The organism is Bacillus cereus group sp. BceL062 (assembly GCF_051780025.1).
Taxonomy (GTDB): Bacteria; Bacillota; Bacilli; order Bacillales; family Bacillaceae_G; genus Bacillus_A; species Bacillus_A toyonensis.
This window is the reverse complement of record NZ_JBPWGY010000004.1, coordinates 288,357-403,699: the sequence shown is the minus strand read 5'-3', so window position 1 is coordinate 403,699 and position 115,343 is coordinate 288,357. Positions and strand designations below refer to the sequence as shown.

Genomic DNA, 115,343 nt, shown 5'->3' with positions numbered 1-115,343 from the left:
CTCTGCTTCAGTTTGTGATAACTTTTGTATAAGTGGTAGTAGCTCTTTTTGCTTTTGGTGAATGCGAAGAGCTGCTTCCCTCGTTTGACTATCTGCAGCATTTACAATTTCATTACTTAAAGTGCCGATAGAAACAAAATCAATTGTTTTCGTTTGTGCAGTTTGATTTGTAATGGTAAATACTTGTTTACCGATATTAATAGAACCTTTAATAATTTCTTGAGGTCTATTCAAAATAGTAGTTAGTTCAGCTTGAATTTCCCCTTGAATTCTTTTAATATCTTCTCTTAGCTTCACAATATCTCCACTTGATCCTTGCAGTGTTTTTATTGCTTCATCAGCTTTAATCGATAAGTTATTGCTATCTTTGTCTAATACTGTTTTAAATCGATTTAACTCTAATAAATCTTGCTCCATACTCTCTTGGATGCTTTGTACTTGCAATTGTAATTTCCCGTATGCGCTTGTAAAATCTGCTTTTGCCTGTTCATCTTCATTTACTTTTCCTGCTAGTTCATAGAGCTTACTATAATAGCTATTAAATCTAGTACTATATCTCATCATCTCTTGATTTAAGTCGATTAGCTTCGGATTATATTCATCAATCCACTCTCTTACATTCGCTTTTGCAAATTTTTGATGATTCGTCAAACTACTCATAGCGTTTACCTTAATGTCTGGCTGTTGTAAAATAACTAATCCGTATGCTTGTATAAGCGGTGACTGTGACCCTAACATTCTAATTGAATTAGATAATGTATTTGGAGCAATTACATTTTGCGCATATACTGTTTTCACTTCTGTTTGCCCCTCCTTAGCGTAAGCGCTTACAGGAATGAAGCAACTCGTAGATACTGCTGTAACCAATAACCCTGTAATTAAAGTCTTTTTCACTTTAACTCCTCCTATGTATTAGCAACTATTGCTATCGCATTTTATTATTCTATTTTCTTGCAATTAATTTGAGATGGTTAAAATAGAGAACATTCTCACCGTGATTCATGTACGAACCATCTCTCCTAACTTTTTTCTACAGTACTTACTTATTGTTATAAAACATTTCATACCTTTTCATATGTGCTTAGTATGAATAAAGTTGTATAATTTTTCTATTCTATTGCAATTTCCACATTCATACAGTGAATATATTACATAAAAATATTATTCATTTTAAACTAATTCACGTATAAAAGTATGAAATTTCGTTTTGTTTTCAAGTAAGTTTTGTACTGTAAGGTCATTTAAACACAGCTATTTATATAACGTAAAGAAGTATTTTCATTCCCTTTATTTTCAAGCTCTCATGTCCTTATCCCAAAATAAAATTCGTTTCACTTTCCCGATTAAAATATCCATATATCACAACAGAAAACACTACTTACTCACAACGGATAAAATTATATTAATATAATTTTTAGTTAAATATGCAATAATGCATAGCGTATACACAAAAAGGATAGCTTCACTTTCGTGAAACTATCCTTAAAAAATCTTCTTACTTTTTCAAATGATATGGAACTGTCGTAATAACAACATTTCTCTTATAGAGTAAATACGCACGTATGAGTAAACTTGATTGATTATGAAGAATGTTATGCCAGCCTTTTTTCGGAATAAACTGTGGTATAACGACCGTAACTCGATAATTTGATTCACTCGCTTTATATTGCACTGTATCAATGAACTTAGTTAGCGGCTGAATAATACTTCTATAATGAGAATGCAATGTAACAAGCCTTACTTCAGGTTGCCACTTCTTCCATTTCTCTTCAAATTTCTTTTCCTCTTCTCTGTCAAAAGCAACATATACAGCGATAACTTGATCTGCAGAAAGGGCCTTCGCATAGTTCAATGAATTTTCTACTACATGAGTCATACCAGCTACAGGAACGAGAATTACATTCCCCTCAATCGGAATAAGAGGCTCACAAGTTTTTAAACTTAATTGATCACCGACTGCATCATAATGCTTCTTAATTCGATGGAACAAGAAGATAATAGCAGGTAAGAAAATAAGGATCGACCAAACTTGAGCGAATTTAGTTAAAAAGAACATGCTCATAACGATAAAACTAATGACTGCACCAATTAAATTAACCGTTAATCTTAAAGCCCATCCTTCAGGTTTTTCACGAAGCCATTTTAATACCATACCCGTTTGAGAAAGTGTAAATGGAATAAACACACCTACTGCATATAGCGGAATTAAATGTTCTGTTTGACCTTGGAAAGCTACAATTAAAATAATCGAAGCAATTCCAAGTATAATAATACCGTTTGAGTAACCAAGACGGTCTCCTCTAATCGTAAACATTCTCGGTATGAATTTATCTTTTGCAAGGTTAACTGCTAATAATGGAAATGCAGAATACCCTGTGTTAGCAGCAAGAATTAATATTAAAGCTGTTGTGCCTTGTATGAAATAGTACATGAAATTACGTCCAAATGTTTGTTCAGCAATTTGAGAAACAACCGTTACTTCTTTACTCGGTGTAATTCCGTAATAATAAGCTAAAAATACAATTCCTGAAAATAACACAGCAAGTAATGCACCCATCGCAAGCAAAGTTTTCGCTGCATTGTTTGGTGCAGGATCTTTAAAGTTTGGAATTGCGTTTGAAATCGCTTCAACACCTGTTAAAGCCGAACTACCTGATGCAAATGCTCTTAACAGTAAAAACAAACTAATTCCCGCAACCGGCGTTCCAATCGGCGTGTGTAAAGCCTGCGAAACGTGGCCAGTTAAAATATTGTATATCCCTACACCAATTAATATAAATAGTGCTAAAACGAATAAATAAACAGGATATGCTAAAACGGAAGCTGACTCTGTTACGCCTCTTAAATTTAATATCGTTATAAATATAACAAATATAATCGCAATGATTACATTATGTGCATGTAAGCTAGGAAAAGCAGATGTTAACGCATCTGTACCTGCTGATACACTTACTGCAACAGTTAAAATATAATCAACTAATAAAGACCCTCCAGCTATTAAGCCTGGATTCATCCCTAAGTTTTCTTTTGATACAACATATGCGCCCCCGCCATGAGGGTAAGCAAAAATAATTTGACGATAAGATAAAATAAGAGCTGTCAATAATACTAATACCCCAACAGCTATCGGAATTGAATACCAATAAGCGATAGCTCCAAGACCTGCTAGTGCAATTAAAATTTGCTCTGGTCCGTAAGCAACTGATGACAATGCGTCAGAAGATAGAATGGCTAGCGCCTTCGTTTTATTAAGCTTTTGCTCTCCTAACTCAGTTGATTTTAACGGCCTTCCAATTAAAAATCTTTTAATAGATGAAACCACAGCTGTCCACTCTCCAATAATTTTGTACGAACGATTCTGCTTGTTACAGCCAGCAAACTATTTCTTCAGAAAACAAAAAATGTCTACAAGCCATAGCGAAATAGACTTGTAGACATTATTTTTTTTGTCGCACAAGCTCCACCTTCCTTCTCAATATAACGCTTACGAGGTTAGCTGTCGGATTCGGGCCTATGAGTAGCCCTACCTTTTTTTAAGGATTCACCCCATCGGATTATGTACTAATCCGTAAGAACGGGTCCCCCGTACCATGCGGTTTCAGCGATTTAGAAAATTGAAACTGTGGATTATAATACTCCTTTATTTTCAAAATGTAAACAAAAATTTTTAAAAAGAAAAAATTTAAAATGATTGCGCATAATCCGCTGATAAATATACATAATGAATACTAAAAAACCCTTAAAGGAGACCCGTATGTCTAAAAAGAAGAAACCGCTTTTTTCCGATTCATATTTAGATGCAGTAGCAAATGAAATTAATCAGTTATATGGTAAACGTGAACAGGAAATAAACTTGACAGAAAGAATTAAAAGAAACAAATAATTTGTCATACGCAAATAAAAAAGATAGCAATACACTTATATATTGCTATCTTTTTTATTATTTCATACATCTAATTCTATTACGGGTTTGTTAAATGTCATTTCTTCATACACCTTCAAATTTTGATATACCACTCCTAGTAATGGTGCTTCTAAAGAAAATTGTTCTGCTACATCTAGTAAGTATCCTTGCAAATGCTCCCCTTCAATAAACGAACCTTTTTCCATATCACGCTGCATGGAGGACTTCATATCATAAGAAATTTTATCAATCGTTTTCATATGTTCCTGGGCAATATTATCTTTAACTGGAGCTCCTAATACCCTCATAATTTGTACAGATTCCTCAAATAAATTTCGGATAAATTCACGTCCACCTTCACTTTCACGAATTGGTCCTATCGGTGCACGCATTAATGTTGTAACGCCTGACATGACAGTAATAAATAAATATTTATGCCACATATCTTGCGTAATATTTTCACTTAAAACAAAGCTAGCTTTCGTACCTATAAATGCTTTCGTAATACGCTTTATTCTCTCTGAATCTTGAGGCTTAATTTCTCCAAATACAAGTCTGTTGGCAGCACTAGTTTGTACAATTTCTCCTTGATCGTTTAACGTCGTCTCAATAAAGCATAAACCGCCCATTACTTTTTCCCCGCCGAATTCTTTTTGTAATAGCGATAAATGAGCAATACCATTTAACAATGGAATGATTACAGTATTTTCGCCAACAAACGGCTTCAAATCTTGAATTGCCTCGTTTAAGTGATACGCCTTTGTTGAAAATAAAATCACATCAAATGGAGAAGTTCTATCTTCTTTCGTTATCAATTTCGGTTGAAAGGAAAAATCTCCATTCACACTACGAATAACAAGTCCTTTTTCCTCTAATTGTTGTTTTCTTTTGCTGCGAACGAGAAATGTAACATCTTCTCCCTTTTCTACTAATCGGCCACCAAAAAATCCACCGACGCCACCAGCTCCTAATACTAAAATGCGCATACAACATCCCCTTTTCCTCACACAATTATACTAGTTTTAGTATACATAACATTATACATGTCCCTTGTTAAATTAGCTGAATTTTCATTCTTAATCTATTGAAAAAACAAGGTTATTTTCAAGAAAAATTGGGCATGTTGTTTCTATAGCTTATACGGAAAGGAAACAATGTAAATGGAGGCAATACAAACAATCGAAGAAAAAGATGTAACAACAGCTATATTTCAATTTATATTCCCGTTTTCGTTTAAAACTGGATATGAACAAAATATGTTCCCTTTCTTACAAAAAAATAATTTCCGTCCTTTTCGACTTGATCATCTTGAAGATGAAAATACATATTACGGACAGTTTCAAGTTTCACATCAAAATATGGAAGCATACTATCTTTCATTTACGAATAAAATTCTTTTTCCCCATTCAGAACATCAAAAGGGACTACAGCGCTATTCTAAAGACCTTAATTTAAATGGACATTTAACAACAAATCTTATTTCCGTTCCATTCAAGATACATTCTATTGATGTAACACTTTGTCCTTATGAGCTTGGCTTCTTAACAATTCGAACAGAAGTCAAAACCGCTCCAAACATGACATTATCAGAAGCCATCGAATTTGCTTCTCGCTTCCGTGTGCTTGAAACTAGAAATGATACAACCGAGACCATTTGTATTGAATGTGATGGAAAAAAATATTCACAAGTAGAAAAACTTATATTCGGCGATTTATATCATGGCTTAACAGACTTCTTTGAGAATAAGAGGTTGCGGAGTTCATACTTTCAAACATTCCCCTTCTTTGAAGACCAACGAATGTATGTACAAACCTTATTATCTATTAACAAAAAGTCAGACCTTCATGTAGTTGATGTATATCGAGCTTCCAGTCTTTCCGGATTAACAGACGATGGTAAGCCGTATATTAGCGCAAATAATGTTCCTTATATTCACGATTATTTAACAAAGCATTCTTATCAAAGATGGGCTCCTAACCGTTATTTTATTATGGAAGAACATATTTTCACATGTATAACAAATGAAAGTGAACGAGAAGTCACTAAACTTGCTAGTCAAATGTACGGAGAATTTTATTACGCTTTATTATTAAACCTATTTCATAAAGTTGTTTTATTAAAGATGGCGAATGCTTATGCTGAGCTAAATATTGAACAAGATACAAATGAAATAGAGAAATTAATTTATTCAATCAATTCGTTTACAGCGAATTATTTTTCTTTAGAATTAGTATCTCAATCACAAAGTGAAGATATTTTCTTCCGCTTAAGAAAACTTTTTAACATTGAAATTTTATACTCGAACGCGAAACAAAATCTTGATAGTTTGTTTAAATATCAAGAAAATGTTGCCGCTAAAAAAGATAGCCTTTTATTATTAATTTTAACGCTCTACTCTGTAGTGGGCCAAATGTTAGGTTTTACTATGATTGACCTTTTAAGAAATACAGATTCAGACAAAATATCATCTCCTCTTGAATTTTTTGCACTGTTAATAGCAATTAGCGGTATAGTCATTTCCTTTATATTAGGTGCACAAAGTTTATACCAATGGGGTATACAGCATCGAAGAAGACAAGCATGGGTAAAACAAACTGTACTTTCTGCTGTGAAAGAAAAAGAGGATAAAAATTAAAGACGATTCTTTTTAAATTACAAATACATGATGCGCTTCAGTAAATGAAATTTTTATCAGCGATTTTTCGAATATATCGGCGCAACTCGGAATATATCAGCGATTTTTTAAATATATCGACTTACCGACAAAAATCGACAAAAAACAGAACCTGACAATATAAAAAGGGTACTCCAAAATAAAGTTTGGAGTACCCTTTTTTATTACACGAATTCAGCTTACTTACCTGCTTCGATTTTCTCTAATGCAGCAGCTACTTGTTCTTCCGTTAATTCATGTTGTATTACGTAGCGGTTACGTGGGCTTACACGACATTCATGAGAACATGCACGTAAATGTTTTGCTTCGTTTTCTTCAGAACATAAAATTTTCTTGTTACATTCTGGATTTGAACAGTTTACATAGCGCTCACAAGGTTCACCTGTAAAGTGGTCTTTACCAACAATAACATGTTCTTTTTGGTTTACTGGTACAGCAATACGCTCATCAAATACGTAACATTGTCCATCCCATAGCTCGCCTTGTACTTCTGGATCTTTTCCGTACGTTACAATTCCGCCGTGAAGCTGACTTACATCTTCATAGCCTTCACGAACTAACCAACCAGAAAACTTCTCACAACGAATTCCGCCTGTACAGTAAGTTAAAATCTTTTTACCCTCAAGTGTTTCTTTGTTTTCTCTAATCCAATCTGGTAATTCACGGAATGATTCAATATCTGGTTTAATTGCACCTTTAAAATGCCCTAAATCGAACTCATAATCATTTCGTGCATCAATAATAACTGTATCTTCTTGTTTCATCGCCTCATAAAAATCTTTTGGCTCTAAATATTTTCCAGTTATTTCTTTTGGATTAATGTCGTCTTCTAGACGAAGTGTAACTAACTCTGGACGCGGACGCACGTGCATTTTCTTGAAGGCATGGCCTTCTTCTTCATCTATTTTAAACACGATACCATCAAAACGTGGATCATTGTTCATTGCTTCCATGTATTTCTCTGTTTGTTCTACAGTTCCAGAACAAGTTCCATTAATACCTTCTTTTGCTACAAGGATTCTACCTTTTAATTCAAGTGAATTACAAAATTCTAAATGCTCTGCAGCGAATTCTTCAGGGTTTTCAATTGTTGTGTACATGTAATAAAGTAATACTCTGTATGGTTTTGTAGTTGCCAATGTATTTCTACCACCTATCTAATTTTTAAAATCATGTATAAGTTAACGTTCATATCAAAACATATATAATAAGAAAATGTATCCAAAGTTTTATGCATCCCATTTTCTTCTCTTTATACTATTTTCTATAAGTTAACAAAAATAAAAAACAAGATTACACACCAAAACACTATGGTTATGTTGCAATCCCAATATATTATATATCATACAAATCCATTTCCATCAATTAATATGCTGTATAATAGGCTTTTTGTTCACATAAATTTCAAAAACAGTCCTTTAATTTATTATCTTCTCCTTTATTCAGCGCCCATAAACTTCCAAAATATTTTTGTATTTCCACACCATTAATTGCACAAAGTCATATAATTTGCATTAAGGAAACTTTTATGTTCAAATGAAATCAACACATAACATATATAAATGTATTGAAATAATGAGTAAGAATAAATACAATAATTTCATCAAGTTAAGATTTCAAAGGGGAACACTACTATGAATAAAGATATATCAAAAGACGAACAAATCCCTTCTCAAAGTAAAACTGTTCAATCAGCACATTTAGCGCTAAGCGGACAAACGAAAGGCTTAAAAAGACTATTACCATTCTTAGGGCCTGCTTTCATCGCTTCAGTCGCTTATATTGATCCTGGAAATTTCGCAACGAATATTGCTGCTGGTTCACAATATGGTTATTTATTACTTTGGGTAATTCTCGCTTCTAATTTAATGGCTGTATTAATTCAAACTTTATCAGCTAAATTAGGAATTGCTACTGGGAGAAACCTTCCAGAGATAGCTCGTGAAAATTTCCCGAGACCTGTTTCCATCGGTTTATGGATTCAAGGTGAACTTGTTATTATGGCAACTGATTTAGCTGAATTTATTGGAGCAGCACTCGGATTGTACTTGTTATTCGGAATTCCAATGTTACCAGCAGCTTTAATTACAGCAGCTGGATCGTTTATTATTCTTGAATTTCAGCGCAGAGGCTTTCGTCCATTAGAAGCAATCATAACAGGGATGATTTTTATCGTTGTTATCGCTTTTGGTGTCCAGGTCTTTTATGCAAAACCGGAATTAAGCCCTCTTCTTTCAGGACTATTTATCCCAAAATTCCAAGGCGTGGATAGTATTCTTTTAGCAGCTGGTATTTTAGGTGCGACAGTTATGCCACACGCAATATATTTACATTCCGCCTTAACACAGCGCCGTGTAGTCGGAACAAATGATGAACAAAAGAAAAAGATTTTCCGTTTCGAATTCATTGATATCATTATTGCAATGGTTATCGCTGGAGCCATTAATGCGAGTATGTTAATTGTAGCAGCTGCTTTATTCTTTAAAAACGGCTTGCACGTTGAAGACCTTGACGTCGCTTTCAACCAATTCAGTAATTTAGTCGGTCCTGCATCCGCTGCTTTATTTGGAATCGGACTTTTATCAGCAGGATTATCTAGCTCGTCTGTCGGTACAATGTCTGGTGACATTATTATGCAAGGATACATTCGCATGCATATTCCGTTATATTTACGCCGGTTTATAACAATGATTCCACCTCTAGTTATAATTGCTTTAGGTGTAAACCCAACTTATGCTCTCGTTATGAGCCAAGTTGTCTTATCGTTTGGTATTGCCTTTGCATTAGTACCGCTTATTATGTTTACAAGTAGTAAAAAGATTATGGGGGCACTCGTTAACCACCGTATAACAACTTTCATCGCTTGGATAATTGCTGCACTCGTTATCGTTTTAAATATTTTCTTACTGTATCAAACATTTATAGGGTAATGAAAAAGGGTATTCCAATCAAAAATGGAATACCCTTTTTAGTAAAATAATTCTCTTCTAATTACCTTTTACGTATGTACCTCTTTCCGGCATCAGCGCACCTTTTTTAGTTCGAAAATAAAGTGGCAAGCCTTCCGTACAAAACATACTCACCTCGGATGGATTCTCTCTTTGATGATGGATGTGTAAATGCGGCTCACTTGAACTTCCAGAGTTACCAACTTGGGCAAGAACGAAGCCTTCGTTTACATGTTGTCCTTCTTTAACTTTAATTGACCCTTTCTTTAAGTGAGCGAGAATCAAAAATGTCCCTGTTTCATCTAACCGTAAATAAATATGATTCCCGGCCATTGACTGAAAATCATCTGATCCCGGAACTAAATCTTTTTCATCATTATTAACTGATACAACTGTTCCAGAAGCTGGCGCCATTACTGTCGCTCCGTATATTCCATAATCCTCTAACTTACTACTTTTCACTTCAGCAGGTGGAATGAGAATATCATATGCCCATCTTTCATTTGGTTTTATCACATGATAATTCTTCTCTAGGCGATCACCACCCCATCCTACTAACGCCCGCTCATTCAAAGGAAAACGAACGACTATTTTAGGACTCGTAGACTGTACATCTGCTGGGTATGCAATTCTCCCAATGTTAGCGAACCACCCGACAGGCCAAGCTCCAATGATAGAGAACAGAACTATTAAAAGTAGCATTCTATCTATTCGCTTTCTAAAGATGCCTTTCCAAGCAACCATTACTACTGAGCCTATCAAAACAAAAATCGAAACTACGCTAAATGCTTGTATCCACCACCAAACAACGACCGATATAATACCATGAGCTAAATAAACTACACTCCAACTTATAATTAAAAAAGAAACTATAATTGCTAACAAACTTTTCTTCCACATGCTGTATCCCTACTCTCATATCTTTGTTCTCAATGATACGAAGTAAAAATTACGGCATATGAAAGAAATACTTACGACTTTCTTACTTTTTTATACTGTGGTAATTTCACAGTGAAAATTGTTTCTTTATCGTTACTACATACAGTTATATCTCCTTTATGGAGCTGAGCTATACTTCTCGAAATTGCAAGTCCCATTCCTTTCCCACCCGTATGAGAGCTACGTGATTTTTCACCACGATAAAACTTCTCAAAAACGTAAGGAAGACTCTTTGTCGGAATACATTGTCCAAAATTTTTAATTTCTACTTCAACATTCCTTTCTCTTTGGGAAATTTGAATTGAAATTTCTTTTCCATCTTTCCCGTACATAATGCTATTACTAATTATATTTTCAAATAGTCTCACTATAAGCGCTACATCAACTTTTACATATAGCTCTTCATTACTTTTAATATAAAAACTCATATTGGCATCATCTAACTGTGGTAAAAAATCAATCATGACCTGTTCAATTAATGCTTTCATATCTACTACATTTTTATGTAATTCAATCTCTCTATAGTTTATTTGACAGTATTCTAATAAATCTTCAACTTGATTTTTTAATTCATAACTTTTTCGCTTTAATATGCTTACATATTGTCCACATTCTTCTCCATGTGAATGAAGCTTATTTCCTAGTAAGTCCGCATAACCAATTAGAGATGTTACAGGCGTTCGTAAGTCATGTGAAATATTACTAATCATTTCATTTTTCATTTCCTGTGATTTTTTTTCATTTTCAATAGACTCTTTTAAACTTTTGGCCATTCTATTGACATTCGTCGCTAACTCACCAATCTCATCGCTTTTCGAAATAGGTATATGTATTTCCAAATTACCATTGCTTATTTCCTTCACGTTCTTATTGATCTCATTCAATCTTTTTATAGTTGTCTCTGTCAGTAATGCAAAATATATAGTGGTTAACAGCAGAAAAAACATAAAATAAAAAAACGAATATTTTTCTTCTAGCGCGACAACGTCACTATATATACTTCCAAATAAAATTTGAACTAATATGATACTTACCGTAGCTAACAGAATGCTACATATAAATGCAAAAAAGAATTTAGCTCTAATTCCTTGTAATGATTTAATCTCCAATTTTATACCCGACTCCCCAAACATTTTGTATAAACCTCGGTTCTTTTGGATTCTCTTCAATTTTATTTCTTAATCTCGCAATATGAACCATTACCGTATTATTACTTTCATAGGCCCTTTCATTCCAAACACTTTCATATATTTCTTCAATCGTAAACACACGGTTCTTTGCAGCTGCCATTAAGTGCAAAATATCATATTCAGTTTTTGTAACATTAATTGTTTGTCCATATATCTTTACTACTCTAGAAATTTCATCTATTTCTAAACCTTTAATGTTTATTTTCTTTTCCATTACTTGGACAGCAATTTGATTAAAATATGTAAACCTTCTTAATTGAGCTTTCACTCTTGCTATAAATTCAATTGTACTAAACGGCTTCACAATATAATCATCTGCCCCAGTACTAAATCCAATTACTTTATCTACATCCGATGATTTTGCGCTTAAAAACATAATTGGTAAACTATATTTCTCTCTAATCCTTCTACACAGTTCTATACCATCCATTTGAGGCATCATAATATCAAGAATAGCAAGTTGAATACTGTTATTATTTATTATCTCTAATGCCTCTTCTCCGTTATGAGCACTAAAAACAGTAAAACCTTCTTGCGTTAAATTCACATTAATAAATTGAACAATATCTAGATCATCATCTACAATTAATATTGAGTTTTTCTCCATTTCTAAACCTCTTTTTTGAAATATATTCCACATCCCATTTTAACATAAATCAAACCTACCCTTTCATCTTGAATAATCTTTATTTTCAGTTTAAATTATATAATAACAAATGCATTCTAGTTTCATAAGAAATGGAGTGAAAATATGTTTCCTATATTAAAAACTGACCGACTCATTTTGCGAGAACTTACGGAAGAAGATGCACCGGGTATACTACAATGCTTTTCTAATACTGATGTACTGCGCTATTATGGTCAAAAACCATTACAGAATGTAGATCAAGTAAAGCAAATTATTAATAATTTCAAGTTGAGTTACAATGCAAGAAACGGTATAAAATGGGGCATCGAATTAAAAGATAAAAAAGAACTCATTGGAACAATTGGTTTTCACGATTGGTCTTCTGAGCATAAACGAGCAAATATAAGTTATGCCTTTCTCCCTGAACACTGGGGAAATGGCTATGCTACGGAAGCAGTTTCTGAGGTTATATCATACGGTTTCCACACGCTTCATTTAAAACGTATTGGTGCAATTGTCTTTCTTGAAAATGAAGCTTCAAATAAGGTGCTATTAAAATTAGGTTTTGAAAAAGAAGGCGTTCTAAAAAATTATATGTATCAAGATGATATTCCATATGATACGAATTTTTATGCTTTATTAAAATCGGTTTAATAGAATTTATGTGTGAAGAATTCGTATCCGTACAACGGATCCAAATAGTAGATTTTTAATGAGGGATGGAAAAAAACGATCGGTTTTCATTTCTTAGATTATCGTACGATTGATGCGAAGTACAATACATTATAAAATCTAAAAAAACGGGAAATGAGCAAACTTTTACTCATTTCCCGTTTTTACGTTCTTTTTCTGTTTTCGCAATGCTTTTGGAATGTATACACAGAAAGGTTCGCTTTCCATGTAATCCCCCGTCATCGCATATGCTCTAGAACGAGATCCCCCACAAACATATCGAAACTCACAAACACCGCACTTTCCTTTATACTTGTCCGGATTACGAAGGTTTTGAAAAACAGGGGAGTTTCGATAGATTTCAGCTAGTGCTGTCGTTCTAATATTCCCGGTTTTAATAGGCAATAATCCACTTGGATATACATCTCCAATATGAGAAATAAATACAAAACCGTTTCCGTCATTCACCCCTTTTGGAGCACGACCAAGCCCATCAATTCGCCCTGTCGTCCCATTCATCAATACATCCTGATATTGAATGATCTGATTTGTCTTGTTATTTTCTTTCATTTTTTCTTGAAGCACAACCCGTCTATAGTGCTGACCAGCTGTTGTTTTAATATCAAAAGAAACCTTTTTACTAAGCTTATATAGCCAATGGAATACCCTTTCATGTTGGGCTGGTGAAATCATATCTTTTTCCTTACCTCGTCCTGTTGGAACTAAGAAAAATATACTCCAAAGTACACATTTTAATTCTTCTATTAACATTGCCATTTCTTTAAGTACATCCACATTATATTTAGAAACAACAGTATTAATTTGAATAGGAATTTTTAATTCATGCAAATAACGAATGGAATTCATTGTTAATTGAAATAATCCTTCTGTCCCTCTAAAATGATCGTGTATTTCAGCTGTTGGTCCATCTAAACTAAATGCCCATCTAGCAAGTCCCGCTTCTTTTGCTTTTTGAATCGTTTCTTTCGTCACGTTTGGAGTGGCACTTGGCGTCATAGAAACTCGAACACCTTTTTTCACTGCATATTCCGCGATATCATATACATCTGGACGCATTAATGGATCTCCACCAGTAAATACAAGCATTGGATTTTCCATTTCATATATATCATCAATTAGTTTTCTTCCTTCTTCGAATGTTAGCTCTAGAGGATGACGATGATACTGTGCTTCTGCACGACAATGCAGACATTTTAATTGACATGCCCTTGTTAACTCCCATATCACAATAAACGGATTTTCATTAAAATCACGATTAATCACGATTAACCCTCCCATCAATTGATATTCTAATTGTAAAGTTATATATGTATTTATGGTGTGAGATGTATCACAAATAAAAATCTTCAGTCATAATAATGCCCCTATACTGCTATTAATCTAATGTTTCTACCTTCCTCTTCAACAATTACAAAAGCTCTTTGTTAAAAATATAAACACCCCTTTAGACTAAATGATCTAAAAGGGCAAAGCTTCACAACTTTTTATAAACATCGTGGCTTTCTTCAACAGATTTTTTTTAGTTAGAAGACTTAAATTGTAAAAGGTCATAAAAAATAAAGGACGATACATATTATGCATGAATAATATGTATCGCCCTTTTAATTGTTGTTCAACAATCGCTCCCGTTTGTTGAAGATCTTAATTAGTACATGATAATCTACAATTCAAATAGGCACTTCGATTAAAGTCCCTTTATGTCCGGTTGTTTAGACATTTCCTAGATAGCTTCGCGTCATGTTTTGAAGAACAATTTTTCCATTCTTACTATGTTTTTCGAATAACTCTGACAGGAGAAAAACAAATTTTTTATATTCTTCTTCATCCTTTTTCGGAGCATAGGACGCTGATAAATTCCTTCCCAAAAAACCTTCATAATCAAAAAGTAAATCATTTTGATACTCTTTAAACTCATACTTTCCATCCTTAAAAAAGGTGTTAAATACTTCGGGAGTTTCCTCTATTCCACCGCTAAATCCTTTGAAAGTCGGGCAGGTTTTCTGGCAAATTTCTGCATTCTCTTTCATAATCGAACTAGTTAAATCTCTACTATTCCAAACGAGAGCAACATTTGCCTTTTGTTTCAAGATTCGTTGGCATTCCATTTTGAAAGCTGCTTTATCAAACCAATGAAATGCTTGAGCAACAGTTACTAAATCCACACTATGCTCTTTTAAAGTGGTATTTTCAGCTGTTGCTTTTATTGATTGAAAACGAGCATATAGTTTTAACGATTGCTCAGCCATCTTTCTCATGTCATCATTTGGCTCAACTCCAATAACCTTTAAACCTCTTTCAAGCAACTGGTGGCTAAATATCCCCGTACCTGAACCAATATCAGCCACAATTCGGTCCTCTTTCAGTTGGTTAGCCGAAAACAAATAATCAATATATGCATTAGGGTAATCGGGGCGATATTTCGCATATATATCGGCCTTGTCGTTAAAATTTTCTGTTGTTCTCAAAGTACTACCTTCTTCCCCACGATATTATGTACAGAAATAGGAATTAAATAATTAATTCCAGCTTCAATCTCTAAGTCTACAACTTAAGAATACAGCCAAATGGATCTACCTTAGTTCCAATATGAATCCCCGTTAATATACCCTAATTTTTTAATAACTGACCAGTTTCTCAGTATTAAAAGTAAGAAATTGAGCTTTTTTCTTAGCTATTTAATTTCGTTTACTACTAACTTCTTTTTACTTAAATAAACTGCTCAATCTGATTTTTTTGCAACTTTTTGTGAATACGTAACAACAATTACGCATTCATCTTTTTCATGTGCTGGCAACAACCCTAAAGGGTTTCCCAACACTCTGTAAAAAAACCTTACTTTTAAAAGTAAGGTTTTTTTATTTACTTCTTATCAACATAAGCATTCTTATAAGTATAAACGCCACCAAATTGATGTTTTGCAATTCCTTTTACATAATCCTTTTGTACATAAGCTGAACCAAGATGATAAAGCGGTGCCACGGCAGCGTCTTCTAATAAGACCTGCTCAGCCTCTCGCAACGCTTCCCATCGTTTCTCCGGATCAAGTACAAAATCATTTTTCGCTTTCTTTATTAAATCATCGTAATGAGAATTCGAGTAACTCATTTTATTATTCGGATTCCCCGTCGTAAATAACTCTAAATAATTAATTGGGTCTTTATAGTCAGGTCCCCAATTTGCCATCGTTATATCGTAATCACCTGTTTGTTCTAACTGTAACTTTTGCTTAAATGGCTGCTGTTTAATTTGTAACGTTAATCCATTCAAATTCTTTTCTAAATCACCTTTTATATATTCTGCCATACGTTTTGCATTATCTTGTTCAAACGTTAAAAACTCGAGGTTTACTTGCTCTACTCCAAGCTCTTTTTTCGCTTCTTCCCAAATCTTTTGCGCATTTTGCAAATCATATGAAGAAATATTTCCGTTTTCTTTTCTAAAATCTTTGCCAGTCTCTTCATTCATATGACCAACTGGTACAAGTCCATTTGCAGGTTTTGCCCCGTTATTAATAAAGTGAGCAACAAAATCATCTTTATTTAATGCTAATGAGATAGATTGACGTACTTTCTTATTGGCTAACGCATTATTTTTCTCATTAAAACGTAGCATAGCGATTCCCGGATCACTTGACATATGTAATTCCTTATTCCCTTTATACTTGTCTACAACTTGAGAATTAATAGGTACTCGATCCAAATCGCCGGCCTCATATAAATTTACAGCCGTCATTGTATCCTTTACAATATGAAAATTTATTTCGTCTAATTTCACTTTCTTTTGATCCCAATATGTAGCATTCTTCTTTAATTGGAACTCTTGTTCATGTTTCCATTTTTCTAATACAAATGGGCCGTTATATATGAGATTACTAGGTTCCAAACCGTATTTATTTCCTTGTTCTTTCAAAAATGATTCATGCTGTGGTAAGTATATAGGCAGTGCTAACAACTGTAAAAAATACGGAATTGGCTGTTCAAGTTCAACCTCTAACTTATAATCATTTATAACTTTAACCCCAAGTTCATCAAGTGACATTGTTCCCTTATTTATTTCTTTCGCATTTTTCACATGAAAGAACATGTCCGCATATTGAGATGCTGTTTGCGGGTTAACTGCACGTTTCCATGCAAATATAAAGTCATTTGCTGTTACATTGTCTCCATTTGACCATTTTGCATCTTTACGCAAATCAAATGTATATTTTTTACCATCTTCACTTCTTTTAAACGATTTTGCTACTGCTGGAATAGGATGATCTTGATCATCTAGCACATACAACCCTTCAAATATGTTTTGCATAACGTGTGATGATGTCCCATCCATCGTTTTTGCAGTATCAAGTGAAGGAATTTCTTCTGATACTGTTACATTTAACACTTGTTTTTTAGCCTCTGCATCACTTTTATTCGCTTTATTATTACAAGCTGTTAAAAATAAAGATGTAATAATTGCCATTACCATTAAATGGCTTTTTTTTCGCTTCATGAATTGTTCTCCTTAAAAATAAAATATTATAAACGTTATATATTATAACAGAAATATTAACAGAAAGATGCGACATTATATTGAATATTTATTCTCTCAAGAAAAAAGCTGTCCTTTTTAAAAAAGGACAGCTTTTTCAAACAACTTGCACATACCTATCTTTGTAAACCTCGTTTATAACGACTTGCTTCAAATATAATACGCTCTTCATCTAACGTTTTACATTCACCATTCCAAACGACACGTTTTCCGTTAATAATTACATCACTTATATCTTTTCCACTAGCTGCATATACAAGGTGTGATAACACTTCATCAGCTGGTTGTAAATGCGGTTTATTAGACGGATCAATCGCAATAAAATCAGCACACTTTCCAACCTCAAGTGATCCAGTTTGTTTCATACCAATTACTTCTGCAGCTCCTTTTGTCGCTAGAGAAAGAGCAGTTTCTACTGGCAATGCTGTTGCGTCTTGATGAATACCTTTTTGTAATAAAGTTGCAATGCGCATTTCTTCAAACATATCTAAATTATTATTAGACGCAACACTATCTGTTGCAATCCCTACTTTAATTCCTGCTTCTAGCATCGCTTTCACATTCGCTATACCAGAACCTAGTTTTAAATTACTATTCGGATTATGAGCTACTCGAACATCATGTTCTGCTAAAAATGCGCGCTCATTTTCATTTAATACTACACCATGCGCAATAACTGTTGGGCGTTTAAACAATCCGCAACTTGCTGCATATTCTACCGGACGTTTTCCGTACTGTGCTTCAATATCACGTACTTCACGCTCTGTTTCTGAAAGATGAATATGAACCATCGTTTGATTTTCTACTGCAATACGTGCGCACTCTTCTAACAGTTCTGTACTACATGTATATGGACTATGCGGTGCAACCATCGTAGTTAACATTCCACTTTCGTTATAATAACGCTTCACATATTTCTCGGCTTCTTCAATTGCTTTCTTTTCATCTTCTTTCGTTCCAAAGCTAAATAAAGTTCTTGAAACAGCAGCGCGCATCCCACTCCTTGATACCGTTTCCATAATTGTATCTTGATCTACTCCAATTGGATTAAACATATCAGAGAATGATGTCGTACCACTTTTCACCATTTCAAGTAATCCTAATTCCGTACTAGCGACCGCAAGCTCTGGAGTAAACTGACTTTCAAGTGGCCAAATTCTCGTCTCAAGCCATGGCTGTAATAACATATCATCGCCAATACCTCTCAAAAGACTCATAACAACATGTGTATGTGTATTTACAAGCCCTGGTAAAACCCACTTTCCTTTCATGTCAATTACTTCATCTACTTCAAAATCATTAGCGAATTCTCCGCTATTTACTTCTATAATTTTATCATTTTCTACAATGATATACCCATTTTCTATCACTTCATTTTTTTCATTCATCGTTGCAATTGTAGCGTTTACATAAGTTGTTTTCAAAAGTATTTCCCCTTTCAACTCTATGAAGTTCCCTTTAATAAGTTACCACCATTATAGTAACTTATTAAAGATTAAGAGTCAAAAGATAATTTTAATTCTTTCGTTATCTTTTCCTTCAAAATGCCATATTGCTTTTCATCTGTATCTGCAAATGCTTCTTCCCGATTTGATTCCACGCCCATATACTTCAATTTTTCATTAAATTGCATCTCTGTAAAATCAAACACCTTCCCATCTATACGGTTATAAAAATGCCATGCTTCTCCTACTTTTGTCTTTTTAATTTCTCCTCCGTATATTTCTTGAACGACTAGAGCTGTTACACCACATTGTCCCTTTGCCGGATTTTCGCTCGTCCACTTTGAACTTGTTTCAATCGACCACGATTTTTTTAACATGTCATATATTTGTTTTTTCTTCACATTATCCACTCTCATTTTCCCCTGACATGAATAGTTTTACACATCATATTGCAAAAGAGGTAAAAGTCGATTCTTACATACTGTTGATGGTGTCTCTCCAATTAGCTTTGCTCCCATTTTCAAGTAATAGCCTTTTGCATTCGGATCACTATCAATCGTAAACCTTTTTATTCCTAATTCATTTGCTTTTTCTATTACAAACTTCCAAAGTATTTTCCCGTAACCTTTTCCTTTGTAGCGAGGATGAATGTATAAAAAATCGAGAGCATTTTCATTACGTAAAAATGAGAAAAATCCAATCTTCATATTATTTTTTTCTAAAGCATATACAAAATTATATTTTATGTACTCTTCTGTAATTGTTAAATCTGCCTTACAAGAAAGTATGAATTCTTCACTATAATTCCACGTTGCTTTTGAATGTAGAGCGAGTTCACTTAATTCATTTGCTTCTGCTAATGCAGCTTCTCGTATTTGCATAGTTTATTTATCCTCTCTTTTATTACTTGTAGTTCTATTTTCACATTCCATAGTAAAATACGATACTTTACAATTATTCTATAAATATCTTTACTATTCCTCGCTGCAATACTTACATCTCCACGCATTTAGTTCATAAAATAAAAGCGAACACTCAACTACAGAGCAGTATTACACGTGCTTCTTATAGTTCAGTACTCGCTTTTTCTCAAAGTAAAGCTATGTCTTTTACAACGATTCTAGTAACTTTTTAACAAAATGAATGGAATGATGTGAAGCTGAAACACAATTATCTTCAAATACTTCAATACCAGACGCTTCTTCTGTATCTGTTATAGATCTAACTGCTATAAATGGAATCGTATTGGCATAACAAACGTGAGCTATACTTGCTGTTTCCATATCTACACAAAGTGGGTTGTATGTAGAAATTATTTCTGTACGGCCACTCTCACTTATAAAAGCCTCTCCAGTAACTATCTTTCCGAAATAAACATTTTGGGTAAATTGATTGTTCTCGATTACTGCTCGGCTTAATTCAAGAAGTTTACTATCCGTTTTAAAATATACACTTTCCATCCATGGATGATATTCAGTTAATATTCCTTCATCCACGTCGTGATACGCTATTTCTGTTGAAATGACTGTATCTCCAATTTTTAATACTTTATCGATTGCTCCTGCAACACCTGTTACAATAATATGCGTCACATTAAACTTATCTATTAATATTTGAGCTGCAATAGCTGCATTAACTTTACATACACCACAATATAATGCAACAACTTCTACATTTTCATATGTCCCACTATGAAACGTTAACATCGCAAGATTCGTTATTTTTTTATTAGACATATCTTCAATAAAAGGCATAATTTCATCTTCTGATGGCCCAATAATTCCAAATTTCATACACTCATCTCCTCACTAAATTTATATATAAAACTTATATAGGCATTCAATCGATCTTCAAATATATAAAGCCGCTACGCAAACTCCATTAGCGACTATCCGTACTATCTATAAATATAAGCCCGAACTACAAACAGTATGGGCTTAGCTTTCATTCTCATTTATTATGCGCATCTAACCAAGAAATTAAATCTTTAAACACTTCATCTCTATTCACTTCATGGAACATTTCATGTCTTCCATTTTCATATAAACGTAGTGTAACATCTTTCACACCACATTTTTTATAGTTTTCATAAACTTCTTTTACACCTTTTCCCATATCTCCAACAGGATCACGATCACCAGAGAATATATGTATTGGAAGATGTTTTGGCGTCTTCTTGTATTCTTCTAGTTTATTTACTTCTAATACACCAGAAAATAGTTCTCTATAAAAACTCGTCGTACAAATGAATCCACATAACGGATCCGCGATATATTTATCAACTTGATTTATATCTGAAGATAACCAATCAAATTTCGTACGATTTGGCTTAAAGTTCGAATTGAAGTTTCCGAAAGATAAAAAGTTTAGCACTGGACTTTTCGTTTTTGCCCCACGCAATTTCATTTCGATTGTTGCTACTTTATGACCAATAGCCCCTAAAAGCCCTGGATTTCCACCTGTTCCTGAAATCAGAAATCCATCATATAGTTCACCCCTAAGTTGTACAGCACGTCTTGATAAAAAAGAACCCATACTATGTCCTAGTAAAAACAAAGGACTTGACTGCTCTTCTTTTATCCTTTCTGAAACAAAGATAACATCCGATACAACTTGATTCCACCCTATATTTGGTTCAAAATGACCATAATCTTCTTCTTTTTTTACTGTTTTCCCATGTCCTTTATGATCATGCGCATAAACACCATACCCTGCTTCCAATAAAGCATCTACAAATTCTGTATACACCCCTGCATGCTCTGTCATGCCATGTGCAATTTGAATAATTCCTCTCGGATCTCCTTCTGGTAACCACTTACGCAAATAAATTTCCGATCCATCCAATGCCGTAACGAAACTTTCCTGTACGTTCATTTCGTCAGCCCCCAACTCTATTATGTATCTCAAAATAATGAATATCCGTTCATTATTCTTATTATGTATTATATGCAATTGCTTTCATTATGACAAATACTGTACTTTTCCGATTAGCTATCAAACTATTTTGTTGACGTACAACAGATAAGATTATATAGTTACTTACATAAAGTAATTATTATATTTTTAGGAGGTCTCTATTATGATGCCATCACTATTTTTAGCACATGGTTCACCAATGCTTGCTATTCAAGATACAGATTATACACGTTTTTTAAAAACACTTGGAGAAACATATAAACCGAAAGCAATTGTTATTTTTACCGCTCACTGGGAAAGTGAAGTATTAACAATCTCCTCATCAGATGACGAGTATGAAACAATTTATGATTTTGGAGGTTTTCCTCCTGAGTTATACGAAATTAAATATCGGGCAAAAGGCTCTTCTAGTATTGCATCTATGTTAGAAACAAAATTTAAAAACAAAGGCATTCCAGTTCATCATAATATGACGAGAGGTTTAGATCATGGTTCATGGACACTCTTGCATCGCATGTATCCAGAAGCAAATATTCCTGTCGTACAAATATCAGTCAATCCATTCCTTCCTGCAAAAGAACAATTTGAAATTGGAGAAGCACTTAAAGGACTTGGACAAGAAGATATTTTAGTAATCGGTAGTGGCGTTACCGTTCATAATTTACGAGCACTGAAATGGAATCAAACTACACCTGAAAAATGGGCAATTGAATTTGATGACTGGATTATGAAACATATGCAAACTAACGATATAGATGCATTATTTAATTGGGAGAAAAATGCGCCTCATGCACAATTAGCAGTACCAAGAGCAGAACATTTTGTTCCTTTATTTATCGCTATGGGCAGTGGTGAAAGTGACGGAAAAGTCATTCACCGTAGTTACGAGCTTGGTACATTAAGTTATCTTTGCCTTCAATTTTAAAGAAAAAGGATGAAGCATTCATTGCTTCATCCTTTTTTCTATTTCATTCACTTAGTTAACTAACTTCCAAATGTTGTTTCTCTGATACCTCTTCGTTCTTATTATGAAAATAAACCCAAATGCATGCAATAAATAATAGTGATGATGTAGAGAAGAAAACATATTGGAAGCCTGCATGAGCTGCAATTTGCCCCCCAAGCACTGGACCAATCATATTTCCTAAAAACTGAAACGACTGATTATATCCAAATATTCGTCCCGTTACATGGGTTGGCGTATGTTGTTTTAGTAGAGTTTGTACGGAAGGTAATAATCCTGCTTGTGCGATACCTAATAAAAATCGAAGAATTAATAGTTGCCAAGCTGAGGTTACAAATGCTTGCGGGATAAAGATAATCCCTGCAGCAAACAATGCTACTACTAATGTTTTTTGAGGACCGATATGATCTGATAATCTTCCTAATTTAGGCGCTGCCAAAATAACTGCTAATCCTGTCGCAGACATAACTGCTCCTGCAATCATTTCGATATGAGCTGTTCCTGGTCCTTCCAAATTCTTTACGTACAATGTAATAATAGGTTGAATTGACATATTGGCAAGTTGAATAATAAATGTTGTTACAAATAAACTAATAATTACATGCTTTGCTGGGACCATCGTCCATACTTTTTTTTGCTGTACCTTTTTTGCTTGAGCAGAGTGATTTTCTTCATGTAGGAAGAAAAAGACGATGAGGAAGGAAAGGAATAAGAAAGCTCCTGTAACAAGAAAGACATGACGCATTCCAATTAACTCAGACAAATAACCGCCTAGTAATGGTCCGAGTAATGAGCCGCTCACGCCCCCGGTTGAAATTGTGGAAATTGCCCAACCTGAATGCTCTTTCGGAGTTTCTGCTGCAATAAATGTCATTGCGGTTGAAAGGAAACCAGATACTGCTCCCATCAAAAATCTAAGTGCGACTAGTTGATACACATCCGTTACAAACCCCATAAGCGTCATAATAACCGCCATACCAAGGCTAGCACGTATAAGCATCAATTTCCGTCCATGTATATCACCAAGCTTTCCCCATATTGGTGATACAATCGCACCCATTAAAAATGTTACACCAAATGCAAGTCCCGACCACTGTGCAATACTCGAAGTGCCAGTCACTCCTAACTCCTCAATATAAAAAGATAAAAAAGGAATTACTAAACTCATACCGGCTGCAGTGGTAAAACAACCTAGCCAACAAATCATTAAATTTCGTTTCCAGCTGGCCATTTTCACACCTTCTTTCATTCGATACCCATTCTACACCTTTTCTTGTAAAAAGTTTAGTAATTTGATTTAGACGTAATATTCATTACAAAAGCCGCTATTTCCTAGCAAAAACCATGTAAATTCCACATTTTTTTCATAATAAAACCAACTCCCCTATATGGAGTTGGTCAATTATCTTCTAGCGGTATTAAACGAGCATTGCAACTTCTCTCATAAAATTCAATCGGACCTGCTTGTCCAATAATTGCATATTCATATCCGTCTTGCTTCATATTATATAAACAATGATGCAACAATTCTTTCCCTACACCTTTCACACGATTTCGTTTCGCTGTCCCCATCGGACCAAATAGTCCTTTCTTTCCCCTCACTACATCATAACAAGCGAAACCTACTATCGCTTCGCCCTGCTTTGCAATATAAATAGGTACCTTTTCTTTATATGTCCGAAATCCATAATCTATCGACTGTAACCAGCGTTCACCAAATTCCCCCGTAACAAAACGTACTAATGTTTCAAAATCAGCAGAGCTAGCTCTTCTAACATTACAAGATAATTTATTATAAATGGGATCAAAGTATTTTAAATCAACCGCTAAATCTCTTGGTTCAGCTATAATACGTAACACATCTTTTTTTATTTCTTTGTTTATAACTTTTTCACTCACTGTACCTAAACGAAATAATGCATATATTACATGTCCTTCATTTATTAATACTTGCTGAAAACGTTCCATACGTTTCTTCGCTATTTGCAAAATTTCTAGCGTTTTATTAGCTAATTTATATTGTTCTATTTTTATGTACTCTATTTCATATTGTTTTTGTAAAGAAAGTTCTTCTAAAAAATCCGTGCCAACTTTACGAAACAAATACATATATAACTCTGCGCACACTCCTGTACCTTCTTTACACATGCCGATAAAAAGATGAACTGGTTGAATTATATTATATTTAGTCTCTTTTGCCGCAATCTCCAGTATTTTATGAACACGTTTTGTAAATTGGAATTCCCCCATATGTATCTCCATCCTCAACTACTTTACTAACAAACCGTAACCATAAATAATTGAAACAATTATTCCAACTACCAATATACCTGGAAGTAAATTCGCTACTTTAATTTTAATAAATCCAAGTAAGTTTAATCCAATGGCGAATATCATAATGCCGCCCGTAGCTGTCATTTCCACTATAAATTGATTCATTAATTCTTTCGGGACAAAACTATTAATCTGTGTTGCAAAAATGGCAATAGCACCTTCATATAAAATAACTGGAATCGCTGAAAATACTACGCCGATTCCTAGAGTTGTCGTTAATATAATCGAAATGAATCCATCGATAATCGCCTTTGTGAATAAAATATTATGATTTCCGCGAATTCCACTGTCCAATGCACCAAGTATTCCCATCGCGCCAATTGCAAAAATAAGCGTTGCTGTTACAAACCCTTCTGATATACTCCCTTTCCCCTTCGATCCAACTTTATTTTCTAACCAATCTCCTAACAGTTTTAACTTTTCTTCTAATTGTAACCATTCCCCAATTACAGTACCAATAACTAAACTTAGAATCACAACAAGAAAGTTTTCACTTTTTAATGCCATTTGAAGGCCAAGTACAGTAACCGCTAAACCGATTGCATGCATAATTGTTCCCTTCATACTTTCTGGAATCTTACTAAATAATTTACCAAGTAAAGTACCGAATATAATACAAATGCCATTTACAACTGCCCCTAATATAACCATTTCTCATTCTTCACCTTTCGAATTCTTTATTTCTATATTTTGGTTTACACATTGATTTACAAGTTATCTATATGTTAACTTAATATTGAGAATATTAACAAATGAATTTCACTACTATAACCCGTTTTTTTGCAACTATACATATTTCGATAACTACCTTTAGTGGATTCATTTTAATCTAAATGCGGAAGTTTTCAATAACGGGATAAACTCAAAAGGAAGGTATATATGAAAACTTTACTAAAACGATTTCTGTTAATAGCCTTTTGTATTACACCAATTGTTGTATTAATCAACTACTCTTTTATTTCAAAAGCGAAAGACAAACCCGATTTGCAAAGCAAATCTAGTAAAACAGTTACAAAAAGCAAAAAGAAAATAGAAGACCCGGAAATTACACTCACTTTCTCTGGTGATACAATGTTCGATTGGCAATTACGTCCTATTATCGAAAAAAACGGGGCTGATTATCCATTCCAACATGTAAAAGAAGAAATAACAAAAGCAGATATTTCCTTTGTTAATTTAGAATCGGCCTTTACAACGAGAGAAAAGAAAGCACCTGGGCAACTGTTTTGGATTAAAAGTGATCCATCTACACTACAAGCCATTAAAAACACTGGATATGACATCGTAAATATTGGGAATAACCATACACTTGATTATGGGCAAGATGGATTATTAGACACTATCTCTCACGTAGAAAAATTAAAGTTCCCTTACATCGGGGCCGGAAAAAATGCAAAAGATGCATATACTGCACGAGAAATGACCGTAAAAGGGAAAAAGTTCAAATTTCTTTCCTTCGTTCGATTTATGCCTGATTCTAATTGGGTAGCTGGTGACAATAAACCTGGCGTTGCGAACGGATATGATTTAAATCTTGTAACTAAAACAATTAAAGAGCAAAAACAAGATGCAGACTATTTAATCGTCTATATGCATTGGGGCGTTGAAAAATCAAATCGTCCAGTAGAATACCAAAAACAATATGTACCTAAAATGGTTGAAGCAGGTGCTGACGCTATTGTCGGAAGTCACCCGCATTGGTTACAAGGGTTTGAGTATTATAATAAAGTTCCTATTGCTTACTCATTAGGTAACTTTTTGTTCCCGAGTTATGTGAATGGAAAAAGTGCAGAAACTGGCGTCTTAACTTTAACTTTTAACGGAAAGGATGTCCAAATGTCATTTAACCCTTACATCATTCGTAATAACCAAGTTTCCCCAGTAAATGAAGAAGAAAAGAAAAAAGCTCTACAATATTTACAAACGGTTTCAACTGATGTAGAAATTGATAGTACTGGAAAAATAATAAACACACGTAACTAAACAGCACGAAATCTATTTCTCTGTAACAAATACTACAGAATAGGTGATAGACATGCTGAAAGACTTGTTAGAAAATATAAGTTTGTTAGAAAACGTATATAAAGTATCTATAGCAATCCTGCTTTTATGCTCCTTTTTTCTGTTAGACTACTAAAAAAATAAAGGGAGAAAGAAAACTTTCTCCCTTTGAATTTTCATTGTACATAATCATTCATATCGCGATATATTTTTGGTTAACTAGCTTTCTCCTTCTTGAATTTGGAGAGTATTTCGTTTCACTAAAAAAAGATAGAACAATCAGCATTCTCCTTGCTTGTATCTATCTTTTTTTATTTTTTCTACTAGATAAGCAGATCAAACAAAACAGGGTTTTTATTAAGCTCCACAAATTGAATATTATTTTCTTTAAAACGAGTAATTAATTGCTCATAATCTTCTTTATGTTTTAATTCTACCCCGACCAGCGCTGGACCATTTTCTTTATTATGTTTCTTAATATACTCAAAGCGCGTAATGTCATCTTCTGGTCCTAATCCTTTATCAAGAAATTCTCTTAGCGCACCTGAACGCTGCGGAAATTCAATGATGAAATAATGCTTTAACCCTTCGTAAATGAGAGAACGTTCTTTCATTTCTTGCATTCTATCAATATCATTATTTCCACCACTTAGCGTACATACAACTGTTTTACCTTTTATTTCATCCCTGTATAAATCAAGTGCTGCAATAGAGAGTGCACCAGCCGGTTCAGCTACAATTGCATTTTTCTTATACAGTTCTAAAATCGTCGTACAAACCTTTCCCTCTGGTACTAAAACAATGTCATCAATGACATCTTTACAAGTTTCAAATGTTAACTTCCCTACTTTTTTGACAGCTGCTCCATCAACAAAACTATCTATTTTCTCTAATGCTACATTTTCGTTTTGAAGGAAAGCCTCTTTCATAGATGCAGCCCCCATCGGTTCTACACCAATTACCTTTGTAGCTGGACTAACACCTTTCACATATGTACCTACACCCGATGCTAATCCACCGCCGCCAATTGCTGTAAAGAGATAATCAACTGCCTTATCCATATCGTGCATAATTTCAACAGCTACTGTTCCTTGCCCTGCAATTACATACGGATCATCAAACGGATGCACAAATGTCATCCTATTTTCCTCACAATAGCGCTGCGCTTCTTGAAAAGCACCATCAAATGTATCACCAACTAACATGATTTCTGCAAAGCTACCACCAAAAAATTGAACTTGTGATACTTTCTGTTTTGGTGTCGTTGTTGGCATAAAGATTTTCGATGGAATATTTAATAAATTACACGTATACGCAACTCCTTGTGCGTGATTGCCAGCACTTGCACAAACAACACCATTTTGTAATTGTTCTTTCGACAAACTTTGAATTAAATTGTATGCACCGCGAATTTTGAAAGACCGAATTACTTGCAAATCTTCTCGTTTAATATACACCTCACATTCGTATTTTTCAGATAAAACCTTATCACGTTGCAAGGGCGTTTTCATGACGATATCCTTCATACAGTTATGAGCCATAAGGATATCTTCAATCTTCACTCTCTCCTTCACATTTTGCACCATTTTCTATCATCCTTATCTCTTTTATTTTGACTCAATCAAAATTCGGCACCTTTAAAACTGCACCTGTATTCGCCGATGTTACCATCTGAGAATATCGTCCAAGCCAGCCCGTTTTCACTTTCGGTTCTGGTCGTTTCCATTCTTTTTTACGTTTTTCTAATTCCTCATCACTCACTCTTACTTCTAGCAAGCGCTCCTCAACATCAATACATACGATATCCCCTTGTTCAAGTAGTGCGATTGTTCCACCCGCAGCTGCTTCTGGTGAAATATGCCCTACCGAAATGCCACGTGAAGCTCCAGAGAAACGTCCGTCCGTTAATAATGCAACCTCAGCACCTAATCCCATTCCAGCGATTGCTGATGTTGGTGCTAACATTTCAGGCATACCCGGTCCGCCTCTTGGCCCTTCATAACGAATGACAACTACATCTCCTTTTTTCACTTTCCCAAGCATAATGCCAGCCAATGCCTCATCTTGTGAATTAAAAATAACGCAAGGTCCTTCAAATCGTTTTACTTCGGTTGCCCCGCTTTTAATAACCGCTCCATCTTTCGCTAGATTTCCTTTTAAAATACGTAAGCCCCCCTCTTCACTATGAGGGTTTTCAAGAGAATGAATCACTTCCTTATCTTTAATCTCTGCATGAGCAATGTTTTCTCTTAATGTTTGCCCAGTAGCCGTAATACGGTCTAAATGAAGTACCCCTTCTTTTCTGCTCATCTCTTTCAAGATTGCACTAATTCCGCCCGCTCGATCAATATCTTCCATATGCCAGTTAGAAGCTGGACTTACTTTACATAAATGCGGTACACGTCTTGAAACAGCATCAATACGGCTCATATCATAATCTAGCCCTGCCTCTTGTGCGAGTGCTAGCGTGTGTAATACTGTATTCGTTGATCCACCCATCGCCATATCAAGTGCAAAAGCATCGTCAATTGCTTCTTCTGTTACAATATCACGCGGCTTAATATCTCTTTCAATTAAAATTTTCAGTTTCTCTGCTGCTTGTTTAATTAACTCTTCACGTCTTGGATCAATTGCTAAAATACTACCGTTTCCAGGAAGGGCTAAACCTAATACTTCACATAAACAGTTCATAGAGTTCGCTGTAAACATGCCGGAACAAGAGCCACAAGATGGACAGCCATGATCTTCAATATCTTTTAATTCTTCTTCTGAAATTTTCCCAGATTGATAAGCCCCTACCCCTTCAAAAACAGAACTAAGGTCAACAACTTCCCCCTTAGATGTTTTCCCAGCTGCCATCGGTCCACCTGAAACAAACACAGTCGGAATGTTAATACGAAGAGCTGCCATCATCATACCTGGTGTAATTTTGTCACAGTTTGGGATACAAATCATGCCGTCAAACCAATGTGCATTTACAACCGTTTCTACTGAATCTGCAATAATTTCACGACTCGGAAGCGAATAACGCATACCGATATGTCCCATCGCAATACCATCGTCTACTCCAATTGTATTGAATTCGAATGGTACCATACCTGCTGCACGAACGGCTTCTTTTACAAGTTTCCCAAATTCGTTCAAGTGCTTATGCCCTGGAATAATTTCAATAAAAGAATTACAAATCGCAATAAACGGCTTATCAAAATCCTCATCTTTCAAACCAGTTGCTTTTAATAAACTACGATGTGGCGCTTTATCAAAACCTTTTTTAATCATGTCACTTCTCATCTTGTCAAATCCCCTCTTACGTATTTTTCACTTATATTCTCTTAATCTATTTCTTTACTAACATTTTCTTTTCTGGTTCCTTAATCCAGCTCATCATTTCACGAAGCTCTGTTCCTACTTTTTCTAACTGATGATCTTGTTCTGCTTTTTTCATCGCGTTGTATGTTGGACGACCTGCTTGGTTTTCTAAAATCCATTTTTTCGCGAATTCACCTTGCTGAATTTCTGTAAGTACTCGTTTCATCTCTTTCTTCGTTTCATCTGTAACAATTCTTGATCCTGTTACATAATCTCCAAACTCTGCCGTATCTGAAATAGAATGGCGCATGTTCGTTAATCCACCTTCGTACATTAAATCAACAATTAACTTTAATTCATGCAAACATTCAAAGTATGCAATTTCAGGACGATATCCGCCTTCCGTTAACGTTTCAAAACCAGCTTTTACAAGTGCAGTTACTCCGCCGCAAAGCACAGCTTGCTCACCGAATAAGTCTGTCTCTGTTTCTTCCTGGAATGTCGTTTCAATTACACCTGCACGTGTACAACCTACACCTTTTGCATATGCAAGAGCGACATGTAATGCCGTGCCGGTTGCATCTTGATGCACTGCAACTAATGCCGGAACACCATTTCCTTCTTGGAATACACGGCGAACGAGATGACCTGGGCTTTTTGGTGCGACCATCGCTACGTCTACGTAACTTGGCGGATTAATTTGTCCGAAGTGAATATTAAATCCATGTGAGAAAAGTAACATTTGCCCTTCACGAAGATTCTCTTCTACTTCTGTTCTATAAACATGTGCTTGTTGTTCATCCGGCAATAACATTTGTACAACTTGTGCGGTTCGAACCGCTTCTGAAACGGACATTACTTCAAACCCATCAGCTTTCGCTACTTCATATGACTTACCAGGACGAACGCCAACTACAACTTCCACACCAGAATCACGTAAATTTTGTGCTTGGGCATGACCTTGAGATCCATATCCGACTACCGCAACTGTCTTCCCTTGTAATAACTCTACTTTTGCATCTTGCTCATAATACGTTTTCATATTCCATACACTCCTTATAATTTGTTTACTTGTAGTACATTGATTAATTTTTTCAGCTGACTGATGAGTAATGTTGCTTCTTGTTCTGTACAAACTGTTGTTAACTCCATTTCATTTTCATTTAAATTTAATGAAGAAATATAATAACCACGCCGAGCAAAAATTCCACTTATACGTAATAAGACGTTTGGGTCGTTATGGATAACTAGTGAAAAAGTATGACTCATTCTTCCCACCTCTTCATCATCATTTCATTATTCCCTTTGTTTGGCGGAACCATCGGAAATACGTTTTCACCTTCTTCTACACAAAAATCAACTACGACAGGACCTTCGTGCGCAAAAGCTTCTAACATCACTTTTTTCGCCTCTGTTGCATTTGTTGCTCTTAGCCCCCTCACTCCATATGCTTCTGCTACTTTTACAAAATCAGGTGATCCAATTTTTGATTCTGATAAACGATTCTCATAAAACATTTCTTGCCATTGCCTTACCATCCCTAAAAATTTGTTGTTTATTATAAATACTTTTACAGGTATGTTATTTTCTGCAATTGTTTGCAGTTCTTGAATATTCATTTGAAAAGAAGCATCGCCCGCAATACAGATGACAAGTTCTTCTTCTTTAGCAAGCTGAGCACCAATAGCTGCTGGGAAACCAAATCCCATTGTTCCTAATCCACCTGAGGTAAGAAAAGTACGAGGTTTTCTCGCTTTATAGAAGTGAGCAGCCCACATTTGATGCTGTCCTACTTCTGTCGTGACAATTGCTTCACCATTCGTTAATTCACTTATTAAATCAATCACATGCTGTGGTTTTAAATTGGATTCTTTTTGTTTATAGGAAAGAGGATATTCTTCTTTCCATTTCCTCACTTTTTGAAGCCATTCATCTGCTTGTGTATACATAGGCACATGTAACAGCATGTGTAACGCTTTTTTCACATCCCCTACAATCGGATGCTCTACAGCTATATTTTTATGGAACTCCGAAGGATCAATATCAATGTGTACCTTTGTCGAATGTGGAGAAAAAAGTTCTAATTTTCCTGTTACGCGATCATCAAAGCGAACACCTAAAGCAAGTAGTAAGTCACATTCTGTTACTGCCATATTTGCAGCGTACGTTCCATGCATGCCGAGCATTCCTAAAAATAATGAATCTCCCGGCGGATATGCACCAAGTCCCATTAAAGTGGAAACGACAGGAATACGGTTCTCCCTCGCAAACTTGATGAGTTCTTCAGATCCACCTGAATGAATGACGCCTCCTCCAATATATAGAAGTGGGCGTTTAGCTTTTGAAATTTCTTTAGCCACCTCTCTAAGCTTCCTACTGTCTGGCATAGGCTCTATTTTGTATCCTGGAATCTCAATTACTTCATTATAAAAACTTGTTACCTTTCCATTTTGAACATCTTTTGGAATATCAATTAATACTGGTCCTGGTCGCCCGCTTTCGGCGATGTAAAAAGCTTCTTGTACAGTACGTGATAAATGATTCACATCACGAACTTGGTAATTATGCTTCGTAACAGATACAGTAATTCCGACAACATCAGCTTCTTGAAATCCATCTTTACCAATTAAAGGCGTTGCAACTTGCCCTGTAATAACAACTAAAGGAATCGAATCCATATAAGCATCTGCTAAGCCCGTAACTAAATTCGTCGCTCCTGGGCCAGAGGTAGCAAAGACTACCCCAACCTTTCCAGAAGCTCTCGCATACCCTTCAGCCGCATGAATGGCAGCTTGCTCATGACGAGTTAAAACGTGCTTCAATCCACTTCCATATAACGCATCGTATACTGGCAAAATCGCTCCGCCCGGATAACCGAAAACAGTCGTTACACCTAATATTTTCAAGCATTGAATAACGTGTCCGGCACCTGTCACTTCTTCGCACTGTAATTTCTCACATGTTGTATACTGTTCCTCCATTTCGATTAACTCCTCTCCCTTTCTACGCTAAACTTTCCGCCAGTCCCGGAACACGTACTCCTCTTTCTCTCGTCAATTTTTTAAACTCTTCAGTTAATCGTTTCGTAACACTTCCTGGTTTCCCATCTCCAATTTCTCTAGAATCAACTTTTACAACTGGAATTAACTCTGCTGCCGTTCCTGTTAAAAACACTTCATCTGCTACATATACGTCATGGCGAGTAAATGGCCTTTCCTCACACCAGATATTAAGACGCTCACATAACTCGATAACACTATTTCTCGTAATACCTTCTAGCGCCCCTAAATACGAAGGAGGTGTTAGCACTTTTCCATCTTTCACAATGAAAACATTATCTCCAGACCCTTCACAAACATATCCTTGTTGGTTAAGCATAAGCGCCTCGAGTACGCCTGCTTGCGCTGCTTCAATTTTTACAAGTACATTATTTAAATAGTTCATTGACTTAATACGTGGATCTAATGCATCTGGCGTATTACGTCTTGATGCTACAGATACAACGCTTAGTCCATTATCATAAAATTCCTGAGGGAATAACTTTAATTGTTCTGCAATAATAATTACGCTCGGTTTCACGCAACTCCTCGGGTCAAGCCCTAAATCCCCCTTTCCTCTTGAAACAATTAATCTAATGTAGGCATCAGCGTATTCATTTTTTTGAAGTGTCTGTAAAACGGCTTCTTCCATTTCTTCTACCGGCATTGGAATCGTCAGTAAAATAGATTTCGCCGATTCATATAATCGTTTCACATGTTCTTTTAGACAAAATACATTTCCTCCGTAACTACGAATCCCTTCAAATACACCGTCTCCATATAAAAAACCGTGATCATATACTGAAACAACTGCCTTTTCTTTTTCTACAAATTCCCCATTCATATAAATGTACTGGTTACCCATCTCACATCGCTCCTCTTTTTTTCTCTCTATTTTTGCAATCTATTTCTACATCGATTGCTGAGATGGGTATTTTAACAGAATATTCAGTATATAAACCTTAAAAATATACTCATCTCAACAATCGATTACGTACATACTTGTAGCAACCCATTGCTGAGACGAGGGAATCGTGGTACCACTCAGCTTCCTTACACTTCTCACGAAATATAAGCTTTGCAAGTCCAATTAGACTTTTGTTTTTCTATCGGAAACAATTCCGCTACTTTTTACTAGTTTTCAAAAGTAGTGCTCCGAGGTGATCTTCAATGATTCGATTGTTACTACCCTCACAGCCTTGGGACAGCTCTCTGAAACAATCTATATCATTTACTCTCCTCTTCCACGCATTCTTTTATTCTATTTTTATAAAATAAAAACTCTCGCCTCAGCAATCAACTACTACAACTTAGTAGCTTTGATTGCTGAGGCGAGAGTTTCGCGTTACCACTCAGCTTCCTTATACTTCTCACGAAATATAAGCTCTGTAGGTCCAATCAGACCCCCGTCCTTTTACCGGAGACGATGCCGCCGCCCTCTACTCAGTTTCCCTTTCGCAAGCGATGCTCCGAGGTGATCTTCAATGATTCGATTGCTACTACTCTCACAGCCTAGGAGTAGCTCTCTGAAACGATCATAATCATCTACTTTCCTCTTCTTTGCATATACAACATATAAAGTTAGAAAATTCTTAATTAACTTTTATTTGTTACACGTATTATAGGACGCGGTTCTTTTCATTGTCAACATGTTTTTAGAAAAAAATTAAAATTCATTCTATTTATTTTTTCTCAAATCAAAATTGGAATGCATTACTTACATACACTCATATATTACTTAAGTATGTTTGCATTACTACATAAAGAAAAATTTATGAGGAGATGAGGAAACTATGTTAAAGGGAAAAGTAGCGTTAGTTACAGGAGCAAGCCGAGGAATTGGACGTGCTATTGCTAAACGTTTAGCAAATGACGGTGCATTGGTTGCTGTTCATTACGGTAATCGAAAAGATGACGCTGAAGAAACTGTTCATGAAATTCGATCAAATGGTGGCCAAGCTTTTTCTATCGGTGCAAATTTAGAATCCTTACACGGTGTAGAAAATCTTTATAACGCTTTAGATACTGAATTACAAAAGCGCACTGGTGAAACACAATTTGATATTTTAATAAACAATGCCGGCATTGGTCCTGGTGCTTTTATTGAAGAAACGACTGAACAATTTTTTGATAGAATTGTTTCAGTAAATACAAAAGCACCATTCTTTATCATTCAACAAGCACTGCCACGTTTACGTGACAATAGCCGAATTATTAATATTTCATCCGCTGCGACCCGCATTTCTTTACCTGATTTCGTTGCCTATAGTATGACGAAAGGCGCTATTAATACAATGACTTTTACGCTAGCAAAACAGCTTGGAGCACGAGGAATAACGGTGAATGCAATACTTCCAGGATTTATTAAAACAGATATGAATGCAGAACTCTTGAGCGACCCGATGATGAAGCAGTACGCTACTACTATTTCCGCTTTCAATCGCTTAGGTGAAGTAGAAGACATTGCCGATACTGCTGCATTTCTCGCTTCTCCAGACAGCCGCTGGGTTACTGGACAATTAATTGATGTGAGCGGAGGATCTTGTTTATAAAAAACATATATTTTCAAATCTTTTTTATTGCGCAATAAAACAATTTATATAATACTATATAAAACATATACATTTAGGAGGATTACAGTAATGTCCGAAAAAACATACGAACTCGCAACCTTCGCAGGCGGTTGCTTTTGGTGCATGGTAAAACCATTTGATGAACTTCCAGGTATTCATAAAGTGCTTTCTGGCTATGCAGGAGGTCATATAGAAAATCCAACATATGAACAAGTAAAAGCTGGAACATCTGGACATTTAGAAGTTGTTCAAATTACATTCGATCCTTCTATTTTTCCTTATCAGAAATTACTAGACTTATATTGGCCACAAATCGATCCAACTGATGATGGCGGACAATTTTTTGACCGTGGTCCATCTTATCGTACCGCTATTTTTTATCATAACGAAACACAAAAAGCGCTTGCTGAAAAATCAAAACAAGCTCTTGCAGAAAGCGGTATGTTTAAAGATCCAATCGTGACTGAAATTCGTCCTGCTGCACCTTTTTACGAAGCAGAGGAATACCACCAACATTTCTATAAAAAGAACCCAGAGAAATATGCTACTGAGCAAAAGGAATCTGGTCGTGAAGATTTTATTAAAGAAAATTGGCAAAAAAAATAATAAAAATGCATCGTGCTTTCTTTACAAGTACGATGCATTTTTATCTTTGAAACAGGTACCATACAATTACAAAACCAATCACTGTTAATGTCCAAAGTATTATTTCGTTTTTCACTCTATTCTTTTTATTTGTCATTTCATCTCCTCCTAATAGTTATTAAACATATTCAAGATTTCCTTTGTTTAATTGTCCACTTGATGAACATAAATACATCCGTACAAATTCTTATAACAAGAGTACCAATGATTCCAATTGCAATTGAAATTACTAACATCTGTCCAAAACTAAAGAAGTTGTATATGTTATATAGAGTACGATACATACAAGTAGAAAATTTGGTAAAAAAAGCAAAAATCTTTTAAGCATTTCTTCACCTCTTCTTATGCTTTTAAACTACGTCTCCTACTGTAACTGTGAAATAAAACTTGTTCAAAAATGTCATATAAACCCTCATTTAACGAAAAAAAATAAGAATCCATTTTGAAAAGGATTCTTATCTTATTCAGCAAAATTAAGGTTTATTATATTCCACATATCTTATTCCATACTTACTCCCGAAATAGAATAATATTACTGGATATTTATTAGCATTTTAATATTTTGATTGCCCTACAAATATTAAGACGAATAAAACGGTTGAATCATCCAGGCGTAAAAAACTAATCACCCGGCAGGAGAATACCGCTCCAGCTACCTACATCGCATTGGCCAAATTCATTATTACCTACCGCTACCACCGTTCCATCTGATTTAAGTCCGACCGTATGTGCACAACCAGCCGCTATTGCTACAATATCTCGCCAATCACTTACATTACATTGGCCATACTCATTCCAACCTACTGCCGCCACCGTTCCGTCTGATTTAAGTCCGATTGTATGATTCGTACCAGCTGCTATTGCTACAATACCCCTCCAACCACTCACGTCACACTGGTTATGTTTACCATTCCCCACTGCCGTCACCGTACCGTCTCGTTTAAGACCAACAGCATGAAGATAACCCGCTGTGACCGATACAATACCTCGCCAGCTGCTTATATTGCATTGGCCATATCGATTATTCCCCACTGCCGTCACTGTACCGTCCAATTTAAGACCGACTGTATGCCAGTCACCCGCCGCAACCGCCACAATATCTCGCCAGCCACTTACATTGCATTCTCCTTCTTTATTTCGCCCCACCGCCACTACCGTACCATCCAATTTAAGGCCAATAGTACGACGCCATCCCGCTGCGACTGCTTCAATATCACACCAGCTGCTTACATTGCATTCTCCTTCTTTATTTCGCCCCACTGCTACTACCGTGCCATCCAATTTAAGAGCAACGGTATGACCACGACCTGCCGCTATCGTATCTTTAGGCCACCGTTTCGCTTTTAACATTTCTTCTTTCGGTGAAATGTAATTCATGTTTTTCCTCCTTGCATATAAGCAACTGTATCCAAATAGATATTTTTATCTAATTTCATTATAAATGACCCAACTTTTTTTATAAATTTACAGCTACAAAAGAAGCCTATTATTACTTCTTCAAAAAATAAAAACCTCCAGTTTAAATACTAGAGGTTCCTTCTTTATTTCTTCAATCGTTCAATAAAATCGTTCAATTTATCAAGTGATTTCATATTCTGATTACAAGCTACACCATCTTTGCAAATATAGTTTCCCTTTTTAACGAAAGTTCCTGGTATATCACCTTTAATTTCCACTAAAAACATTCCTACTTCTTCATGCCCATGACATAATGAACAAATGCTTTTTTTATTTAAACTTTGAAAAGTTCCTTGCAGACCAACAAACTTATTTTTATCATTTTTCGCTATAATAAATTTCCTACTGGATCCTTTATCAATCCAGCTTAAATAGGATACTTCTTTCATATCCAGTTCTTCCATATCAGGAAGTTTTAATTTTTTCGCCTTAGGAAATAATTTTTTTAACGTTTGTGCTGTAACTTCCTGAAACGGAATGACATACGGATTTATTTTCAGTAAAAACGATTCTGCATCTTCTCTATTTTTAACCGTTACTACCGTATCAATTAACTCTTTCTGTTCATCCGTTACATTCTCAAATACATGTATTATCTTTTCAATTGCAAGTGATTTTAACGCTTGAATTACTCCTCTATCATTTGCCGTTGCATGCCCGTTTGCTAAAATATAAGCTTGTGATTTTATAAAATTATATTGATCACTTCTAATAAACGCTTCCATCTTTATCACTCCATACAAATTGTTGATCTAGTTTTATTGTATACAATGATTACGTTTTTTGATATGTAAAAGATAACTTAGAAACAAACATTACATATATCACTTATTCTCTACCGCTGCATTTCCTGACAAAAGAAGCCATCATCTGTTTTCCATTCCGCATATAATACGTCTTCAAATTTAGTAATTCCTTTTTGCTTTATTTGTTTATAAAGCCATCCCTCATCAAAACCTGCTTCCCTCAAATTATCCTTCACTACTTTCCCATCACTAATTAATGAAATCGGTAAGTATACAGGCTTATGTTTTAAACTTAAGTCATTTATAGTAGGAGATTCGTATTTACTTTTTTTCAGAACGCTTATGTTTCCGTTAGGTTCCAATATCATATATTCAACTTCTCGGATTGAAAATATATCTTTTTGTTGCCTAAGCATTTGCTGTAATTGATTAATATCCAAATGATTTGAACTTAGTTGTTCCCGGTCAATATATCCATTACGGATAATGATTGACGGAGAGCCTTCAAAAAAACTTCTCGTTCCTCTAAATTTTTGTGTTATTACTTCTATTGTATAAATTAACACTACCCATACAAGTACAGCATATAAAATAGACCATACTTTTATTTCCGGATCATATATAGTATTTCCAACCAATTCTCCGAGAACAATGGCAGAAATAAAATCAAAAGGTGTTAGCTGCGATATTTGTGTTTTACCTAATATTTTAGTAGCAATTAATAAAACAAAAAAACCAACAAAAAGTTCTATCGTTATTTGTCCAAGATGATTCATATATGTTCACCTTTCTGCTTTTCACTCAAATGCTATGTATCCAATTTAGTAAAAAACGGCACATTATCGCTATTATCATGTCCATTCACATCCAATAAATACAAAACAAAAAGAGTCTGATTCAAAATAATATTTGAACCAGACTCTTTCCTTTTTTTCACTTAGAATACACAATCTTTTTAATCGTTTCTCCGGAAAGAAAATATTCTTCTGCAAGTTGATGAATAGCAATTCCGCTTTTAAATGCTGCTTTAATCGCGTTATTTCTTTCATCTAATTGTTTTCTTCCTCCAGATCGTGTACCCCATTTATAATGTTTCGTTTCTTGTTTTGGAATGTAAATTGTTTCACCTTGTATATACTTTTGAATTTCAGCAATTAAACTTTCTGGTAAAACTGCCGCAGCTTTTACGTATTTCATCTCTGCTCGCCCCTTATTTTTTTATGATTCATTTCAATAAGGTGCAAAGCCAAATATAAAAAATGATACGAGCTCATTTAGGCGATTGTATATTACTTGTCTACCTCACGCAAAGTATCGCCATTTCCATACTTGGCTTTGCATGAGACGTTGCAGTGTCTGGCAATTGAATTATAATCGCCATATAAACACCTCCTAATATACCTTTTGCATTTTATTATATGATAAATTTCCTCTCCTTGCATCTTCATGCTTTTTCAGCAATAAATAATTAATTTTGATATAATACTTTTTATTGAATCAAAAATCATTGTGAGGTTACATTATGAAGAAAAAAATTATCATTACAATCGTTACACTATTCTTTATTATCACGGCATTATTCGGAACATACAAATTGATGAACGCAAGAAGCTTTCAATTATTTGGAGATTTAACACAACGCGTAGAAACAAATGAAAAAGTGATCGCTTTAACTTTTGATGATGGCCCTACTAACAATGTAAAACAAATATTACCGTTACTGGATAAATACAATGCAAAAGCTACTTTCTTTGTTATCGGAAACGAATTAGAACACAATTTACCATTAGGAAAAGCAATTGTTCAATCAGGTCATCAACTTGGAAACCATACGTATTCTCATAACAGAATGGTTTTTAAAACACCTTCTTTTATTAAAGAAGAAATTGAAAAGACGAATTCGTTCATCCGCCAAACAGGATTTACAGACGAAATTGATTTTAGACCTCCTAACGGAAAAAAATTAATTGGGCTACCCTATTATTTAAATAAAAATAATATTGAAACGATTACGTGGGATCTTGAGCCTGATACTTTTTATAAATCTACAGCTGATAAAATTGACTACGTTAATAAAAATGTAAAACCAGGTTCTATCATTTTATTACACCCTATGTATGATAAATCTAATGAAAATTTACAGACCATTGAAGGTATTTTAGACTCTTTATCTAAAGAGGGATATCAATTCGTCACAGTAAATGAACTGCAAAAAAGAGCAAAATAAGGTGAAACTTTAATCAGTGGGGGGACCCATCCCCCACTTAACTTCTTCGCTTTCGCTGAGTTTTGAGGTGGGGGTCTTACTGCCCGGCAAATAGAAGGATAAAAAAGGTAGCGTATCATATAACGATACGCTACCTTTCTTATTAAATAATTCCAAGTACATTTAGGAATACGATAATAATCGCAATTGGTGCGATATAGCGAAGTAAGAATAACCATAATACGAATAGTTTATAGCCTTTATTTTTACTTACACCAAGCTCTTTCATTAATACATCTTTCTTCATTTTTAAAGGAACAAAGATAGAAACTAATAGAACACCAAGCGGCATTAATACGTTACTAACTGCATAGTCCGATAAATCAAAAATAGTCTTTCCAAAAATCTTCAGATCACTTAATATACCAAATGATAATGCTGATGGTACTCCAACAACGAAGATTAATAATCCAACGATTAAAGCCATTTTTTCACGTTTCCCTTTACCTTTTGCAGTTAAAGATGCAACGCTAATTTCTAACATCGAAATTGCTGATGTAATAGTAGCAAAGAAGAATAGTAATAAGAAAACGATGAAGAATAATTTTCCGAACGCCATTTTACTGAAAATAGCTGGCAATACGATAAACAATAATCCTGGTCCTTGAGATGGTTCCATTCCAAATGCGAATACAACCGGGAATATCGCAAGTCCTGCAAGTAATGTAATAACGAGCGTTAAAGCTACAATAGAAAATGCTGAACGCGGTAAACTTTCTTCTTTCGGTAAGTATGAGCTATACGTTACCATAACGGCTACACCGACAGATAATGAGAAGAACGATTGCCCCATCGCATATAAAATAATTTCTGACGTTACGTTTGAGAAATCAGGTTGTAAGAAGAAGCGAACTCCTTCACCAGCACCGTCTAATGTAAGTGCACGAACAATTAAGACAAAGAATAAAACGAATAGTGCTGGCATGAAATATTTATTTACTTTTTCAACACCATTTTGTACACCTTTACTTACGATGAAAATAGTAATAAGGATGAATAATAGCTGTGACCCGACTGCTAAATACGGATTGGAAATGATTTCACCGAACGTAGCTTCGTACGCCCCATTTCCTTCCCACAGTCTACCTGTAATTGCATTCCATAAATATAATAAAATCCATCCTCCTACAACACTGTAGAAAGAAAGTAATATGAAACATGTTACAATTCCTAATTTACCTAACCACGGCCATAACGTTTTCGGTGCGATTTCTCTATACGCATCAACGGCCTCTTTTTGTGTACTTCTCCCAATAACGAATTCGGCTAATAATAACGGTAAACCAATTAATAATGTGAAACCGATGAAAATAAGGAAGAATGCGCCGCCTCCTCCGATGCCGGCCATATATGGGAATTTCCAAATCGCCCCAAGACCAATTGCTGAACCTGCTGCAGCTAATACGAAACCTAATTTCGATGTCCATTGCTGTGAATTCATCTGTTAATCTCCTCTCTTTATCTTTTTCTGTTTTATAATTTGGTATTTATATTGTTCTATCAATACTTTTTTCTAATACGTTCACTTCCTCCCTAATAAAAAAACGTCCCTACGTAAATACGTAGGGACGACAAAAATATCGCGGTACCACCCTAGTTATGAAGATACAACAAAAGTAAGACCTAAATAAAAACGTCCCTACGTAAATACGTAGGGACGATAAAATATCGCGGTACCACCCTAGTTATGAAGCCACAGCAAAGTTAGGACCTAAATAAAAAACGTCCCTACGTAAATACGTAGGGACGATAAATATCGCGGTACCACCCTAGTTGTGAAAAAATCTTCACCACTTTATTTGATAACGGTATAAACTACCGTCTTCCATTTCCTCATAATGTGAGATTTATGAAAGATGCTCCAGGACGAACTTCATGAATAATCTATATACTGATTCACACCAACCATCAGCTCTCTGAAATAGGGAGATTTTCACTACTATACCCTTTCATTGCCCAAATATTATTTTCCGAATTGATTACTATCATTTTTATCACACATTAAAAATAGTGTCAACTTATATTTTAAGTTTTTATGTCTTATATTCTATTTAAAAATTTGAAATATGACTTTTGTATGAATAGTATTTGAACTTATATGGTTTATACTGTATTAACTTCTCTAACAGGTTTATAGTAGTATACGGTAAAGTGAAACTTTAATCAGCGGAGGATGCCCCACTGATTAAAGTTTCACCAATTTTGCGTTTACTCGTAGTAGCAGGGCTCCCACTTAACTTCTTTCTCCAACCTCATTTTGAGGTAGGAGTCTTACTGCCCTCAAATAGCGAGATACATGCAAGGCAACATGAGTAGGAGGAACAAATTTTGTCTACTTCAAAAGTTTTAAAAGGTACTGCTTTACTAAGCGGTGCAACAATGATTTCACGTATTTTAGGTTTTATATATTTCTTCCCTTTTCAATTATTAGTTGGAACACAAGGGGTCGCTTTATACGGATATGCATATACTTGGTATGGTATTTTATTAAGCTTTTCAACTGCCGGTATTCCTATTGCCGTCTCCAAATTTGTTGCAAAACATAATGCACTCGGTGATTATAGTACAAGTAAAAAATTGTATAGCTCGAGCATAAAATTAATGCTATTTATGGGCTTTTTAGGATTTTTAATTTTATTTATTGGAGCGCCTTACATATCACAATTTATTATTCGCTCTAAAACGCCAAATCCACAATTTATCGCTGACGTAACACTTACAATGCGGGCATTAAGTTTCGCACTTATTATCGTACCAGCTATGAGTGTTACACGCGGCTATTTCCAAGGTTTTCAACATATGAAACCAAGTGCTGTTTCTCAAGTCGTAGAACAAATCGCACGCGTTGTTTTCATTTTAGTTGGTAGCTTCATCGTTTCCAAAATATTAGGAGGTTCCGTAGCCTCTTCTGTTGCTGTTGCTACATTCGGTGCTGTTATCGGGGCACTTGCCAGCGTCTCTATTTTAATGCTGTACTGGAAAAAGTATAACGGATTAAAGCCTCCTGAAGGTGAATTAAAGTCAAGGGCATCCGATATTCCATTACGAAATATTTATATGGAATTACTTCGATATGCAATCCCAATTGTATTTGTGGGTATTGCAATTCCACTCTATACGTTAGTAGATCAATATACCGTAGCTGATGTCCTTAGAGCGATGGGAGAGCCTTTAGAAACCGCGAATGCAGTTTTCGCTTATATAACGAACTATGCACAAAAGTTAATTATGATTCCGGCTTCACTTGCAACTGGATTCTCATTAACAATTATTCCGGCTATAACGAAATCATTTACAAGCGGAAAACTAGAAGAATTACAAGAACAAATTTCAAAGATATTCCAAGTATTGTTATTCTTCACTATCCCAGCTGCATTTGGTCTTGCTAGCATCGCTTACGATGCATTCCGAATGATTTATGTAGATCCTAAAATTGCACTTGATGGATCACAATATTTAATTTCATTTGCACCTTCTGCTATATTAGGTGCGATTTTCACAGTTTCTGCAGCTATATTACAAGGCATTGATTATCAAAGAAAAACAATGATTGCATTCTCAATCGGTATTCTTGTGAAGATTGTAGTAAACATACCACTTTTACACTTATTCGGTGGACACGGTGCTGTACTTGGAACAATTCTCGGATACCTCGTTTCGAATATTATTATGTTGTATTGCATCATTAAGTTTGCGAAATTTAAAATTGGTGAAACGGTGAAAACAGTATTTCTTATTACGATATACTCCGCAGCAATGTCTGCTGTTGTAATTGCATTAAAAGCAATTATAAGCTGGATTATTCCTGGCCAATCTTATATCGAATCACTACTCATTGTATTTATATGTGGTGCGGCAGGAGGGCTTGTTTACCTTTTATTCGTATTAACGAGTGGACTCGCTTCACATATTCTTGGTAATCGTACTCAACGTTTACCTGTACTAGGAAAATTAGTAAAATAAAAAAACAAAAGATGTAACTCGTTGTTACATCTTTTGTTTTTACTTTGCATATTGAATGCGTTTTTGTTGCTCCACAATATTTAATTCTGGAGTATATTGTTTTACTAAATGTAATACCTCTCCCATTAACAATTCTAACTCTTTCACACTATTCTCTGGATGTCCTATTAAAATATTCGCCATACGCTCATATAAATTTTCAGGCTTAATCCCCATTCGTTCCACATTATATGGCATCCATTTAAATGCAGGATGATGCACGTACATGCGGTTCAGACCAAATAAGACTCCAAATATATTTCTTTGAACTTCACAAATAACATCATATAGCATAAGCCAATCTTTTCGTTTTAAAAGAGCCTCTCGATTATGCCAACGATTGCTTAACCAAAGGTTTTCTGCAATCATTTTTTGCGCCAATTCTTCTGGATACGCTTCAACTCTATCTTTTAGAGTATGTACTTTCACTTCTCCATACAAACTCACACCATCATGAATGGATGATACAATACATTGTTTCTCATAATTGATATCATACTGCTCTACAACTTCTGAAATAATTTTTTCTACGGTCACTGTTAAAAAATTACTAATCTCTAGTTTAATTCCTTCTTTCGTCAAATACGTCTCCGACCATTCTTCTTCCTCGTAAGGATAATATGATAAAATTTTTCCACCAATATGATTAATAGGCTCTTTACGATCCTCATCCTCTGGTGGTTCCGACCATAAAATATGTAATTCAATATCCGAATGTTCATCCTCTAATTTTCTAGCTACTGAACCTGCTAAAATAATAGCTTCGATTTTCGGGTTTTTTCTATAAATCTCCGACATTTCTATCGCTTTCTCTCTTAATCCCATTTCATTCCCCCCTAAAACTGCAGTACTCCCCTTACTCTTCATTTATCTATTTCGATATTGCATATTATATTACCTTTTCAAATTCACACTTAATCAAATTTCTATCCAATAACGCTGAACAATTTCACCAGTATGAGAAGAAACTACCTCATTTTCTAACACACCGCCAACCTTTTGAATCGTTTTAGCAGAACCGATATTGGATTTATCGCAAGTTATTAATACTTTCTGCAATCCTAATTTTTGCGCTTCAGCTAATGCAAGCTTTAGTTGTTTCGTAGCGTAACCGTGGCGACGTTTATTCGGATGGACACTATATCCAATATGACCGCTTTCCCGTAATAATTCTGGATTTAATCTATGTCTAATATTCACAAAACCTATAAGTTCCCCTTTTTCAAAACTTAAAAACTGACTAGATGGCACTCGATTCGCTTGTAAGTTTTCTCCTACTTCTTGTATACTCACTTTTTCAAACCATTCAGCTAGGGAATCAAAATTTTGTAAAGAGCTACTACCGTGTGGTTGTTCTCCTGCATGTAAAAAAGCCTCCCGATACTCTATAATTTGTTCACTATATTCATGCGTTGGTTTTAATAGTTTCATCGTGCTTTCCCCCTCTTAATCCCCTAAAACAAACCCCTTAATAGCTCTATTTCACCATTAAGGGGTTTCTATCATTTTTATTCAAATAACCCCATACTCAAATAACGTTCACCGGTATCAGGTGCAATACATAAAACTTTTTTACCAGCGCCTAGGCGCTTCGCTATCATAATTGCTGCGTACACAGAAGCTCCTGAAGACGGCCCTACTAATAAGCCTTCTTGTCTAGCTAAGTTTCTCATTGTCGTTAAAGCCTCTTCGTCTGCAATTTGAATAATTTCGCTATACACTTCTGTATTTAAGTTTTTCGGAATAAATCCTGGGCTTGTTCCTACTAGTTTATGAGGACCTGGTACACCACCTGATAAAACGGGAGATCCTTTCGGTTCTACTACTGCAATATATAAGTTTGGTAGTTTTTCTTTTAACGTTTCACCAGTCCCTGTAATTGTTCCACCAGTTCCCGCAGTTGCTACAAATGCATCAAGCTCTCCATCCATTTGTTCATAAATTTCGAGCGCAGTCGTATAACGGTGAATATTCGGATTTGCTGGATTTTCAAATTGTTGCGGGATAAAACTATTCGGTATTTGTTTTTGCAGTTCTAACGCCTTTGCAATCGCTCCTGGCATTCTTTGTTCTGCTGGTGTTAAAACTACATCTGCTCCGTATGCCTTTAGCAAATTAATTCTTTCTTTAGACATGTTATCCGGCATAATTAAAATCGCTTTATATCCTTTAGCAGCTGCGTTCATCGCTAAACCAATTCCTGTATTCCCACTTGTCGGTTCAATAATTGTATCCCCTGGTTTAATGAGACCATTTTCTTCTGCAACATGAAGTAAATTATAAGCAGCACGGTCTTTCACACTACGTGATGGGTTAAACATTTCTAGTTTCACATACACATCCGCTGCGTCTTCCGGAATAAATTTAGATAATCGGACGACAGGTGTATCTCCTATTAATTCTGTTACGTTTTCACATAATTTCATAGTACATCCCCTATTCTATCGTTTTCTTATCACTTGGTAATAACCATGAAGTAAGTCCAATTAACGGTAAACAACTACATAATATCATAATGAACTGAAGGCTATATATATCAGCTAACTTTCCTAGTACTACAGCACCTAGAGCACCAAGGCCGAACGCAAGACCTACAATTAGACCTGATACCATCCCTACTTTTCCCGGAACAAGCTCTTGCGCGTATACAACAATTACACTAAAACTACTTGAACTAATAAAACCGATACATAAAAATAAAGGTACGACCCACACAAGTGAGACATGTGGTAATAACAGTGCAAGTGGCGCTGAACCTAACATTGAAAATACGATGATGTTTTTCTTACCAAATCGATCTGCTAACGGTCCTCCGAAGAAAGTTCCTAACACACCAGCAATCATAAATGCGAATACGAAATACTGGGCATTTTTTATAGATAAACCGTAATGCTCAATTAAGTAAAATTGATAGAAATTCCCGATACCGGCACCGTACCAAGAGCGTACAAAAGTAAGAAAAACAAGAAGTATAATAACGAATTTAATATGTGTACTTACAATTGCATTTTCCGCCTCAAGCGCAGCTCTCTTCTTCCTTCTTACAGCGCCGGTTGCTAATTCATTTTTGTACCAATTCGATACGAAAATTAATAATATAATTCCTACTGCTGAAAATGCTGTAAAACCTAATGAACCAATTTGACCAAGCGGAACGAAAATTAGCGCTGTAAAAATGGGAGCTAAGGAATTCCCCGTGTTTCCCCCAACTTGATAAATCGCTTGCGCTAACCCTCGTTTTGCACCTGCCGCCATATACGCAACACGAGCGCCTTCTGGATGAAAAACTGCAGAACCTAAGCCAATAAATAAAACAGAAATAATAACAACTATAAAGTTCGGCGCAAATGCGAGTCCAATCATCCCAAGCATACTTGAAAACATACCGAGCGGTAATAAAAATGGTGACGGCTTCTTATCTGAATACATCCCAAAAACCGGCTGCATAATCGATGACGTCATATTTAACGCAAACGCAATCCACCCTACTTGCATATAGGATAAGTTCATCGTTTTTTCCAAAATAGGAAACAACGCCGGCACAACTGCTTGCATCGAATCATTTAAAAAATGTCCGAAGCTAATCGCAAATAAAATTCGATATATCGTCGGTGTTTCTACTGTATTTTTTTGTGAAACTGCCTGCATATGTGTATTTCTCCTTTCTGTACAAAATATATATTTATTACAGTAGGTGTAATAAATTCTGATTTTTGAAACATTTATATTCTATACTGGTTTCATTTCTTTTTCCAGAAATATAACTTAACTTCCGTCATTGGCTTGCATCCTTGTAACTTTCAGCGGTAAAACATTACAGAAAAAGGCAACCCAATCACATACTGGGTTGCCTCTCAAATTAAATCGCAAAACGCTTATACTTTTCGTAATCACTCGTCTTACATTCTAGTTCAATTTTTGTACCTTCGTTTTCATAACTCGTAGATAAAACGTGCGCATGATTGTTGAAATACGAAACTACCTGTCCTTGGTCATATGGAATTAACATTTCACACTTCGTATACTCTTTATAAATATACGAGCGAATCATTTCTACAAGCTCTTCAATTCCAACATGCTTCTTCGCAGATAAATACACGCGGTCTTCTTGTACTTTTGGAATTTCAACATCTATCATATCTGATTTGTTATATGCATATATCGTTGGAATATTTTCTACTCCAATTTTCTTTAACGTTTCATTTGTAATATCAATTAATTGTTCATAATTTGGATTTGCGTAATCTACAACGTGAATAAGTAAGTCTGCTTCTGCTACTTCTTCTAACGTTGAACGGAACGCTTTCACAAGATGATGTGGTAATTTACTTACAAATCCAACCGTATCCGTTAATAAAAATGATTTATTATCTGGTAAATCAATATTTCGTACAGATGTTTCTAATGTCGCGAATAACATATCTTTTTCAAATACTTGTTTTTCTTCCGTACCATTATAAATTTCCAGCATTGCATTCATCGTCGTTGATTTTCCTGCGTTCGTATAGCCTACTAATGCTACAACTGGTACTTCATTTTTCTTACGTTGCTTTCGCTGCGTTTGACGCTGAGCAACAAGCGCTTCTAAATCTTTATTTAAAACTGAAATTTGCTCTTCAATTTTACGACGGTCTAACTCTAATTTTTTCTCACCGACACCTTTATTTTTCGTACCAACGCCCCCGCTCTGTCTTCCTAATGATTCACGAAGACCGATTAAACGAGGCATCATATACTGAAGATGCGCTACCTCTACTTGCAGCTGCGCTTCTTTCGTTTTCGCACGTTGCGCAAAAATATCTAAAATTAAAATGGTACGATCAATAACTTTACAGTCTAAATCTTCCTCTAAATTTCGAATTTGTGAAGGAGATAATTCGTCATTAAAGATTACCATATTCGCATCTACTTCATTTACATAGGCTGCTACTTCTTCAATCTTTCCTTTTCCAATATAATGTGATGGGTTTACTCGTTGTAAATTTTGCGTCACTTGCCCGATTACCTCTACATCACAAGCTTCTGCAAGATTCGTTAACTCTTCCATAGAATATACAAAATCATCTTCATTTCCTAAATTCACTCCAACTAAAACTGCCCTTTGTAATAATTCTTCCATATATTTATTCCTCCATTTCGATTACGTAAAATAAAAAACACAGGTCGCTGCCTGTGTTTTCGTAAACGGATAAGGGTTCACCAAAGAAATAGAAGAAAATTATACTTCCATCCTATCTCATAGTCAATAAGTCTCAAGATCATATACGAATCCACAACAAGTGTTCACCTATACGATCCCATTCTATTTTTAAAGGCAAAACAAAAAGAGGGCGTATTCGTCCCTCCCTCTTTTTCACATATAAGCTTAATAAAGGGTTCCTTTAAAATAGGCAGACCAATCCCGTTCACTCTGTACACAGACAGAGCCTTTGAGCGCTATTCAATTATCGGCACAAAGTATTGAGACGTAATCTGATTAAGATCAAAGGAAGCCCCTCCGTTCATTTTAAGTTACATAAAGTGTAGCATAAGTAATTCGCTTTCACAAGGTTAAAGCACCTATATGAACAGAAAGAAAATCTTTGTATTTTTACTTTAATCGTCATTTTTTGCGAGTTCTTCTCACAAAAAAACTAACAACAGCAATGATCAATAGCAGACCTATGGATATGATAGCAACTTGCCACCAACTGAAACCACTCACCATTCCACCTTTTAAATTCACTTTCTTCGTCGGAACAGACTCTTTTGCAATATGACTTAAAGCCGCTTTGTCCACCCCTGCCTCATCCAATCTCTTCGTTCCACTACAACTATGTGTGTGTAATTGTTTTTCTGATCCCCTTTGAGAAGAAAATACTAAGTACTCTCCTCCCTCTACAAAGTGAAACACACAATCACCACCATTTGTATATACGATAATTTGCGAAGAAGTTGTCCCTTTCCATATTTTCTTCACTTCAAATAATACTTCAATCCCAATCCCTTCTTTCCTTCCAATCTCAATTACTTTCCCCTCAAACACTACATCATTTTTTTGAAATGCATCTTCTGCTGTTACATTAATACAATCACAAGCATGAGATTTCTCTGGAAAAATAATAAGAATAAAGCCACAAATAATGACAACAGGCAACATGCGCAAAATTCTTTTCAAGGAGCCCGACTCCCTTCATTATCAATTTCAAAAGCTTCTCGTATATTATTTTTACGCTACTCGTCAAATTCCTCCAGAGTAAATTAAACAGTATCGTTTCCATACAATAAAAGTCTTTATTGACATTTTTATAACCTGATATTAGTATCAGGTTATAAAAATAAGTTAGGAGATGTCCCTATGAATTCTAAATCTCGTATTACCGCAATTGGTACTTATGTTCCAAATCAAATATTGTCTAATAACGATTTAGAAAAAATGGTCCATACGAATGATGAATGGATTGTGCAAAGAACAGGCATGAAAGAAAGAAGAATTGCTAACGAAGACGAATACTCCTCACACTTAGCCATTAAAGCAGTCGAAAATTTGTGTACAACATATAAGAAAAACTTAGAAGATATTGACTGTATCATCGTTGCTACAACTACTGCTGACTATGTTTTTCCTAGTGTCGCTTGCCAAATACAACAATACTTCAACATACCTCATACACTAGCTTTTGATTTAAATGCGACTTGCGCTGGTTTCACATACGGACTGCATGTCGGTAATAGCTTAATCACTTCTGGATCACATCAAAAAGTACTCGTCATAGCGACAGAGACGTTATCTAAAGTTACTGATTACACCGATAGAACGACCTGTATTTTGTTCGGTGATGGCGCTGGAGCTATTTTATTAGAAAGAGATGAAAACAAACCAAGCTTTATTGCTGCTCACATGGGAACAAACGGTGACGGTGGTATTCATCTATACAGAACAAACTTATCTACTACTATGAATGGCACACCACTACAAACAAATGAAAAAATCGTTCAAAACGGAAGAGAAGTATATAAATGGGCTGTACGAACAGTACCATACGGCATAAAAGAACTATTACATACTGCAAATTTGCAAATAAATGATATAGACTGGTTCATACCACATAGTGCTAACTTAAGAATGATTGAATCTATTTGCGAAAAATCAAAAATATCTATTCAAAAAACATTAACGAGTGTGGAAGATATGGGGAATACATCTTCCGTCTCTATTCCACTCGCTTTAGATTTAGCTAGAAAAAAAGGAAGATTAAATAACGGAGATACACTTTTGCTATACGGATTTGGCGGTGGACTTACGCATTTAGGGCTTATTGTGGAGTGGGATTTAAGTTAAGTATTGAAAAAGAGGTTCTAATTAGTAACTAGAACCTCTTTCTCATTTAATTTCTCGCCCCTTTTCGAGACCATATCACAATAGGAATAAGCAATAATGCTAGCACTCCTCCCGCTAATGATAATGCGGCATAACTGGAATTCGCTACTATCATACCTGACATCGCTCCACCAGAAGCCCCAGCTAACGCAACAAATACATCTATTTTGCCTTGTGTTTTTGCACGTGTAGAAGGTATAGTTGCATCAACAATTTGAGCTGTGCCACTTATTAAACCGAGGTTCCAACCTAACCCAAGTAAAGACAGAGCAACAATTAATAATAGTAAAGAATCACTCGGCGCCATCGCAGCTATGACACCCGCCGCTAATAAAATTATTCCCCCAGCTATACTCATCGTAGTTCGTCCGATTTTATCAATTAACATTCCTGTAACCAGAGACGGAAGATACATTGCACCTACATGAAAACCAATTACAAGCCCTACTGCACTTAAACCATGACCATGATGCCCCATATGAACTGGCGTCATCGTCATAATCGCAACCATCACTATTTGAGTAAGTATCATAACGATTGCTCCAACTGTAATACCTCGTTTGTTTTCTTTCACTTCTTCTGTTACTGGTTGCCCTTTATATGTATGTTCTCGTTTATATGTTTCTATTATGTTAGCAATAATTAATGGATCTGGACGAAGCATAATAAAAAGGACAAGACCCGCCAGTATAAATGCCGCTGCTGATAATATAAACGGACCTGCAAGGTTAGGAATTCCGATTGAATGGGCAAACTCCCCCATTACGCCTACTAAGTTCGGTCCTGCAACTGCACCGAAAGTCGTCATAACCATCGTAATACTAATAGCAGTTGCTCGTTGTCTCTTATCTGCTAAATCGGTACCAGCATAACGAGCTTGTAGATTCGTCGCTGTACCTGCACCATATATGAGTAAAGAGACTAGTAATAAAATAATACTATTTGTTAAAGAAGCCAATACAACTCCAATAGCCCCTAGCCCCCCTACTATAAACCCTGTTGCAAGTCCTATTCGGCGACCATATTTTTGCGATAACTTCCCAACAAAGAAAGCCGCTACCGCAGACCCCATTGTAAACATAGCAGCCGGTAATCCTGCATATGCATCTGTCCCAAGCATTTGCTGCGCAAGAAGTGCACCTACTGTAATTCCAGCAGCTAATCCCGCTCCACCGAACATTTGTGAAATACTTACGATTATTAATGTTCGTTTATATAATTTTTGTTGCTCTTCTTCTGTGTACACATGATTATCTATTAAAGCCCCTGCCTTATCTAGCAATTCCCCATCCTCCTTTTAAAGTTAAGCCCTCTTGTTAATGTACTATGTTTAACGTTGCATATTCAATGGCAATTTCCATTCGTTCCTTTCATTCTAAAAAACTTTCTAATCATACTCGACTTATCCCATGCTACATTAAAAATACTGCTATTCACAATATACAAGGAGAAAACAATGAAAAAACAGGCTGCTATATCCTGTTTTTCTTTACGCTTCTTCCACTAATCTTCCCCTTCTCTTTTTACTCAAAGCTTTCCCTTCCCAAAACAACAAACTTACGAAAGCACAAATTAAAATAATTGGCACACTTGCTTTATATAAATCTGTAAAACTCATAGCCATCTGATTCTTGGCATAATGATTCACATCATTCGAAAATGTGAGTACCTCTTTCTTTATACTTTCTTCTTGTTTTTCAACTTCTTTTGTCACTTGCCTCATAACTTCTTCTCTTTTTACATCTCTATATTCTACTGGAACTTCTCTTAATATTTCATCCGTCTTGTCGCGAATCAATTCTTCCTTTTTCTCTTTACTTAATCCCATTGTCATTGCATTTTGTTTCTTATTTATATTTGACTCTAAACTTTGATTCTGTATTTTTTCTTTAGTCATTTGTAAAATTTCAGTTTGCTCAGCACTATTCACATGAATATTACGCACCTTTTCTTCTGCATAACGATATACATTTTCTTTATTTACAGTTAAATTGTGAGTTAAGTTAGAGACAAATATTGCGACCGCCAATACAATTCCTACTTGTCGTAACATTGATACAACACTTTGAGAAGCAGTTAATAATTCTCCTTCAAAGGAAGACGCACTTAAAACTGTAATTGGCCCCACTACTAAACCATATCCAACACCTAATATCATACATGGAATAATAATTTCTATATTTGTTGAATCAACATCAATCATTTGCAACCAATAGTAGGAAAGCCCCATAACAAGAAATCCTGACAAAATAATAGTTACTTTTCCGAGCTTTTTAATTAAAGTTGCTGCAACTGGTGAGACAAAAAATATCATTGCTGAAATAGGTGTCACTAAAAAAGCCGCTTCAATTTCCGTTCTACCTTGTAGTTTCGTCAAGAACGTTGGAAGCAATACAGTAACTCCAATTAAAAATAAATTACTTAATATAACAACGATAGACGCTCCGACAAACATTCGATCTTGAAATAACTTTAAATTCACCATTGGGTTATGAATCTTTCGTTCTACTAAAACAAATAGAATAAGAGAAATAGTGCTAATTGCATAACAAGACAAAGCAATATTACTTTGCCATCCCCATGTATTACCTTTTACTAATATGAGAGTAAATGAAAAAATTGCTGTGCCACTTAATAGTAGTCCTATCCAATCTATTTTTGAGATAATACGTTCTTCATTTTTTATTTGTAGCATGATGCAACATAACACGATTCCTATTATACAAACCGGAACATTAACGAAGAATACCCATCTCCATCCTAAATTTTGCGTAATAATTCCACCTATTACTGGTCCCATAGCAGCTGATAATCCTTGTGTAACTCCTAAAATCGCAAGTGCAACATGTCTCTTTGCTAATGGCATAGCTGATACACCTATTACCATACTCGTTGGAAATAAAATTGCTGCCCCAATACTTTGTATTAAACGAGAAAAAATGAGAAAATCGCCTGTATTAGCAAAAGCGCAAAGTACTGATCCACCACCAAAAATCACCAGACCAAGAATATACATCTTTGCTTTCCCAAAAATATCAGCTATCCGTCCTAGCGGAATGGCGAGTACTGCAATCGTCATTGTATAGACATTTAATACCCAAGACATCTTTTCTAATGAAGTATTTACACTCGATTGTATGGCCGGTAAAGCTATATTCATAATTGTCGTATCAATCATACAAAGAAAAATACCTAGACACATTAAAAAGACAATCTTAATACCCTTTGATTGCTCCATGTTTATCTACCCCTTTATTTATTGTGAACGTTTTTTCATTCTTCTGTTTTATTATTTCCCTTTGCCTCTAACTGTTCTAATTTTCTCTTTAACGTCTCCACTTGCGCACTATACGAAGCAATACCTACATCGAGCGAAATTTCCTCAACGAAAGTAATACCTACTCTCCACTTTTCATATTTCAATCGAAGATCCGCAATATATGCTTCTTTTCGTTTAATTTCGTCTTCAATCCATTTTTTTATCGCCTTATCATCGCTATAATTTCCGAAATACATCCTCATTAAAAAATCTGAACGCAACACATCTTTCTCTACGTCCGTTTGCATGTATTGATAAAACTCTTCACGTCCTTCATCTGTAATAAAGTACATTTTCTTGTTCGGTTTTCCTTCTTGCATTACAACTTCTTTTTTTATTTTCCCCTCATTCTCTAGTTGTCGTAACGTTGGATAAATCATTCCAAAACTCCCATCAAAAAAATGCGTAAATACATCTTCGAACACAATTTTAATATCATAACCAGACATTTCTTTTCCCATTAATAAACCTAAAACAACATCTCTTCCCTTCAAACTAAAACCCCCATACAGTATATAATCAACAATCATATTAACAATGTTAATATGATTGTTGATTATATACCTTTTTTTGTTAATTGTAAAATGTTTCTAAATAAAAAACCATCCTGTAATTTGATTTCTCAAATTTCCAGGATGGCTCTTCCTATATCTCACATTCAAACTTTAGGCTATTTTACAACTACATCTTGATTATTTTCAAAGCCCTCTGCCTTACCTTCTTTCATTTCATAATAATAAGAAGGTAATTCTATACCATGCTCTAAGAAATAATCCTCAATTAATGAAATAATCACTTTCAATGTTTTCACACGAGCATACAATTTATCGTTACTTTCAATAATATGCCACTTCGCATTTGGCTTACTTGTTTTTTCAAACATGTCTTCCATTGCTTCAACATACTCATCCCATTTTTCACGATTACGCCAATCTTCGTCTGTAATTTTCCATCTTTTCAAAGGATTTTTCTCTCTATCTTTAAACCTCTTTAACTGTTCCTCTTTACTTATATGGTAGAAGAACTTCCCTATTATGTAATGGTCATCTGTTAGTAGTTTTTCAAAATCATTAATCTCATCATATGCTCTCATCCACTCTTCCTTTGTAGCAAATCCTTCCACACGCTCAACTAACACACGACCATACCATGAGCGATCAAAAATAGTAATTTGCCCGTACTGTGGAATTTTGCGCCAGAAACGTTGCAAATAATGGTAACGTTTTTCATGAGGTGCAGGCGCTCCAATTGGAGTTACTTGAAAACCACGTGGATCAAGATGCTCCGTCACTCTCTTAATCGCTCCACCTTTACCTGCCGCATCCCAACCTTCCATAACGAGCATAACCGCGATTTTTTCTTCTTTTAAAATTTGCTGTAATGCTAATAAGCGCCTTTGATATTTTTCGAGTTTCTTATTGTACTTAGATTTTGATTCAATTTTTTTCGTTAAATCTACTTTAGCAAGATGCCCATTTTCCATAAAACAAATCCCCCTTGTTGTATGACAATATTACTTTAACATATTTTGGTATTTTTTCGTGTTACAAAGAACTGTTTAGGAAAATCTCTACACAGTTTTTCACTCTCACTTTACATCTATCTCGATATTCCCTTTTCTATTGCTCACAGCTTTCATGATGTGTATTAGCATATGGATCAAATGTAATAATTCTTAACAATCACCCTTATATTAAATGGTATATCCTCTTATAAAGAGAAGATAATAACAAATAAATCCGTTACAGAATGGGAGTTCTCAAAAATGAAACGAAAAATATTCTCTCTCTTTGTGCTTATTTGTGCAGTACTACCAATGCAAGCTAGCGCTTACACATTTCAGTCGCTACCAATTACGTTAAAGTCTAAACAATGGTATATCGAAATTGATAAATCTCATAACTCAAACGAACAAACACTCCGGTCAAAACAAAGTGTATATGATACGTATAGTTTACTCGTAAAAAACATCGGTACTGATGTTTCAAATGTATCTGTAGAAATACTTGATAACACGCCTACATCTAAAGCTACCTTTACACCTACTACATCTGATGAAAACATTTCAAAAAGTCATACAAGCTTTGACCACATGGTATTTCCATTAGATTTTAATAGCCATAATTTTAAAGTCGTTATTACTTGGGAAGAAAAGAATTTCTCTTACAATGGTCATCCGGTAAATGAGGGTAAAAAAATGAAACAAACATTTGTATTTAATGAAGACTAAGCCTTATTTTAAGTATGGCTTAGTCTTTTTTTTATGCAATCCGATTGGATCGCTTATGTCACTTCTTTTGCAATTGCCATTTTCGTTGCTTTCTTGCAAATACATGTTTCCCATATATGTACAGAAGACTCTTCATTAGAAAGAAGCTTCAATAATATGAACCGTTCATACTCTATTTTATTATCAACAGGAGTCACAATATATACAGTAAAATTCTTCGTATTAAATACCTGTTATTTTACAACATATTCGCCTTGTAGTTCCGATTCTAAAAATTCGTTGAAGCAATCTACAACCATATAAGATAACTCCTCTCATTATTCATCCAAATTTTTAATCAAAATTACGAATACTTGGGACAGATAGCGCTATTACAATTGTAAAGATTACGAATAATGCTAGCATTATTACAGTTACCTCTCCGCCTATTACATTCGCTAACCAACCAACAACTACATATCCTAATGGCAATAAAGCAAAAGAACCTAACATATCAAGGCTTGCTACTCTTCCGAAAGCTTCTTCCGGTACGAGCTCTTGTAAACTCGTTTCCCAAATGAGTCCAAATATCATCATACCGAATCCTTCAATTGCCATTAAGAAGATTAAAGCAGGCGCCCAAGAAATAAAAGGCATAACTAATAGAGCGAAGCCGCTAATTAAAACACCTCCATAGGCCAGTAACCCTCTCTTTTGCCACCGCTCTTTCCCACCAAATATTAATGCGGCAATTACAGCTCCACCACCAGAAGATCCCATTCCCATCCCGTAAACGTAAGCTTCAAAATGATGATGAATATTAAATAGCCATGGAATTAATACGACGATAATGCCGGCATAACAAATATTTACGAAAGAAAAAACTAAGATTGTAATCCAAAGCCACGGATGACTTTTTAAAACTAAAACACCCTCCATAAACTCCTTTTTATAATCGACCTTACTCCTTTCAATCGATTTTATTTTTTTAAACTTAATTTCTTTTAAAAATAATAAACATAAAAATGATAATAAGTACGTTGCTGCATCTAGTCCAAATCCTATCCCAGCAGATGCAACTGAAACGATTAATCCACCAAATGCTGGTCCAATTAACCGTATGCCTTGATTACTCATTTGCGTTAATGCATTAGCTGCATTACGAATTTCAGGTACGAATACTTTCGCCCTCACAGCAGAATATGCTGGCTGAAATATCCCTTCCATAAGTCCATATAATGCAACGAGAACATATAAAAGTGTAATCGTTAACAAATCCATAAATATAAGCGATGCAAGTAATAGCATTACTATACAGCGGATTATATCCGTAAATAACATTAATTTTACTCGATCAATTCGATCTACAACTAACCCTGCAAACGGTAAAGCAAGAATATTAGGTAGCGTATACATTGCCATAGTCATCCCCATTACAACTGTTGAACCAGTTAGTGAGTAAACAACGACTGGCAAAATAACCATTGTTATAGAACTCCCTAAAGTTGAAAGCAATTGTCCAATCCACAAAAACTTAAAATGCCGCGACACTTTGACTGGCAACAGTAATTTTTCAACATATCCTAAATCTTTTTTGGTTTGAATTTCTCCCTGCATTTTCCTCTCCTCTTTTCAATTAACTATAAACTCCATAATAAACATCTGAAAAATTTTAATATTCTATTTTAAATTATAATATGAAATTACTATATTTATGGTAAAATTATCAAAAAACACAAGGGAGAAAACATAGTCATGCCTTCAAATTCACATAACATCGAGCACCAGATCTATACAATGTGTATGATCCAGCGTAACAATGAAGTTTTACTTTTAAAACGTCCCAATCATCGAGGCTTTCCTGGCTATATAGCTCCTGGCGGAAAAGTAGATTTCCCAGAAAGTATCGTCCAAGCTGCTATACGAGAAGTGAAAGAAGAAACTGGACTACACGTTTCTAACCTAACTTTTAAAGGGTTAGACGAATATGTAAATCCTAAGGGGCATGTTCGATATATGGTATTCAACTATTGGACAGACTCATTTGAAGACGAATTTCTTACTAATCCTCCTGAGGGTGAATTAGTATGGGTGCCAATCGATACAGCACTCAATCTTCCTATGCAAGATTGGTTTAAAGAAAGATTCCCATTATTTTTTAAAAAAGGTACGTTTGAAATTCAACGTGTTTGGGACCGAGACTTAGATAAACAAGTCGCTATGACAATTATCCATACGTAAAAAAGCTTGGAATCCCTCCAAGCTTTTCTTACTTCACCTCTATTTTCTTAATCTCATAATCAATTTCTAAAAACTTAACTCCGAATATCCACATTTTATGGTGAGCAGTTAGCATGTGACCCTTTCCCTCTTTAATGATAAAAGTCTCTGTTAACGGTAAACGGATTGTAAAGAATCGAGTATGTAAATAAATCCCCTCATCTCCCTTACTATTTCCTCTCAACTTACTAGTAATGATTAAATCATTGCTATCATTACATACTTTCAAAATACCTGTCATATTCGAATAAGGTAAAGGCAATGCGATATTCATATATGTCTCGTTCTTATGCGTATGTTTTGAATACAGAGCCAAAAAAATAGACTCCCCTGCTTCATTTTCCCTTAGCCAAGCCCTTACATTCTCTCTTCCATCTTTCTCATCATTTACACCTATGATAGAACCATACATTGTTTCCCACTTATCGCCCATACCTAAATGTATTTGCCCTACTCGTTTACTCATTTTCGTATAACAAAATGCAAATGGACGGAACCAACGAGCCCATTTAATATTCGATTGTAACTCATACGCTGCTGTATTTTCGTAAAAACGAATCATACTTATAGGAATCTTCTTCACGTCAAATGCTTCACTATGAAAATCATTCATTGTATCAACTAAACCGTTGTATTCCTTACTATCTACTAAATTTCCACTCTGTAAAAATGTCTCACCAATTCTCACGTTTCCTCTTAACCTACTCATTGGTTTCCCATAGTACTTATAATTTGGAGCACTCTTTTCAATCATCCAACCTACAAATGCTGGTAATGCTACTCCAATACCATTTACCACACCGTGAATCCAAACCATTTGAGCAATTGTAATCGTCAGTACTTGTTTTAAATTTCCATATGAATATATGAGTGAGAACATAATTGTAACCATGAGCGTACTAGACGAAATGATTAAGAGAACCTTTGCACGAATAGCATTAAATTTCGCTTTCCAAACGTAAATACAATATCCATAAATAGCACATAAATATATCACAACTGCAAAAAATTCAAATATCCTCGAATATGTAATTCCTATTGCAACTGTCATAGGTGAAATCATGATGATAAACATAATAACATCATACACTTTACTTCTCTTTTCTCTTTTTCTCCCTATTAAACCAGCTGATAACGGCAATAGAAACGCTGAATAATGAAAGTGGGCAGCTGTGAGTAAAACAATGTCTGAACTAAATTGCATAATCGAAATCTTTGCTACTGAAGCAAAATACCAAAAACCACCTAAAAACAAATATATAAACGCACTATCTATCGCAGTTTCTTCTAACGGTTTCCAACCTCTTTCTAGTAATCTACTGACACCAAATAATGCAACAATTCCTGTATATACAAACCAAATTAGCGCAAAGAAATAGTCATTTGTTACGAAAGCTAGCATGGCGCTACTTGCTGCGATTGGATATAAAAACGATACGAATTTATAAAATAATAAATACGATCCATTTCTTGTTCTTTTATCAATAATACAAAAAGACATCGGTATAAATAATAAAACAGATAATAATATAATTGCTTCAACAGGATTTATATTCGACCGCTCATATATTAGAAAAGCAACATAACAAGCAAGTCCAAATATTATATTTTTCATCTCGTTTATTTCCTTTCCACAAATGTTCCTTTATATGAAAATAGTGAGCCAATTAACGGATTTCGTACTTGTACATGAATTTGAAAACATTGCAGTGCTTCATCATAACTTTCAACAATTTTTGCCTCTCCGTATAAAAATTTCGGTAACGGCATTTTTCTCCCTAACATATAAAACCATTGTTTTTTTGAAGAAATATGCATTCCACCTGCCTCGTCAATATGAAAATTCAATGTAGAAACGAGTAGATGCGGCTCACCAAAATAATCTACGATTTCATGTTCCTCTTCATCCAGCTGCATAACGGCGTTAAAATATCTTTTCTTATTATGAAAATAAAAAGTACGATTCCACCTTACAAATTCATTTCCATGTTCATCCCGCTCAGCGTAATTATGTATTGTAAACGGAACTTCTTGCCCTCGCTCAGAAAAAAACATTCGGAACTTCGCTGCAATTTTTAATATCATTTTAACGAAAAAAGAACCTCCGTAAATTTCATCCATCTTCCCTTCTCCAATGAAGCTATTTTCTTCTGTAACCTCATAGCGTTTCTGTAATTTCGGATGAAGCTTTTTATAAGAAGCCCCTAATAATTTTTCGTAAATATTAGTCATACATTTATCCCTTTCTCGTCCTCTTACAATTTTTTGCGCTTGGCAAATCAAAGCTATTCAAATAACCGACAATCGATAATCCGATTAGAAGAAGATTTAATGTGATTGGATTAAACGGCTCTGTAAAGCTTGCGATATTCGTCCATCCTGCTGCTACCGTTAAAGCTATTAACATAACAATATGCATTATAAATATTTTTCGTTTTGGAAGTGGAAGTAGCCATATGGCGGCAAAAATAATTTCTAATATCCCAATCATTTTAAGTATAAATACACTACTTTCATGTGATCCAATGAGTAGTGAAAGCATCTTCACTTCTTCTGGATGACTAAAGATTATTTTCGGGACAATTCCTTGATATATCCATACAAAAGCAAATAAAAAACATACGAGCCAATACGTCATCGTTCTTCTAATTAGCAAACTAGGATGTAGACCTTTTTCCAACCATAATTTGAGAGCATCAAAACTCCAAGCAGTCGCCCAACCTAATAATGGACGAAACATATATGAATCAATCACATTTCCTATACGACCATATCTCGTATCATAATCATATTGCGTTTCAAAATGAATACATTCTTTATGCGGTGTATACTTCCAATAACCACGCCCTATTCGTATAAGTGATAATGTATTGTCTGTCCAAAATTTCAAAGAAGAAATCCGTTCACCAGTTTCTTTTCTTATTTCACCTATCGATTCCCCTTCTCCGCCTATTTCAAGCCCAAATCCTATCTTTGTTTTATATAAAAACTTCTGTGCTTCTCCCTCTTTTTTCTCTAGATACGAAATTTCAGTAAAACGAGCATCCCACTCTGTATGTAGGTCTGGTTCTTGCGTATATTCCCATAATTTCTCTATTGTCGTTTTCATTTCTGTCGCAACATAAATAGGCCTTTTTCTTTTCATACTCCGACCTCCTATACTCTATATTTTTAATGTACATGTAATATATGTATTTTGCTACATTTTTCACAAACTTCATCTCTAAAAAGAAAGAATTTTGAAAATATATATAAAACACTTGATTCCCTGAATAATTTAAATTATTATAAAACAAATGTTACCAACAACTTCATAAATCAAACACTCTCGCCTAAAACGTGAGATAGAGGTTGCAATACTTATGAGTATTCTAATGGAGACACAGAGATGTCTATGAAATTGGATGAAAGGAAGTGTTGCCGAAATTGATAAATTTCTCTGCATTTATCAATTGGGGCTGTTTTCGAATAGAAACAGAACTGTCATATGTACAGACATGTACGTATGAAGAGCTATCTACAAAAAAGAGATATCATTTTCATGGTATTCCTTTTTTGGCGGTTTTTTTATTAGCTCCGTTTTCTGTTTCCCTTTTCCTGTAACAGCACCATCCTCACTTATTTGAGATGGTGTTTTTTGTTTTTCTCTCTGGTAACTACAGGAATATTGGGATTTATATATGTCCTAATCTATTCTTAAAAATGGACGAAAGAAGGAATTCGTAATGGAAACGATTGTACAAAAATTTGGTGGTACTTCTGTCGGAAGTGTTGAGCGCATTCAACATGTGGCAAATTTAATTATTGAAGAATATGAACGAGGACATAGTATCGTCTCTGTCGTTTCAGCAATGGGGAAAAGCACAGATGAACTTGTAGCACTTGCTAACGCTATTGCGGAAAATCCAAGCAAACGTGAAATGGATATGCTTCTATCTACAGGAGAACAAGTAACTATTTCATTATTAACAATGGCACTACAAGCAAAAGGTTATAACGCAATTTCATTAACAGGGTGGCAAGCTGGTATTACGACAGAATCTGTACATAGTAGTGCACGGATTACTGATATTAACGTTGAGCGTATTCAGTCTTACCTTACTGAAGGCACGATTGTTATCGTAGCTGGTTTCCAAGGAATCAGTGAAGAAAATGAAATTACAACGCTTGGACGTGGCGGTTCTGATACGACAGCTGTTGCATTAGCGGCGGCACTAAAAGCGAAAAAATGTGATATTTATACGGATGTAACAGGCGTATACACAACGGATCCACGAGTTGTAAAGACAGCTTACAAATTAGATGAAATTTCTTATGATGAAATGTTAGAACTGGCAAACCTCGGCGCCGGCGTATTACATCCACGAGCTGTTGAATTTGCCAAAAATCATCATGTCGTTTTAGAAGTTCGCTCAAGTATGGAACAAGAAAACGGAACAATTGTAAAAGGAGAATGTAACATGGAACAACAATCAATCGTTAAAGGTATTGCTTTTGAAGATAATATTACTCGTGTAACAATTAAAGGATTAGAGCAAGGTTCACTTTCAACAATTTTCTCTACGTTAGCTAACGCACATATTAATGTAGATATTATTATTCAAAGTATTACAAATGAAGGAACTGTTCATCTTTCCTTCTCTATCCATTCTAATGACTTACGAGAAACACTAGAAGTATTGGAACAGAATCAAGAAGCTCTTCACTATGAGTCTGTAGAACATGAAAATCATTTAGCAAAAGTATCAATTGTAGGATCTGGTATGGTATCCAATCCAGGTGTTGCTGCGAATATGTTCACTACTTTAAAAGAAGAAGATATTCATATTAAAATGGTAAGTACATCTGAAATTAAAGTGTCTGTCGTTATTGACCGCCTTCATTTAGTAACAGGTGTGGAAGCACTTCATCAATCATTTATGGCGAAAATTGAGCCTTTAGTGCAAATGAGCTAATTTAATATTTTTATTGCAACTTACAAAAACATATTAATCTATTTCCTTCCTATATAAATAAAAAGCTGTTTGCATAGATTTCAAGACTCTACGCAAACAGCTTTTTAATATATTATCGATATCCAAAAATCATTATAAAACAATAAAATTATTCTTTGAACTCTTTCCTAGGAAATATAGTTGACTCTTCTTACTTCTTATCACACATATCGTTTCTCTCTTTCCTTTGAAAAAATGATCTGCATTCATTCAAAATAACTTTCTTCACATCCGAGTAAAAGACCATCATGAATAGTGCAATTCCTAATACAACCACCTGTATTTTTTCATACTCAATGAACGCACTCATAATTAGCAAACCACATCCAATATAAAAACCAAACCCATTCTCTTTCTCAAAATCCGCCTCTTCTTCATCAATATGTATTTTCTCTTTAAAGCTTTGATTCCCTTTTATTAACTCATCTAGCGTAACGTTGTACATTTCGCTCAGTAAAATTAAATTATCAATGTCAGGGTAACTTTTATCATTTTCCCACTTATAAACCGCTTGCCTCGTCACACCAATTTTTTTAGCAACATCCTCTTGCGAAAACTCCTTTGATTCTCGTAGTTTTTTTAGCTGTTCTCCTATACTCATAACGTCCCCTCCTTTAACAAATTATTACATAAAAGGAGATAAAAAAGAAAGAAACTATTAGTAACACGCACTGTAAACCACTAGTTTACACAATAAAAAAAGGGAGAGTAACTCTATTTTTAAGCTACTCTCCCTCTCACTTATATTAATTAAAACAGATGAATGTTTTCTTTCTTACACGCTTCACGTAAATCGTCAGGCCATACTGAAGATTGAACTTCACCGATATGTGCTTTGCGTAAGAAGTACATGCACATTCTTGATTGTCCAATACCACCACCGATTGTTAATGGTAGTACGTCTTCTAATATTCCTTTATGGAAATCATACTCACGTTTGAAATCATCACCCGCTTTTGTTAACTGTTCATCAAGTGATTTACTATCAACACGAATTCCCATTGATGATAATTCGAATGAAGATTGTAATACTGGGTGCCAGAATAAAATGTCACCGTTTAATTTCCAATCATCATAATCGGCTGCGCGTCCGTCATGCTTTTCACCTGAACGAAGTGCATCACCAATTCCGATAATGAAGACTGCACCGTGTTCTTTTGCAATTGCATGTTCACGGTCTTTCGGCGTTAATTCTGGATATTTATCTTCTAGCTCTTGGGAAGTAATGAAAACAACTTCTTCTGGTAAATACTTTCCAAGGAACGGATATTTTTCAAATAAGTGATCTTCCAAATCTTTGAATATTCCATAAATTATTCGTACTGTTTCTTGTAAGTAATCTACAGTGCGCCATTCTTTTTGAACGATTTTTTCCCAATCCCATTGGTCGACGTAAATGGAATGTGTTGCATCAAGTTCTTCATCACGACGAATCGCGTTCATGTTTGTATATAAACCTTCACCAGCTTCATATCCATATTCATGTAGTGCAAATCGTTTCCACTTTGCTAGTGAATGAACAATTTCTAATTCTTCTCCTGAATGTAACATATCAAATTCAATTGGACGTTCTACACCGTTTAGATGATCGTTTAATCCTGATTTTTTTGTTACGAATAATGGTGCAGATACGCGGAATAGTTCAAGACGTTTTGCTAATTGGTCTTCGAAAAATGTTTTAACTTCCTTAATTGCGATTTGAGTCTCTCTTACTGTCATTAATGATTGATACATGGTGGTTTCCCCCTAAAATGTTTGGATGTTGTGAAAAGAAGCCAACAAAAAAAGCCCTTCTTCCCCAAAAAACTGGGACGAAAGGCTTTGGTTCCGCGGTACCACCCAAATTAGCAACAGAGGTTGCTCACTCATACAGTACGGAGATGAAGATCTCGATACTGTTCTTCTTGTAACGGCGAAGTGCCCGGCTAAGTCTACTTTCCTATAAAGGGTTTCGGTTAGCAACTCCAGGAGGTTCTTCATAATAGGCTTCGTATCAGGCTCACACCACCCCTGACTCGCTTAGACTACGTCCTACTACTACTCGTCCTTTCATAGTCGTTTTGTTGTCACATCTCTGAAACATTTTATTAATGATTATTCTATACAAAAAATAAAGAAAGTCAACAAAAAGTTTTAAAATATTTTTCAATTCTATATTTTACGGCTTTATTGATTGTTGTTAATTTAACATCTTTACTTCTTCTGCCTCGTCAACCCAAAAAATGTTTCACTAACCGAAACTAACGTATACACAACAATTAGTGTAATCGTTCGAAATATAGAATCCGCAGTATTTCTTATTATTTTCATTTTCTTTGTAATTCCTTTCAGTTTACTTGCAATTTCATGATATACTATAGCATTCAAGCAGTTTGTTTTTACTTAAAGCAAACATAGTCATTTATCAAGAGTATTTTCTAATTCATTGACTATTATCAAACAAGATTTTTATATAACGGAGTGATCATATGAGCAAAACGAAAGCGAAACCGAAAAAAGGTGTAGGACAAGGTACAGGAAGTAAAGGATGGAACCGTTGGCAATCAAGTGCAAAGAAAAAGAAAGCAGCAAAGCCATACAAAAGTAAAGGCACAAAGAAGTAATTTAAATACCATTTGATTTCTTTACTTTGTTCAAAACAAAATATAATTATTACAACAAAAAAACTATGCTCTCATAAATTTGAAAGCATAGCTTTTTTTATTTTAAATCATAAGAATTTCTCGAATTTCTTCCTCAGTTATGGAGGATAATTTCCCTTCTCCTGGCTCAATTACTTCAGCAATTAAATTTTTCTTCGTTTCTTGTAGTTCATGCATTTTCTCTTCAATTGTTCCGTGGGCTACTAACTTAATAACTTGCACCGTATTTTTTTGTCCCATTCTATATGCTCTATCTGCTGCTTGTTGTTCAACAGCTGGATTCCACCATAAATCATATAATATCACTGTATCTGCACCAGTTAGGTTAAGACCCGTACCACCAGCTTTTAAAGAAATAAGAAACAAATCGCCTTCACCTTCGTTAAACCGATTGCATAGCTCTACACGCTCTTGCGAAGGTGTACTCCCGTCTAAATAAAAGTATGGAATCGCTTGACGATTTAACTCACGACCAATAATGGAAAGCATCTTCGTAAATTGAGAAAAGATCAAAATTCTCTTCCCAGTACTTCTACATTCTTCTAAAATCTCTAACAGTTGTTCAAATTTAGCTGAACTGCCTTTGTAATCATCAACGAATAAAGCAGGATGATTACAAATTTGTCGTAATCTCGTTAAACCAGCTAAAATTCTAATTTTATTTTTACGTAACGTATCTTTGTCTAAATGTTTTAACGTTTCTTCCCTTAATTTCGCTAAATAAGCTGCATACAATCTCTTTTGGTCTGGTAATAACTCCGATGACTGTAAATGCTCTATTTTATCTGGCAACTCATTTAATACGTCCTCTTTTAATCGTCTTAATACGAATGGTTTCACTCGCTTCGCTATATCCTCACGCCTTAAATCACCGAACTCTTTTCTTCCTGGTAATAATTCTGGGAAGACGACATGGAAGATAGACCATAGCTCTTCTAACGAATTTTCTACAGGTGTTCCTGTTAATCCGAAACGATACTCCGCTTGAATCGTTTTCACCGCTTTTGCAGTTTGCGTTGTAGGGTTTTTAAACGCTTGTGCTTCATCAAGAAATAGTGTATGAAACGGCCTTTCATACAACCTTATATCTCTTCTCAGCAATGGATATGACGTAATTATGACATCAAATTCTGCTATATCTTTTAAAATTTTCCGGCGCTCTATTTGATTTCCATCTGCAATAACTGCTCTAATATGCGGGGCGAATTTTTTCAATTCACTCAGCCAATTATAGACGAGGGACGACGGAGAGACTACTAATATAGGCATGTTTTTCTCTCGAATTTCAGGCAAAACAGAGTCTATAAAAGCAATGCTTTGCAGTGTTTTCCCGAGTCCCATATCGTCTGCTAAAATGCCTCCAAAACGGTAATAGGCGAGTGTTTTCATCCACTCGAATCCATACACTTGATACTCTCGCATTTCTGCATGTAAAGTATTTGGCACAGCAAATTTCAATTTTTTCGGGTTTTGAATATTTTCTACTAGCTCTTGAACAGAATCATCCAAACTTAAAACATTACCTTCGTGAAGTCCGTTCATCCATTTTACACTCCGGATAAGCGGAACATTCACTTCTTCCCCATGTAAAAATTCTTTCCGAATACCCGTTTCTTTTACAAATTGATTAATTTCATTAAACTCTTTACTCTCCAGTGATAATAAAGAACCGTTCGCTAATCGGTAATATTTCCGTTTCTCTTCAAGAGCTACTAATACTCCTTTAATTTCCGCCTCCGGTATTCCTTTTATATCAAAACGAAATGACAACCAGTCTATCCTCTCTTTTCGTCTAACTCTAATAAGAGGAGCTGTATCTCCTTTATGAATTCGTAATTTGATTGCTGTCGTCGCATAAATATCAAGTAAACCTTTTAATGTTGGAACGACGTGATATAAAAAATTGTACTCAGCTTCTTCATTATGCATAAAGTAACCGCCTTCCGTTTTCGCAAAGGCACTTTCACTCATAATATCTAAAATCTCTTTTTCCTTTTTCTCATCACGATTAAAAACAGACGGCTGTCCATCCTCTTCTAACGGATTAATTATGACGTTTCCATAGTGAAATTCAAGACCTGCTAACAAGCGATTTTTCACTCTATCTAAATATAATTTCGCTTTTAATACGGGTGTTTCAACACGATCTGATACTACCTCATCTATTCGTACAGTTCCTAGCTTCATTAAACCTGGTACAACTTTCGCTACAAAATATTCCATCTTATCTGCCGGAATGTATAATTGGTTACTACTAGAGCGATTCATCATTTTTTGTAATTCGATAAGCCGCTTGCAATCCTCAGCGTTCAACTGATACAGTTTCCCTCCAAATAGAGCATAACTATACGTATCCATTACCTCAACTCGTTGTAAGCCATCAATATAAAGCGTAAACCCACTGTTACTCCCTTTATTAAACTCAAAATGTAATGGAAGGAGTCCTTTTGAAATTTGTAAACCATGAAAAGATTGTCCATTTTGATTCAGTCTCACACACTCAACTTTAGAAAGTAAAGAAAGCATATCCCCCCAAGACGCTGGCGGTATTAAAATCATGCTATCATCTTGTTTTGCATGTACTTCTAGCGTATCCTCATACATTTTTTCATTATGATGAATTTTAATAAGTTGCTGAATAATCGCATCTGTATCTTGTTTAAAGCTATGTACATCTGGTGTATATGTAAACTCATTGGAACAATTAAAAAGTTCTCTTCTCTCCACCTTAAAAAGAAATTCTCTAATCTGATTTACGAAATACGTTTTGGCAAGTTTCAGCTGCATTCCTAGAAGCGCTCCACCTTGTTTCGTAACTACTGGTGTACAAATAAATTCAACATGAAGTATTTCACGTGTATCAAAACGATGTTGTTTACTTTTCGGTCTCAGTGGCTTGTCTGCAAACAACTGAAACATCCCACTTGTTAATTGATCATTTCCGCTCATGTGTTCACTACTAGCTGGGCGCATTCCACCCGTTTGCTGATTATAATTTATTTGTATCAATACTGCTGCAACATGTTGACAGTACGTTTGAAAAGACGCTAATGAAGGACAACTACATTTCGCAACAACATCACCCTTTTTAATTTTTTCGACTGTAACATGAAAATCTTCGTTTCCTTTTACTGTTGCCTCGCAAATTTCTTTATTTTCATCATAATGATTTATTATTACTTTATTTGATTTATAATAAGCTTCGCCTCTTTTATATGAGGTCTCTCCGCACACTTCTTTAATAATCGATTTATTTAATGTAAAACTCATTGCTTTGACACTTCCTTACTGTAAAACCATTTTCTCTTACTTAACATTTTACATGCTTCACGAGAAAATATAAAATTTTGGTTTAACAAAAAAGATACTTATTTATAAACGCCTCAGACTGTAAGCAAATAGAGTTTCAGTACTTGTCCCTAAACTCTTAAAACCGCCTATTATACAGGCGATTCTGAAAGATTCCAGCATAGTATTTAAATATCTTCTACATTTTTCATGTAAAAGTTTTACTGGCCATCGCATCAATAATTTAAAAGATATGATTTTATGAAAAAGAGTAATAAAAGTTTTTCACACACACCGTTGAGATGGATGTGCATATTTTGATGCAGGGGGCTTACTCTCTATAATAGGAGGATAAAGTAGGTAATTTACATATTTTCATGCGTGCCCTTATATAAGACTGTTATTGCGGCTAGTATAAGGATGATCCCCATACAAGCAGGTGCGGCATGCCCAAGTGAAACATAAATTTGACCTCCAATGATCGGCCCAATCATTCTTGCTAAAGCCTGAATAGATTGACTACCTCCTTGAATCCTTCCTTGTTCACTAGAATCGACAGACTTCGAGAGCATCCCATTGAATGAAGGTCCAAAGATGGAATCACCAAAACCAAATATAAACATTCCAGCGATAAGAAAAGGATAAAATGAGAACAAAGCTGATGCTGCAATAAGACTATAACCTATAATTTCCGAAACCATTCCGAGAATTGCTATCTGTTTATCAGTAAGTTTTGTCAAAAGTTTTGGCATTATAAAACTTTGTGAAATGATATCTTGGAATCCCATAATTGAAAACATAAGTCCGATTAACGCAGGCTTCCAACTAAAAGTATCCATTGTAAATTGTGAAAAAATTGCCTGTAAAGATCCATTTGGTATCCAAAGTAAGAATGCTGAGACAAGTAGCCATTTTAAATTTTTCATGGAAAGTATATTTGCAAGTTGTGTAAATGGATTCAATCTTACAAAGGTAATCTCTTTCAATCTATTATTTTTGTCAAGGCTCTCAGGCATATATAAGATTCCATAAACAACATTTAATAAAGTTATGATTGCTCCAAAATACATAGGTACAGAATAACCAAACTTGGCAAGATATCCACCTATAGTTGGTCCAATAACAGTGCCTACTCCTACAACCGCACTTACCCATCCGAAGTATTTCGTTCTTTGTTCTGGAGGAATAATATCTGCAAAATATGCGAAGATAGTGCTTATGCTCCCTCCTGTTATACCTTCTATTATGCGCCCAGCAAATAGTATCCATAGAGCTCCTCCTATGCCAAAAACTAAGTACCCGATTGCGGAACCGAAAAGACATACTAAAAGTAATGGACGACGACCATATTTATCACTCAAAGCTCCAAGTGCGGGAGCCGCAAAAAATACGCAGACTGCATAAACAGAAGTTAATAGCGTAACGACGACCGCTTGTTCTGCCGAATTACTTGTATACGGCTGCACTAAAAATGGAACGACAGGTATTATAATGCTGAATCCTATTCCACAAAGAAACACAGAGATAAGACCGAATAGTAAGGCGTGTGTATCTATGACTCTTTCCGTATTATGTTCATTATGTGATCTGAATTTGGACATTTACATTCTCACCCCAACAGTTATTTTTGTTTCCTTATCAACAAAACAATAACTCCATTTTGTTTCTCTGTCAACAAAATTACAACAATAAAAAAGGCAATCCGTCCTTGGACTGCCTTTCGTTTCATTTTTATTTTTTAAATAGATTACGACTTAATATGTACACCTTGTTTCTTTATTTCTGTATCTAAATGTCTACTATACTTTTCCACAAAGCTAAGTATACTATCAAATTCTTCCTCGGTTACTTGATCAAACACAACTTTATCCCGTTCTTCAAACTCTTTGTGCAGATCCTCATGTATTTTATAAATTACTTTCCCTTGTTCAGTAAGCCTAAAATAGATTTCTTTCTTATTATCCGACTTCTGATAACTTTCGATAAGGCCTTTTTTTATAAGTTTTTTTGTTATTCTACTTATGGCACCGCGAGTCATATAAAAGGACTCCGCAAGTTTTGTCACGTTAGAATCTACATTTTTTTCAATGTATTCGATACAATGTACTTCAGAAGAATTATACCCCTTAAGACTGTCTTCCATCTTATCCTTATTAAGCCAAACAATCTTATTATATAAGTCCCTGAAACCCACTATGATCTTTTCTTCTTTATTCATGCCCTGTCCTCCTCCCCTTTGGTGCATTAACCATATTATATTTATTTTTTGCTTCTATTCCAACTCTAATGAAAAAAGAGAGTCAAAAGCGTGTTGAGCACCAAGAAACTCAATGTCATTTGAGCAAGACTTTGTCTACAATCTGAAACACTTATCTCTTTTCATTCTATCTCCATCAACCGTTTTGCCTCAAAATACAACACTTGAATAAACTTCTTCGTGTTAATACGTATATGACCAGAAGCCGCTACTTCATCTTTCGTCATTTCTGTCATCCGTTTTCTAACTATAGTAAAATCAAAAAATTTCGGAGCATAGCTTTCAAATTTCGGATTCGAAAAGTCTGTTAACCCGAGGGAAGCTAAGTGATTTAACGATTGATAAATCGCCCTTCTTACCCTTTGCTCAGATGCTTTCTTCTCTTTATCAATATCCGTATCTAAAGCTACATCCCCTAATTTCCTTATTGTAATATGATGGAAAATATCTTTTAACGCAGGAAATCCAAATTCAAATGTTTGTGCCTTTTCCTGCCCATATAAATATTCCAACATACTAAGCAAGTCTTTGCTTCCGTTCTCTCCCGCAATACCGAGTTCTGATAATAAATAGCGCCCTGAATCCGCTATTTTCTTCCCTTCTTGTATTGGCTCAGTTCGAACTTGCGGCTGTTCCCACTTAAAAACGTTATTCAATGATTTTTGAATATCATGTATAGAACGCTCCAAACGAATACGCTCCATTACTTTTCGTACAACAGATACAACTTCAATTTTATTCAGTGGCTTTGTAATATAATATTCTACTCCAAGTGTATACGCCTCACCTATAAGTTGCTTCGATTCAACTTGAGAAATCATAATGATCTTCCCAGTAAAAGCGGACGCAATATGACGAACTGTTTCAATTCCGTCTCGCATTGGCATTAATAAATCAATAAACAAAATATCTACTTTTTTAAAATTCAGTTGGTCCGCTTCAATAAAAGCTCCGTCTTCCGACTCTCCAATTACTTCCCCAAGATCTCCATCTTCAATAATTTGCGAAAGCATAGAACGGAAAACTTCATCATCATCTACGATATAATAAAACAACATTATTCCCCTTCCCTCTTTAAACTGCACTCCGGTAAACAAACGATAAACTTACACCCGCCGCCAGTTTCTCGGTCTTCTAATCTCACTTCTCCACCTAGCTCTGTTACCATTTCGTTTATGTAAGAAAGTCCAATACCTGTTGACGGTGTTCCCGTTTGATCATACTTTGAAGTAAACCCTGGCTTAAATACTAATTTCTTATACTTCTGTGCAATACCAGGACCATCGTCAATTACTTCAAAGAATATATGTTTATCTCGTTTATATAGCTTTATACTAATGAGACCTCTATCCTCAATTGCTTCCACTGCATTTGCAACTAAATTATTAAAAATTGATAGAACTGTATACACGTGATATGCAGCGTGCTCACCTTCTATATGTTTAGAAAAACATATATCTTTTCCTAGCATTTCAGCATACTTCTCATTTATTCTTACAATTATTTCCGCTAATTCATGTCCTTCTACATACTCAGCCACATTTTTATCTAATAACAGTTTAGATAACCCTGCAAAAATTCTTTGATTATCCTTTTTTATTTCATGCACTTCTCCTGCTATTTTTAAAGCTGTTTTGCTATTTAAGTCATCGTTCGCTTGTAAGTTTCGATATAGTTGATATGCTTCTTGTGTAATTAACTCAGCATTTTGTAACGTTTTTTTCAAATGGACAGATTCCACATATAAATTAGAGAGATACATTAACATATTTTCATTTTCTTTTCGAACTTGGGATTCTTTTAATTTCGTTTCATATAAATTCATCATATTTAAAAAACCGAGCGCAAAGAAACTACGGAAAATAGCTATAATGATTAGTTTATTCACTTCAGAAACTGTTATCGTTGTGCCTAGTACGAGCATATGATAAAACGCAAGTTCTGACATACTTGCAATAATTTCAATTGAAATTCCAAGGCACCCAATAACAATTGGCTTCTGATGAAACTTATTTACCCTACAAAACGAAAAGAGGCTTCCATAAATAAAATAATAAAAGAACACAGGATAGCGCAAATAAAATGATTCTGTCATATGGAATGAACCTTGCAATACCCAGTCAAGACTTACACGGAATAAAACTACAGATATACCGACGAGAACACCTGCAGCTGCTGCTGGTATCCTTCTTAAAAATAGTAATAAAAAGAAGAAAAGCGGTGTCCCGAAGCTAACACGAAACATATCATTAAAAGGATGAAAATTAAGCTCTCCAGCAATTGGGACAACTACCATTAATATAATTAAAAGATACATATCTTTCTTCCATAATTGATTCCAATTCAAAGCTGCCACTTCCTATATATTTTTCAAAATGTATAAGTAAAGCCCGTTTATTATTATAAACGGGCTTTTTCTCTATATACTAACCTTTTCTACCGCTTTTATTTGACGATACTCAGGCTTCCACATTGCTTCTTTCACTGCAATCTTAATATCGTTATCACTTAAGTTCTCTCTAGCAACACCTTCTGCAACTGCAACTTTCGCTACTTCAATTGCAACTAGTTCAGAGATATTACGTAACTCTTCAACTTCTGGCAAAATAGGTGCTCCTGGCTGACTTGTATCTACCATACTTGCAACTGCTTCAGCTGCTGCTGCAAACATTCCATCCGTCATGACGCTTGCACGAACAACAATTGTACCAAGACCTAGTCCCGGGAAAATAAGTGCGTTATTTGACTGTCCAATCACATACGTTACACCGTTATATGTAACTGGTTCAAACGGACTTCCTGTTGCAACTAACGCTCTTCCTTCTGTCCACTCGATTAAATCTGCTGGTTTCGCTTCCGCAAGTGGTGTTGGATTCGACATTGGTAAAATAATTGGTCTTTCTACGTGAGAAGCCATTTCTTTAATAATCTCTTCTTTAAATGCGCCCGCAACTGTTGATGTTCCAATTAAAATTGTCGGTTTTACATGTTTCACAACTTCAGCAAGCCCAATCACATCATTTTGTTTCCAATCACTTACTTCTGCTTCTTTTCTTGCATATGGAATTTGGAAATCAAGAAGACCTTCCATATTATCTGTAACTAATCCGTTACGGTCAATACACCAGAAACGATTATGAGATTCTTCATCTGATAAGCCGACGCGAACCATTGCATCTCTTACTTGATCTGCGATACCGATTCCAGCCGTACCAGCACCAAACACAACAACACGATGCTCACTTAGCGGTACACCAGAAGCTTTTACTGCCGATAATACAGCAGCAAGTGAAACTGCCCCTGTACCTTGAATATCATCATTAAATGTACAAACGTCATGACGATATTTATCTAAAATTTTTCGTGCATTTCGAGAACTGAAGTCTTCCCAATGTAGAAGCGCCTTCGGGAATTGTTTATTTACCGCTTGAACAAACGTATCAATAAATTCATCGTAAGCTTCCCCTGTTATACGAGGGTGACGATTTCCGATATAAAATGGATTGTTTAATAATTCCTCACGATTTGTACCTACATCTAAAATTACTGGTAATACACGGCTAGGATCGATTCCAACTGCGGCCGTATATACAGCTAATTTCCCGATTGCGATGTTAATTCCACCAACACCCCAATCACCAATTCCTAATATACCTTCTCCATCCGTTACAACGACTAAATCAATATTTTCAGCTGTTGCACCGATATTGGCAAATGCATCTTCAATACCTGATGGATCGTTAATTGATAAATAAATACCACGTGGTTTACGGTATTCATGACTATACCTTTGAATTGCTACACCTACAGTTGGTGTATATACAATCGGTAACATTTCACGTAAATGATCTGTTAATATACGATAAAATAATACTTCATTTCGATCATGTAACGCCGTTAAGTATACATTTTTTAATAAATCATCCGGCTGAGAACTAAATTGTTCATATGCTCGGCGTGCTTGTTCTTCTAATGTTAAAACCGCTGGCGGTAATAAACCTTTTAAACCTAACTCTTCTCTTTCCTCTTGTGTGAAAGCTACCCCTTTATTTAAAAGTGGTGTTGATAATACTTCTGCTCCTCTTAATGTTGTTTCTAATGCACCATTAGAAGCCACTGTAAACTTACTCATAACATCCCTACCTCTATTCATATATAGCATTTCTATATTGTAAACAAAAAAGAGGGGATTGTCCCCCTCTTCTTTTAATTTTTCTTTAAAAGAGTTGCTCCTGCAATCCCTGGATGTGTCATTTCGAATGGATCTAGAATTAACTCTAAATCTTCTTGTGACAATACACCATTTTTCACACAAAGTTCACGAACGGATTGACCTGTTGCAATTGCTTCTTTCGCAACACGAGCTGCTGCTTCATAACCGATATGAGGGTTCACGGCTGTAATAATTCCTACACTTTTCTCAACGTACTCTTTTAAACGATCTTCATTCGCTTCAATTCCTTTTAAGCAATTATCTGTAAAGGCACGGAAACCGTTATTCATAATGCTAATAGATTGAAGTAAGTTGAAAACAAGTACTGGTTCCATAACATTTAATTCTAATTGTCCTGCTTCTGAAGCAAGGCAAATTGTATGATCGTTACCAATAACTTGGAACGCAATTTGGTTAATAACTTCTGGCATAACAGGGTTTACTTTCCCTGGCATAATAGAAGAACCTGGTTGACGAGCTGGTAACATAATTTCTGCTAAACCAACACGTGGACCTGATGCCATTAAGCGAAGGTCATTCGCAATTTTAGACATGTTCATCATACATACTTTTAGTGCTGCAGACACTTCTGTGTACGCATCAGTATTTTGCGTTGCGTCCACTAAATCTTCTGCACCAACAAGGGGTAATTCACTAATTGTAGCAAGATGTTTTACAACTGCTTCAATATACTCTGGATCTGCATTTAGGCCTGTACCAACTGCAGTTGCTCCCATATTTACTTCATATAAATGTTGACGTGATTGCTTAATACGTTTCATATCACGTTCAAGTACGCGAGAATACGCTTTAAACTCTTGTCCAAGACGAATTGGTACAGCATCTTGTAAATGCGTACGACCCATTTTAATAACATGGTCGAATTGTTCTGCTTTTAATTCAAATACATCATGCATATAACCCATCGTTTGTAATAAGCCTTCTAATGCATTTAATGTCGCGATATGAATCGCCGTTGGGAATGCATCGTTTGTTGATTGTGCCATATTTACATGGCTATTTGGACTAATATAATGATAGTCTCCCTTTTCCATTCCTAATAATTCAAGAGCACGATTGGCGATGACTTCATTTGCATTCATGTTCATTGAAGTACCCGCACCGCCCTGAATTGGGTCGACGATGAAATGATCGTGCCATTTTCCATCTAGAATTTCTTGAGCAGCTTCTGCGATCGCGCCGCCTTTATTCAATTCCAATCTACCTACATCTGTATTTGCAAGTGCTGCTGCTTTTTTTACAACTGCGAATGCTTGAATTAAACCTTCATGAATTTTGTAACCTGTAATTGGGAAGTTTTCTACTGCACGCATTGTTTGTACGCCGTAGTATGCATAATTTGGTACTTCTTTTTCACCTAAAAAATCTTTTTCAATTCGCACACCATTTTTAACTTCAGTTAATGTTGCCATGATTATTCACTCCTTAACGATTTCTTATGCTGCTTTTGTTTCTTTGACTGTTTCTACATATTGTTTTGCTTTCTCATTATCGAATTCGCCTTCCCACTTCGACATAACAATGGCCGCTAATGCATTTCCTAATACATTGACAGATGAGCGAATCATATCTAAAATGCGGTCAATTCCCGCAATTAACGCGATACCTTCTAGTGGTAACCCCATTGAACCTAACGTTGCTAATACAACAACGAACGATGCACCTGGAACTCCCGCCATACCTTTGGATGTTAACATGAGAACGAATAATAACGTTATTTGCTCCGTCAGTGACATGTGTACACCATACATTTGTGCAACAAACAATGCCGCTAACGCTTGATAAATAGCCGATCCAGTCAAGTTAAATGTATAACCTGTCGGAATTACGAAAGAGGCAACTGCCTTTGGACAACCGAACTCTTCCATTTTTCTCATTATATTAGGTAAAACAGCTTCTGAACTTGCTGTCGTAAATGAAAGAATAAGTTCTTCTTTTAAAATTTTTATTAATGTAAAAATGTTTACGCCAACCATTCGTGCATTAATACCTAATACAATCACAACGAATAGTATAACAGTTACGTATACAGCTAGCACTAGTTTTCCTAACGGAAGTAGTGTTGCTACACCAAATTTCGCAACCGTAACAGCAATTAATGCGAATACACCGAATGGTGCAAACTTCATAACTTGATTTGTAACCCAAAACATTGCTTCGAGTACACCTTCAAAAAAGTTAAAGACAGGCTTTCCTTTTTCTCCAATTGCCGCAACTCCTAAACCAAATAACACGGAGAAGAATATAATCGGTAATAAGTCACCTTGTGAGATAGATTCAAATACGTTTTTCGGTACAATATGAACAATCGTTTCAGCAAATCCTTTCTTCTCTGTTGCATCTGCAGTTTGTTTATAAGAAGAAATATCACTTTGCTGTAAATTGCTCATATCAACGCCAGTACCTGGTTGGAATATATTCGCTGCAAGTAATCCCATTAAAATAGCAATCGTCGTAATAATTTCGAAATAAAGAATTGTCTTACCGCCCAGTTTCCCAAGCTTTTTCATATCTCCCACGCCAGCTACCGCAACAATTAATGCTGAAATAACAATTGGTACTACAATCATCTTAATTAAATGAATAAATATATCCCCAATTGGTGTGATATAAGAAATCGCCGTTTTATTGCCATAAAAGACTGCCCCTACTACAATCCCTAAAACAAGCGCGACAAAAATTTGTGTTGCCAATCCGAATTTTTTCATTTATGTTCATCCCCTTCATGCGAACGCTTTCAATTTGAATTTATAAAAGCTACTCACACATCATATAAGCGAACCTACAAAATCATACAAAAACCTACAAGTTTGTCACAAAAAATTCAAATATTTTTCATTGACACCATTTTGTTAAAAAACGATAAAATATACTTGATAAGTAATCAGATTGTTTCGTATAATCAAAAAGATATATACTTAAAACAAATCGAAATGAAAAGGAGTGGATAGTATGAAAAACTACACAAAGCAATTCGTCCTATCTTCTTCTTTTCTTTTTCATTTTCTTAAAAAGGAACAAAGGCATTCGCCTTTGTTCCTTTTTTATTGCGATCTATATAGGGGGAATTGTTATGAGGCCATATAAAAGAGTTTTAATAAAACTAAGCGGCGGCGCTCTTGCCGATCAAACTGGAAATAGCTTTAACTCCAAACGATTAGAACATATCGCAAACGAAATTTTATCCATTGTTGATTTAGGTATCGAAGTATCCATCGTTATCGGTGGCGGTAACATTTTCAGAGGTCATCTAGCTGAAGAATGGGGAATTGATCGTGTAGAAGCTGATAATATTGGTACGTTAGGTACGATCATTAATAGCTTAATGCTCCGCGGTGTTTTAACTAGTAAAACAAATAAAGAAGTACGCGTTATGACTTCCATCCCTTTTAACGCAGTAGCTGAACCATATATTCGCTTGCGTGCAGTCCATCATTTAGATAACGGTTATGTCGTTATTTTTGGAGGCGGTAACGGGCAACCTTTCGTTACGACAGATTACCCAAGTGTACAGAGAGCAATCGAAATGAATAGTGACGCCATATTAGTCGCAAAACAAGGAGTAGACGGTGTCTTTACAAGTGACCCAAAACATAACAAATCAGCGAAAATGTATCGAAAGCTGAACTATAACGATGTTGTTAGACAAAACATACAAGTCATGGACCAAGCCGCTTTATTGCTTGCTCGGGACTACAATTTACCAGCACATGTCTTTAACTTCGATGAGCCTGGGGTGATGAAGAAAATATGTTTAGGGGAACATGTGGGGACGTTGATTAATGATGATGTTTCGATGCTTGTGCATGAATAATAGTTATTTCTAATGAAAAGGGTGTCTATAAAAGACACCCTTTTCATTAACCTTTATAAATAAAAATCAGCCAATCCCCCCAACTTCTCCTTACAACGCTCCCAAAATGATAACTTCTCAAAAAATTCTTTCGTCATTTCTTTCGAATCATGAAAATCTTGCGTTAACGCCTCATTCACTTCTGAGACGATAGATCCACCATGAATATACAAATTCATCTCATCATTAATATAGAAGCTACGTGCAGTAAAGTTCGTTGTACCGATAACAGTTAATTCATTATCAATTAACATTAACTTCCCATGAAACATTCCTTTTTTATACCCATATACAGTAATCCCATTATTAACAGCTTGACGTATGTATGGATACGCCGCTTCTTTTATAAGAGGTAGATCTGGTTTATATGACCAAAGTATTTTTACTGTAACACCACGCTTTTGTGCTGCGATTAAAGCATTCATGGATTCTTTATTTTTTGCTATAAAATACGGCGTTGCAATTACAATGGAGTGTTGAGCTTGTTTTATGAGCTCTATATATTTTTCAGCAACGTAATGCCCATTGTAACTAGTCATAGTATGTAATGTATTCCCTTTACTAGCTTTATTCGTACTCCTCTTTATATCTTCTTTCGTATCTCGTTTCCAATCTAAAGCGAATTGCTGTTCTAAATCTTTTGCTCCTTCTCCTTTAAGCCGTACATGATAATCACGCCAATATCCAAATCGCTTATCTTTCCCTAAGTACTCATCTCCTATATTAAATCCGCCTGTATAGCCAATCTCCCCATCAATCGTCGTAATACGGCGATGATTACGATGATGAAGAGAATAAAACCCGAATGGTAATTCAGGTTTTCTACTATATGTAAAATGTACACCACTTTCCTGCAATTCATTTTTCATCTTTCTTTCAAATGATAAATCATTAATGCGATCAACCGATAAATAGACGTTTACTCCTTCTTTCGCCTTCTCTTTTAATAAGTTTAAAAAAATATGACTACTTTTATCATCCGACAAAATGAAAAAATAAGTGTAGATGGAGCTTTTCGCTTTTTTAATATCTTCAAATAGCTGCTCATATAATGACTTCCCTTCTACATATAATTGAAAGTCACTATAATGAGGTGTATACTCTGTCGGCATGTTTTTCCCAGCTTCCATTTTCCTACCGAGGGTAACATCGATATGCATCCAAATTAAAATAAAAACGAAAATAGCAATAATAATAGAAGTAACTCGTAATATTTTTTTAATCATTTTGATTTCCTTCCGATCATTTTCTTTCCACCCTTCTATTTTGTCATTCAAGTTTAGATTTCATGCTTCATACAAAAAAGGATGCGACTTAACGTCACACCCATTTCACATTAAACAAAATTCCTCGCATCATTATTTCTTCCAAACTTATAAATTGCAATTAAGAAAAATGCTATTGCAAAGGCGAATAAGATTAAAATATTCAAATACAACTCAGAGAATGGAATACCTTGCTGTAGTTTTGCTATCGTATCTAGTAACCAGCGCTGCGGTAGGAAATCAGCTACTTTTTGTACCGCTTTTGGCATAATGTCATATGGAAAATAACATCCAGCAAGCAAACATGTTGGTACTATCACTAAATTTTGCATTGCATTTGAAGCAGCCGAACTTTTTGAAAAAGACACAATGACTAATGATAAACCAATTGCAATTAAAGCGAATATCATAAGCACACCAATCATTACTATGAAAGGCATATTAATATTTGTATGAAAAACATTCGTCATAAATAATACTGCAATGACAATTTGCAATGTTAATATCATCATATTTACCGCGACGTTGGACAATATAAATTTCTTTCCGTCAATTGGTGTTGATAATAATCTAAAGTACGTTCTATTCTCTTTTTCTTTTAGAATAAATCCTGATAAGTTCACTGCTGAAAACAGCATAAACATAATAAGATAACCCATCGTTTGGTTTGTCATATCTTTATTTTTCGAAGTATCTTCTAGCGTCTCAGTTTTCATTTTAAATGAACTTTTTTGATACCCTGCGTACATAGTATCAAATGTACTTTGATCTGTTCCTGCTACTTTACTAATAGCTGCTACATTATCAATATAGTTATATAAATATGATTTTATAAATGCTGTTACTTGATCACCTTTAATCGATGCAATCTCGATATGATTAGGTTTCCCTTCTCGAACACTTTTTGAAAAACCAGAATGTAATGTAATAACTCCATCAAGTTTTTTGGAAGTGAGTTTATCTTCTACTTCCGACTCCTTAACCTTACTCACTTTCACATGATTTAATCCTTCTAAAAACTTTATCGTATCATTTGCTATCGGCTCATTTTCTTTATTTACAATCCCAATATTTAACGTACCTTGCCCCGCATTTCCGTATATCGAAAAAGAGATGAGCGTTCCGATTATCGGCAAACTAATAATAATGAATAATCCTTTTTTATTTTTCAAAAGGACAGATAGTGTTTTTTGTATGAGCCATAAAATATCTTTCATACTATAGCCCCTCCCGTCTACGTAATGCAATAATTGCAATTAATAAAAAGAGTGCTGAAATCCCAAGATTTAAACATATTACCGGCAGTGCCGCTCCTACATCGTTTGCATAAATAATTTTCATGACAGCTGTGTTTGCCCACGTTAATGGTGATAAGTTCGTAACGAAATTTTCTTCTACTACGAAGTATGCACCACCAAAAATAGAAGCTAACTGTATAACAACAAGAATAATTGCTCTCGATGATTCAGCTGTTTTCGTAATATACCCGATCCCTAAACCGAAGCTAATTGCTAGAAAGACTTGTGTTAACAAAATAATAAATATAATTCCAAGATGGTCGCCCCAATTCGCTTGAAATACAAATTTGCTAAATAACATGACAAGTAATACGCAAAGGGCGTTTGCTACTAGGCTACCAAGTACTTTTCCAATGAATATTTCAGCCTTACTTATAGGCGCAGCAATGAGACGATCTCCTGTTTTACGTATTCGTTCTCCTCGAATTAAAGAACTCGCTCCCATCCCAGCATATAGTGCGATCATCGTCGTCATTACAACCGCATAGTAATCCATAGAACCTGGTTTTTTCGCAGCTTGTAAAGATGTTTCTTTTATATAATCATTATGATTTCCATTTGAAATAACTGTGCTCACCTTACTAGGATCAACTTTTGCAACTTCGGCCGCTACATTGTACTTATCAACAAATGTTGTAAGCATGCCTTCTACAATACTTCCCTCAACACTACTTTTGTCACTTCCGTACAATTTTGCACCATCTTTATTTAACTCTACATAAGCAGCATATTTATTTTGCTTCACTTCCTCTTTCCCATCTATACTGCCAGAAGCTTTTTTAAAATGAATACCCGATTTATCGACTTCTTTCGTAAATGTTTCAAATGATTGAGAAAACGTGCTACTCGCTTCGTCTTTGTATAGCACTTGTATATCCTTAATCGATTGACTATCACTATTAAATGCATTCGTTAACGCTGTCCCTAGCACAAGCATAAGCACAATAGGAAATGCTAACATAAAAACTAAAGTTCTTACGTCCCTGAAATCTCTTTTAATATGCATAACTGCAATATTGAAGATGTTCAATTGATGAACCTCCCTTTACCTTTTCTTCATTTACCTTTTATTTATCTCGTAAGTTTCTTCCAGTCAACGTAAGGAATACTGTTTCTAAGTTTGGAGCCTGTTCCTCTAACGAACGGATTTCAATGTCATGATTAATGAAATGCTGAATAATTTTATTTAAATTATTTAATCCTGCATCCGAGTTTACCTTGATTACGTTCTCTTCAATTTGAACAGCTTTCACACCGTTTATCTCTTTTAACTGCTCTACATCTAATTTTTCTACCGACTTTACTTCAATCCAAATATCTTTCGTGTCGGTAATAATTGCTTTTAACTGTTCTTTCGTACCTTCTGCAATCACTTTACCGTGGTCGACAATTGCGATTTTCGTACAAATCTCTTCTACTTCTTCCATGTAGTGGCTCGTGTAAATAATAGTGCTTCCCATTTCATTTAACTTCCGGACAGACTGAAGAATATAGTTTCTTGACTGCGGATCAATTCCAACTGTCGGTTCATCCATAATAATTAACTTTGGTCTATGTGCAATTGCACAAGCAATATTCAATCTTCTTTTCATCCCGCCAGAAAAGTTTTTCGGATAACTTTTCTGTTTATCACTAAGTCCTACAAATTGAAGTGCTTCCTCTACTCTCGCTCTTAGTTCGGCCCCTCTTAATCCGTACAATCCAGCAAAGAATTTCACATTTTCATAGGCAGTTAACTCTTCATAAATCGCAATATCTTGCGGAACGATACCGATATTCATCTTCGCAAATCGACTATGTTTCTTTATATTTTTTCCTAATATGCTAATTTCACCTTCATTACTTCTTAACAATCCAGCAATCATATTTATCGTTGTACTTTTACCAGCACCATTTGATCCTAAAAAGCCAAATATCTCTCCTTCTTTAATAGATAAAGACATATTATCTACCGCGATGAAATCACCAAATTTTTTCGTTAAATTTTTAATTTCTAATGTATTCATCATTTCACCCCTATTTCGGTTTCTCTGCTTTTAGTATAAACAAAAAAAATGAACCTGCTCAGTGCAGAAGTTCATTCTTTTCACATGAGAATATTCACTTTTTTCATATGAGATGATTCATCTTCGTCCCATTCTCTTATATCGGCAACAGCATTGTTACTGAAAAACCACTTGTTCCGTCTACAATAATTTTTCCGTTTACTGAAGCTGTTCGCTCCTCCATTCCCATAATCCCGAGACCTTTCTTAACGAGTGTTGCACCTTTTCCGTTATCCTTCACTTGCACTTTCACCATCTTGTTAAGTACATGAATATCGATTGAAATGACTGTCGCATCAGCATATTTCATCCCATTTGTTAATGCCTCCGTAACATTTTCACCGATAATCTTCCACTGAATCGGTGAAATCATATCTAAGTTCCCTTTATATACGAAAGGAATATTTATATCATGCTTACTGGCAAATTCCTCTATGAATAATTTCATACGATGAATACCAATTTGCTCAGTAGGTGGCTTCATATTTTTTAATGTAACCCGAATACTTTCAATGCCATCTTTCGAAATATGAATTGCATTTTGTAATAACTCGGCAGATTTTTCTTTATCTATTTCAAGCAATCTCTTTGCTGCTTCCATTTGAATAAGCGCACCTGTCATCGAGTGACCGATTTTGTCATGAATTTCTTGAGATAGTCGATTTCTCTCTTCTAACTTAAACGTGTACTCTGATTGTCTTATGTATTCTTTATTTTCATGTAAGCTTTTCGTCAGTCGCTGCATATCTTTTCGCATCTTATCATTTTGTGATTCCAGCTTTACTACACGCGATATATATCGATCTGCCATAGTTAAAAAGAGAGAAGAAAATGCAACAATTAATCCATACGTCATTCGAATATTTTCATCTGTAATAATAATAGGTATCATCATAATGATAAAAAGTTGCCATTTCTTCTCTATATAATGAAATGTCACTTCGTATACATTCAAAGGTAAAAACAAAATAAAAAACGGATGAACCTTCCATGTCAATAACATAACTACACCAATTGACACACAAGTTAATATTTTTTTGTACGTATCTTTTTTAAATATAGAGATCAGCACGTTTATAGAAAGATATAAAAGCAAAGTAAGTATAACCCACGGTAAGTTCGTAACGTTTGAATGGATGTAACTGAACACAATATATATAAAGACAATTAATTTACTTACAATTAACCAAAATTCCATATCATTAATCTACTTTCCCTGTTAAGTAATAAATCGCGATTTGTGTGCGATGTTCAAGTCCAGTTTTCCCTAAAACAGATGTAATATAATTTGCAATTGTTCCTTCGGATATGAAAAGTTGCTTCGAAATTTCTTTATTCGAGAAACCTTTCGCAATTAATGCGATAATACTAAGCTCCCTTTCTGTAAAAAGACTTTTATCTATTTTACATTCTTCCTCTTTACTTTCCATTAAATTAGATTTAATTTTATCAAGTACTACATCTTGCATAACAGTTTGACCGTTATACACTCCTTTTATCGCATCACGAATACGTTCCGGATCATTATTTTTTAATAAATAACCTTTTGCTCCGTTTTTTACTGCGTCCAATATATATTCATCATCATCAAACGTCGTTAAAATAAGTGACTTCGTTTTCGTCTCTTCACAAATTATTTTCGTCGCCTCTACCCCGTTCATGTTTGGCATACGAACATCTAAAAGCACAATATCGACTTCATGCTTCTTACAATATGCTACGGCTTCTTTTCCATCATTTACAGTAGCTAATACTTCAAACTCTTCGTATGTATTTAAAATAATTTTCATACCTTCTCTAATAAAAGAATTATCATCTGCTATTAATATTTTAATTTTCATGTTTGTTAGTATGGACGTCCTCCTACTAACATTCACATCCTTTCTCCGCGTAACATTTCCTCTTTGCTCATTATATACTCCTTTTTACCATTTTTTCACACCTTTTTTCATATAGCCTCCTTTCTAAAAATATATTATTCTTTTTTTACAACATGTGTAGGGTGACTTATCATTTCTTACGTCTATATAATAGAATGCGTCAAAAAGGAGGGAGAGACCCATTGAGGAAAAACAATTAATTGAAAAAGCACAGCAAGGAAGCGAACATGCTTTTCGTATCCTTGTGCAAACATATCGTCACTATATTTTCCAAGTTATCTTTTCTATTTTAAGACATGAAGAAGATGCGAAAGATGTTACACAAGAAGTATTCGTAAAAATTCACGCCTCTCTCCCAAATTATCAATTTCGCGGATTAAAAACGTGGATGGCACGTATTGCCACTAATCACGCTATTGATTATAAGAGAAAAAAAGCTAGAGAAAACGAAGAACTCTCCTTATGTAAAGAAACTGAGGAAAATATAAAATCCTCTCATAATATTGAGGCTTTATTATTGACGAAAGAGCAAAAATTACTCATTGCTCAAAAACTAAGAGAACTTCCCGAAAATTACCGTGACGTCGTTCTCGCACATTACTTAGAAGAAAAAAGCTATCAAGAAATTGCTTTGCAGGAAAATATTGAAGTGAAAACAGTCGAAATGAAACTGTATCGGGCAAGAAAATGGATTAAAAAACATTGGAAGGAGGAAGAGTTTCTATGATGCATTATTCAAAAGAAGATTGGCGCAATTATACATTAGATGTTATCGAAAGCAATGAACGTGAATCTATGGAAGAACATCTTTATGAATGTGATTATTGTTTAGCACTTTATATGGAAAGTATTGATGAACAACAGGAAAACCTTCCAATGATAAATGATGATTCATTTACGAACGAAGTTATGACGCAAATAAATTTTGAAACGCTACAACCTAATGAAAATATAAAAACAAACTCATTAAAGCGCACCATCGTTCACTACATAATCGCGACTGCGGCTACAATTATTTTTATGGTAAGTGGTTTATTCCAATATATTTTCACAGCGACATCAAATTTCGAGAAATCTTCAAAACATAACGAGTCTTCTATCTCACAACAAATTGTAAACAAATCAGTAGACACATCAAAAAAGGACGGAGGTTCAAAGCATGAATAAAAATCCCTTTTTAGCACTTGTATTAGGGCTAATTCCCGGGCTTGGACATTTATATTTAAAAAAGTTTGGACGGTTTATTTTATATGGCGGAGGGGCTGTATTTCTATTTATCTTTGCAGCATTTTGTACAATAGCATTAGGAGCACGTGATATTGCTTTTCTTTCTCTATTTTTACTTGTCGTGTTATGGGCCATCAATTTATTAGATTTAGTTATTACGATTATTAATCAATCGAAAAAACAAGCTACCGGAGAATTTACAGAGTCCTCTAAAGAGAGCGAGCGATTTTATATCATTCTCCTATCCATCATCCCTGGACTTGGTCATTTCCAATTAGGACTTATGCAACGTGGACTTACATTTTTAGTAGCTTGTACAGGAATTGGAAGTATGATCATTTTCGTTGCCCTTTTAACATCTCAAGAAAGTTTCCTTATCTTTCTCGTAACGTTACCTGTTTTATGGATTTATAATTTCTTCGATGTTGTTCAGCAACTCCAGAAAAAAGAACGCGGAGAGCAACTAGATGACCGTACTATTTTCGAAGAGTTTGAAGAGCATCGAGAACAAGGAAAGAAAAATAAAACATTCGCTTCCATTTTAGCAATGTTTCCTGGAGCAGGACATATGTATTTAGGCTTACAGCGCCGTGGTCTTCAGCTTATGGCAGCCTTTTTACTTTCCATATATTTACTCGACTTATTAAGACTTTCAGCGTTTTTATTTTTAGTACCCATCATTTGGTTCTATAGCTTTTTTGACGCTTTACAGCAAACTGCAAAATACGGAAAAGAACGTGTAAATGACGAACCTATCATTGATTATTTTATCAATCATCAAAGATGGATCGGTATTGGGTTAATTACACTAGGTGGTTATTATTTATTAGATCAAACAGTCCTTCCTATTTTGAATGATTACTTCGCAACTATATTTAACATTCATCTTAGCGAACTATATTATCGCTATTTCCAAACATCTATCGTTGCACTCCTCTTAATTGGTGGCGGCTTTAAATTGTTACTTGGAAATAAAGAAAACAAAGGTGGTACGAAAGAATGAGAACATGGCGCGTTGGAACATTTTCAATGGGGCTTTCTATTATTGCATTAGGTTGCTTCTTACTATTTTCAGTTATAAAAGGTACTGAGGTATTAGATTCCTTAACAGCATGGTGGCCAGTTTTACTTATCATACTTGGAGCTGAAGTTTTACTATACCTTCTATTCTCTAAAAAAGAGCAATCTTTTATTAAATATGATATTTTTAGTATTTTCTTTATCGGCGTTTTAGGAAGTGTCGGAATTGCTTTTTACTGTTTATTATCAACTGGATTACTAGAAGAAGTTCGTCATTCTATTAACACAACGAGGCAAACGAGTAATATTCCAGACGGACAATTTGATATACCTGAATCTATCAAAAAAATCGTAGTAGATGCAGGACATCAGCCTCTAACGATAGAGGGAAATAATACAAATCAAATTCATCTTTTGGGAACTTATGAAATGACGACGAAAGCAAATGAAAAACTCAATTTAAAACGAGATGATTTCCTTTCCGTTCAAACGGCTGGAGAAACGATGCATATCACATTAAAATCATTACCTGTTCAGCATACGTTCTTTAATTCAGCACCACAGGTGAAACCAACGCTTGTTCTTCCGCAAAATAAAAATGTGGAAATCCGTGCTTCAAATAACGAACTATCTCTTTATCCAGGTCAATTACAGAATAATTGGTTTGTACAAGAAAGCTCAAGAGTGTCTGTCCATCTTGCAAAAGAGAGTGATGTATCTTTAACAGCAGTAACAAATCAAAAAGAAACACATGGAAACACACCTTGGGAACAAGTTGAAGATTTAACGAAAAAAGAAAATAATACTTCAGAAGAAAATCCAGAATTAATCGACCGAGAACATTGGTATAAAAATTCGATTAAAACTGGAAATGGAACGTACAAATTAAATATTGAGAAAGCTTATAATTTGAATATGAACGTTATCGAGAAATAAGAAAAACCTTCCACAAATGTGGAAGGTTTTTCTCATATAATCGCTTTAATTCCTTCTAAAATTAAGCCAATCATAAATCCGCAAACAGCCCCGTTCACTCGGATCCACTGCAAATCTTTACCGACGTTATTTTCGATCATTTCAATTAATGTTTTATCGTCTAGTTTATCAAGGTTTTCTTGTACAAGTTTTCCAATTTTCGAATGATTCTTTTCAACAAGTGTGACAACTTGCTTTTGTAACCAATCTTCTATTTTTTGAACCGTCACTTCGTCTTCTTTTATTTTATTCATTTGCGTTTGTAAAAATGGAATAACATATGTATCAGCAAATTCTTCTTTGTTTACAAAGGTAACTGCTCTTTGTTGTACTTGCTCCAGCATCTCTTTTATTTTGTCAGTAGCATCCCAATTCGCAATCCACTTTTCTTTCCAATTTTCTAATTCCTGTAGTAAAGCTTCATTTTCTTTCACATTTATAATTTCTTGACGAATCTTCGCTAATATAAGTTGTCTTGTGATATTATCAGCATCTTGTAAGCTGTTAATATTACTAATGATAAACTTCTGCAAAATGCCTCCAATTTTATCTTCATCTACAATATTCATAAACGATTTCAAAGTAAACTGCAAAAATCCATCTACTTTTATATTTTCCATCGCCTTCATTCCTAAGCTTCCAAGCTGGTAACGAGCTTCATCTTGCGCTGTCCAATCTTTCACTTTTACTAATATGTAATCAAGTGTCTTTTCATCATATTCTTGCACAACTAATTGATCAACAAGCACTTGTAAGATGTTACTCGTATTAATTGTATGCAAATATGTTTTAAGTTCTTTTTCAATAATAACAGCTAACTTTTCTGTATCTATTGAAACAATCGCTTTCTCAGCAATCGTTACAATTCCCTTTTTCACAGCATCAGACTGCATTTCTCTCTCAGCAATTTGTAGCACCATTTGCGCTAACTGCATTTCTTTTACTTTATTCGTAATACTCTCTTTCGTCAGCCACTCATTTTCTAGCGTATGAATGAGCCCTTTCGTTACTCGTTTACGGTTTTTAGGTAACAAAGCTGTATGCGGAATTGGGATTCCCATCGGATGACGAAATAATGCTGTAACCGCGAACCAATCCGCAAGTCCGCCAACTAATCCAGCTTCAAATCCCCCTTGTATAATCTCTCCAGCTATCGTTCCTTGAAAAGGGATAGAAGCAGCAAAGCCTACTCCCATAACCCCAAGCGAAATACCCGCTATATATTTAGTCTGTAATGACATCGTATACACACATCCTCTTATTATGTAAAATAAAGCTGTTTTGTTATATTTATTCGATATTAGTAATCCTTCATATCTATACTATAAAGAACTATTGTGAAAATAACAAAGATTTTTATGTACATGAAAAAATGAGGCTACAACTAGCCTCATTTTTCTTATATTGTTAATTCCAAACTTTTCTTATAATACCCATTCATCACATCTTCTGGAACCATGCTTCCACCAGTTCCCCACACAATATGAGTACCTTTTTTCACCGTCTCTGTTAACTGTTGCTTTTGTAAATACTCATCTTCTTTACATACATTCACTGGCCCAACCATACCAGCTAATGCAGAAGGCTCTAAATTAATATTTTCCGTATCAGCTAGTTCTTTTAATAGTCTATATAACTCTTCATCACTTACTGTGTAATTTCCGCTCAAAAATGGTTCCATCGTTTTACCGACAAATCCAGACGGTCTTCCTACTGCTAGTCCGTCCGCATCTGTTATATTATCAATCCCGATATCTTGAACGGCGATTTTATCATGAAGTCCTGTCATTAACCCGAGTAACATACATGGAGAATGTGTTGGCTCTGCAAAGAAACAATGGACGTTGTCTTTATACAATAACCTTAAACCAAATGCTACCCCGCCAGGTCCCCCACCTACTCCACACGGAAGATAAACGAATAAAGGATGTTCTTCATCTACTATAATCTCTAACTCTTCTAATTGCTTTTGTAAACGAGATGCTGCTACTGCGTATCCTAAAAATAAATCATGTGAGTTTTCATCATCTACAAAATAACAGCTAGGATCTGCATCTGCTTGCTGACGCCCCTCTTCTACTGCTTTACTATAATCAGCTTCATATTCAATAACATTTACACCTTTACTTCTTAATAAATCTTTTTTCCATTCTTTTGCGTCTGCTGACATATGAACAGTTACGTTAAAACCTAGTTTCGCACTCATAATCCCAATGCTTAGCCCTAAATTACCTGTAGAACCTACCGCAATTGAGTATTTTGCAAAAAACTCTCTACATGTATCACTATCTAAAATAGAATAATTATCTTCCTCTGTTAACATTCCATGCTGGAGTGCTAATTTCTCAGCATGTTTTAACACTTCATAAATACCGCCCCTAGCTTTAATTGAACCTGATATTGGAAGATGACTATCACATTTTAATAGTAATTTTCCTAGTATAGGTTGCCCGTAATTTTTCTCTAAAGACTGTTTCATTGAAGGTATTTTTACTAAAGGTGATTCTATAATACCATTCGTTTCTTTCGTTTCAGGAAAAACTTTCGCAATATATGGTGCAAAACGCTTTAATCTCTCTTCCGCGTCTTTGACATCTTCTTCATTAAGTGGTGAAGCTGTTATTGCTGTTTCATACTTTTCTATATTCGGGTTTATCCAAAATATTTCTTCTGTTGCAATAAGCTTGTTAACTAATGGATACTCTGCTTTTAATACCTCTATTTCCTTCATTCCGTTTCCTCCTCATATCCTTGTAGCTTGCTATACAATAAATTATAATTAATTTAATTTTAATATAGTTTAACATAAATTATTCATTTCAGTTAATTTTAATTTAATTTATTTAAATATAATTTAATAATCATTAAGGAGAATGTTTTATGGAAAATATAGATATTGGTAAAAAGATTGAAAAGCAAAGAAAAGAAAAAGGTTTAACTAGTAAACAACTAGCAAATATGGCTGAAATTACACCATCTATGTTAAGTCAAATTGAGCGTGGTTCTGCTAACCCTTCCATTCAAACGTTAAAGGTACTCGCAAAGGCACTGGATGTTCCAACATTTAGTTTTCTACTTGAAGAAACAAATACAGACGATTTAATCGTACGCTCTCATAAACGAAAAAAAATGATTATCGATAATTTATCATATGAAATGCTATCGCCTGATTTCACAGGTAATTTAGCAACAGCAATTATGACTGTTCCCCCAAATACTTCTTCATCAGATAATATTCTAGAACATAAAGGTGAAGAATTAGCATTTGTATTAGACGGAACAATTACATTGTATTTAAATGAAGAAGAGTACACATTAGAAACTGGTGATAGTGTAAAAATACCTGCTTATTTAAAGCATAAATGGGTAAATCAATTCGAGAAAAATGCAATTGTCTTATTTTCTGTTACCCCGCCGATTTTTTAATATATAAAATAAAAATAGCCACGCACGGATACTCTCCGTACATGGCTATTTTTATTTTTTCGGCATGAACAAAATGCCTAAACTAATAACACAAAAACTAAGTATTTGCTGTATTGACAGGCCAAATAGAACCGAATTTTGTTCACTAATAAGCGAAATAACGATATGAGCAGTCCCCTCACAAATTAGAAAAACACTTATATTTTTTCCAGTTCCTAATCTTTCATTTTTCATCCATAACAAACCAATTACACAAAGGGCGAGGATGATCTCGTATGAGAAAATAGGATGATATAAAAATGTAGATTCATATATTTTCATTCCCCATGGTAGTGTCGTTTGTACACCTACTTCTCGATGGAATAGAAAATAAAAGATACTGCTCACGCACAATGCAAAAGGCAATGCATCAAGTAAAATACGAAGCGAAAATTGCTCCTTTTTACTTTTCCAAACAATATATGCACTCGCAATTATGCCCCCTATTAAAATGTGCTGCATGCTTCCTACAGCTAGTAATGCTTGCAATGGCGACCTAAAAGCCCATACTGGATTTAAAATTGCCGGTGCAAATTTCCATACAAATACGATAATAAGAAACGCATTTGTTACAGCATCCATCATTTTTTCATACGGTACATTTTGATGCTTCATCTTTCGTTTCATCAGCATAAATCCAAATAGACTTCCAATTATAAGAGATACGGGTTGTAACCTCATGATCCACTCCATCGCTGTAAAATCCCCTCTTAACCCTCAATTAATTTTTGAAATTTCTTTTCTAATTGATCTGGAGGTAATACCCCTCGTACATGATCTACTATAATTCCATCTTTATTAACAAAAAATGTCGTTGGTAAAGAAAATACTTTATAATCTAATCCAGCTACTCCATCCATATCTAGAAGAACTGGAAACTCAAATCCATAGCGATCCGCAAATGCAGTTGCTTCTTGTACTGGGTCACTAACAGTTGCATTTACTGCAAAGATTTCAATATCCTTTTTATATTTGTCATAAAAACGAACTAAGTCAGGTGCCTCCATTTCACATGGTCCACACCACGATGCCCAAAAATTAATAATATATGGTTTTCCCTTCGCATCATTTAGCGAATACAACTTTCCATCTAATCCTTTTAACGTTATATTTGGTGTTTTAAATCCTATTTGTGGTAATACTTCTTTCTCTTTTAACTCCGCTTGTTTCGCTTTTCTTTCCTTTTCTTCTTTCTTTGAATTATAAAAGTTAACACCCGCCCAAACGAGTGCTCCTACTAATATAATAGCAATTAGTTTCTTCACTTTTCTTCCTCCTCATTTTTTAAAATCCTGTAAATCCACCAAATAGGCGAATAAAGAACGCTGTAATTTTCGTCATTTGATTTGTATACAATAAAACACCTGTTACAATCATCATTCCACCGCCAATTTTCATCATGACATTGGCATATGTAACAATCCATTTTACCTTCCCAATAAAGAATGCCATCACGAAAAATGGAACCGCAAACCCAAGCGTATACGCTGTAATATAAAGAAGTGCCCCTTCAGGATTCGTCGCGCCAAGCATGAGTACAGCTGAAAATATCGGTCCAACACATGGCGTCCAACCCGCTGCATATGTCATACCGACTAAAATCGAGCGAATATATCCAGTCGATTTACTTCTATACTGCACCTTTTTCTCTGCCATAAGCCACTTAGGCTGAAACAAGCCCGTCATAAATAGCCCCATTAAAACAATAAAAATCCCACCAATTTGTTGAATCAATTTTTGGTTAGATGAAAATGTTATTCCAATCCAACTTACCGATAAACCTAACGCGTAAAATATAACCGAAAATCCGATCATAAAAAATACGGTATGTATAATCGCTGATTTTTGCATAATCCCACGATTCTCTTTTAAATCTTGAATAGAAACACCTGTAATATAAGATAAATAAGATGGATATAGAGGTAAAGAGCATGGCGATATAAATGACAATACACCCGCCCCAGCTACAAGCCAAATTGTTAAATCTGCTGCGTTCATTTTATTCCCCCTAAAAACACTACACCTAGTAGTGTTAATTATTAAAAAAAGAGGCTATATGCACTCTCCGACAATAAGTACAATCGACATACAGAATAAACCTAGCGTTACATATACCGAATTTGTATGTAACGGGATAGTAAGCTTCACAACTTTTTCATTTAACACTTGCTCAATTCGTAAATTTATTGCTGTTTTTGCAAATGAAGCTGTCACACATCGATTTTCCATTGTCTTTATTTTAATTAATTTTAATAACGCGCTACCTAACTCGAATGAGGATTTCATTTTTTGCATCGCATATTTATCTGCTGCTAACTCTTGATACGTATGGTATCGCTGTAGCAGCCCTTTTAGTATCGGGATGTACAACATTCCTTCTGCTAATAACGTAAAACAAAATAATTTTAGTGGATCCCGATTGTTTTGATGATATTCTTCATGAAAAACAATCGCATCAATTTCTTCCTCTGAAAACGTGTGAAGTATCCCTTCTGACATGACAACTTTCGGACGAAATAATCCAATTGTAAATGCTGCAATTTCCTCGGTCGGTAATATATATATTTGTTTTCCTTTTCTAATAAAAGGTACAAGTACTTTTTGTAATTTTTTACTATAGAAAAATTGTCGCCAAACTCTTTTGCACACTATCAGTACAGTAAGTAATAATAATCCAGCTATTATGATACGAATCAACGATAGTTCTTTCATATGTTTTTCTAACTGAAACAAGCAAAACTTTGAAAGAAAGAACGCCTTATTTTGAAAAAGAAATGGATATGTAACGTAATACGTTAACATACAAAAAAAGAGAGTACTAACAATTACTGCTAACAATACGATTTTACGCATTTGCCATTTCATTTTATCGATCCTCTTTTTTTAACTGACTCAATTTATCTTCTAATTTTTTTAGTAAAGTCGGATCAGCCTGCTCTAACTCATCTAACATATGATTTACAACTAAATATCCAAATTCCCCCATTAATTCCTGCGTCATTTTCTTCGTTTGATTGGATAAGAATTCTTCTTTTGTTTGTACTGCATGATATATGCCACTTCTTCTCACAGTCTGTTTTTCTAAGTGTAGTTTCTCTACTAACCTGTTCATAACTGTCATAACAGTATTAAAGTTCACCGGTGATTCTTCACTTAATTTCTGCTGTACTTCTTTAATGGTAATACCCTCAGTGGACCAAACAATCTCCATTATTTTCGCTTCAAGCGGTCCAAAGAAGTGATTTAACCCTTGCTCATTTAACTTATAATTTTGAGTAAACATAGTATGGCTCCTTTCACACTACAGATTGTAGTACAAATTAAATGAAAGGTCAAACACGAATGATATAAACTGCTATCCACTAATTATGAATATCCATTCATTGTAAACCTAACTTCTCTCCAAATGTATCAAAGAGATACTGCTCTAATATTTGTACACTAAACTTCTCATTACGCCCAAGTGCAAATAATTCCCGATTTTTCGCTACGATAGTGTCTAACGGAATAGCTACATTATCCACTATTTTTGTAATTTCAATTATATTACTTTTCACATTGACTTCCGTTTTAAATTCAACATTCTCCAATACTATATGTGAACGTCTTCCTGATGCAAAAAAAGTAAAGTTAGGATTTTTAACGACGCCAATTTCACTCTCTAATGCATATAAATAATGAAAAATTATATCTCTATGTCCATCTTTTATTACTTTTTCATCCTTCTCATCATCTAAGTATTCTTTCAACTTCGTTGTAAATTCAAATCGAAAATCCACTTTTTTCACGCTCCTTTTTTCATTCTATACCGAATAAATATATTAATATAATTTTACCATATTGTAATACAATTTCCTATAAAAAGTAAAAAATACGTTTGTAAAATCCCTAGTATTTCCGACGCCTTTATAAAATATATACACTAATTCAATATTAATTAATGAGTCGTTATATCCATTTAACCATATTGTTTCCATATTTTGAAACAATAGTATGCAATATTATATATCAATAAACTGTTTCTAATTCATCACTCTATATAATCATCGTTCCCTTTACTATTCCAATATATTTAAACTGTATTTTCTCTTTATTCATTACATTAGAGAAGGAATGTAACTCTCTTCTATCGAATTTTTACATAACAAAAATGATTAGGTGGTGCTTTACTATGAAATTAGCTGTCATTGGTGGTGGTGATTTACAAGATTTAAATCACTTTCATATTAATGAACGACTTATAGAATTAACAAATAAACAGTACCCAAAAATATTATTCATTCCAACAGCTAGTCATGATGATGAAAGCTATATAAAATTATTTTTAGACACGTTTGAAAACCAATTCCATTGTGATGTACAAATTTTACGTACAATAACCGATATACCTTCTAAATATGAAATAGATGAGATGATTCATTCAGCCGATTTCATTTACCTTGGTGGGGGAAACTATGTTGAAATGCTTACACAATGGAAAGAACATAAACTAGATGAGAAATTACTATTGGCTCTCGAGCAAGGAACACTCATTGCAGGGTATAGTGCTGGTGCTATGTGTTGGTTCACATCTAGTATCCGATCAGATTATGAAGGTTCTGGTTATGTAGAAAGTAACGGATGGGGGATTGTTAACAAAAGGTTTTGCCCACATTATAATCAATTAAATAGAATGAATGCTTTTCATTCCTTTTTACAAAATCACCAAGGTAATATAGAGGGGATTGCACTAGAAGATGATTGCGCTTTATATATTACAGAAGAATCCTTTGAAATTATCGGTGCACCAGAAAAAGCGTGGGAGTTTTATATGAGTGATAAAAAACTTATTAGACAACATTTTGATATCACTTTAAAAAGCTATTTATAAAGTGAAACTTTAATCAGTGGGGGTTTTCTTCATCCCCACTAATTATTAGCCCTCATCAATCAGGCTTTTGCGAGATAAACATACGCTTCAAAAAAATGTCCCTAAGTATAATAACTTAGGGACATTTTCACTATTTAACTAACTAATCGTGTAATTCGTTTCTTCTGCCATGAAAGCTTATAATATGCATACTGTAATATGAGACTAACAATAAATGCTGCTGGGTATCCAATCCATATCCCTTCAATTCCAAGGCTTGTATGGTAAGAAAGATAATATGCTACTGGTACTTCAACTAGCCAAATTGATACAACACCAATAACAGTTGGCCATAATACTGTACCACTCGCTCGCATTGTCGCACTAATAATTTGTGCATGACCGAAAATTAAATAACTCCATAATGTAATCATAACTAAACTATGAGCAATATCAATTGTAGTTTGACTCGTTAAAAATAGTGATAAAATGTCTCTTGAGAACAAGTAAATAAGAGATATTAACATACCACCGATAACATAGTTCATAATAATTCCAGCCTTTACAACTTTCTGCAATCGATCAAATTGATTTGCACCAATTGATTGTGCCGCAAAAATAGAGACTGTAATGCCAAGGCTAACGGCTGGCATTTGTACATAACTGGCAACTTGATTCACGACGCCATAAGCAGCTGTTGCATCCGAACCATAACGATTTACAAACGCGATTACCGCAATTTCAGATAATGAAACTAATATCATATTAATACTTGCTGGAATACCGAGTCGTAGCAATAGCTTTAACAACTCACCATCCATTCGAAGGTATTTCCTTACCGTTCCATCTAGTTGTAGTGGATGATTTTTCTTCTTTAGATACACTAGCATGACAATAAACGTAATAACTGTCGATATAACAGAAGCATATGCTGCTCCATACACATCTAATTTCGGAGCTCCTAACCAGCCAAAAATAAGAATTGGTAATAAGATCATATTTAGCGCTGTACTTACAATTAAAAAGTAAAATGGCGTTTTAGAATCTCCTGTCCCTCTCATAAATGTTGTGTATGCAAAATATAAAAATAATACTGGCATCGATATAAATAAAATTCTTGCATAATGTACACTTATTTCAATTATATTTTCTGGCGTTCCCATTAGACGCATAATATCCATTGCAAAAATACTGCCTATTATCGCCAATGCAACTCCGATAATAAACGTAAATGTAAGTGTCGTACCAACGATAGCTTTTAAACGATCTTCATTTTTAGCGCCAAACGCCTGACCAATTAAAATAGAACTACCCGACCCAATTCCAATTACGAATGAAACGAGTAGGAAAAATAACGGAAAGAATGCTGATATAGCTGCTAAATCATTGACACCAAGCCATCTCCCTACTACGACCATACCAAATAATTGTCCAACTGATTGAAGTACATTACTTAATAATAACGGTACTAAAAACATAGACATCGATTTCCAAATCGGTTTACTCTCACTTTCTAACTTATGTGACTCCACACCTTCTTTATTGTTATCTGTAGGTGGTTTCAAATTACATTTCTCCTTTTATTAAAAATCTTTTTTCCATCTCTATCTCTTTGTATAGTTGTTATAATGATTTGCTTCTATTCATTTTCTTTCCGCATTATTATAACTTCACCCAATATTGACTTCCATCTGCTGTTCTATCTAAAAATCCATATTCAATTAAATATCTTCTTAAAGTCACGAAATCTGGATATACATTTTCTAAAATTGTATTCACTTCTTTTTCGGAATACTTTTGATTACTATCAAACTTTTTCACTAAGTGACGTAATATAATTAATTTACGCTTTTGCTTCTTCGGAAATTTAGAAAGCGGCCCATCTAATCCATCTATAAAATGAGTTTTTAATACTTCATCATTTTCTTCTTCCGTAATATTGTATCGATCATCCACCATCGTTGCTGTTCTATGAATTGGTACAAATTTCGTTTGTACCTTCGATTTTTCTTCTGATAATTCCATTAACGCTAAAAATACTTTTGCTTGCTTCATCTTCTCTCGCAATGTAAAACGATGATTACGAATCGTCGATGTGCTACCGCCGTCCATCTCTTTTACAATTTCTTTATCATTCAGTCCCATATGGAAAAACTGAACCATCTTCTTTTGTAAATCGGTTAAACCAGTAAACTTCTTATCAAGATTTAATAAATAATCAAACATAGACGTATGCTCACTATGCATATGCAATTGGACAAACTTCTCTGCTTCATACAAAACTTGATTATGTTGATAAATAACTCCTTTAATAAACGCTTCTCCACATGCTAAACAAATATACTCCTCTGCTTCCTCATCAAACACATACCCTTTTTTCAATTCCTCTACCGACGCATCCCAAAACTTCTCTGAAATATCATTCACACTAAACACTCCTTCAAAATGTTTATTTAAAAACAAACAAATTACAATTACGTTTATTATCACTTCATCATCTTAACATACATAAATCAGACATTTCAATGTTTCGTTTACCTATTTTGCAAACTTTTATAAAATCATCTATAAATCCCTCAAATAACCGCTAACTATAATGAAATTATTATTCCATGGAGAAACTGTAATAACTTAATTAAAGTGATATCCGAAATGAAACAAACCCTCTATTTACCCCTATCAAATATTCCATTTTAACTACAAAAAAGGCGCTTCCTTTTATGGAAGCACCCTTTCATCTTTTATATTTTTTGTAAACAACCTCTACTAAAACTTTACTTGTCTCTATAAATACATGTTTTCGGTTTCCATCCTCAACCATTTTATTTGAACAGCCACTCATAATCATTATACAACTAAATATGACTAGCGCTACATTTCTATTCTTATAAGCCACTTCATGCCACTCCACTATAAAAAAACTTCATTTACATTTATCCTATCAAAAAATTTTACACGAATAACAAACCCCAAAAATATGCAATCTTGCATATTCTCGCGTTTCATTAAGATATTGTGATTTAATTTATTTAAAGAACACTTTTATCGAGGTGACTTACTTGAAATTTAAAGCAAAAAAAAATCCATTTCACATCATTTTCATTATATTATTTATAATTATTTTTTTCATTTCACTATTCTTCCAAAATGAAAATTCTATTTTTTTTACTCTTATGATGCTGTTAAATATCGTGAATCTTTCTTCATTCTATTTTTCACACTATAATATAACGAAATCATCAATTGTTGTAAAACACGGTTTCATACTGCGCACTGAAATTCCATTTGAAGACATTCGTCACATTAAATACTCTGGCAAAAAACTCCGTTCAGAAAAATGGACTCGACAGCAATTAGAAATTGATTACAATTTATTTGATTCCGTGAAAACTTTCGTACCACAAGACGAAGAAAAATTCATTTCACTCTTAAAAGAGAACTGCCCACATATAAAAGTAATCCATTCGACCACTACCAAATAATATTTCAGAACTTACAGTTGTGCAGTTGAAGAAAACATAAAAAGGGATTAAAATTTATATGTGAAAAAAAAGCCCAGATTCGAAATTTCGAATCTGGGCTTCTTCTATTATTCTTTTGGAGCGATCATTTTTTTCGGATCTACAATTTCGTCAAATTGCTCTTCTGTTAATAATCCCGATTGCAATGCTGCCTCTTTTAAAGTTAAACCATCTTTATGAGCATGTTTCGCAATTTTCGCTGCATTTTCATACCCAATATGCGGGTTTAATGCTGTAACAAGCATTAATGAACGATTCACGTTTTCGTTAATTACTGCTTCATCCGCTTCAATACCAACTGCACAATTATCATTAAACGAAACAATTGCATCCGCTAATAAGTGCGCTGATTGTAAGAAGTTATAAGCAATAACTGGTTTAAATACGTTTAACTCAAAGTTACCTTGGCTCGCAGCAAACCCGATTGTTGCATCATTTCCCATCACTTGCGCCACAACCATTGTTAACGCTTCACTTTGTGTTGGATTTACTTTACCTGGCATAATCGAGCTTCCTGGCTCATTTGTTGGAATAATAATTTCTCCAAGACCACTACGTGGACCACTTGCAAGCCAACGTACATCGTTAGCAATCTTCATTAAATCAGCCGCTAATGCCTTTAATGCACCATGAGTATATACAACTTCATCATGGCTCGTTAATGCATGGAACTTATTTGGTGCAGAAATAAAGTTCTTACCTGTAAATTGGCTAATTTCCTCAGATACCATATCACCAAATTTAGGATGAGCATTAATACCCGTTCCAACTGCAGTACCACCAATTGCTAACTCTTTCATATATGTATTGCTCTCAGCAATCATACGCTCAGTTTTTTCAAGCATACGGTGCCATCCACTAATTTCTTGTCCCAAAGTTAACGGTGTTGCATCTTGTAAATGTGTACGACCGATTTTTATAATATGTTCAAATGCAGTTGCTTTTTTTGCTAAAGTTTCTTTTAACTTCGTAATTGCTGGTAATACGTGATTTTCTACCGCAATTACACATGCTACATGAAGCGCTGTTGGAAATGTATCGTTTGAACTTTGAGACATGTTCACATCATCATTCGGATGAATATGTACGTCAGATCCCTTTTCTTTCAAAATTTGATTCCCGCGGTTTGCAATTACTTCATTCACATTCATGTTAGATTGTGTACCACTACCCGTTTGCCATACGACAAGTGGAAAATGCTCATTCCATTTCCCTTCAATCACTTCATCAGCAGCTTCCACAATTGCTTTTGCTTTCTCTTCTGATAACTTCCCTAGTTTTTGATTACTAAGGGCCGCACTTTTCTTTAAAATCGCAAATGCTTTTACAATTTCAAGCGGCATTTGCTCTGTTCCAATTGGGAAGTTCTCTTTACTTCTTTGTGTTTGCGCTGCCCATAATTTATCAGCCGGAACTTTTATTTCTCCTAATGTGTCTCTTTCAATTCTGTACTCCATTTTTTCATCCCCTTGAAAATTTAATACCTACATTTCTTATATTAACAGACTTCCCTTCAAATGATAAGAATTCTCACTCATATATATAAATATTTGATATTTATTTTTTAAAATTCCTCTTGACCTAAACTTAAGTTTAGGCTGTATCCTTTTCATTGTGACCTACTAAAAAGATACTGGAGGAATTCAATATGAAAAAATACGCTTTTGTAACAGGTGCAAATAAAGGAATTGGATATGAACTCGTTCGCCAATTAGCAGAGAAAGGCTATCACGTATTTTTAGGTGCTCGCAATGAACAACTTGGTCAAGAAGCTGTGAAATCTTTAAATATTTCCAACGTTTCTTATGTTCAAGTAGATATTTCAAATTCACAATCCATTCAAAAAGCAATGAAAAAAATGTATGAAACGACTGATCACTTAGATTTACTAATCAATAACGCAGGTATAGCACTAGACTTCAATACGCTACCTAGCAAATTAAATATTGAAACTTTACGTCAAGGATTTGAAATTAACTTTTTTGGAACTTTCCAAATGATGCAAGCCTTTTTACCATCATTAAAGAAGTCAAACAACAGCAAAATAATAAATGTAACAACTGACATGGCTTCACAAACGATGTTCGCTAATGGTGAAACACATCCAATTAATGCTTTAGGATATAATTCTTCAAAAACAGCTATTAACGCTTTAACATTAGCTTTTAGCAAAGAATTTGGTACTAACGGTCCAGCAGTTTTCGGGGTAACACCTGGTTTTACAACTACCGACCTTAATGGAAATGCACCTGGTGGCCATACAACCAATGAAAGTGCTAAGATTATTATTAAATATGCATTAAGTGCAACAAACTATAATGGTAAAATATTAAATAAAAACGGAATTATACCCTGGTAACAAGAGGATGAATCACATGTATTATACAATTGGTCAAGTCGCCAAAATGCACCACTTAACTATTTCTCAAATACATTATTACGATCGACAAGGACTGTTCCCTTTTCTTCAAAGAAATGAAAAAGGAGATCGAGTTTTTAACGAAGAAGCACTCAAATATTTAGAGATGATTTTATGTTTAAAAGAAACTGGTATGCCTATTCAAAAAATAAAACAATTTATTGACTGGTCCATGGATGGAGAATCTACTATCCTTCAACGATTAGAATTAATGAAACAACAAAAGATAAATGTTTTACAGCACATTCAAGATACTGAAAAGAACTTAAAAAAGATACAACAAAAAATCACTAAATATGAGCATGAAATAACCTCAATAGCTCAAAATACAAAATAAAAAAATCACCTTCTACAATGTGTAGAAGGTGATTTTTCATTTATGATGCTTGCTTTCCTTTATCCGCATCATCTACATACCAAATGAACTTGCCTGTATATCCGTAAATAACTGCTAAAATTAACGATACAAAACTTAACCACATAAATGGAATATATGATAACGTTGCTACCCCTAAAATACCAGCCATAAAAATACCATTATCCGACCATGGAACCATACCTGAAGTTAACGTTCCACCTACTTCTGAGTTACGTGCTAATACACGACGGTCTATTTTTAGTTTATCATAGCTATCTTCCATAATTTTCGGCGTTAAAATAAGTGATACGTACATCGCACAACCAAATACGTTCGCTAAAAATGCAACGATTAATGTAGACAACGTTACATTACCTGCAGAATTTAATTTCTTCTCAAATTTCGATACGATTACTTTAAGAACACCTAGCTTTTCAAGTAATCCACCAAAACCTAAGCCAAATATAATAACGGCTACTGAGCCAAGCATACCGTTAATTCCACCACGGTTTAATAACTTATCGACAAACTCAACACCAGATTGAATTGAGAATCCATTATAAGCTGTTCCAATTGCCTCTCCAAAGTTCATCCCTTGGAAAAGAGTTGCCCAAATTGCACCGATTAAAGCTCCCATTGCAATTGTTGGCATCGACGGTTTCTTCATTGCTAATAGAACGATAACAATGATCGCTGGAACAAGCATCCATATTTTAATATCAAATTGCTTTAATAAAGCTTCTTTTAAAAACTCTACTCGGTTCAAATCTACATTATCCCCGCCGTACATCCAGCCAGCTACAGTAAACATAATACTAGTAATAATATACGCCGGAACGTCTAATACAAGCATAGCTCGAACGTGAGCAATAACATCTACTTTTGCCATAGAAGCTGCAAGAACTGTACTATCAGAAAGTGGTGATAATTTATCTCCGAAATAAGCTCCTGAAAGAACTGCACCAGCAACAAGCGGAAGTGGTAATCCAAGCCCTTCACCAATCGCCATCATAGCTATACCAGCTGTTCCAACTGTTCCCCATGATGTTCCGGTCGCAATAGATGTTATAGAACAAATAATTAAAGTTGCCAGTAAGAATATGCTTGGGTGGATAAATTCTAATCCATAATAAATTAATGTTGGTACAACCCCACCAGCAATCCATGTTCCAATTAAAGCACCTACTGCAACTAAAATAAGAATAGCTTCTAATCCATTAGAAATTCCTTTTGTAATTGCATCTTGCAATTCTTGATAACGAAATCCTAACCTTAATCCAAGCGCAATAACTAAAAACCATGAAATAAACAGCGCTAATTGAATTGGGAGATCAAAAATCGTTTGGAAGGAAAAGACGACAGCAAGAAATAGCATTAAAAGAACGATAATTTCTGGTATCGATGGTAATCTTACACTTTTCATTTTTTTCTCTCCTTACAAGTCGATAACATGATGTATGTCGTCTTACATGTATGTAGTATACAATTAGCGAAGACAAAACAAAATTTTCATATTATTTCGATTTATTTTTCCAGTATAATATATTGGACACCTTTTCTATTGTAAAAGTAGATGTTACTTTTCGCAATGGAAAATATAAAAAATGTTACATTTTTATTTAGATAGAATAATCTAAGAATAACTTTTTTAATATTTGCCACAATAAGATTTTTTACTATTATCTTCACCTTTTAAGGACTACCATTTTTCTCCCCCCAAAAAGCACACATCATTAAAATGATGCATGCTCCACTTTTATTTATACAAATTTTGTATTTCTTCTTTATTTTTAAGTATCTCCGAAAACTTATCACTACACCCTTTTGGAAATAATACTCCGAGTCCGTATGAATGTCCAAACTGAAAATGAGGGTGCTTCGCCTTGATCTCATCCCAAAACTTATACACGCCAAAATCACCACTTCTCACTTCAATATCATGAAATAATACAATACCGTTTTTGGCGACTTTAGGTAACCACGTTTTATAATCATGAGAAACAGCTTCATACGTATGATAGCCATCAATATGCAAAAGATTTATCGTTTCATCTTGAAACTGATCTATAGCATCATCAAAAGTAGACCGAATTAATTTTCCTATATTAATGTAGTTAGCACTCACAACTTTTTCTACTATTTGAAAAACCCCTTCTCCATATGGACCTGTATGCCCATCTCCAGCCCAAGTATCTACAGCAAAACATTTTGTAGTTAACCCACCATCTTTTACTCCCTGACAAAAACTGAAGAAGGAAGCACCTAGATGTGTACCTAACTCAACTAAAGTTGCTGGTTTTTCAAATCGTACTAAGTCATATGCGAAATTCAAATGCCCACTCCACGCAGATTGTGACCGAATAATAGGACTAAATTTTTCAAAGTCAAACGATGGTTTATGAGTAACCCAGTTCATTGCATATCTCCTTATACACATATTTTTAACAAACCAAATTACTCTTATCTTTATTTTTTTATCGTCATGATTATGATTCTATTTCATGAAAATATAAAGAATTTATTCTTTTCTATTGAGGTAAAGCATCATATACATATGGGTCAGTTGGCTTATTAATTTTCTCGATTTTGTTTACTTTTACAAGTGGAAAGACTGTTCCTTTATATGTCGTTTCATCTAATAATCCTGTTATTTCCACCCATGTTTCTTCTGGAATTTTTTCAACGTTTCGCCCAGTGACAATCATCCCCCAGACTGATGCATCCGCAATACAACAAGTTATGCCATATCGAGCCACTACTGCTTTATTACCCGTCACATCTTTATCCTTATATATAAACCCTAAGAATGTAATTTCTTTCCCTTTAAACCAATTAACATTTTGACCAATTACATTCATTGTTTGAACATAATCCTTATCCTTTACTTGTAGTTTACGCTGTCCTAACATACTTTTTATTACTTGCTCTTCCGTTTCATAAGTCGTTGATAAATTTGATGTTTCTTCTGGATCAACTGATACTTCTCGCCCATCAAAATTAACCTGTTTCCCCTCTTTTTCGTTCCTTTCCAGACTTCTCGCCTGTACACTTTGATTCATACCCCTTTTTCCTGCTAAACTTCCATCAATTGTTACACTTCCAAAGAGAAAAGCACTAACTATCGGAACAACAAATAAAACATATACAAAGAAACTTTTTATCCCTGATTTTGATGTTTTATGATGTTTACAACAATTACAATCATGCTGTTTTTCTCTTCCATCTCCCCAAACTTGTACAGTACCCAAAATTAAAATTACTACAAAAGCTATATACGTAAATTTGATCATTTTTGGAGCGATAAAATTATAAATATTCCCTGTTACAAGTAGTTTAAATAAGAGCATTGCTAAACCAATTAAAATAATGCCACGTATATAGCGATGATACGCCTTCTGCTCCTCTTTCTCCATTCTTTCTCACCTCCTATAACATTATGATTTGCACGATGGTATACACAGATACAATGACAATTCCCATCAAAAAGAATACAAATCTCTTTTGAAAATACGCAAATAGCATTAACGTATTTTTCATATCAAGCATAGGCCCAAACACAAGAAATGCGAGAAGTGCCTTTACCGAGAAAACATGTCCAAAAGATGCCGCTATAAAAGCATCGGCTGCAGAGCAAATTGATAAAACATAACCAAATCCCATCATAATAACGGGAGCAATTACTTCATTATGTGCTACTGCATCCAGTACATTCCGATCAAAAAACGTTTGAAATACACTTGCTAAAAAAGCACCAATCAATAAATACTTACCAGTATCAAAAAACTCATCTACAGTGTGATTCATAACATCTTTCCAACTCTTTTTTTTGCTTGTTTGAACTGAAACCTCTATGTCTTTTAAAACATTTCTTTCGCGATAGCGATAATACACAATTAGACCTATGAATAGAGCAACTAGAATTGTTATCCCAAAGCGTGCATATACAACGTAATCATTTTTTTGAAACGCATATACAGTAGATAAAAGAACAACTGGATTCATAATGGGTGCACTCAGTAAAATAACAATGCCTACATGAAGTGGTAACCCCTTTTGAATGAGCCTTCTTACAATTGGTATAATGACACATTCACACATTGGAAAAAGAACTCCCACAAATACTGCTGGAATCATTGCAACAATCGGAGATTTCGGCATTATTTTTTGAATCATATCTTCCGTCACAAACACTTGAATAAATGAAGAAACAATTACCCCTAATAAAATAAAGGGGATTGCTTCAAAAATGATACTTAAAAACACCGTATTCACATTCAACCATTCTTGCGACATATTTTTGTGCAAATTTACTAGACTTGTAAAATCTACAAAAAATAATAAAAAGAGAAACATAGCGATAAGAGCTATGCCTACTAATTCTTTTGAAACTCTATTAAAGACCAAGCTTCTCGCCTCCATTTTATTTATTTGTAAACATGCGCTTGTCCAAATGTTTCATACTACAGCATAAATTTTATAGTCTATTTCTATTCTTAAATCGTAATCATTATGATTTATTATTGATTTTTCCTTTCCCATCATTTATTATAAAACGTAATGATTACGATTTAAAGGAGAGATTATTTCATGAAAAAAGTACCTATCACTGTATTAAGTGGTTTTTTAGGATCTGGAAAAACTACCTTACTACATCACATTTTGACTAATAAGAACAACTTAAAAGTAGCTGTTATCGTTAATGATATGAGCGAAGTAAACATTGATGCGTCCCTTATAAAAAAAGGTGGTTTTTCACGCACAGAGGAAAAACTAGTAGAAATTCAAAATGGTTGTATTTGTTGTACACTACGAGAAGATTTAATGATAGAAGTGAATCGTCTTGTTGAAAATGGTGATATTGACTATATTATTATTGAATCTTCTGGTATAAGTGAGCCTATTCCAGTTGCCCAAACCTTTACTTATACAGATGAAGTTCTTAACATTGATTTAACGAAAAATTGTCACCTCGATACGATGGTTACAGTTGTAGATGCACATAGATTTTGGGATGATTTTGCAGATGGAGAAAGTTTGCTAGACCGAAAACAGGCAATCGATGAAACTGATACTCGGGAAGTTATTGATTTATTAATAGATCAAATTGAGTTTGCAAATGTAATTATTCTTAATAAGATAGACCTACTAGAAAAAGAAGATGTGATAGAACTCCATCATTTACTAAAGAAATTAAATCCTAGCGCCAAGGTTATTGAATCTTCATTTAGCAAAGTACCATTGCAAGAAGTTTTAAACACAAATTTATTTAATTATGAAGAGGCCAGTCAATCGGCTGGCTGGATGCAAGAATTAAATAGTGACCATCATACACCTGAAACGGAAGAATACGGTATTCATTCCTTTGTGTACCGTCGTAAATATCCTTTTCATCCTGAACGCTTTATGAATTGGCTAGAAAAATGGCCATTAGATGTTGTAAGAGCGAAAGGATTTTTCTGGCTCGCCTCTCGTAATACTATGATAGGGCTTCTATCACAAGCTGGTTCCTCTATTACAATTCAAGGTGCTGGTGAATGGATAGCGGCATTACCTGAGGCGGAAAAAAATCAAATCATTACAGAAGAACCAGAAGTATTGAAAAACTGGGATGAACAATATGGAGATCGAATAACTGAACTCGTATTTATCGGAATTGACATGGATCGTTCTTTAATTGAACAATCATTAGATAGTTGTCTATTAACAGAAAAAGAAATGAAACAAGATTGGAATAACTTTGTTGATCCTATTCCAGCTTTTACTTATACTTCATAACAAAGTGAAAAAAGGCTTCCGTAGCATGGAGCCTTTTTTCACTTTGTAGTACTCTTATTTAACATATTTGCTTTCATAAGAAACACCATTGTACCGAAAACAATTAAGGTAGCATATCCGACACCAACTACATCACCTATTTTTTCTAAGCCAAACGGTAATAGTATAGTAGCAACTCCGACTATATAGGAAAATACTCCTGAAAGCTTCGCTAATTTATTTTTATCTCCAACAAACGTTTCTTCTTGATATCCTGCCAACAAAAACAATCTCTTTTTCACATGTATTTGATACCCTAAAAAAATGATAAGTAATCCAACAAATAAACAAACCAAAAATCCTGCTAGCATTTCAATACCACCCTCTCTACAATATTTTACCACGTACAAAAAAAATTCGTCTCCATTATTAATAACTTTTCATCTAATTAGAAGTTTCAGTTTATTGATGCTCTTTTTTGTGATATATTGCATATTGTATCCAATATATATTTTTGGAAGGAGGATTATATGTCTTATGGATCCAAATCGATTAAAAGGAATTATAATGGTCATAATCGGTGCTTGTTTATGGGGCTTGTCCGGAACAGCTGCGCAACAACTTTTTCAATATGAAAATGTTTCAATCGAATGGTTAGTTACGATCCGTTTGCTTATATCTGGGGTTATTCTACTCATTATTTCATCATTCGGAACGAGAAAAAAAGAGATTTTTGCCATCTGGAAGCAAAAATCCGACGCTAGTAAAATGATTTTGTTCGGTCTTTTCGGCATGCTTGCTGTACAGTATACGTACTTCGCCTCTATTAAAGAAGGAAACGCTGCTGTTGCAACTTTGTTACAATATTTAGCCCCTATATTTATCACTGTATACTTACTTTTCAAATGGAACGTTCGTCCATCAAAAATTGATTATATTTCAATTACACTCTCATTAGTAGGGACTTTTCTCTTATTAACAAACGGGTCTATGTATAACTTAGCTGTATCTACACCAGCTATCATTTGGGGCATTTTATCTGGACTATCTCTTGCATTTTATAGTTTGTATTCAAAAAAATTGTTAGAAAAGTGGTCTTCATCTGTTATCGTTGGCTGGGGTATGATTATTGGGGGTATTGGTGTAACGATTTTACACTTTGTTTCCACAAACGAATTCATTTTATTATCCACTATAAAGTATGTAAAACTAAGTACCCTCCCGCTCATTACATTTGTAGTCATTTTCGGGACACTCATAGCATTTTATTTGTACTTAGATAGTATAAGATACCTTACGCCGAAAGAAACAACGTTATTTGGTTGTACAGAGCCGCTCGCAGCTATTATTTCTTCCGTACTTATTTTGCATGTACCGTTTCAATCTTTTCAGTTATTAGGTGCTTTTTGTGTCATTGTAATGGTGCTTATATTAAGCCAAAAGCCGGATGAAGGAAAATCGAAGCTAAAACTTATGAGTAGAAAAAAACAAAACATACAATGAAAGGATTGAATTATTTATGCCTGTCCCTCAAAATTATAAAAAACCTGGAAGAGTTTCCGCAAAGTCACTCGTTTTAACCCAACTACAAGATTGGATTATAGAAGGTGTATTACAACCAGATGAAAAAATTAATGATGGGGAATTGGCGGAAGCACTAGGTGTAAGCAGAACACCAGTTAGAGAAGCTTTACAAATTTTAGAGCTTTCTGGGCTAGTAGAAATGATTCCCGGTCAAAAAACGAAAATTGCTCCTATTAAATTAGAAGACGTATCTATCATTTATGAGACGCTGGCCGGTCTTCACTCAATTATAGGAAAACAAGCACTTCAAAAAGTTACAGATGCTGATATTAAACTACTTTCCGAGATAAATGATACTTTTCAACAATCTATACATGAAAAAGATTCAAAAAAAGCTTTAAAACTAGATATACAATTTCACAATACAATTACTTCTATTGCTAAAAACCGATATATTGAACCTTTTCTAGAAAATATGCAGCTTCACGTTTTACGACTTGAATATTTGTTTTTCCAAAACTTTGTACCTGCAAGTCAATCTATTAAAGAACATCACTCTATCATTCAAGCACTTCAAAAGCAGGACGAAAAACAAATGGAACAAATGATGGCTCAAAACTGGCTCCGTCCCATGAAAGAAATACAAAAAATGATTTCTATGAAAGAATAAGAAAGCTGGTTACACAAAAATGTAACCAGCTCCCTCTTTACTAATCTATATGCTATGCCTGAATATTCGCGTAATCTTCAATATCTTCGTACTCTTTTTCCAATTCCTCTAAAGATAGCTCGTATAATTGTCTGTCGCGAATCTTAAACACCCCTGCTCCAATTAACTCATCAATTAAATGCCTCTTACGATTTTCAACAGCAAAACGGAGTTGACTACTCATCTTTTAAAAAACTCCTTTCTACGATCATTGAAAATGATAATCTTTATCAATTACCACTTTTGATTATAAAAGATGATTCTTAATAAGTAAAGTAATCTTATGAAATATTTACCTTACAAAGTATTTGTGGCCACATTATATATATGTATGCCCTGCGAAAAATGTTATGACACTTTTTCTGATCCTTTTTCTTTCATACTTTGCAAGTTGTCTCGCTATGATAAAACTCACCTTCCATTTCTACTTGGATGGTGACATGTTCTACATGAAACTTCTCCTTTAATACATCCGTAGCCTCTTTTAATACACTTTGCGTTTCATTACCTTTTATAATTAGGTGGCAAGTTAATACTTGAAAATCCGATGTGACAGACCATATGTGCAAATCATGAACTTCTTTTACAATCGCAATCGTTAATAATGTATTTTTCACCTCATCCATATCTATGTGCTGCGGTGTACCTTCCATTAATATATGGACTGTATCACGTGTTACACGCCACCCACTAATAATGACTAAAATAGACACAAGAATACTAGCAATTGCGTCTGCAACATTCCATCCGAAAAATTTAATAAGTAACGCAGCAATAATCGCTCCAACTGACCCTAATAGATCACCTAGTACGTGTAAGAAAGCACTTCTTAAGTTCAAATTACCTTTCACATCTCCGCCTCTCATTAATATCCAAGCTGATAAAATATTAATAAGCAAACCAAGTACAGCAATAATAAGCATCCCATTACTAGCAATCTCAACTGGTTCTTTAAAACGACGAATTGCTTCAATAAAAATGTATATAGAAATGACGATAAGAACGACACCGTTACATAATGCCACTAACATTTCGACGCGCTTATACCCGTATGTTTTTGCAGTCGTCGCTGCTTTTTCTCCAAGCTTAAACGCAAGTAAACTTAAAGCCAAGGATACTGCATCACTTAACATATGCCCCGCGTCAGATAATAGTGCTAAACTATTTGTTACAAATCCGCCAATAACTTCAGCAACCATAAAGCTTGTTGTTAGTAAGAATGCAAGTAGTAACGCCTTTTTATTTTTAGAATGCCCTTGATCATGTGAATGTCCCATACTTATACTCCTTTAAGTGCCATATCTGTATGTTAGTATGAAACAAACTCCCCATCTTTATCCCGAATTGACCGCCCGTAAACCCCGCTTCCTCTGTATACACACTTCGCTACTTTTTAA

Annotated in this window: 105 protein-coding genes, 2 pseudogenes, 2 riboswitches and 4 other annotated features (1 of these 113 only partly in view); of the genes and pseudogenes, 29 read left to right on the top strand and 78 right to left on the bottom strand. The window is 34.7% G+C overall.

From position 1 onward, the window contains the following. A protein-coding gene (gene nheA / locus ACS2MN_RS13060) for a non-hemolytic enterotoxin NHE subunit A (RefSeq protein ID WP_346994141.1) crosses the window boundary here: on the bottom strand, positions 1–894 show its 5' portion. Its footprint begins 267 nt before the window's first position; 894 of the gene's 1,161 nt are visible here — the first part of the coding sequence; the start codon lies at positions 892–894; its stop codon lies off the left edge, out of view. A gap of 601 nt (positions 895–1,495) precedes the next feature. Further along, positions 1,496–3,322, bottom strand: coding sequence for an APC family permease (locus ACS2MN_RS13055; RefSeq protein ID WP_087950222.1), 1,827 nt, complete (start codon positions 3,320–3,322; stop codon positions 1,496–1,498). Between the two features lie 144 nt (positions 3,323–3,466). Beyond that, a riboswitch (cyclic di-AMP (ydaO/yuaA leader) is annotated at positions 3,467–3,614 on the bottom strand. Positions 3,615–3,754: 140 nt separating this feature from the next. On the opposite strand from ACS2MN_RS13055, the gene ACS2MN_RS13050 reads away from it, so the two are divergent. Continuing rightward, positions 3,755–3,883, top strand: coding sequence for a hypothetical protein (locus ACS2MN_RS13050; RefSeq protein WP_000038255.1), 129 nt, complete (start codon positions 3,755–3,757; stop codon positions 3,881–3,883). Between the two features lie 62 nt (positions 3,884–3,945). On the opposite strand, the gene panE is transcribed toward ACS2MN_RS13050, so the two are convergent. Then, on the bottom strand, positions 3,946–4,890 hold the full coding sequence (gene panE, locus ACS2MN_RS13045; protein ID WP_001221918.1) for a 2-dehydropantoate 2-reductase: 945 nt from the start codon (positions 4,888–4,890) through the stop codon (positions 3,946–3,948). A gap of 174 nt (positions 4,891–5,064) precedes the next feature. Here panE and ACS2MN_RS13040 point away from each other — a divergent pair, with 174 nt between their 5' ends. Next, a complete protein-coding gene (locus ACS2MN_RS13040; protein ID WP_000387457.1) occupies positions 5,065–6,540 on the top strand; it encodes a hypothetical protein in 1,476 nt (491 codons plus the stop codon). A gap of 218 nt (positions 6,541–6,758) precedes the next feature. Here the strand turns inward: ACS2MN_RS13040 and trhO are convergent, their stop codons facing one another. Continuing rightward, on the bottom strand, positions 6,759–7,718 hold the full coding sequence (gene trhO, locus ACS2MN_RS13035) for an oxygen-dependent tRNA uridine(34) hydroxylase TrhO (protein ID WP_000246236.1): 960 nt from the start codon (positions 7,716–7,718) through the stop codon (positions 6,759–6,761). A 495-nt stretch (positions 7,719–8,213) separates the two neighbouring features. Between trhO and ACS2MN_RS13030 the strand changes: the two genes are divergently transcribed. Beyond that, complete coding sequence (locus ACS2MN_RS13030; protein WP_438894707.1) at positions 8,214–9,509, top strand: Nramp family divalent metal transporter; 1,296 nt, start codon at positions 8,214–8,216, stop codon at positions 9,507–9,509. 57 nt (positions 9,510–9,566) lie between these two features. Here ACS2MN_RS13030 and ACS2MN_RS13025 read toward each other — a convergent pair whose 3' ends face one another. The 3 genes from ACS2MN_RS13025 to ACS2MN_RS13015 form a co-directional block, all read right to left on the bottom strand. Continuing rightward, on the bottom strand, positions 9,567–10,427 hold the full coding sequence (locus ACS2MN_RS13025; RefSeq protein WP_346994139.1) for a M23 family metallopeptidase: 861 nt from the start codon (positions 10,425–10,427) through the stop codon (positions 9,567–9,569). A gap of 71 nt (positions 10,428–10,498) precedes the next feature. Further along, a complete protein-coding gene (locus ACS2MN_RS13020) occupies positions 10,499–11,599 on the bottom strand; it encodes a sensor histidine kinase (protein WP_142389048.1) in 1,101 nt (366 codons plus the stop codon). Then, positions 11,565–12,263, bottom strand: coding sequence for a response regulator transcription factor (locus tag ACS2MN_RS13015; RefSeq protein ID WP_088055397.1), 699 nt, complete (start codon positions 12,261–12,263; stop codon positions 11,565–11,567). The genes ACS2MN_RS13020 and ACS2MN_RS13015 overlap by 35 nt, the downstream gene beginning before the upstream one ends. Positions 12,264–12,407: 144 nt before the next feature. Here ACS2MN_RS13015 and ACS2MN_RS13010 point away from each other — a divergent pair, with 144 nt between their 5' ends. Next, positions 12,408–12,938 carry a GNAT family N-acetyltransferase gene (locus ACS2MN_RS13010; RefSeq protein ID WP_000483971.1) on the top strand — a complete coding sequence of 177 codons (531 nt, stop codon included), beginning with the start codon at positions 12,408–12,410 and terminating at the stop codon, positions 12,936–12,938. Positions 12,939–13,103: 165 nt separating this feature from the next. Here the strand turns inward: ACS2MN_RS13010 and ACS2MN_RS13005 are convergent, their stop codons facing one another. The 8 genes from ACS2MN_RS13005 to ACS2MN_RS12970 form a co-directional block, all read right to left on the bottom strand. Beyond that, a complete protein-coding gene (locus ACS2MN_RS13005; protein WP_346994138.1) occupies positions 13,104–14,255 on the bottom strand; it encodes a TIGR04053 family radical SAM/SPASM domain-containing protein in 1,152 nt (383 codons plus the stop codon). 431 nt (positions 14,256–14,686) lie between these two features. Further along, positions 14,687–15,442 carry a class I SAM-dependent methyltransferase gene (locus ACS2MN_RS13000; RefSeq protein ID WP_001260790.1) on the bottom strand — a complete coding sequence of 252 codons (756 nt, stop codon included), beginning with the start codon at positions 15,440–15,442 and terminating at the stop codon, positions 14,687–14,689. 394 nt (positions 15,443–15,836) lie between these two features. Beyond that, positions 15,837–17,465: a peptide ABC transporter substrate-binding protein gene (locus tag ACS2MN_RS12995; RefSeq protein ID WP_000823486.1), complete on the bottom strand. Its 1,629-nt coding sequence runs from the start codon at positions 17,463–17,465 to the stop codon at positions 15,837–15,839. Positions 17,466–17,620: 155 nt separating this feature from the next. Further along, entirely contained in the window at positions 17,621–18,946 is a 1,326-nt protein-coding gene (locus ACS2MN_RS12990; RefSeq protein ID WP_346994137.1) for a bifunctional S-methyl-5'-thioadenosine deaminase/S-adenosylhomocysteine deaminase, read from the bottom strand. Positions 18,947–18,999: 53 nt separating this feature from the next. Beyond that, the gene (locus tag ACS2MN_RS12985; RefSeq protein ID WP_000370953.1) at positions 19,000–19,359 is read right to left on the bottom strand and encodes a YunG family protein; all 360 of its coding nucleotides are present in this window, start codon (positions 19,357–19,359) and stop codon (positions 19,000–19,002) included. A gap of 27 nt (positions 19,360–19,386) precedes the next feature. Next, entirely contained in the window at positions 19,387–19,830 is a 444-nt protein-coding gene (locus ACS2MN_RS12980; RefSeq protein ID WP_001167040.1) for a GNAT family N-acetyltransferase, read from the bottom strand. A 228-nt stretch (positions 19,831–20,058) separates the two neighbouring features. Continuing rightward, on the bottom strand, positions 20,059–20,742 hold the full coding sequence (locus ACS2MN_RS12975) for a 5'-methylthioadenosine/adenosylhomocysteine nucleosidase (RefSeq protein WP_000668238.1): 684 nt from the start codon (positions 20,740–20,742) through the stop codon (positions 20,059–20,061). A 157-nt stretch (positions 20,743–20,899) separates the two neighbouring features. Continuing rightward, positions 20,900–21,823 carry an alpha/beta hydrolase gene (locus tag ACS2MN_RS12970; protein ID WP_001102585.1) on the bottom strand — a complete coding sequence of 308 codons (924 nt, stop codon included), beginning with the start codon at positions 21,821–21,823 and terminating at the stop codon, positions 20,900–20,902. A 205-nt stretch (positions 21,824–22,028) separates the two neighbouring features. On the opposite strand from ACS2MN_RS12970, the gene ACS2MN_RS12965 reads away from it, so the two are divergent. Further along, positions 22,029–22,790 (top strand): DODA-type extradiol aromatic ring-opening family dioxygenase, encoded by a 762-nt coding sequence (locus ACS2MN_RS12965; RefSeq protein ID WP_098820743.1) that lies wholly within the window; start codon positions 22,029–22,031, stop codon positions 22,788–22,790. Between the two features lie 55 nt (positions 22,791–22,845). Here the strand turns inward: ACS2MN_RS12965 and ACS2MN_RS12960 are convergent, their stop codons facing one another. From ACS2MN_RS12960 to ACS2MN_RS12950, 3 genes are all read right to left on the bottom strand, one after another. Then, positions 22,846–24,060 carry a multidrug efflux MFS transporter gene (locus tag ACS2MN_RS12960; protein ID WP_000179322.1) on the bottom strand — a complete coding sequence of 405 codons (1,215 nt, stop codon included), beginning with the start codon at positions 24,058–24,060 and terminating at the stop codon, positions 22,846–22,848. Between the two features lie 167 nt (positions 24,061–24,227). Beyond that, complete coding sequence (locus tag ACS2MN_RS12955; protein WP_000503624.1) at positions 24,228–25,079, bottom strand: GNAT family N-acetyltransferase; 852 nt, start codon at positions 25,077–25,079, stop codon at positions 24,228–24,230. An 18-nt stretch (positions 25,080–25,097) separates the two neighbouring features. Then, positions 25,098–25,814, bottom strand: a complete 717-nt coding sequence (locus tag ACS2MN_RS12950) for a DUF554 domain-containing protein (RefSeq protein ID WP_000236015.1) — start codon at positions 25,812–25,814, stop codon at positions 25,098–25,100. Between the two features lie 228 nt (positions 25,815–26,042). Here ACS2MN_RS12950 and ACS2MN_RS12945 point away from each other — a divergent pair, with 228 nt between their 5' ends. Further along, entirely contained in the window at positions 26,043–27,146 is a 1,104-nt protein-coding gene (locus ACS2MN_RS12945; RefSeq protein WP_346994136.1) for a CapA family protein, read from the top strand. 52 nt (positions 27,147–27,198) lie between these two features. Then, positions 27,199–27,421, top strand: a pseudogene (locus ACS2MN_RS12940) (hypothetical protein); the annotation flags it as partial. A 66-nt stretch (positions 27,422–27,487) separates the two neighbouring features. Here the strand turns inward: ACS2MN_RS12940 and ilvA are convergent. From ilvA to ilvE, 6 genes are read right to left on the bottom strand one after another with little or no spacing between them, the layout of a single operon-like run. After that, the gene (ilvA, locus tag ACS2MN_RS12935; protein ID WP_000250553.1) at positions 27,488–28,750 is read right to left on the bottom strand and encodes a threonine ammonia-lyase IlvA; all 1,263 of its coding nucleotides are present in this window, start codon (positions 28,748–28,750) and stop codon (positions 27,488–27,490) included. A gap of 31 nt (positions 28,751–28,781) precedes the next feature. Beyond that, on the bottom strand, positions 28,782–30,455 hold the full coding sequence (gene ilvD / locus ACS2MN_RS12930) for a dihydroxy-acid dehydratase (RefSeq protein WP_001255829.1): 1,674 nt from the start codon (positions 30,453–30,455) through the stop codon (positions 28,782–28,784). Positions 30,456–30,501: 46 nt separating this feature from the next. Next, positions 30,502–31,515: a ketol-acid reductoisomerase gene (gene ilvC / locus ACS2MN_RS12925; RefSeq protein WP_087950235.1), complete on the bottom strand. Its 1,014-nt coding sequence runs from the start codon at positions 31,513–31,515 to the stop codon at positions 30,502–30,504. 14 nt (positions 31,516–31,529) lie between these two features. Next, positions 31,530–31,742: an ACT domain-containing protein gene (locus tag ACS2MN_RS12920; RefSeq protein WP_000019908.1), complete on the bottom strand. Its 213-nt coding sequence runs from the start codon at positions 31,740–31,742 to the stop codon at positions 31,530–31,532. Then, on the bottom strand, positions 31,739–33,454 hold the full coding sequence (gene ilvB / locus ACS2MN_RS12915; protein WP_346994135.1) for an acetolactate synthase large subunit: 1,716 nt from the start codon (positions 33,452–33,454) through the stop codon (positions 31,739–31,741). The genes ACS2MN_RS12920 and ilvB overlap by 4 nt, the downstream gene beginning before the upstream one ends. Before the next feature lie 22 nt (positions 33,455–33,476). Continuing rightward, a complete protein-coding gene (ilvE, locus tag ACS2MN_RS12910) occupies positions 33,477–34,376 on the bottom strand; it encodes a branched-chain-amino-acid transaminase (RefSeq protein WP_098806190.1) in 900 nt (299 codons plus the stop codon). 151 nt (positions 34,377–34,527) lie between these two features. Further along, positions 34,528–34,767: a binding site (T-box leader), on the bottom strand. A gap of 68 nt (positions 34,768–34,835) precedes the next feature. Beyond that, positions 34,836–35,081, bottom strand: a binding site (T-box leader). Positions 35,082–35,304: 223 nt separating this feature from the next. Here ilvE and ACS2MN_RS12905 point away from each other — a divergent pair. Then, the gene (locus ACS2MN_RS12905; protein WP_346994134.1) at positions 35,305–36,063 is read left to right on the top strand and encodes an SDR family oxidoreductase; all 759 of its coding nucleotides are present in this window, start codon (positions 35,305–35,307) and stop codon (positions 36,061–36,063) included. A gap of 90 nt (positions 36,064–36,153) precedes the next feature. Next, positions 36,154–36,690, top strand: coding sequence for a peptide-methionine (S)-S-oxide reductase MsrA (gene msrA / locus ACS2MN_RS12900; protein ID WP_087950237.1), 537 nt, complete (start codon positions 36,154–36,156; stop codon positions 36,688–36,690). 167 nt (positions 36,691–36,857) lie between these two features. On the opposite strand, the pseudogene ACS2MN_RS12895 reads toward msrA, so the two are convergent. The 5 genes and pseudogenes from ACS2MN_RS12895 to ACS2MN_RS12875 all read right to left on the bottom strand — a co-directional run bounded on the left by ACS2MN_RS12895 (position 36,858) and on the right by ACS2MN_RS12875 (position 40,130). Continuing rightward, positions 36,858–37,057, bottom strand: a pseudogene (locus ACS2MN_RS12895) (hypothetical protein). A gap of 293 nt (positions 37,058–37,350) precedes the next feature. Then, entirely contained in the window at positions 37,351–38,106 is a 756-nt protein-coding gene (locus tag ACS2MN_RS12890) for an RCC1 domain-containing protein (protein ID WP_346994133.1), read from the bottom strand. A 164-nt stretch (positions 38,107–38,270) separates the two neighbouring features. Next, positions 38,271–38,912, bottom strand: coding sequence for a FusB/FusC family EF-G-binding protein (locus ACS2MN_RS12885; RefSeq protein WP_000387085.1), 642 nt, complete (start codon positions 38,910–38,912; stop codon positions 38,271–38,273). Positions 38,913–39,022: 110 nt separating this feature from the next. Continuing rightward, entirely contained in the window at positions 39,023–39,709 is a 687-nt protein-coding gene (locus ACS2MN_RS12880; protein WP_001015969.1) for a DUF421 domain-containing protein, read from the bottom strand. Between the two features lie 157 nt (positions 39,710–39,866). Further along, entirely contained in the window at positions 39,867–40,130 is a 264-nt protein-coding gene (locus ACS2MN_RS12875) for a CD3324 family protein (RefSeq protein WP_000878303.1), read from the bottom strand. 325 nt (positions 40,131–40,455) lie between these two features. Here ACS2MN_RS12875 and ACS2MN_RS12870 point away from each other — a divergent pair, with 325 nt between their 5' ends. After that, positions 40,456–41,160 (top strand): polysaccharide deacetylase family protein, encoded by a 705-nt coding sequence (locus tag ACS2MN_RS12870; protein WP_000726861.1) that lies wholly within the window; start codon positions 40,456–40,458, stop codon positions 41,158–41,160. Positions 41,161–41,302: 142 nt separating this feature from the next. On the opposite strand, the gene ACS2MN_RS12865 is transcribed toward ACS2MN_RS12870, so the two are convergent. Further along, the gene (locus ACS2MN_RS12865; protein ID WP_001088192.1) at positions 41,303–42,640 is read right to left on the bottom strand and encodes a sodium-dependent transporter; all 1,338 of its coding nucleotides are present in this window, start codon (positions 42,638–42,640) and stop codon (positions 41,303–41,305) included. 298 nt (positions 42,641–42,938) lie between these two features. After that, positions 42,939–43,161, bottom strand: a binding site (T-box leader). A gap of 366 nt (positions 43,162–43,527) precedes the next feature. On the opposite strand from ACS2MN_RS12865, the gene ACS2MN_RS12860 reads away from it, so the two are divergent. Beyond that, complete coding sequence (locus tag ACS2MN_RS12860) at positions 43,528–45,162, top strand: putative polysaccharide biosynthesis protein (RefSeq protein WP_198129813.1); 1,635 nt, start codon at positions 43,528–43,530, stop codon at positions 45,160–45,162. Positions 45,163–45,201: 39 nt separating this feature from the next. On the opposite strand, the gene ACS2MN_RS12855 is transcribed toward ACS2MN_RS12860, so the two are convergent. The 6 genes from ACS2MN_RS12855 to ACS2MN_RS12830 all read right to left on the bottom strand — a co-directional run bounded on the left by ACS2MN_RS12855 (position 45,202) and on the right by ACS2MN_RS12830 (position 51,358). Further along, positions 45,202–46,026, bottom strand: a complete 825-nt coding sequence (locus ACS2MN_RS12855) for a DUF4037 domain-containing protein (protein WP_087950242.1) — start codon at positions 46,024–46,026, stop codon at positions 45,202–45,204. Between the two features lie 93 nt (positions 46,027–46,119). Then, on the bottom strand, positions 46,120–46,632 hold the full coding sequence (locus ACS2MN_RS12850; protein WP_098820728.1) for a GNAT family N-acetyltransferase: 513 nt from the start codon (positions 46,630–46,632) through the stop codon (positions 46,120–46,122). Between the two features lie 77 nt (positions 46,633–46,709). Beyond that, positions 46,710–47,627 (bottom strand): cysteine synthase A, encoded by a 918-nt coding sequence (cysK, locus tag ACS2MN_RS12845; RefSeq protein WP_087950244.1) that lies wholly within the window; start codon positions 47,625–47,627, stop codon positions 46,710–46,712. A gap of 10 nt (positions 47,628–47,637) precedes the next feature. Then, complete coding sequence (locus ACS2MN_RS12840; protein WP_087950245.1) at positions 47,638–48,849, bottom strand: MFS transporter; 1,212 nt, start codon at positions 48,847–48,849, stop codon at positions 47,638–47,640. A 211-nt stretch (positions 48,850–49,060) separates the two neighbouring features. Then, positions 49,061–50,320, bottom strand: a complete 1,260-nt coding sequence (gene hflX, locus ACS2MN_RS12835; RefSeq protein WP_000391892.1) for a GTPase HflX — start codon at positions 50,318–50,320, stop codon at positions 49,061–49,063. 483 nt (positions 50,321–50,803) lie between these two features. Next, on the bottom strand, positions 50,804–51,358 hold the full coding sequence (locus tag ACS2MN_RS12830; RefSeq protein ID WP_000821917.1) for a hypothetical protein: 555 nt from the start codon (positions 51,356–51,358) through the stop codon (positions 50,804–50,806). Between the two features lie 180 nt (positions 51,359–51,538). Between ACS2MN_RS12830 and ACS2MN_RS12825 the strand changes: the two genes are divergently transcribed. Continuing rightward, positions 51,539–52,522, top strand: a complete 984-nt coding sequence (locus ACS2MN_RS12825) for a ketoacyl-ACP synthase III (RefSeq protein WP_087950247.1) — start codon at positions 51,539–51,541, stop codon at positions 52,520–52,522. Between the two features lie 46 nt (positions 52,523–52,568). Here ACS2MN_RS12825 and ACS2MN_RS12820 read toward each other — a convergent pair whose 3' ends face one another. The 4 genes from ACS2MN_RS12820 to ACS2MN_RS12805 form a co-directional block, all read right to left on the bottom strand. Next, positions 52,569–53,843, bottom strand: coding sequence for an MFS transporter (locus ACS2MN_RS12820; protein WP_088055390.1), 1,275 nt, complete (start codon positions 53,841–53,843; stop codon positions 52,569–52,571). Positions 53,844–54,050: 207 nt separating this feature from the next. Then, complete coding sequence (locus ACS2MN_RS12815) at positions 54,051–55,799, bottom strand: MFS transporter (protein ID WP_346994132.1); 1,749 nt, start codon at positions 55,797–55,799, stop codon at positions 54,051–54,053. A gap of 35 nt (positions 55,800–55,834) precedes the next feature. Then, entirely contained in the window at positions 55,835–56,374 is a 540-nt protein-coding gene (locus ACS2MN_RS12810) for a PadR family transcriptional regulator (protein WP_000678343.1), read from the bottom strand. A 176-nt stretch (positions 56,375–56,550) separates the two neighbouring features. After that, complete coding sequence (locus tag ACS2MN_RS12805; RefSeq protein WP_087950250.1) at positions 56,551–57,363, bottom strand: polyphosphate kinase 2 family protein; 813 nt, start codon at positions 57,361–57,363, stop codon at positions 56,551–56,553. Between the two features lie 282 nt (positions 57,364–57,645). Between ACS2MN_RS12805 and ACS2MN_RS12800 the strand changes: the two genes are divergently transcribed. Next, complete coding sequence (locus tag ACS2MN_RS12800; protein ID WP_087950251.1) at positions 57,646–58,110, top strand: hypothetical protein; 465 nt, start codon at positions 57,646–57,648, stop codon at positions 58,108–58,110. 333 nt (positions 58,111–58,443) lie between these two features. On the opposite strand, the gene ACS2MN_RS12795 is transcribed toward ACS2MN_RS12800, so the two are convergent. Then, positions 58,444–59,706 carry an MFS transporter gene (locus tag ACS2MN_RS12795; protein ID WP_438894706.1) on the bottom strand — a complete coding sequence of 421 codons (1,263 nt, stop codon included), beginning with the start codon at positions 59,704–59,706 and terminating at the stop codon, positions 58,444–58,446. Positions 59,707–59,844: 138 nt separating this feature from the next. On the opposite strand from ACS2MN_RS12795, the gene ACS2MN_RS12790 reads away from it, so the two are divergent. Continuing rightward, a complete protein-coding gene (locus tag ACS2MN_RS12790) occupies positions 59,845–60,330 on the top strand; it encodes an 8-oxo-dGTP diphosphatase (RefSeq protein ID WP_438894705.1) in 486 nt (161 codons plus the stop codon). Between the two features lie 28 nt (positions 60,331–60,358). Here ACS2MN_RS12790 and ACS2MN_RS12785 read toward each other — a convergent pair whose 3' ends face one another. Genes ACS2MN_RS12785 through ACS2MN_RS12775 form a run of 3 tightly spaced genes read right to left on the bottom strand, consistent with a single transcriptional unit; the run spans position 60,359 to position 63,514 of the window. Beyond that, positions 60,359–61,984, bottom strand: coding sequence for a YndJ family protein (locus ACS2MN_RS12785; protein WP_098709130.1), 1,626 nt, complete (start codon positions 61,982–61,984; stop codon positions 60,359–60,361). A 5-nt stretch (positions 61,985–61,989) separates the two neighbouring features. Then, positions 61,990–62,601, bottom strand: coding sequence for a DUF4166 domain-containing protein (locus ACS2MN_RS12780; protein WP_088055387.1), 612 nt, complete (start codon positions 62,599–62,601; stop codon positions 61,990–61,992). Positions 62,602–62,605: 4 nt separating this feature from the next. Further along, positions 62,606–63,514: a DoxX-like family protein gene (locus ACS2MN_RS12775; RefSeq protein ID WP_000824127.1), complete on the bottom strand. Its 909-nt coding sequence runs from the start codon at positions 63,512–63,514 to the stop codon at positions 62,606–62,608. A 192-nt stretch (positions 63,515–63,706) separates the two neighbouring features. Further along, a riboswitch (Lysine riboswitch) is annotated at positions 63,707–63,893 on the top strand. A 201-nt stretch (positions 63,894–64,094) separates the two neighbouring features. Here ACS2MN_RS12775 and ACS2MN_RS12770 point away from each other — a divergent pair. Beyond that, positions 64,095–65,324 carry an aspartate kinase gene (locus tag ACS2MN_RS12770; protein ID WP_000448018.1) on the top strand — a complete coding sequence of 410 codons (1,230 nt, stop codon included), beginning with the start codon at positions 64,095–64,097 and terminating at the stop codon, positions 65,322–65,324. A 190-nt stretch (positions 65,325–65,514) separates the two neighbouring features. Here the strand turns inward: ACS2MN_RS12770 and ACS2MN_RS12765 are convergent, their stop codons facing one another. Together ACS2MN_RS12765 and asnA are read right to left on the bottom strand one after the other, a co-directional pair. Then, the gene (locus ACS2MN_RS12765) at positions 65,515–65,964 is read right to left on the bottom strand and encodes a helix-turn-helix domain-containing protein (protein WP_000021947.1); all 450 of its coding nucleotides are present in this window, start codon (positions 65,962–65,964) and stop codon (positions 65,515–65,517) included. Positions 65,965–66,113: 149 nt separating this feature from the next. Then, complete coding sequence (gene asnA, locus ACS2MN_RS12760) at positions 66,114–67,097, bottom strand: aspartate--ammonia ligase (protein ID WP_088055386.1); 984 nt, start codon at positions 67,095–67,097, stop codon at positions 66,114–66,116. 70 nt (positions 67,098–67,167) lie between these two features. Beyond that, positions 67,168–67,425 (bottom strand) — a binding site (T-box leader). A gap of 406 nt (positions 67,426–67,831) precedes the next feature. On the opposite strand from asnA, the gene ACS2MN_RS12755 reads away from it, so the two are divergent. Next, positions 67,832–67,966 carry a DUF3934 domain-containing protein gene (locus ACS2MN_RS12755; protein ID WP_000047591.1) on the top strand — a complete coding sequence of 45 codons (135 nt, stop codon included), beginning with the start codon at positions 67,832–67,834 and terminating at the stop codon, positions 67,964–67,966. A 102-nt stretch (positions 67,967–68,068) separates the two neighbouring features. Here the strand turns inward: ACS2MN_RS12755 and ACS2MN_RS12750 are convergent, their stop codons facing one another. From ACS2MN_RS12750 to ACS2MN_RS12715, 8 genes are all read right to left on the bottom strand, one after another. Further along, positions 68,069–71,275 (bottom strand): DEAD/DEAH box helicase, encoded by a 3,207-nt coding sequence (locus ACS2MN_RS12750; RefSeq protein ID WP_000011059.1) that lies wholly within the window; start codon positions 71,273–71,275, stop codon positions 68,069–68,071. A gap of 383 nt (positions 71,276–71,658) precedes the next feature. Then, positions 71,659–72,894: an MFS transporter gene (locus ACS2MN_RS12745; RefSeq protein ID WP_000033175.1), complete on the bottom strand. Its 1,236-nt coding sequence runs from the start codon at positions 72,892–72,894 to the stop codon at positions 71,659–71,661. A gap of 146 nt (positions 72,895–73,040) precedes the next feature. Next, entirely contained in the window at positions 73,041–73,511 is a 471-nt protein-coding gene (locus ACS2MN_RS12740; RefSeq protein ID WP_001030884.1) for a MarR family transcriptional regulator, read from the bottom strand. Positions 73,512–73,672: 161 nt separating this feature from the next. Then, on the bottom strand, positions 73,673–74,605 hold the full coding sequence (locus ACS2MN_RS12735) for a response regulator (protein ID WP_043322880.1): 933 nt from the start codon (positions 74,603–74,605) through the stop codon (positions 73,673–73,675). A gap of 2 nt (positions 74,606–74,607) precedes the next feature. Then, a complete protein-coding gene (locus ACS2MN_RS12730; protein WP_098709131.1) occupies positions 74,608–75,906 on the bottom strand; it encodes a sensor histidine kinase in 1,299 nt (432 codons plus the stop codon). A 63-nt stretch (positions 75,907–75,969) separates the two neighbouring features. Then, positions 75,970–77,682, bottom strand: a complete 1,713-nt coding sequence (gene malS / locus ACS2MN_RS12725; protein WP_002093791.1) for an oxaloacetate-decarboxylating malate dehydrogenase — start codon at positions 77,680–77,682, stop codon at positions 75,970–75,972. A 74-nt stretch (positions 77,683–77,756) separates the two neighbouring features. Then, positions 77,757–79,196, bottom strand: a complete 1,440-nt coding sequence (gene aspA, locus ACS2MN_RS12720) for an aspartate ammonia-lyase (RefSeq protein ID WP_000224192.1) — start codon at positions 79,194–79,196, stop codon at positions 77,757–77,759. Positions 79,197–79,220: 24 nt separating this feature from the next. Further along, the gene (locus ACS2MN_RS12715) at positions 79,221–80,492 is read right to left on the bottom strand and encodes a cation:dicarboxylate symporter family transporter (protein WP_000713298.1); all 1,272 of its coding nucleotides are present in this window, start codon (positions 80,490–80,492) and stop codon (positions 79,221–79,223) included. Positions 80,493–80,857: 365 nt separating this feature from the next. Between ACS2MN_RS12715 and pyrH the strand changes: the two genes are divergently transcribed. Then, on the top strand, positions 80,858–81,598 hold the full coding sequence (pyrH, locus tag ACS2MN_RS12710) for a UMP kinase (protein ID WP_001248057.1): 741 nt from the start codon (positions 80,858–80,860) through the stop codon (positions 81,596–81,598). Positions 81,599–81,651: 53 nt separating this feature from the next. On the opposite strand, the gene ACS2MN_RS12705 is transcribed toward pyrH, so the two are convergent. The 6 genes from ACS2MN_RS12705 to ACS2MN_RS12680 form a co-directional block, all read right to left on the bottom strand. Beyond that, positions 81,652–82,863 (bottom strand): phospholipase D-like domain-containing protein, encoded by a 1,212-nt coding sequence (locus ACS2MN_RS12705; RefSeq protein ID WP_000591925.1) that lies wholly within the window; start codon positions 82,861–82,863, stop codon positions 81,652–81,654. Between the two features lie 110 nt (positions 82,864–82,973). Further along, positions 82,974–84,119 carry an ABC transporter permease gene (locus tag ACS2MN_RS12700; RefSeq protein WP_000651855.1) on the bottom strand — a complete coding sequence of 382 codons (1,146 nt, stop codon included), beginning with the start codon at positions 84,117–84,119 and terminating at the stop codon, positions 82,974–82,976. A 1-nt stretch (position 84,120) separates the two neighbouring features. Beyond that, positions 84,121–85,230 carry an ABC transporter permease gene (locus ACS2MN_RS12695; RefSeq protein ID WP_001020186.1) on the bottom strand — a complete coding sequence of 370 codons (1,110 nt, stop codon included), beginning with the start codon at positions 85,228–85,230 and terminating at the stop codon, positions 84,121–84,123. Between the two features lie 37 nt (positions 85,231–85,267). Beyond that, the gene (locus ACS2MN_RS12690; RefSeq protein ID WP_346994131.1) at positions 85,268–86,206 is read right to left on the bottom strand and encodes an ABC transporter ATP-binding protein; all 939 of its coding nucleotides are present in this window, start codon (positions 86,204–86,206) and stop codon (positions 85,268–85,270) included. Positions 86,207–86,342: 136 nt separating this feature from the next. Continuing rightward, complete coding sequence (locus tag ACS2MN_RS12685; protein ID WP_346994130.1) at positions 86,343–87,443, bottom strand: sensor histidine kinase; 1,101 nt, start codon at positions 87,441–87,443, stop codon at positions 86,343–86,345. Between the two features lie 4 nt (positions 87,444–87,447). Continuing rightward, a complete protein-coding gene (locus ACS2MN_RS12680) occupies positions 87,448–88,086 on the bottom strand; it encodes a response regulator transcription factor (RefSeq protein WP_000694087.1) in 639 nt (212 codons plus the stop codon). 283 nt (positions 88,087–88,369) lie between these two features. Between ACS2MN_RS12680 and ACS2MN_RS12675 the strand changes: the two genes are divergently transcribed. Genes ACS2MN_RS12675 through exsE form a run of 4 tightly spaced genes read left to right on the top strand, consistent with a single transcriptional unit; the run spans position 88,370 to position 91,308 of the window. Then, positions 88,370–88,852, top strand: coding sequence for an RNA polymerase sigma factor (locus ACS2MN_RS12675; RefSeq protein ID WP_001195471.1), 483 nt, complete (start codon positions 88,370–88,372; stop codon positions 88,850–88,852). Next, entirely contained in the window at positions 88,849–89,292 is a 444-nt protein-coding gene (locus ACS2MN_RS12670; protein ID WP_438894704.1) for a hypothetical protein, read from the top strand. The genes ACS2MN_RS12675 and ACS2MN_RS12670 overlap by 4 nt, the downstream gene beginning before the upstream one ends. After that, positions 89,285–90,355: a hypothetical protein gene (locus ACS2MN_RS12665; RefSeq protein WP_001039084.1), complete on the top strand. Its 1,071-nt coding sequence runs from the start codon at positions 89,285–89,287 to the stop codon at positions 90,353–90,355. Before ACS2MN_RS12670 ends, ACS2MN_RS12665 begins: the two co-directional genes overlap by 8 nt. Beyond that, the gene (gene exsE / locus ACS2MN_RS12660; RefSeq protein WP_001261390.1) at positions 90,352–91,308 is read left to right on the top strand and encodes an exosporium protein ExsE; all 957 of its coding nucleotides are present in this window, start codon (positions 90,352–90,354) and stop codon (positions 91,306–91,308) included. Before ACS2MN_RS12665 ends, exsE begins: the two co-directional genes overlap by 4 nt. 32 nt (positions 91,309–91,340) lie before the next feature. Here the strand turns inward: exsE and ACS2MN_RS12655 are convergent, their stop codons facing one another. Both ACS2MN_RS12655 and ACS2MN_RS12650 read right to left on the bottom strand, forming a co-directional pair. Next, a complete protein-coding gene (locus ACS2MN_RS12655) occupies positions 91,341–92,588 on the bottom strand; it encodes a DUF445 domain-containing protein (protein WP_000058292.1) in 1,248 nt (415 codons plus the stop codon). A gap of 158 nt (positions 92,589–92,746) precedes the next feature. Beyond that, a complete protein-coding gene (locus tag ACS2MN_RS12650) occupies positions 92,747–94,078 on the bottom strand; it encodes a D-serine ammonia-lyase (RefSeq protein ID WP_346994129.1) in 1,332 nt (443 codons plus the stop codon). A 149-nt stretch (positions 94,079–94,227) separates the two neighbouring features. Here ACS2MN_RS12650 and ACS2MN_RS12645 point away from each other — a divergent pair, with 149 nt between their 5' ends. Further along, positions 94,228–94,773: a helix-turn-helix domain-containing protein gene (locus ACS2MN_RS12645; protein WP_000427659.1), complete on the top strand. Its 546-nt coding sequence runs from the start codon at positions 94,228–94,230 to the stop codon at positions 94,771–94,773. Positions 94,774–94,824: 51 nt separating this feature from the next. Here ACS2MN_RS12645 and ACS2MN_RS12640 read toward each other — a convergent pair whose 3' ends face one another. The 6 genes from ACS2MN_RS12640 to ACS2MN_RS12615 form a co-directional block, all read right to left on the bottom strand. Then, positions 94,825–95,505 carry a prolipoprotein diacylglyceryl transferase family protein gene (locus ACS2MN_RS12640; RefSeq protein WP_000454796.1) on the bottom strand — a complete coding sequence of 227 codons (681 nt, stop codon included), beginning with the start codon at positions 95,503–95,505 and terminating at the stop codon, positions 94,825–94,827. A 17-nt stretch (positions 95,506–95,522) separates the two neighbouring features. Continuing rightward, a complete protein-coding gene (locus ACS2MN_RS12635; RefSeq protein WP_000733180.1) occupies positions 95,523–96,077 on the bottom strand; it encodes a TlpA family protein disulfide reductase in 555 nt (184 codons plus the stop codon). A 19-nt stretch (positions 96,078–96,096) separates the two neighbouring features. Further along, on the bottom strand, positions 96,097–96,810 hold the full coding sequence (gene ccdA, locus ACS2MN_RS12630; protein WP_087950260.1) for a cytochrome c-type biogenesis protein CcdA: 714 nt from the start codon (positions 96,808–96,810) through the stop codon (positions 96,097–96,099). Positions 96,811–96,864: 54 nt separating this feature from the next. Next, positions 96,865–97,677, bottom strand: coding sequence for a M56 family metallopeptidase (locus ACS2MN_RS12625; protein ID WP_000871945.1), 813 nt, complete (start codon positions 97,675–97,677; stop codon positions 96,865–96,867). 1 nt (position 97,678) lies between these two features. Then, positions 97,679–98,095 (bottom strand): BlaI/MecI/CopY family transcriptional regulator, encoded by a 417-nt coding sequence (locus tag ACS2MN_RS12620; RefSeq protein ID WP_000495073.1) that lies wholly within the window; start codon positions 98,093–98,095, stop codon positions 97,679–97,681. 97 nt (positions 98,096–98,192) lie between these two features. After that, positions 98,193–98,591 (bottom strand): DUF3942 family protein, encoded by a 399-nt coding sequence (locus ACS2MN_RS12615; protein WP_000347531.1) that lies wholly within the window; start codon positions 98,589–98,591, stop codon positions 98,193–98,195. A 392-nt stretch (positions 98,592–98,983) separates the two neighbouring features. Here ACS2MN_RS12615 and ACS2MN_RS12610 point away from each other — a divergent pair, with 392 nt between their 5' ends. Next, positions 98,984–99,682 carry a peptidase E gene (locus ACS2MN_RS12610; RefSeq protein ID WP_000762102.1) on the top strand — a complete coding sequence of 233 codons (699 nt, stop codon included), beginning with the start codon at positions 98,984–98,986 and terminating at the stop codon, positions 99,680–99,682. A 134-nt stretch (positions 99,683–99,816) separates the two neighbouring features. On the opposite strand, the gene ACS2MN_RS12605 is transcribed toward ACS2MN_RS12610, so the two are convergent. Both ACS2MN_RS12605 and ACS2MN_RS12600 read right to left on the bottom strand, forming a co-directional pair. Then, positions 99,817–101,226 carry an MATE family efflux transporter gene (locus ACS2MN_RS12605; protein WP_000804166.1) on the bottom strand — a complete coding sequence of 470 codons (1,410 nt, stop codon included), beginning with the start codon at positions 101,224–101,226 and terminating at the stop codon, positions 99,817–99,819. Positions 101,227–101,323: 97 nt separating this feature from the next. Beyond that, positions 101,324–102,088 (bottom strand): DUF2087 domain-containing protein, encoded by a 765-nt coding sequence (locus tag ACS2MN_RS12600; protein WP_000997950.1) that lies wholly within the window; start codon positions 102,086–102,088, stop codon positions 101,324–101,326. A 632-nt stretch (positions 102,089–102,720) separates the two neighbouring features. Between ACS2MN_RS12600 and ACS2MN_RS12595 the strand changes: the two genes are divergently transcribed. Beyond that, the gene (locus ACS2MN_RS12595) at positions 102,721–103,143 is read left to right on the top strand and encodes a PH domain-containing protein (RefSeq protein WP_000669050.1); all 423 of its coding nucleotides are present in this window, start codon (positions 102,721–102,723) and stop codon (positions 103,141–103,143) included. Positions 103,144–103,250: 107 nt separating this feature from the next. Here ACS2MN_RS12595 and fumC read toward each other — a convergent pair whose 3' ends face one another. Next, positions 103,251–104,639, bottom strand: a complete 1,389-nt coding sequence (gene fumC / locus ACS2MN_RS12590; protein ID WP_346994128.1) for a class II fumarate hydratase — start codon at positions 104,637–104,639, stop codon at positions 103,251–103,253. A 191-nt stretch (positions 104,640–104,830) separates the two neighbouring features. Between fumC and ACS2MN_RS12585 the strand changes: the two genes are divergently transcribed. After that, the gene (locus tag ACS2MN_RS12585; RefSeq protein WP_000759568.1) at positions 104,831–105,541 is read left to right on the top strand and encodes an SDR family NAD(P)-dependent oxidoreductase; all 711 of its coding nucleotides are present in this window, start codon (positions 104,831–104,833) and stop codon (positions 105,539–105,541) included. Between the two features lie 16 nt (positions 105,542–105,557). Next, on the top strand, positions 105,558–105,938 hold the full coding sequence (locus tag ACS2MN_RS12580) for a MerR family transcriptional regulator (protein WP_000291852.1): 381 nt from the start codon (positions 105,558–105,560) through the stop codon (positions 105,936–105,938). Between the two features lie 40 nt (positions 105,939–105,978). Here the strand turns inward: ACS2MN_RS12580 and nhaC are convergent, their stop codons facing one another. The 4 genes from nhaC to ACS2MN_RS12560 form a co-directional block, all read right to left on the bottom strand. Continuing rightward, the gene (gene nhaC, locus ACS2MN_RS12575) at positions 105,979–107,382 is read right to left on the bottom strand and encodes a Na+/H+ antiporter NhaC (protein WP_000843970.1); all 1,404 of its coding nucleotides are present in this window, start codon (positions 107,380–107,382) and stop codon (positions 105,979–105,981) included. A gap of 333 nt (positions 107,383–107,715) precedes the next feature. Beyond that, positions 107,716–108,375: a class I SAM-dependent methyltransferase gene (locus ACS2MN_RS12570; protein ID WP_001104661.1), complete on the bottom strand. Its 660-nt coding sequence runs from the start codon at positions 108,373–108,375 to the stop codon at positions 107,716–107,718. Between the two features lie 112 nt (positions 108,376–108,487). Continuing rightward, positions 108,488–109,372 (bottom strand): TIGR03943 family putative permease subunit, encoded by an 885-nt coding sequence (locus tag ACS2MN_RS12565; protein WP_088055380.1) that lies wholly within the window; start codon positions 109,370–109,372, stop codon positions 108,488–108,490. Positions 109,373–109,385: 13 nt separating this feature from the next. After that, positions 109,386–110,378, bottom strand: coding sequence for a permease (locus ACS2MN_RS12560; RefSeq protein ID WP_173780931.1), 993 nt, complete (start codon positions 110,376–110,378; stop codon positions 109,386–109,388). A gap of 168 nt (positions 110,379–110,546) precedes the next feature. Between ACS2MN_RS12560 and ACS2MN_RS12555 the strand changes: the two genes are divergently transcribed. Next, entirely contained in the window at positions 110,547–111,734 is a 1,188-nt protein-coding gene (locus tag ACS2MN_RS12555) for a GTP-binding protein (protein WP_000757664.1), read from the top strand. A 38-nt stretch (positions 111,735–111,772) separates the two neighbouring features. On the opposite strand, the gene ACS2MN_RS12550 is transcribed toward ACS2MN_RS12555, so the two are convergent. Continuing rightward, on the bottom strand, positions 111,773–112,084 hold the full coding sequence (locus tag ACS2MN_RS12550; RefSeq protein ID WP_000879378.1) for a DUF3784 domain-containing protein: 312 nt from the start codon (positions 112,082–112,084) through the stop codon (positions 111,773–111,775). A gap of 166 nt (positions 112,085–112,250) precedes the next feature. Between ACS2MN_RS12550 and ACS2MN_RS12545 the strand changes: the two genes are divergently transcribed. After that, positions 112,251–113,216: a DMT family transporter gene (locus tag ACS2MN_RS12545; protein ID WP_088055379.1), complete on the top strand. Its 966-nt coding sequence runs from the start codon at positions 112,251–112,253 to the stop codon at positions 113,214–113,216. 16 nt (positions 113,217–113,232) lie between these two features. Further along, positions 113,233–113,907, top strand: coding sequence for a GntR family transcriptional regulator (locus tag ACS2MN_RS12540; RefSeq protein WP_001145066.1), 675 nt, complete (start codon positions 113,233–113,235; stop codon positions 113,905–113,907). A 52-nt stretch (positions 113,908–113,959) separates the two neighbouring features. Here the strand turns inward: ACS2MN_RS12540 and fbpA are convergent, their stop codons facing one another. Beyond that, positions 113,960–114,130 carry a Fur-regulated basic protein FbpA gene (gene fbpA, locus ACS2MN_RS12535; protein ID WP_000098300.1) on the bottom strand — a complete coding sequence of 57 codons (171 nt, stop codon included), beginning with the start codon at positions 114,128–114,130 and terminating at the stop codon, positions 113,960–113,962. 193 nt (positions 114,131–114,323) lie between these two features. After that, positions 114,324–115,223, bottom strand: a complete 900-nt coding sequence (locus tag ACS2MN_RS12530) for a cation diffusion facilitator family transporter (RefSeq protein ID WP_088055378.1) — start codon at positions 115,221–115,223, stop codon at positions 114,324–114,326. Between the last annotated feature and the right edge of the window lie 120 nt (positions 115,224–115,343).

Excerpts from the sequence above, each read along its gene's own strand:
- ACS2MN_RS13050 (WP_000038255.1), top strand. The coding sequence starts at position 3,755 with ATGTCTAAAAAGAAGAAACCGCTTTTTTCCGATTCATATTTAGATGCA.
- panE (WP_001221918.1), bottom strand. The coding sequence starts at position 4,890 with ATGCGCATTTTAGTATTAGGAGCTGGTGGCGTCGGTGGATTTTTTGGT.
- ACS2MN_RS13040 (WP_000387457.1), top strand. The coding sequence starts at position 5,065 with ATGGAGGCAATACAAACAATCGAAGAAAAAGATGTAACAACAGCTATA.
- ACS2MN_RS13030 (WP_438894707.1), top strand. The coding sequence starts at position 8,214 with ATGAATAAAGATATATCAAAAGACGAACAAATCCCTTCTCAAAGTAAA.
- ACS2MN_RS13025 (WP_346994139.1), bottom strand. The coding sequence starts at position 10,427 with ATGTGGAAGAAAAGTTTGTTAGCAATTATAGTTTCTTTTTTAATTATA.
- ACS2MN_RS13020 (WP_142389048.1), bottom strand. The coding sequence starts at position 11,599 with ATGTTTGGGGAGTCGGGTATAAAATTGGAGATTAAATCATTACAAGGA.
- ACS2MN_RS13015 (WP_088055397.1), bottom strand. The coding sequence starts at position 12,263 with ATGGAGAAAAACTCAATATTAATTGTAGATGATGATCTAGATATTGTT.
- ACS2MN_RS13010 (WP_000483971.1), top strand. The coding sequence starts at position 12,408 with ATGTTTCCTATATTAAAAACTGACCGACTCATTTTGCGAGAACTTACG.
- ACS2MN_RS13005 (WP_346994138.1), bottom strand. The coding sequence starts at position 14,255 with ATGGGAGGGTTAATCGTGATTAATCGTGATTTTAATGAAAATCCGTTT.
- ACS2MN_RS12995 (WP_000823486.1), bottom strand. The coding sequence starts at position 17,465 with ATGAAGCGAAAAAAAAGCCATTTAATGGTAATGGCAATTATTACATCT.
- ACS2MN_RS12980 (WP_001167040.1), bottom strand. The coding sequence starts at position 19,830 with ATGCAAATACGAGAAGCTGCATTAGCAGAAGCAAATGAATTAAGTGAA.
- ACS2MN_RS12975 (WP_000668238.1), bottom strand. The coding sequence starts at position 20,742 with ATGAAATTTGGAATTATTGGGCCATCAGAAGATGAAATTATGCCTTTT.
- ACS2MN_RS12970 (WP_001102585.1), bottom strand. The coding sequence starts at position 21,823 with ATGAACGTACAGGAAAGTTTCGTTACGGCATTGGATGGATCGGAAATT.
- ACS2MN_RS12965 (WP_098820743.1), top strand. The coding sequence starts at position 22,029 with ATGATGCCATCACTATTTTTAGCACATGGTTCACCAATGCTTGCTATT.
- ACS2MN_RS12960 (WP_000179322.1), bottom strand. The coding sequence starts at position 24,060 with ATGGCCAGCTGGAAACGAAATTTAATGATTTGTTGGCTAGGTTGTTTT.
- ACS2MN_RS12955 (WP_000503624.1), bottom strand. The coding sequence starts at position 25,079 with ATGGGGGAATTCCAATTTACAAAACGTGTTCATAAAATACTGGAGATT.
- ACS2MN_RS12950 (WP_000236015.1), bottom strand. The coding sequence starts at position 25,814 with ATGGTTATATTAGGGGCAGTTGTAAATGGCATTTGTATTATATTCGGT.
- ACS2MN_RS12945 (WP_346994136.1), top strand. The coding sequence starts at position 26,043 with ATGAAAACTTTACTAAAACGATTTCTGTTAATAGCCTTTTGTATTACA.
- ilvA (WP_000250553.1), bottom strand. The coding sequence starts at position 28,750 with ATGGTGCAAAATGTGAAGGAGAGAGTGAAGATTGAAGATATCCTTATG.
- ilvD (WP_001255829.1), bottom strand. The coding sequence starts at position 30,455 with ATGAGAAGTGACATGATTAAAAAAGGTTTTGATAAAGCGCCACATCGT.
- ilvC (WP_087950235.1), bottom strand. The coding sequence starts at position 31,515 with ATGAAAACGTATTATGAGCAAGATGCAAAAGTAGAGTTATTACAAGGG.
- ACS2MN_RS12920 (WP_000019908.1), bottom strand. The coding sequence starts at position 31,742 with ATGAGTCATACTTTTTCACTAGTTATCCATAACGACCCAAACGTCTTA.
- ilvB (WP_346994135.1), bottom strand. The coding sequence starts at position 33,454 with ATGGAGGAACAGTATACAACATGTGAGAAATTACAGTGCGAAGAAGTG.
- ilvE (WP_098806190.1), bottom strand. The coding sequence starts at position 34,376 with ATGGGTAACCAGTACATTTATATGAATGGGGAATTTGTAGAAAAAGAA.
- ACS2MN_RS12905 (WP_346994134.1), top strand. The coding sequence starts at position 35,305 with ATGTTAAAGGGAAAAGTAGCGTTAGTTACAGGAGCAAGCCGAGGAATT.
- msrA (WP_087950237.1), top strand. The coding sequence starts at position 36,154 with ATGTCCGAAAAAACATACGAACTCGCAACCTTCGCAGGCGGTTGCTTT.
- ACS2MN_RS12890 (WP_346994133.1), bottom strand. The coding sequence starts at position 38,106 with ATGAATTACATTTCACCGAAAGAAGAAATGTTAAAAGCGAAACGGTGG.
- ACS2MN_RS12885 (WP_000387085.1), bottom strand. The coding sequence starts at position 38,912 with ATGGAAGCGTTTATTAGAAGTGATCAATATAATTTTATAAAATCACAA.
- ACS2MN_RS12880 (WP_001015969.1), bottom strand. The coding sequence starts at position 39,709 with ATGAATCATCTTGGACAAATAACGATAGAACTTTTTGTTGGTTTTTTT.
- ACS2MN_RS12875 (WP_000878303.1), bottom strand. The coding sequence starts at position 40,130 with ATGAAATACGTAAAAGCTGCGGCAGTTTTACCAGAAAGTTTAATTGCT.
- ACS2MN_RS12870 (WP_000726861.1), top strand. The coding sequence starts at position 40,456 with ATGAAGAAAAAAATTATCATTACAATCGTTACACTATTCTTTATTATC.
- ACS2MN_RS12865 (WP_001088192.1), bottom strand. The coding sequence starts at position 42,640 with ATGAATTCACAGCAATGGACATCGAAATTAGGTTTCGTATTAGCTGCA.
- ACS2MN_RS12855 (WP_087950242.1), bottom strand. The coding sequence starts at position 46,026 with ATGGGATTAAGAGAGAAAGCGATAGAAATGTCGGAGATTTATAGAAAA.
- ACS2MN_RS12850 (WP_098820728.1), bottom strand. The coding sequence starts at position 46,632 with ATGAAACTATTAAAACCAACGCATGAATATAGTGAACAAATTATAGAG.
- cysK (WP_087950244.1), bottom strand. The coding sequence starts at position 47,627 with ATGAAATTATGTGAAAACGTAACAGAATTAATAGGAGATACACCTGTC.
- ACS2MN_RS12840 (WP_087950245.1), bottom strand. The coding sequence starts at position 48,849 with ATGCAGGCAGTTTCACAAAAAAATACAGTAGAAACACCGACGATATAT.
- hflX (WP_000391892.1), bottom strand. The coding sequence starts at position 50,320 with ATGGAAGAATTATTACAAAGGGCAGTTTTAGTTGGAGTGAATTTAGGA.
- ACS2MN_RS12825 (WP_087950247.1), top strand. The coding sequence starts at position 51,539 with ATGAATTCTAAATCTCGTATTACCGCAATTGGTACTTATGTTCCAAAT.
- ACS2MN_RS12815 (WP_346994132.1), bottom strand. The coding sequence starts at position 55,799 with ATGGAGCAATCAAAGGGTATTAAGATTGTCTTTTTAATGTGTCTAGGT.
- ACS2MN_RS12805 (WP_087950250.1), bottom strand. The coding sequence starts at position 57,363 with ATGGAAAATGGGCATCTTGCTAAAGTAGATTTAACGAAAAAAATTGAA.
- ACS2MN_RS12800 (WP_087950251.1), top strand. The coding sequence starts at position 57,646 with ATGAAACGAAAAATATTCTCTCTCTTTGTGCTTATTTGTGCAGTACTA.
- ACS2MN_RS12795 (WP_438894706.1), bottom strand. The coding sequence starts at position 59,706 with ATGCAGGGAGAAATTCAAACCAAAAAAGATTTAGGATATGTTGAAAAA.
- ACS2MN_RS12790 (WP_438894705.1), top strand. The coding sequence starts at position 59,845 with ATGCCTTCAAATTCACATAACATCGAGCACCAGATCTATACAATGTGT.
- ACS2MN_RS12785 (WP_098709130.1), bottom strand. The coding sequence starts at position 61,984 with ATGAAAAATATAATATTTGGACTTGCTTGTTATGTTGCTTTTCTAATA.
- ACS2MN_RS12780 (WP_088055387.1), bottom strand. The coding sequence starts at position 62,601 with ATGACTAATATTTACGAAAAATTATTAGGGGCTTCTTATAAAAAGCTT.
- ACS2MN_RS12775 (WP_000824127.1), bottom strand. The coding sequence starts at position 63,514 with ATGAAAAGAAAAAGGCCTATTTATGTTGCGACAGAAATGAAAACGACA.
- ACS2MN_RS12770 (WP_000448018.1), top strand. The coding sequence starts at position 64,095 with ATGGAAACGATTGTACAAAAATTTGGTGGTACTTCTGTCGGAAGTGTT.
- ACS2MN_RS12765 (WP_000021947.1), bottom strand. The coding sequence starts at position 65,964 with ATGAGTATAGGAGAACAGCTAAAAAAACTACGAGAATCAAAGGAGTTT.
- asnA (WP_088055386.1), bottom strand. The coding sequence starts at position 67,097 with ATGTATCAATCATTAATGACAGTAAGAGAGACTCAAATCGCAATTAAG.
- ACS2MN_RS12755 (WP_000047591.1), top strand. The coding sequence starts at position 67,832 with ATGAGCAAAACGAAAGCGAAACCGAAAAAAGGTGTAGGACAAGGTACA.
- ACS2MN_RS12750 (WP_000011059.1), bottom strand. The coding sequence starts at position 71,275 with ATGAGTTTTACATTAAATAAATCGATTATTAAAGAAGTGTGCGGAGAG.
- ACS2MN_RS12745 (WP_000033175.1), bottom strand. The coding sequence starts at position 72,894 with ATGTCCAAATTCAGATCACATAATGAACATAATACGGAAAGAGTCATA.
- ACS2MN_RS12740 (WP_001030884.1), bottom strand. The coding sequence starts at position 73,511 with ATGAATAAAGAAGAAAAGATCATAGTGGGTTTCAGGGACTTATATAAT.
- malS (WP_002093791.1), bottom strand. The coding sequence starts at position 77,682 with ATGAGTAAGTTTACAGTGGCTTCTAATGGTGCATTAGAAACAACATTA.
- aspA (WP_000224192.1), bottom strand. The coding sequence starts at position 79,196 with ATGGCAACATTAACTGAAGTTAAAAATGGTGTGCGAATTGAAAAAGAT.
- ACS2MN_RS12715 (WP_000713298.1), bottom strand. The coding sequence starts at position 80,492 with ATGAAAAAATTCGGATTGGCAACACAAATTTTTGTCGCGCTTGTTTTA.
- pyrH (WP_001248057.1), top strand. The coding sequence starts at position 80,858 with ATGAGGCCATATAAAAGAGTTTTAATAAAACTAAGCGGCGGCGCTCTT.
- ACS2MN_RS12705 (WP_000591925.1), bottom strand. The coding sequence starts at position 82,863 with ATGATTAAAAAAATATTACGAGTTACTTCTATTATTATTGCTATTTTC.
- ACS2MN_RS12700 (WP_000651855.1), bottom strand. The coding sequence starts at position 84,119 with ATGAAAGATATTTTATGGCTCATACAAAAAACACTATCTGTCCTTTTG.
- ACS2MN_RS12690 (WP_346994131.1), bottom strand. The coding sequence starts at position 86,206 with ATGAATACATTAGAAATTAAAAATTTAACGAAAAAATTTGGTGATTTC.
- ACS2MN_RS12685 (WP_346994130.1), bottom strand. The coding sequence starts at position 87,443 with ATGGAATTTTGGTTAATTGTAAGTAAATTAATTGTCTTTATATATATT.
- ACS2MN_RS12680 (WP_000694087.1), bottom strand. The coding sequence starts at position 88,086 with ATGAAAATTAAAATATTAATAGCAGATGATAATTCTTTTATTAGAGAA.
- ACS2MN_RS12670 (WP_438894704.1), top strand. The coding sequence starts at position 88,849 with ATGATGCATTATTCAAAAGAAGATTGGCGCAATTATACATTAGATGTT.
- ACS2MN_RS12665 (WP_001039084.1), top strand. The coding sequence starts at position 89,285 with ATGAATAAAAATCCCTTTTTAGCACTTGTATTAGGGCTAATTCCCGGG.
- exsE (WP_001261390.1), top strand. The coding sequence starts at position 90,352 with ATGAGAACATGGCGCGTTGGAACATTTTCAATGGGGCTTTCTATTATT.
- ACS2MN_RS12655 (WP_000058292.1), bottom strand. The coding sequence starts at position 92,588 with ATGTCATTACAGACTAAATATATAGCGGGTATTTCGCTTGGGGTTATG.
- ACS2MN_RS12650 (WP_346994129.1), bottom strand. The coding sequence starts at position 94,078 with ATGAAGGAAATAGAGGTATTAAAAGCAGAGTATCCATTAGTTAACAAG.
- ACS2MN_RS12645 (WP_000427659.1), top strand. The coding sequence starts at position 94,228 with ATGGAAAATATAGATATTGGTAAAAAGATTGAAAAGCAAAGAAAAGAA.
- ACS2MN_RS12640 (WP_000454796.1), bottom strand. The coding sequence starts at position 95,505 with ATGGAGTGGATCATGAGGTTACAACCCGTATCTCTTATAATTGGAAGT.
- ccdA (WP_087950260.1), bottom strand. The coding sequence starts at position 96,810 with ATGAACGCAGCAGATTTAACAATTTGGCTTGTAGCTGGGGCGGGTGTA.
- ACS2MN_RS12625 (WP_000871945.1), bottom strand. The coding sequence starts at position 97,677 with ATGAAATGGCAAATGCGTAAAATCGTATTGTTAGCAGTAATTGTTAGT.
- ACS2MN_RS12620 (WP_000495073.1), bottom strand. The coding sequence starts at position 98,095 with ATGTTTACTCAAAATTATAAGTTAAATGAGCAAGGGTTAAATCACTTC.
- ACS2MN_RS12610 (WP_000762102.1), top strand. The coding sequence starts at position 98,984 with ATGAAATTAGCTGTCATTGGTGGTGGTGATTTACAAGATTTAAATCAC.
- fumC (WP_346994128.1), bottom strand. The coding sequence starts at position 104,639 with ATGGAGTACAGAATTGAAAGAGACACATTAGGAGAAATAAAAGTTCCG.
- ACS2MN_RS12585 (WP_000759568.1), top strand. The coding sequence starts at position 104,831 with ATGAAAAAATACGCTTTTGTAACAGGTGCAAATAAAGGAATTGGATAT.
- ACS2MN_RS12580 (WP_000291852.1), top strand. The coding sequence starts at position 105,558 with ATGTATTATACAATTGGTCAAGTCGCCAAAATGCACCACTTAACTATT.
- nhaC (WP_000843970.1), bottom strand. The coding sequence starts at position 107,382 with ATGAAAAGTGTAAGATTACCATCGATACCAGAAATTATCGTTCTTTTA.
- ACS2MN_RS12570 (WP_001104661.1), bottom strand. The coding sequence starts at position 108,375 with ATGAACTGGGTTACTCATAAACCATCGTTTGACTTTGAAAAATTTAGT.
- ACS2MN_RS12565 (WP_088055380.1), bottom strand. The coding sequence starts at position 109,372 with ATGGAGAAAGAGGAGCAGAAGGCGTATCATCGCTATATACGTGGCATT.
- ACS2MN_RS12560 (WP_173780931.1), bottom strand. The coding sequence starts at position 110,378 with ATGGAGGCGAGAAGCTTGGTCTTTAATAGAGTTTCAAAAGAATTAGTA.
- ACS2MN_RS12555 (WP_000757664.1), top strand. The coding sequence starts at position 110,547 with ATGAAAAAAGTACCTATCACTGTATTAAGTGGTTTTTTAGGATCTGGA.
- ACS2MN_RS12550 (WP_000879378.1), bottom strand. The coding sequence starts at position 112,084 with ATGCTAGCAGGATTTTTGGTTTGTTTATTTGTTGGATTACTTATCATT.
- ACS2MN_RS12545 (WP_088055379.1), top strand. The coding sequence starts at position 112,251 with ATGGATCCAAATCGATTAAAAGGAATTATAATGGTCATAATCGGTGCT.
- ACS2MN_RS12540 (WP_001145066.1), top strand. The coding sequence starts at position 113,233 with ATGCCTGTCCCTCAAAATTATAAAAAACCTGGAAGAGTTTCCGCAAAG.
- fbpA (WP_000098300.1), bottom strand. The coding sequence starts at position 114,130 with ATGAGTAGTCAACTCCGTTTTGCTGTTGAAAATCGTAAGAGGCATTTA.
- ACS2MN_RS12530 (WP_088055378.1), bottom strand. The coding sequence starts at position 115,223 with ATGGGACATTCACATGATCAAGGGCATTCTAAAAATAAAAAGGCGTTA.